Consider the following 114,680-nt stretch of genomic DNA (forward strand, 5'->3'; position numbering starts at 1 on the left):
CTTCCTGATCAATAACGTCGGGATATTCGAAGTCAGGGACTTTTTCGAAACGGACGATGCCCAGTGGTTTCATTACTTCAACGTCAATGTCATGAGCGGCGTGCGTATGACTCGCCTGGTGATGAAAGCAATGCTTGAGCGTGGACAAGGCTCAATTGTGTTTATCAGCAGCGAGTCAGCGGTCAAGCCGCAGCCGTGGATGGTTCACTATGGAGCGATGAAAACTTGCCTTCTGGGTATTTCCAGGGCGTTGGCGGAGTTGACCAAGGGTACCGCGGTGCGGGTCAACTCGATACTGCCTGGGCCAACCTGCACCGATGCGGTCAAGCGCTATCACCAGGAAATCGCACAAGAGAAAGGCATCTCGGCTCAACAAGTAGTCCAGAATTATTTTGACGAAACCGAACCCACATCCTTGATCAGACGTATGATCGAACCCGAGGAGGTAGCCCGCAGCGTCCTCCACCTGGCAGCCTCGCCGGCGCTCAACGGCATGGCCATGCGCGTTGAGGGCGGGACCATACGCTCGGTACTGTGAGATAGGTTTCGACGTTCTAGCGCTGACTTTCTTGCCAGCGCTTTCTATCCAAAGCGGCCGCGAGCGACCTGATGACGCTGAGACTGTTCCGGAACTCACCGTGAACAGGTGACTGAACCATTCAACGTATTTGAGTCGGTTGTGAGTCCTTGAGTCGCTGGAGTAAAACCTTGCCCACATCCAACGCTGAACCCGGGTTTTGCCCTGTCACCAATTCGCGGTCGATGATGACATTAGAGGTCCATGGAGTGCTGTTACTGCTGTAGAGGCCACCGGCCTGTTCAAGTGCAGTTTGCGGATAGAACTTCATGGCGCCTCCCTTCAACAACCCTTTGGCCAGTTCTTCTTCCTGATTGCTGATGACGGTGAACTTGTATCCGGCATAAATCCAGCCTGATGCTTGGGCTTTGTTGCCGGCTTCGAGCTTGCGGGTGAAGGCTGTCGGGTCGGACAGCGTCGACAGCAAGGCAATTGGCCCATGACAGACGAGGGCTGTCGTCTTGTTGGTCGCGTGAAAATTGTTGAGCAGTCTTCCCAGCGCTGCGTTATGGAGTAAATCCTGCATCGGTGCGTGACCACCGGGTACATAGATCGCATCGAAATGTGCGTAGCCTATCTGTTCGACGCGCGAAAGACTGATGACGGGGGATTCGCCCGGCGATGTAATTTTCAGCCGCTCAAGCAACGCCTTGTGTTCCTGAAGGGCCGTCAGGTCATTGTTGAAATACATTTTGTCGTTGGATGACTGGTCCAATGTCGGCGCCTTGCCTGTCGGCGTCGCAAAGGTCACCGAATGCCCGGCATCAAGCAACAGTTTCACCGGTTGCATCAGTTCATTCAGATAAAAACCGGTAGCGAAGACTTTCTTATCTTTGAGGTCGAGATGGTCTGAGTCTGACAAAACGATCAGTACGTTGCTGGCTTGGGCGTTTACGGTAGCGGCGCAAATAGCCATTGCAAGGGCGAGTCGATTGATAAGGCGCATGAGATTTCCGCAGAGTGATAGGGAGGTTCAGATCAACTGTGTTGACCATTGACGAAACTTTATTCGTGCCTCTGTCGGCGATAAACTGGCCTTCACGAAAATCAGCTGTTCTTTTGAGGCAAATATGACGCGTCGATTCGATTATCTGGCGGACGTCGAAGTCTTCATCACTGTGGTGGAAAAGGGCTCATTAAGCTCCGGGGCAGTGGTTTTGGCGACCACGCCGTCGGTGGTCAGTCGGGCGATCTCCCGACTGGAAGCACGTCTGGGCGTCCAGTTACTTCGACGCACGACCCGCCGTTTGAGCCTGACCGATGCGGGTCTGCTTTATCTTGAACAGTCCCGCGCGGCGTTCGCATTGATCGATGATGCCGAACGACTCATCCATGGCCGGGAGGGTGCGTTGAACGGCCGAGTGCGCCTGAGCGTGCCGACGACTTATGGACATCACCGACTGCCAGCCTTTCTCTGTCGCTTCACTCGTCAGTTTCCGCAAGTGCGCATCGAGTTGGGCATCAGCAATCGAAATGTGGATCTGGTGGCCGAAGGGTTTGATCTGGCTATTCGCCTCGGACAATTACCCGACAGTGGCCTGGTCGGTCGCAAGCTCGAAGACGCGAATTTGTGCGTAGTCGCTGCCCCCGAATATCTGCAGCGAGCGGGTACTCCTCTCAGTGTTGAGGATCTGGCAGACCATGCCTGTCTGCCATTTGTGATGCCCAGCAGTGGTCGGGTCGGCCCTTGGTTGTTTTGCGAGCACGGGATTGATCGTGAGTGGATACCGCAGGCAAGTGTTCAAGTCTCCGACGATGTTCTGGGCACGGTTTCCCTGGCTGAACACGGTATGGGGATATGCCAGACCTACGACTTCATTGTTCGGGACCGGATTGAAAGTGGACGCCTGATCCCGCTACTCGAACAGTCGGGCGGACGGTCCCGACCGTTCTCTGTGATATACCCGCCTCATCGGCAGTTGTCGGCCGCGTCCCGGGCACTGATCGATTTCCTGACTCAGGAGATGGCGGATAACGTCACTCAGACTTCAATGAGCATTAACTGATCGAGTAGGTTGGATAATCGGTATACCCCTGAGCTCCGCCGCCGTAGCTTAGTGCACGGTCGGGTTTTAACAGTGGCCAGTTATTTCGCAGGCGTTCAACCAGATCGGGATTGGCGATAAACGGTTCACCGAAAGCAGCGATATCGATCAGACCCTCATCCAGAAATTTCTCCGCCCGTTCTTTGGTCATGCCGCCAGCGAGTACCAGTGTTCCGTGATAGTGATTGCGGAATCTTTGCAGAAAGTTGTCGGGGATTGGCGAGCTGCCCCGCGACAGTTGATCCATGAAATGAACGTACGCCAATCCACGCCGAGACAGTTGATCAGCAACATACAGATAGGTCTGTTCGACATCCTCGTATAAGCCCATGTCAAATAGACCGCCAAATGGCGACAAGCGGACAGCTGTACGTTGCGCACCGATTCGATCAATCACACTATCGACCACTTCAAGCAAAAAGCGTGAACGGCTTTCGACAGTATCGGCACGGTACTCGTCCGTACGGTCATTAACCAATGGATTGAGAAACTGCTCGATCAGGTAGCCGTTTGCCCCATGCAGTTCAATTCCGTCGAAGCCGGCCTCCATTGCGTTGGCGGCGGCTTGGGCAAAGTCACGGATGACCGCTTTGACTTCCTGCGTGCTGAGAGCACGCGGAGTTGAAACATCAACCGGGCCGGGTTCTCCACGTTCGGTCATACCCCAGGCCTGCGAGTTGCGGGCAACCCGGGATGTCGAGCTGACCGGTGCAATACCTCCTGGCTGAATGCTGACATGGGAAACGCGTCCCACATGCCACAACTGAGTGAATATAACGCCCCCAGCTTCGTGGACCGCCTGAGTCACTTTGCGCCAGCCGTTGATCTGGGGCGTCGTATAAATGCCGGGGATGGCCAGAAAACCTTCGGCCGAACGTGAAATCGGAGTGCCTTCTGTAATGATCAGCCCGGCACTGGCTCGTTGGCTGTAATAAAGCGCGGTCAGTTCATTTGCAACGCCATCGGGGTTACGGGCCCTGGTCATGGGTGCCATTGCGATGCGATTGCGCAGTGTCAGCAACCCTGTCTGGCATGGGGTAAATAACGTGCTCATAGCCTGCTGTCCTCAATGGGTGGTGTTAAAGAGGTTAAGCACGGATCGACTGGTTGATAACGGGGTCAGGGTGAACAGGTTCTGTGAGGTCGCTTCACAACTGATCAGGGAACCAGCAATCGCTGCAGAGCGCGGGTCGCATTTTAATTGTGAAATTACTTCCAAAGACAAATGAACCCTATCCCTTGTTATCCATAATTTACATGCAGGCGCTTGTGATATTTTTTCACGAGTCATTCTGAGGATAGATACGTGGATAACAGAGCGGGTGAGATGTCGGTCTTCGTAAGGGTTGTCGACGCCGGCAGCTTTTCGCAGGCGGCGCGCCAAATGCTGATGACACCTTCGACGGTCAGCAAGCTGATAGTTCGCCTGGAACTACGCTTGGGCGTGCGGCTACTGGAGCGCTCGACACGTAAACTGTCACTGACTGATGAAGGACGTATTTACTACGAACGCAGTCATGCTTTGCTGGCCGAGCTCGATGATGTCGAGAGGGTGTTGGCTCAAGGTGCACAAAAGGCCCGCGGGACCGTGCGCATCAATGCGTCGGTAGCGTTCGGCACATTGGCGATCGAACCCAATCTGCCGGCTTTCTGGGAGGCGCATCCCAACATTCAGATCAATCTGTCCTTGAGCGATGACATCGTCGACATGTACCTGGACAGGACGGATATTGCGTTCCGGGTAGGCATATTGAATGACTCGACATTACGGGCGCGGAAGATAGGGGTCGCTCGGCGAAAAATCGTTGCTTCACCGGGCTACTTGGAAAAGCACGGTGTCCCCGAAACCCTGGAAGATCTTTGCGAACATAATTGTTTGAGTTTTAACTTCCGTCGTTCCAGTCCGGTCTGGCCAATGAACCAAAGTGGCCGCATAGTGGATCGTATCGTCCAGGGCAACCTGCAGGCCAACAATGGCGAGACTGTTCGGCGCATGGCCATTGCAGGTGTCGGGATCGCCAGACTGGCGGACTTTCACATCGACGATGATCTGGCCTCGGGTCGCCTGGTCGAGGTGCTTTCACAAAATGGTCATGACTGCGAGGAAGTCCATGCGCTTTATCAGGGCGGGCAGCATGTCCCTCAGCGTATCCGGACGTTCCTCGACTTTATGGTGCCGCGCCTGCAAGCCTTCATGGATCGCGGGTGAGCCCTTGCTTGTTTCAGTCGCTGGATTCAATGATGGTCTTGAGACTTTCCAGGCCAGAGCGATAAAGCGACTCGAAGTGAGCGATGACTTCGGTTTCTTCCGCTCCGTTGACCAAGAAGGTACTCGACCAAGACGCCAGTGTTCCACCTTTGCCGTCGGACTGCGCTGACATTCTGCCGACGTAGTCAATGACTGGTGAAGGCCCCTCGAGCAAGGCATAGCTGTAGTGCTTTTCATCTTCGTCAAATGTGAGTAGACGCTCGACAATAGTCGCACCGTTCGTGGTTTTCAAATGCCGCAATCGCCCTCCGTCGCTGAGGGTACTGCTGGCGATCACATCGAGCCAGCGGGGCAACCAGTCGAACCCGCCGAGAAGCGACCAGACCTGTTCGAGGGGGCGTTCGATTGCGATCCAGACGTGGACTTCACTCATGATTTCACCTGTTTCGTGGGTTTTTCAGAGAATGATGGATGCGACCAGCCACAGATTGGCGGCGCCGATCAGCAGGAAGATCAGCCAGGCCATGAGGGCGACCGGGCGTGATATGGCAAAGTCGCCCATCAGTGTTTTATCGCGGGTAAAACGAATCAGCGGATAAACGGCAAACGGTAGTTGTATCGACAGCACCACCTGTGAAAACACCAACAGGTCGCCGACTGCACGATCACCGAGCCAGAGGATTGCCCATAGCGCCGGCACGATGGCCAGCAGCCGGGTGGCGATACGTTGCTTCCACAATGAAATCCTCAGTTGCAGGAATCCTTCGAGCACCACTTGACCGGCGAGGGTGCCTGTCAGTGTTGCGCTTTGTCCGGATGCCAGCAGGGCCAGGGCAAACAGCACTGCGGACAACGCGCCCCCCGTCAGGGGCATCAACAACTGGTGGGCCTGCTCTATACCGCCAATTTCTGTGTGGCCACTTTCATGGAACACAGCGGCAGCCACCAACAGAATCGCGACCTGAACGGCGGCGGCAATCGACAGCGCGCGAATTGTGTCGTGGCGACCGCGGCGCAGCGATTGCGTGACCTGCGTATTGTTGTTGAGACGCCCGGTGGAACGGGCCAGAGCTGAATGCAGATAGAGGTTATGCGGCATGACCGTGGCGCCAATGATGCCCACTGCAATGAACAGCGCCCCGGGCTCAGCCAGCGTGGCCAGTGAAGGAACGAATCCCTGGAGCAACTTGTTTGAATCGAGTGTGATCAGTGCCAGTTCTGCGGCCAAACACATGACAATGATCGTCACCAGTGTCAGGACGATCCTTTGTACGCGGCCATTGGCAGCGCCCTTTACGCCCAGGATGATCAAAGTACTGATTGCCGTCAGCAAGATGCCGATGCTGAGTGGAAGGTTGAACAGCAGTTTAAATGCCAGCGCCGCCCCCAGAACTTCAGCAATATCGGTGGCGATGATGGCTATTTCGGCCATCGCCCAATGCGCGAATGTGAGGGGGCGGGGGTAACGAAGGCGGCAGGTCTGGGCGAGGTCCTGACCTGTGACGACGCCCAGGCGCAGTGCGAGTGTCTGCAACAACATGGCCGCCAGGCTCGACAACACCACCATGAACAGCAGTTTGTAGCCAAACTGCGCCCCCGCAGCGATACCGGTTGCCCAGTTGCCCGGGTCCATGTAACCCACTGCGACCAACAACCCCGGCCCCATTAACAACGGCAGACGCCCGGGTACCGATGATCGTTGGCTGGCCTGTGCTGTCACGGATCAATGCCTCACTGGTCGCGGGCGCCGAAACAAGCGCGCCAGTACCAAAGTGTGAATGAACAGCAGAAGGCCGGTGATCGAGAGCGTCGTGGATACTGTCCCGCTTACCGTTTGAGCAGAGAGCAGACAAACCAGTGCTGCCATCTGCGTCAGCAGGCGCTGGGTCAGGGCCGCCCGCCAAGCACTCGATGCGTCGAAGAGGCAGTTGAGCCAGAGATCTGGCATCGACCTTGAGACCCCCATGACGGCAACCGCCACCAAGGCGTACAGCCAGATGCCGACTCCTGACGTGCTCTCGGTCAATGCAAGGGCGACGGTGCTGATGATGAACAATAATGCAATGACAGTGAGTGCAACACGGTTATGGTTCATGGCGTTTCGCTCAAGCCCATTGGTGCATCCACACGCAGGCGCAACACATGAAACGGTGGCTGGCTGGCATCTTCACCGGCGTTGAGCAACGGGTGACGATGTAATTGGTTGGCCGTGATGTACAACCATTTACCTTGAGCATCGAGTTCGACACCGTCCGGCCAGCCGAGCAATTGATCATCCTGGGCCAGGACGCGGTAACCCGCCGGAGACGCCAGACCGATCGCGTTGTTGGCGATATCGGTCACGTAGATATTGCCCTCGGCGTCGACATCAAAGCCGTCGCAATGCGGCTTTTCACACCAGTACTCAACGGCTTCGACCAACGCTGTCGCGCTGTTGGGTTGGGCAAGACTCTCGGTGTTGATCCGAAAGACCTTGCGTCCCGACATTGAGCCGAAATACACCCAACGGCCCAATGGGTCGATAGCGATCGGGTTCAAGCCGTAGCGATACGGAATGACTTCACCCTCGGCCGTACGCAGGGCCAGCGGTTTGCCAGCAACGAGCAGAGGCACATCGCCGGGCATCAGTCCCGGGTAACACTCTAGCGAACGCCATGACAGACCCGTCTGCAGGTCAACCACGACGATTGCCGGGTAGTCACTGGCGCCGCTGGCGTTCATGGTCATGTCTGCGATATAGATGCGCTGGCGCCGCCAATCGATGACGAAATCCTGAGTGAAGGAGCTTGGACGCAAGACGTTTTGCGGCAATACGATCAGACGGTGCAGGCGTTGCTCACGATCACTCCAGGCAATCAGCCGCGGTTGCTGTTGCTCTGGTTTTCCCATATCGAGTATCCAGACTATGCCTTCGGGATCGGTGCGGATACCGATCACGGCGGACATGCCACGCCCGTCCTCGCGAGGTTTGCCGGCCCATGCCTCATTGGGGTAGGCCCAGTGCTCGCCGTTCTGCGCCACCGCTCGTACCGAAATGTCGGGGGCGATGATGGCCGACACCGAGACGAGAACGCGTCCGTCAGGCAATACCGTGGGATTGCCTGGGCGCTCGACCGGGAATGTCGCGAAGACCTCCAGTGCCGGGCTGTTCATGGCTTTGCCTGCACGAATGATTCAGCGGTGCCGCTGGAGGGGTCGACGAAGATGATGTCGCTCGGATCTCGGCGTGGCGTATCGACCGATACCATGAACAGCGGGTGTTCGAGAATTTTCGGCATGCCGTGAATGGTGAATTTCTTGAAGAACAGCATTTCTCCCGGGCCCACCTCGAACTCTTCACGGTCGCCCATGAAAAACGTAGCGCGGCCGGAGAGTACGATCAGGTACTCGTCACAGGTGGCGTGATAGTGGGCGGGAGTTGGGTGGTATACCCGAAAGACACGGGCACTGGCTTCGTCTTCGTCAGTCAGGCGAGTGTCGACCAAGAGCGTTTCGGCGGTTTCGGGGAACGTCTTGACTATCTCGTCGAGATTGAACGAGGCGTGGGGAGCGGCCTCGACCAGTTTCTTCCGGGTGCTTGATTCGGTCATTTTGAAACCCTCATTCAGGCGTCTTTACGAGACGCTGTGACGTTGTTTGTGGTTTCAGAATAAGCACTGGGTCAGAAGCCGGGAATGCGCTGGTCGTGCACAAGATTTGAGAACTCAAATAACAATTCGATTCAATTGAGTGTCCGCTGGCATAGCGCGCTTTTGCGAATTCGATTCCAAACAGCTGCGCCCGGCGATGCATTTCTGGCTTGGTCGGGCTCCGGCATAGTGATGAACACTCACTATCGAGTCCAGCTGCGTCGGAGACGAAAAGATGCAAGTCAGAGCTGCTGTTCTAAGACACATGAACGTCGCCCCGCCCTATGCCCTGAGCAAGCCGATTTCGATCGAAACCATCGAATTGGCTTCGCCGGGACCGGGCGAGGTATTGGTGCGAATTCGTGCTGCCGGTCTGTGCCATTCCGACCTGTCGGTGATCAATGGTGATCGGCCCCGGCCAATGCCCATGGCACTGGGTCATGAGGCTGCCGGTGTGGTGGAGGCGTTGGGCGAGGGGGTTAGCGACCTTGAGCCGGGGGACCATGTAGTAATGGTCTTCATGCCCAGCTGCGGTCATTGCCTACCATGCGCTGAGGGGCGCCCGGCACTGTGTGAGCCTGGAGCGAAAGCCAACGCCGCCGGGACATTGATCAACGGCTCGGTGCGGTTGAGCGCGGCCGGCGCTCACGTTCATCATCATCTTGGTGTTTCGGCATTCGCGGAATACGCCGTGATGTCGCGCAACTCGGTGGTCAAGATCGACCGCGAGTTGCCCTTTGTCGAAGCCGCGCTGTTTGGTTGTGCGGTGTTGACCGGTGTCGGTGCGGTAGTCAATACCGCGCAATTGCGCGTGGGCTCGACCGCCGTGGTCATTGGCTTGGGCGGTGTCGGTCTGGCTTCGGTGCTGGGGGCAAGAGCCGCCGGGGCGAGCAAAATTATTGCGGTCGATCTGTCAGCGGAAAAGCTCGCTTTGGCCAAGGATGTCGGTGCCACCTCTGTGGTCAATGGTGGTGATCCCGACGCCGTCGAGCAGGTGCTGGCACTCACCGGTGGCGGCGCCGACTACGTTTTCGAAATGGCCGGTTCGATCCGGGCGCTGGAGAACGCAATGAAAATGACCAGGCGCGGAGGGATGACCGTGACGGCCGGCCTGCCACCACCCGGTTCGTCGTTGCCGGTCAATGTCGTCCAACTGGTAGGCGAGGAGCGCACCCTCAAGGGCAGCTACATCGGCACTTGTGTGCCGCTTCGCGATATTCCGCGGTTCATCGAACTCTATCGCGACGGTCGCCTGCCGGTAGACCGGTTGCTGAGCGGCCGGCTCAAACTTGACGACATCAACGAAGGTTTCGACCGCCTGCACGATGGCAGTGCGGTGCGGCAGGTTATTGAATTTTGAGGAGCGACAGCATGGCTGATACCAATTTCCTTTCTACGCTCGAAGATCCGACGCTATTCCGCGAGGCGAACTACATCGATGGCCAGTGGCTGGAGGTGGGTGAGGGGCGCAGCATCGTCGTCACCAATCCGGCCAACGGTAAAGTGCTCGGGCGCGTACCGTCACTGGGCGCGGTCGAGACTGCGCGCGCCATTGCCGCCGCCAGGCGCGCGCAACCAGCATGGCGGGCACTCACCGCCAAAGAACGCGCAGCAAAATTGCGAGTGCTGTTCGAGTTGATGATCACTCATCGTGAAGACCTCGCACGCATCATGACCGCCGAACAAGGTAAACCGTTGTCCGAAAGTCGCGGTGAGATCACCTATGCCGCATCGTTCATTGAATGGTTCGCGGAGGAGGGCAAGCGCGTTTATGGCGACACCATCGCCTCCCATTCGCCAAACAGTCGCATCATCGTCCAGAAAGAACCCATCGGCGTGTTTGCCGCTATTACCCCGTGGAACTTTCCGGCGGCAATGATCACTCGTAAGGCCGGACCCGGTTGGGCGGCCGGTTGCACGGGCGTGTTGCGGCCAGCGAGCCAGACACCTTTCTCGGCGATTGCCATTGCTGTACTGGCCGAGCGTGCGGGTCTGCCGGCGGGTGTTTGCAACGTGATTACCGGTCCCGGCAGTGAGATAGGTGGCGAACTGACTGCCAATCCGGATGTGCGCAAATTGTCCTTCACGGGTAGCACTGAAGTCGGGGCGACATTGCTGGCCCAGTGCGCACCGACGATCAAGAAGACCAGCATGGAGCTGGGCGGTAACGCGCCTTTTATCGTGTTCGACGATGCCGATCTGGACGCGGCTGTGCAGGGGGCGTTGGCTTCCAAGTACCGCAACGCCGGGCAGACATGTGTCTGTGCCAACCGCTTGCTGGTGCAGGACGGCATCTACGATGCGTTCGCTGCCAAACTGAAAATCGCCGTCGAAGCGCTGAGCGTGGGCAGTGGTTTTGAAGAAGGCGTGACAATCGGCCCGCTAATCGATGACAACGCAGTACGCAAGGCTGAAGAGCATGTTGCCGATGCGGTCGAACGGGGTGCCTCGGTATTGACCGGTGGCGAGCGTCATCCTTTGGGCGGCAGTTTCTATCGGCCGACGATTCTTGTGAATGTGCCGAGGGAATCAAAAGTGTTCCGTGAAGAGACGTTCGGCCCGGTGGCGCCACTATTCCGGTTCAGTACAGAGGCACAAGCCATCGAGATGGCCAACGATACCGAGTTTGGCCTGGCTTCGTATTTTTACAGTCGTGATATCGGGCGGATCATGCGTGTCGCCGAAGCACTGGAGTGCGGGATCGTCGGAATCAACGAAGGACTGATCTCTACCGAAGTTGCGCCATTCGGGGGTGTCAAAGCGTCGGGACTTGGCCGTGAAGGGTCCAGATACGGCATTGAAGACTATCTAGAAATAAAATACCTCTGCTTGGGCGGTATTAATCGCTGAGTGTTGAAAAAGATGGCCGCCAGGCCATCTTTTTTTGTCTGCCCCGCTTGAAGTATCTGCTGCCAGTTGTCTTCCCGGTAATCAACAACACCGACAACACCCAGCGATTTCAGTCGCGCATGGTGCTTTTGAGCTGCAGTGGCCCACACCCGATAGCCTCGCTGTACTGCTAACTGCACAAGCAACAGACAGACCGCACCACCTGCACCCACCACTAATACGTCGTCGCTGACCTGGGGTATCTTTTCCAATGCTTGCCATGCGGTAAGCCCAGGACAAGGCAGTGTTGCCGCTATACCGTCATCAAGCGCGGAGGGCACGATTAGTACAATGCTGGCTTCCAGCAAACAGAACTCGGCAAAACTACCGTCACGTGTCAGTGACTGATGATACGCGACGCGCGTACCCGGCTTGATGGAGACATCGGGTCCTGCTGCAACGACCACACCGACGCCGTCCACCCCCGGCACGTGACGTCCTTCCAGCTCGGGTGTCCCCAGTCGACCATTTTCCAGTCTACTGGATTCAGAGCGATTGCTCGGTTGGCAACAAGTACCTCAGACGGGCCGGGTTGCACCAGTGGCTTTCGGGTGAGTTGCAGTCCCTCAATTCCTTTCCCAGCGCTCCAAGTCCAAGCGGCAAAATCAGCATTCATTGTGTGTCCTCAGTTTTAAGCAGTTCGAACCCGTTGCGACCCTGCGACAGTATTCGAGTGGTCTACAATGACTAGCCCTTTAGACTGGAGTATCTCTGTCAGCTAGGTTCAAGAGAACCATGCTTTTAGAAAAGGTGTTGTGAAATAAAATCAATATCCGTCAGCAAGATATTATAAAGCGACCGCCCAATAACGGACTGATAAGACATTGGCTACGAGATCAATTCAACTCTACTAAATGGCTGTTTAGTAGAGCTATCAGCCTATCTGCCTTTCAATCAATGGAGCAGGCCATGAATCGAGGGAAAACAGAGATCGTGGACGTGATTGCTGCACTGGATCTGCAGCCTCATGTTGAAGGCGGCTATTTTCGCAGGACTTTTCAAACAGATCATCGTGCCATGCTGCAAACCACCCGTGGCCCACGTTACTTGGTGACTTCGATCTATTACTTGCTGACTGAAGATTCGCCGGTGGGCCAGTTTCATTTCAACCAATCGGACATCCTGCATTTCTACCATCTGGGCGATCCCATCGAGTACAGCATGATCTCAGGTGACGGCTCGCTTCAAACATTGGTATTGGGTAGCGACATTCTGGCGGGACAGCTTTTGCAAATGCACGTACCTGGTGGCATCTGGAAAGCATCGCGACTGCTTGAGGGTGAACACGGGTTTGGTTTGATCAGCGAAACCGTGTCGCCAGGATTTGATTTCGCGGATATGGAGATGGGTGACAGACGCAGACTGACTGCGCAATTTCCACAGCACCGGATATTGATAGAAAAGCTGACGCGGGATGCTGATTGATGCTCACAAATTTCAGGCCATACCGAGGTTTTGGAAAATGCGGCTTCAGGTGAGCCTCTGGATTGAATGTGGCGTGCAACCGGGCTGATTCGGAAACATCTTGTTACGTGTAATGTATATTATGTTAAATAGCGTATTACGTTACGTCCCTCCTGCACCAATGCCTGTAGATTGCAGACATCAAGTCAAGTACAGCTAACACGCGCAACGTTTGCGATAATACCGGCCACCGCGGCGCGACAGCACATCGAGTGCTTGTGCCCCCATCTGTTAATCGGGTTTGGAGAACTTCATGCGTGACATCATTGACGGCTTTCTGCGCTTTCAGCGCGAGGTTTATCCGCAGCGTGTCGAGCTGTTCAAGCAGCTCGCGACGGCACAAAATCCCAAGGCGCTGTTTGTCACCTGCTCGGACAGTCGTGTTGTGCCGGAACTCCTTACGCAGCGTGAACCGGGCGAACTGTTCGTGATTCGTAACGCCGGCAATATTGTGCCATCTTACGGCCCCGAGCCCGGCGGCGTTTCGGCCACCGTCGAATATGCGGTCGCGGTGCTGGGCGTCCAGGACATAGTGATCTGCGGCCATTCGGACTGCGGCGCGATGGGCGCGATTTCGCGCTGCACTTGTCTGGACCACCTGCCAGCGGTTGCTAACTGGCTCCGTCACGCGGACGCCGCGAAAGCGATTAACGCGGCGCATGAGTTCGATACGCCCGGCGCCAAGCTCGATGGCCTTGTGCGTGAAAACGTGATCGCGCAACTGGCGAATCTGCGTACGCATCCATCAGTGGCCCTCGCGCTCGAGCAAGGGCGGCTGAATCTGCACGGCTGGGTTTACGACATCGAAGCCGGATGCATCGATGCACTTGATGGCGCGACACGGCAATTCGTCCCACTTGCAGATTCGCCGACCACCGTCGCGATCGCTGCTCGCAACGCCCCTCAAATGTGATGGGAGAAGCCGCCAATGGCGGCTTCTTGCTTCAGATTGCCGGTCGCCTGGTTAGCCAGGCCGCCGTTTCCATCAGTGGCCGGCGCTTTGACCACCATCGACGTGCAGGATTTCGCCCGTGACGAAGTGGGCGCTGTCCAGATACAACACCGCTGCGACAATGTCTTGCACTTCGCCCATGTGGCCGACCGGATGCAGGCGGCCCAGTGCGGCGTGGCTTTCCTCGCCATGCATTGGGGTCTTGATGATGCCCGGCGAGACCGCGTTAACGCGGATGCCGCGCTTGGCGTACTCGATCGCCAGGGATTTGGTCGCGGCGTTCATCCCACCTTTGGTCAGCGACGCCAGCACCGATGGCACGCCCTCGATGGCGTGATCGACCAGCGATGTGGTGATGCTGACCACGTGACCGCCCTCGCCTTGCTTCTCCATCTGGGCAATCGCCTGCTGCGACATATGGAAGAAGCTGCCCATGTTGGTGGCCACGGTATTTACATACTCTTCGCGGGTATAGGCCGTGAACGGCTTGGCGAGGAAGATCCCGGCGTTGTTCACCAACGTGTCGATGCGGCCAAAACGCGCTACACCTTCGCGAATGATTTTCTCGGACGTCGCCGGATCGGCAATGTCACCGGCGACGGTCAGGATGTCCGGATCCGATGACGGCTGTATGGAGCGCGAAGTCGCCACCACTTGATAACCGAGTTTACGAAAACCTTCGACGATGCCCGCGCCCAGACCCTGGGATGCGCCAGTGACCACAACGACTTTTTTTGAATGGCTCATGATAATGCCTCGATAGTTTAAAAAAGCGGTTTCAGGTGCCTCAGCATTACCTGGGCTCCACCAGCGACTGGCAGTACTCGGTCGTGGATATTCCTGCGTAGCCCCAGTTATCGGTATCGACTTCCTCGATCACGATGTGCGTCAGGTGCGGGTCTTTGTTGAGCACCGTCTGCATGGTCTGGGTGATCTCGGCGATCACCTGTGCTTTTTGTTCTTTGGTAACGCCGTCACGGGTGATACGAACGTTGATGAAAGGCACGGAAAAGTCTCCAGTTCGCGTCTCATCGGCATGATGAGACCGCAAGTGGAATGAACTCTAAAAGCTGGCCTTGAATGAATAAATGCGCGCTCGGTTACTTCATTTATGACGCCATGTAATGAATAAAAGCCGCGGTCCTCGCCACTGCGTCATCGACCTCGGTATGCTTTGGGCACTTCGCGAATACTCGGTGTGATGAATATGAAGCGTCATTTTGATGACCTGCAGCTAGGAAGCATCGAGCTATTTTGCCTGGCCTCGGAAACGGGCAGTTTCACAGCAGCCGCGCAGGTAGCCGGTGTGACGCCTGCAGCAGTAAGCCGCACGATTTTGCGTCTTGAGGAGCGTTTGGGATCACGTCTCTTCGTCAGAACCACACGCAGCATCCGGATGACTGAACCCGGCCGGGTGTTCTATGAACAATGCCGACAGGCCCTGACGCAACTGGTGGAAGCACAGCAAGAAGTCATGGGCGCTCAATCGACGCCTTCAGGGCGGCTGCGCATCAGTCTTCCGACCACGTATGGGCATCACCGGATCCTGCCGCTTCTGCCGAAGTTTCGGGCGCTTTATCCAGACGTCAGCGTGGATATCCATTTGGGTAACCGAAATATCGACTTTGTGGCGGAAGGCTACGATCTGGCGATTCGGGTCCGAGCTCAACCGGACTCGACCCTGATCGCCCGCTTGCTGGAGGACGCACAACTGGTCGTGGTCGCGACACCTGAATACCTGACCAGAGCCGGCACGCCAACGACACTGGATGACCTTGTCACTCACGAGTGCATTCAATTTGAACTGCCCAGCAGCGGTCGTCGCATCTCATGGCTGTTCGAGGTCGATGGCAAACATCGGGAGGTTTTCACAGAGGGCCGCTATTGCTGCTCGGACGATGTGCTGGGCGGCGTTACTCTGGCCAAACACAGTGCTGGTCTGTTCCAGACTTACCGATTCATTGTCGAGAACGAATTGGCCGATGGGCGCCTCGTCGAGGTACTCCAGCCCTACAATGGGCGCTCCCGGCCTTACACCCTGCTCTACCCTCATGGCCGCTACGTTCCTCAGCGGGTCCGGGCATTCGTCGATTTTCTGCTGCAGCATCGAACCGATTGGGCGGCCACCTGAAATGACGCAAAACACGCCGGCAAGCGAATCAACAGCTCCACGGCACGCGCGGTGATGTTTGGCTTTTAATCAGCACTTCTGTGCAGGAGCTACAAAATGAGCATCGATTGGCTGAACTTTACGCCTTGGACTGCCTTGGGCGGAGGGGCCTTGATAGGCCTGGCGGTCGCGGTATTCGTGCTCGCCAATGGTCGCATCGCCGGCATCAGTGGCTTGATTGGCAGCGTGATGCAATTTGGCAGTGAGGGCTGGAGCGAGAAGGCATTGTTTCTTCTTGGCCTGATGCTCGCGCCACTGCTGTGGGGGGTGTTTGCCGTACTGCCGCAGATCGAGATCAAGGCAGAATGGCCGACGCTGATCATTGCGGGACTGTTCGTCGGCGTGGGCACCCGTTACGGCTCTGGCTGCACAAGTGGTCATGGGGTTTGCGGGATCTCTCGACTGTCTGCTCGATCCATCACGGCAACGATGTGCTTTATGTTCGCCGGTTTTGCAACGGTGTACGTCATTCGTCATGTCGTGGGGGCTTGAAAATGATCAAGCTGAGCGCTTTTTTCGCAGGACTGATCTTCGGCCTTGGGCTGCTCCTGGCAGGCATGGCGAACCCCGCCAAGGTACTGGCTTTCCTGGATGTGGCCGGGGCCTGGGATCCGTCACTTGCACTGGTGATGGGAGGCGCCATCGCCGTGGCGGTCATCCCGCTGAATTGGGCGCGGAACAACAAGCAATCCTTGCTGGGAGCCCCCATGCAGCTACCGATGAAACGGGAGCTGGATGCCCGCCTGATTGGCGGCAGCCTGCTGTTCGGCATCGGTTGGGGGATGGCGGGAATCTGCCCTGGGCCAGCCGTCGCTATTCTGCTTACCGGGCACGGGCAGATCATCGTATTCGTGTTGGCCATGCTGGCCGGCATGTACCTGTTCTCTCTATTGGAACGTCGACACAGGAGCTGATCAGGTAGTTGATTGGGGAATCCTCACATCCATTGATTTTTATCAGAAGACGCTACGAGCAATGAATTAAACCTGCCTTATCCCTTCTCTCTAAACCCGGACAGGCAGGTGACCGATGTATCAGAACCTGGCACTGCTTGCCGCCTTCCTTCTTGTCTATAGCCTGTTTGCCGGACGTTTCGAGTCGCGCCTGCTCAATGGGCCTCTGATGTTCATGCTCGCCGGGCTGATGCTTGGCCCGGCATTCCTGGGCCTGCTGCTGCCCCGGATCGACAAGGACGGCCTCCGGATCCTGGCCGAACTGACCTTGGCAATTGTGCTCTTCAGCGATGCCGCCAACGCTGATCTCAAGGTGCTGAAAGCCCACGAAGGATTACCGCTACGCTTGTTGTTGATCGGGCTGCCGCTGACCATGCTCGGTGGCTGGCTGGTCGGCATCTGGCTGTTTCCGCAGATTCCCTCGATCGAACTGGCCATCTTGGCGACTCTTCTGGCGCCCACTGATGCCGCACTGGGCAAGGCTGTCGTGAGCAACCCGAAGGTGGCGGCATCCGTGCGTGAAGGACTGAACGTGGAGAGCGGGCTCAATGACGGCATCTGCGTGCCGGTGCTGTTGATGTTCCTGGCCCTGTTGATCGAAGAACAGACGCGGTCGCCCGTCTCGCTGGCGGTGGAGCTGGTTGCCGAGGAGCTTGGCATTGGCGCGCTCGTCGGCGTCGCCCTGACGTTGATCGCCTGGTTGTTGCAGCGTTACGCCGGGAAACACCATTGGCAAGCACCCATGTGGTCGCAGCTGACGCTACCCGGACTGGCGCTGGTTTGCTTTGCCACCGCGCAAGCATCAGGCGGTAGCGGGTTTATCGCGGCGTTCGTTGGCGGCCTGCTCGCCAGTTATCTGTTTGCTGAACAAAAGCATGATCTGCTCAAGGCCAGTGAAGAGTTCGCCAGCCTGCTTTCCGTCATTACCTGGGTGGTGTTCGGCGCGCAGGTAATCCCTTGGGCCTGGAGCAGTTTCACGCTGAATATCTGGTTGTATGCAGTGCTCAGCCTGACCGTGGTTCGCGTACTGCCTGTGCTTATCAGTCTGGCAGGGACCGACTTCGACTTCGAAACCCGGCTGTTCATCGGCTGGTTCGGCCCGCGCGGCCTGGCAAGTATTGTCTTCGCCGTGATGATTCTGGACTACCCTCTGCAAGTCGGTCGTACGTTGGTGGCTGTAGCAGCCTGTACCGTTTTACTGAGTGTGCTGCTCCATGGTTTGAGTGCCAACCCATGGGTCTCGCGGCTGGCAAATCGTGTTCTTTGATAATTGTCAGAAATGCCACTGAATGCCGGTGCTAGCGTTGTGATCAACAAATGGCTAAGCGTCTGTCCGAGAAACCTTCACGGAGCAGAATATGGGCAGGAACATGAGTGTTGGCAGGCAACTCGGCTTGCCCGTCGCCATTATCGTCGGCAGCCTGAGCCTGCTCGCCGGCTGCGGCAAAGAACCCCCGACCCTCGCCCGTCAAGCGCCTGATGTCACGATCATGACGGTCACCGCACGCACGACACCGGTGACCTTCGAATTCGTTGCGCAAACCCAAAGCTCCCGCGAAGTGGAGATCCGCGCCCGGGTTGCCGGGTTCCTGGAAAAGCGGCTGTACACCGAAGGCGACCTGGTAAAAACCGGGCAGACGCTGTTTCAGATGGACCGCAAGCCCTTTGAAGCTTCGTTGCTCTCGGCCCAGGGGCAACTGGCTCAACAGCAGGCACGCTGGGAGGTGGCCAAAGCCACCCTCGCCCGTGTCCGGCCGCTGGCGGCGCAGAATGCTGTCAGCAAGATGGACCTGGACAATGCTGTCGGCGATGAGCGTCAGACCAGAGCCGCCGTGCTGGCCGCCGAAGGGTCGGTGCGAACCGAACAGCTGAACCTCAGTTACACCACCATCGCCTCCCCGCTTACCGGTCTTTCAAGCTTTGCCAAAAAGCAGGAAGGCAGTTACGTCACACCCGGTGAGTCCGGACTGCTGACCACCGTCTCGCAGATGGACCCGATCTACGTCAACTTCAGTCTTTCGGAAAACGAGACGCTCAAGTTCCGCGAAGAGATTGCTTCCGGGCACCTCATATTCCCGCTGCGCAGTGAATTTGTCGTGGAAGTGGTATTGGCCGACGGCTCGGTGCTGCCCGAACAGGGGCGACTGAATTTTGCCGCGCCCTCCTACAGTCAGGACACCGGCACCTTTCTGGTCCGCGCCGTGGTCGCCAATCCCAACGGCCAATTGCGTCCCGGCCAGTTCGTGCGGGCGCGGGCCATCGGCGCTACCAGGCCGAACGCCATCGTCGTACCGCAAAAAGCCGTTCTGGAGGGGGCCAAGAGCCACTTCGTCTGGGTGATCAATGCTGCGGGCAAGCCCGAGCAACGAGTGGTCGAAGTGGGTGATTGGCACGGCGATGACTGGTTCATTACCCAAGGGTTGCAGGCCGGTGAACGGATCGTGGTCGACGGTGCGATCAGAGTCACGCCCGGAGGGCCGCTGAACATCATTGCCCCTCCTGCCCCGCCAGCTAACCAGACGCCGACAAAACCGATGGCTGCCAGCACGCAGCAAGACACCGGGCACAGCCCATGAGTATTTCCCACTACTGCATTGATCGGCCCATTTTCGCTTCGGTGATCTCAATCATCATCACCCTGGCCGGCGCGGTGGCCATGGCCAAATTGCCGGTGGCCCAGTACCCGGATATTACCCCACCGCAAATTACCGTTTCGGCAACCTACCCCGGCGCCGATGCCCAGGTGGTGGCCAATAACGTGGCAGCGCCGATCGAGCAACAGGTCAACGGCGCCGACAATATGATCTACATGAACTCGTCGAGCTCGGCGACGGGGAACATGACCCTCAACGTGTTCTTCGAGATTGGCACCGACCCGTCCCTTGCCCAGGTCGATGTGCAAAACCGCGTCAATCTGGCCTTGCCGCAACTGCCCTCCGCCGTCCAGAGCCAAGGCATTCAGGTACAGAAAAAATCTTCCGCGTTCATGATGGTGCTTGCCGTGTATTCTGCCGGCGAGCGCTATGACAGCACCTATGTCGCCAACTACGCGAACCTCTACATTCTGGATGCAATCAAGCGCATTCCGGGGGCCAACCAGGCGAGCATTTTCGGCACGCCGGACTACGCCATGCGGATCTGGCTCAAACCCGATCGCATGGCGCAACTGGGCATCACCGCCGCTGACGTACAGACAGCGGTCGCCAATCAGAATCAGCAATTCGCCGTCGGCCGTGTCGGGCAATCGCCGACCGGCCAGGCCGTGGAGCAATCGTTCGCGGTGACCACCAAGGGCCGCCTGACGGAGCCTGCGGAGTTCGAGAACATCATCTTGCGCGCCAGCAACGACGGCGCGGCCATCGTCCGCCTGAAGGATGTAGGGCGCGCCGAACTCGGGCAGAAGGACTATTCGCTGCGCAGCACCTATCAGGGACGTCCCGCCACGCTGATCGCGGTGTATCAGCAACCGGGGGCAAACGCCCTCGATGTCTCGGCAGCGGTGACGTCGACCCTGGCACAAATGAAAACGACATTTCCCGAAGGGATCGAATACAAGATCGTGATGGACACTACCGCGTTCACCCGCGCATCGATTTCCGAGGTGATTCACACCTTTTTCGAAGCGCTGGTGCTGGTGGTCGTGGTGGTGTTCATCTTTCTGCAGAGTCTGCGCGCCACGCTGATCCCGGTACTCGCCGTACCGGTGTCGATTGTCGGCACCTTTATCGGCATGTCCGCCCTGGGATTTTCGGTGAATATGCTGACGCTGTTCGGCATGGTGCTGGCGATCGGCATCGTGGTCGACGACGCGATCGTGGTGATTGAAAACGTCGAACGCAATATGCACGTACACAAGATGAACCCCAAGGACGCCGCCAAACGCGCCATGGATGAAGTGGCCGGCCCGGTGGTCGCGATCGTGCTGGTGTTGTGTGCGGTGTTCGTGCCGGTGGCTTTCATGGGGGGCATCACCGGGCAGCTCTACAAACAGTTTGCGATCACCATCGCCATCTCCGTGGTGATCTCCGGCTTGGTAGCGTTGACGCTTTCACCGGCCTTGGCCGCCCTGCTGCTCAAACCTCACCAAGGCGAAAAGAACGCTTTTTTCCGCTGGTTCGAACGTAGCTTCGAGCGGATGACCGAAGGCTATTCGCGTGCCGTGGCGTTCATGATCAAACGCTTTGTGCTGGCGTTGCTGCTGTTCGCCGGCATGATCGTTTTGATTGCGCTGATGGCGCAGCGCATTCCCAGTGCCTTTCTGCCACCGGAGGATCAGGGGTATCTGCTGGGCGCGCTGATCATGCCCGATGCCGCCAGCCTGGATCGCACCGCTGAAGTGGGCAAGGTCGCCAGTGATTTCTTCATGCATGACGAGGCCGTCGAGGGTGTCGCAATCGTTAACGGCTACAGCCTGCTCGATGGCCAGAACAAGAACAATGCCGGTGCCTTTTTCGTCGGGTTCAAGGATTTCGAAGAGCGTTACAAGGACTCGCAAACCATCAAGGAACAGAGTGCTCCAGCGCTCATCCAGAAAGCGGCCCGGGCCTTTTCCACAGTACAGGGCGGGATCATTTTGCCGGTCAACCCGCCATCCATACCGGGCCTCGGTACCACGGGCGGCATGGAGGTGTGGGTTCAAAGCAAGGGCGACGCCAGCGTCGGGCAACTGGCCGAGATGGTCGGCATGCTTGTCGCAAAAGCCAGGCAGCGTCCGGAACTCGGCGCCATCACCTCGACCTTCAATGTGTTTTCCCGGCAATTGCTGGTCGATGTCGACCGCGAAAAGGCCGAGACGCTGGGGGTGCCGGTGGAAGACGTGTACAGCACCATGCAAACCATGTTCGGTTCTCTGTATGTGTCTCAATTCAACAAGTTCAGCCGTCTGTGGCAGGTGATTCTGCAGGCTGAACCGAGCTACCGACTCAAGGCTGAAGACTTGCAGCAGATTTATGTGCGCAGCAAGAACCTGGGGATGGTGCCGCTCAAAGCGCTGCTGACCACCCGCTACGTCACCGGCCCCGACCTGCTGACGCGCTTCAACAACTTCCCGGCAGTCAAGCTCACCGCCAACGCCGCGCCCGGCTACAGCTCCGGTCAGGCACTCAAGGCGCTGGAAGAGATCAGCGCTGAAATCATGACCAATGACTATGCCTTGGCCCTGAGTGGCGAGGCCTTCGAGGAGAAAAAAAGCGGGGGCGCTTCCTCTCAGGTGTTCATCTTCGGCCTGGTCATGGTGTTCCTGATCCTGGCCGCGCAGTACGAAAAATGGTCCCTGCCCGTCGGGGTATTGCTGGCGGTGCCCTTTGCGTTGTTCGGTGCCCTGCTCGCGGTACTGATTCGCGGGTTGAGTAACGATGTTTACTTCCAGATCGGCTTGACCATGCTGGTCGCCCTGGCCGCGAAGAATGCCATCCTTATTTTCGAATTTGCGGTACTGAACCGGGAAAGCGGCATGTCTGCCTACGATGCGGCAATGACCGCCGCCAGGGAGCGGCTGCGGCCTATCGTGATGACGTCCCTGGCGTTCATTCTGGGGTGTGTCCCATTGGCCATTGCCGTCGGCGCATCGGAAAACAGCCGACACTCGATCGGCACAGGTGTCATCGGCGGGATGTTGGCGGCAACAGTCATCGCCATTTTCTTCATCCCGCTGTTCTACTACCTGGTTGAACGCTTGACCGAGAAAAAAGGCGCGCCGCAACAGACCACCCCGCCGCCTTCGCTCACATCGCCCGGAGAGATCCCCGGTGGCGCTCCCCTGCACAGACACGAGGGGGAATGAATGCGCACATGCCATTTGTCGTGGTTGATTTGTCTGGGGCTCAGCGGCTGCATGCTCGGCCCGGATTACCAGCGCCCGGCCACCGACACCCCGCCGGCCTATCGTTACGCAGAGCAAGAGGCCAACGACCTGTCCAACGCGTTGTGGTGGGAACAGTTCAACGATCCGGTGCTCAATGACTTGATCCGCAGCGCGCTGGCGCAAAACAAAGACATCAAGATCGCCGCCGCCCGGGTCGAGGAGTTTCAGGGCCGTTACGGTGTGGCGCGTTCGCAGCTGTTTCCGCAAATCGGCGCCGCCGCGCAAGGCAGTCGTTCCCGCGCGCCACGCGACAATGGCCCGGTACCGCTGGACTCCAGCGTCGACCCGATTTACCAGAATTATCAGGCCACCCTGAGTGTGAGCTGGGAGCTTGACGTCTGGGGGCGCTTGCGGCGACTCAATGAGTCGGCGCGGGCTGACTTGCTGGCCTCGGAAGAAGGTCGGCGGACGGTGATACTCAGCCTGGTCTCGTCGGTGGCATCGAGTTACATCGCGCTGCGCGATCTTGACCGCCAACTGGAAATCGCCCGCACCACGGCCAAGGCCCGTGGCGACTCCTACGAAATCTTCAAGCTGCGTTTCGGTGCCGGGACCATTTCTGAAATGGAATTGGCGCAAAACCTTTCGGAATTCCAGCGCACCCAGGCATCCGTTGCGCAATTCGAGTCACTGGTGGCGCAACAGGAAAACAATCTGGCGGTGCTGCTTGGGCGCAATCCAGGGCCGATCATCAGAGGCCGTGAGCTGACACAACTGTCGCTGCCATCGGTGCCCGCCGGGCTGCCTTCGGACTTGCTTGAGCGCCGCCCCGATTTGCGGCAAGCCGAGTTGAATCTGGTTTCCGCCAACGCCCGAATCGGTGCGGCCAAGGCACTGTATTTCCCGACGATATCGCTGACCGGATTGTTGGGCTCGGTCAGTAACCAACTGTCCAACCTGTTCACCGGGCCGGCCGCCACCTGGTCTTACGGGGTCGCGGCCAGCATGCCGCTCTTCACCGCTGGCGGGATCGCCGGCCAGGTGCAACAGGCCGAGGCCGTTCAAAAACAAACCTTGCTGGCTTACCAACAGTCGATCCAGTCAGCCTTCAGGGATGTTGAAAACGCCCTGGTTGCCGCGAGCAAATCCCGCGAGCAAATGACTTCTCAAGGCAATCAGGTCGAAGCCTTGCGCACCTACACCCGGTTTGCCCGGCTGCGTTACGACAACGGCTATACCAGCTACATAGAAGTGCTGGATGCCGAGCGCAGTCTGTTCGACGCCGAGCTGACCTACACCCGGACCCGGGGTTCGGTGTTCACCGCCATGATCGATGTTTACAAGGCAACAGGCGGAGGCTGGATAAACAAGGCAGACACGTTGACCTCAACCGTCGGCGAACATTGACCATGACCACGCTGCAGTGCGTTCAAGGGCTGGGCGCGGATGCACTTCGCCGATCGAGGGGGTTTCGATGACCGACACCAACAAGAAAATGAGCCTGACGGGACTCACCACTTTGGTGACCGTCAACATGATGGGCTCGGGCATCATCATGTTGCCGACCAGCATGGCGCAACTCGGGGCGGTCTCGCTGTTGTCATGGATCGTCACTGCTGTCGGCTCCATGGCCATTGCATATTGTTTTTCCCAGTGCGGCATCTTCTGTCTGCGCTCGGGCGGCTTATCCGCCTACACCGAAGAGGCGCACGCAAAGTCGGGATTCTTCCTCTGCTCGTATCTGTATTTCCTGTCACTGGCCATCGCCAACGTGGCGGTGGCCATCTCCGCAGTGGGATACATGACGTCGTTCATGCCTTGGCTGGGAAGCGGCGCCATTCCTTTGTTCATCGGAACGGTCGGCTTGCTCTGGATAACCACCGTGGCAAATTTTGGCGGCCCCGGCGTTACCGGCAAGATCGGTGCGATTACGGTCTGGGGCGTGATCATCCCGGTCGCCGGCTTGTGCCTTATCGGATGGTTCTGGTTCAAACCCGATCTGCTGATCGCCGCCTGGAACCCTTACAACCTGCCCATTTCCGAAGCGATCAGCAAAGCAATTCCGCTGACACTCTGGGCCTTTCTCGGCATGGAATCGGCCGCCCAGGCCTCTGACGCGGTGGAAAACCCCACGCGTACGGTGCCGCTGGCCTGCCTGTTCGGCACACTGGGAGCGGCGGTTGTCTACGTGCTCTCGACGACCGTCATTCAGGGGATCATTCCCAATGCCGAGCTGGCTAACTCGTCCGCGCCGTTCGCGCTGGTTTATGCGCATATGTTCAACCCGACGGTCGGCCACATCATCATGGCGTTGGCAGTGATGGCATGCGTGGGCTCGCTGTTGGGCTGGCAGTTCACCCTGGCGCAAACCGCCAAGATGACGGCTGACCAGGGCATGTTCCCCAAACTGTTCTGCAAGGTCAGCGCCCGCAATGCCCCCATCGTCGGGATGCTGGTCTGCGGCGTGCTGCAGACCTTGATGGCGCTGTCGACCATTTCGCCGAACGCCAGTGCGCAGTTCGGCAAACTGGTCAGCCTCGCCGCAGTGACCAACCTGATTCCCTATGTAACAGCGGCCACCGGGCTGCTGGTCATGATGTACAAAGCCAAGGTCAGTGCCAGCGTGTACACCCGCAATACCTTGCTGTTGGTGGTGGCCGTGGCGTACTCCCTCTACGCGTTGTATGCCTGCGGCAAAGATGCGGTGTTCGGCGGCATTCTGGTTCTGGTGTTCGGCTACCTGCTCTACGGCTTCCTTGCCAAACGTTTTGTCGACGTGCCTGTGCCGGTTCACCCCCGGGCCGACAATCCTTGACCGCCGTCATCGTGACGGCTCAGACAGCTGAATTCGAGGAACCCGCACATGAACGTGAAACTGAGCAAATCCCACCCGCTGCTACTCGTCTGCCTACTGACGCTATTGCCAGTCATGGCCCACGGCAGCACGCTTGAGCGCATCCGCACGAGCCACACGTTCACTCTCGGTTACTTGCCGGACTTCGCGCCATTCAGCGAGCAGGTCGCGGATAAAGCCAGCGGATATGCCATCGACCTCTGTTTGAAAATCGCCGAAAAGGTCAAAAGCGAACTGGCGTTGCCCACGCTGAAGATTGCGTACCAGCCTGTGTCCCTGAACGACGAAATCAATGCCGTCAATTCGGGGAAAATCGACATTCTCTGTACACCGACCCCTCCGACACTGGCGCGGCGCTCGCAGGTCAGCTACTCGGTGCCGGTCTACACCGCCGGTCTCTCGGCCGTGGTGCGCGAGGACGCCTCCCAGCCGTTGCTTAATGTGCTCAATGGCAAGGTGTCCCATACCGGGCCAACGTGGCGTGCCACCGCGAACCTTGGGCTGTCCAATCAAACGTATGCTGCCATCGCCGGCGGTGTGACCGAGGCGTGGATACACCAGCAGATGCGTTTGCTCGGCGTGGTGGCCACGCTGGTCACGGTGGAGAATGCCGATGCAGGCCTCAAACAGGTTGCCGATGGTAAAGCCAGTGCGTTCTTTGCTGAGCGCATGGTGCTCAAGCATCTGTTGAGCAGGAATGACCCGGAAGGTCACCTGGTGCTGCTGGAGCGGATTTTCGAGTACGCGCCGACGGCCATGGCACTGGATCGAAACGACGAAGATTTCCGCCTGCTGGTCGACACTGCGTTGAGTGAAATGTACCGCGCTGGCGACATCGAGCAGGCGTACGACAAATACCTGGATGGCGCCGGCGAAGCGGCGAAGAAGCTGTTCAAGATCTACGCGCTACCTTGAGGGCGAGGCCACCAGAATCGGGGGCGCTCAACAGGCCTGGCGCTTCAGTTTGATGGCCGCTGCAAAAGCTGCTTCGTCATCACCATCGAGGTCTGCAATGACTGCCCGGTGCGCTGCAGCTTGTTCAGCAGACTGGCGCCCAACCAGAGCTGGTAAAGGGTTTCCGCCAGCTGACGAGCATCAGCATCCGGCACACTTTTATCCAGCTGCCCTGCTTCCAGGCACGTCGTGATCCGCGCAACGATGCGCTCGGCGCCGTCACGCAAGGTGAGGCGCATCGACTCGGACAGGTCGGCGACTTCCGCGCTCAACTTGACCACCAGGCATTCATCGCCGTGACCTTCCAGGGTGCAGCGGTTCTGCCAGCCCTGCCAGTAATCCATCAGCCGCTCATAGGCACTGAGCCCCGGCAGTGTCAGGCGTCGCTCCATATCTGCGAGGTAGCCGACGAAGTAATCCTCCAGCAACGCCTGGCCGTAGAGTTCCTTGGATTTGAAGTAGTGATAGAACGAGCCCTTGGGCACACCGGCGGTCTGCAGGATCTCGCTCAGGCCAACGCTGGTGAAGCCCTTTTCGGCCATCATGCGGTGGCCGGTGTCGAGCAGGTGTTGGCGGGTATCGTCGTAGGTCGGTTTCATGGGGCGCAAAATACCAAACATTAGACCAGTCGTATATTTCTGATGAGCAGGAGTTTGCCACAGTGATCGCGCGGAAACACCGCCGTAAAAAATTTACTAGACGACCGGTCTAATATGAATCTATGCTGTGCCCGTCATTCCTTCCAAGGTGTCGCAGACGAACCCGTCGAGGACACCCGACCACCACAGGGCGCTCTATGAAAATCTTGATGGTTCTGACTTCCCACGATCAGCTTGGCAACACCGGCAAGAAAACCGGCTTCTGGCTCGAAGAGTTCGCGGCCCCCTACTACGCCTTCAAGGATGCCGGTGCACAGATCACCCTGGTATCGCCGGCTGGCGGCCAGCCTCCGCTCGATCCGAAAAGCGATGAGCCCGATGCGCAAACCGCTGAAACCGAGCGCTTTCGCAAGGACCCTGCTGCCCAACAGGCACTGGCCAACACCGGGCGTCTGGCGGATGTCAGCGCTGAGGATTTCGATGCTGTGTTTTATCCCGGTGGCCATGGCCCGCTGTGGGATCTGGCCGAGGACAAACACTCGATCGCACTGATCGAAGCCTTCGACCGCAGCAACAAACCCCACGGTTTCGTCTGCCATGCGCCGGGTGTGCTGCGCCACGTCACGGCTGCCGATGGCAAGCCGTTGATTCAAGGCCGGGACGTCACCGGTTTCACCAACGCTGAAGAAGCCGCTGTGGGCCTGACCGATGTCGTGCCGTTCCTGATCGAGGACGAGTTCCAGCGTCTTGGCGGGCGCTACTCCAAAGTGGCTGACTGGCAGGTTCACGTGGTGATCGATGGCCAACTGGTGACTGGTCAAAACCCTGCCAGCTCGGCAGCCGTTGCTGAAACGTTGTTGAAGCTGTTGGCCTGAGCCACCAGCCTCCCGGACACCGTGCGCATCACGCACGGTGTTTTTTTTGCCGCATTACTAGTCGACTGGTCTAATAAGGCCAAAACAGGAATTCCATGAAAAACAGCCCTTTCTTCACGCCTTTCACCCTGGGCCAGCACACCCTGAAAAACCGCATCGTCCTGCCGCCCCTCACCCGCCAGCGCAGCACGCAACCGGGCAATGACGCCAACGCATTGATGGCCGAGTATTACCAGCAGCGCGCCGGCGCCGGTCTGCTGGTCACCGAAGGCACGCAGATCGAGCCTCGCGGTCAGGGCTACGCCTGGACCCCCGGCATTCACACGCCTGAACAAATTGCCGGATGGCGCATTGTCACCGAAGCGGTTCATGCCCGGAACGGCGTGATATTCGCCCAGCTGTGGCACGTCGGACGTGTGTCCCACACCGCATTGCAACCCGACGGCGCGGCCCCGGTATCCGCTTCCGCCATCGCTACTGAACGGGTCAGCGTGTTCATTGAAACCACGCCGGGCGCTGGAGAGCTGGTCAAGCCATCCGCACCGCGAGCGCTGAGCACCGATGAAGTCCAGGCACTGGTTCAGCTTTATATTCAGGCGGCGCGCAATGCGATGGATGCCGGTTTTGACGGGATCGAATTGCACTGTGCCAACGGCTATCTGGTGAACCAGTTCATTTCTGCGCACAGCAATGTGCGCACCGATCAATACGGTGGCTCGCTGCACAATCGCCTGCGTTTTCTGCGCGAAGTGGTGTCGGGTGTCGCCGAGTGCATCGGCAAGGAAAAAGTCGGCGTGCGGTTCGCGCCGCTGTTCACCACCACCGATGAAGCACGCACTTATCTGGGCATGGTCGAGGAAGACCCGCACACCACTTACATTGAAGCGATCAAGGTGCTTGAGGATGTGGGGATTGCCTACCTGTCCATCGCCGAGGCGGACTGGGACGACGCGCCCGTGATGCCGCAAACGTTCCGCCGCGCAGTGCGCGACACCTTCAGCGGCGCCATCATTTACGCCGGACGCTACAACGCTGAATCCGGCGCGCAATTGCTCGAATCGGGGCTGGCTGACCTGGTGGCGTTCGGTCGGCCGTTCATGGCCAACCCGGACCTGCCGGCGCGCATCGCCAATGACTGGCCGCTCAATCCGCTGAACCCCGCCACGGTCTACGGCGGCAATGCCGAAGGCTATGTGGATTACCCGACCTACAGCGAATAATTCCGCGAATTCGCCCAGCGCTCCCACTGCCCGGGAGCGCTTTCCCCTCTGCGCCAAACGCGCAACCTCGCACGCTGCGATGTGAGGTGTTCGCATCTGCATAAAAAAGATTGCCGATTGATTGTCAGGCGGATTTTTTCAGCCTATCTTGAGTAAAACCTATACAAAGAACTTAATTGCGTACAACTCTTGCGCTACGGATTGGCCCTCACGCACAGCACTGCTGCGAGTCCTCTGAATGAACCCACTACTAGCCAGCCATTACCGTGAAATTCTCGTCGGCGTCGGAGAAAACCCCGAGCGTGAAGGTCTGCTCGACACGCCCAAACGTGCGGCCAAAGCGATGCAGTATCTGTGCAACGGCTACACGATGAGCCTGGAAGACGTCACCAACGGCGCACTGTTCGAATCGCAAAGCGATGAGATGGTCATCGTCAGTGACATCGAGCTCTATTCCTTGTGTGAGCACCACATGCTGCCTTTCATCGGCAAGGCGCACGTGGCGTACATCCCCACCGGCAGGGTGCTCGGGCTGTCGAAAGTGGCGCGCGTGGTGGACATGTTCGCCCGGCGCCTGCAGATCCAGGAAAACCTCACCCGGCAAATTGCCGAGGCCATCCAGCAGATCACCGATGCCGCCGGCGTGGCCGTGGTCATTGAGGCCAGGCACATGTGCATGATGATGCGCGGCGTTGAAAAGCAGAATTCGGTCATGACCTCCTCGGTGATGCTCGGGGCGTTTCGTGACAGCACCACCACGCGTCAAGAGTTCCTGCAATTGATCGGGCGGCGAAGTTGATGTTCGACCCTCGATGGGTACGATAAACCTGTACAGCGAAAGTAGGCTGTACAAGCATGATCTTTCCAATTTCACCCTCCTGCCTGTGCCTTCAGGGAGAACGTCAATGACCCGAATTGTGCTCTTGCTGGCTCTGATACTCGGCGTTGCGAGCTGCGGCAGCGTGGATGTCAGTCGCTACGCCGATCAGCAACCGGCGTTGGATCTGCAGCGCTTTTTCAGCCAGCCGGTGAAAGCCTGGGGGATGTTTCAAAAGCGTTCCGGGGAAGTGGTCAAGCGCTTCGAGGTCAACATCGTCAGCCATCGTGAAGGTGACAACCTGATTCTTGATGAGCGCTTCCTGTACAGCGACGGTACGCGCCAACGCCGCGTCTGGACCCTGACGCCCGACGGCCAGGGACGCTGGAGCGGGCGCGCAGGTGATGTAGTGGGCGTCGCCACAGGTCAGGTGGCCGGCAATGCGCTGCACTGGCGGTATCGCCTGAACCTGCCGGTTGATGGCTCGACCTATGAAATGAGCATGGACGACTGGATGTACCAGATGGACGAGGACACGCTGATCAATCGCACCCGCATGTCCAAACTCGGTTTTGAAGTCGGTCAGGTGACCTTGTTCTTCCGTCGCCAGAGCGCGGGAGAAAATCAATGAACAGCCCGTTCAGCATGGCCTCCCTGGGCGATGGTTATCGCGCACTGGTGATTGGCGCCAGTGGCGCTATCGGTAGCGCATTTTGCCAGCAGCTCAGTCAGGACCCGCGCTGTGCCGGCGTTCGTGAGCTGGGGCGCCATACCGTTCCGGCGCTGGATCTGGAGCAGCCGCAATCGATCGCCAGCGCCGCCGCCGAACTGGCCGCGCAAGCGCCCTATCAGTTGATCGTGCACGCTGCCGGCCTGCTGCATCGTGAGCGGATCAAGCCGGAAAAGAGCTACAGCGCGATCGAGGCCGATGCGCTGCAAGCCGTGTTTCAAGTGAACACGCTGGGGCCGGCGATGGTGTTGCGGCATTTTCTGCCGTTGCTTGATCCCCAAGGGGCGATGGCGATGCTCTCGGCCAAGGTTGGAAGCATCGGCGACAACCGATTGGGCGGCTGGTACGCCTATCGCGCCTCCAAGGCGGCGCTGAACATGCTGATCAAGACCGCAGCGATCGAACTGGCCCGCACCCGCCCGCAAAGCCGCTTGCTGAGTCTGCACCCGGGCACTGTCGTGTCGGGGTTGTCGCAACCTTTTCGCGGGGCATCCAGCGCCCGCCCTGCGGACGTTGCCGCTGAACAGCTACTGAACCTGATTGACCAATTGACGCCGGCCGACAGCGGCCAGTTCTTTGCCTACGATGGACAACGCCTGCCCTGGTAGGCAAGGAGTGAAGCATGAATCTGCAAACCCTGACCGAACGCGCGGCCAACAGCGAAATTCGTGAGCTGGAGTTGCTGTCGCTTGAAGGTGGTTTTTATCTGGCCCGGGTTCGCCTGGATCACGGTCAGTTCACCTTGCTCGACGACGCGGCCAAACCCATGCACCTGCGTTCAATCACCCATCTGCGTGACTTGCTGCAGACCGTGCCGGCATTCCCGTGCGTGCTGGTGCAGCAATGCGTGCACGACGAAATGTGTGGCCGCGATACCGGGCCGGTCGAAGAGCTGCGCATTCCGTTTTCGATGGCCACGCCGTTATGAAACGAATCCTGCCGGACCGCACTGAATGAACCCGAATCGTCGGTTGTGCCTGGTGCTGGGCGATCAGTTGTCGTTCGATCTGGCCTCCTTGCAGACGCTCGACAGCGAGCGCGACACCGTGCTGCTGGTCGAGGTCATGGAAGAAGCTAGCCATGTACCGCACCATCCGCAAAAGATTGCTCTGATCTTCAGCGCCATGCGCCATTTCGCCCAGTCGTTGCGAGACCAGGGCATTCGTGTCGAATATGTGACGCTGGATGATCCGCACAACAGCGGTTCGGTGCCGGGGGAATTACGCCGCTGGCAACAGCGCTTGCAGGTCGAGCAAGTACACGTCACCGAGTGCGGTGACTGGCGCCTGGAACAATCGATCAAGGATTGTGGCCTGCTCGTTTGTTGGCACGCCGATTCGCGTTTTTTGTGCAGTCGCGCCGAGTTCGCCGCCTGGGCTGCGGGGAAAAAACAGTTGCGCATGGAGTTCTTTTATCGCGAGATGCGCCGCAAGAGTCGCTTGCTGCTCAATGGCGATGGCACGCCGGTGGGCGGTGCTTGGAACTTCGATGCCGAGAATCGCAAGTCCCTGCCCAAAGGTGTGAAAGCCCCCTACCCGATCCGTTTCAGTAACGACGCCATCACCGGCGAGGTGCTGGATCTGGTGCTGGCGCGCTTCAGTCAGCACTACGGTGCACTCGATGATTTCAACTACCCGGTCACCCATGCCGACGCGCAGGCGCTGTGGGACTATTTTCTGGATTATGGCCTGGCGGGTTTCGGTGACTATCAGGACGCCATGGCCAGTGACGAGCCGTTCCTGTTTCATGCACGCATCAGCGCCGCGCTCAATATCGGCCTGCTGGATTTGCGGCGGTTGTGCAGCGACGTCGAGTCGGCCTATTGGGCCGGCAGGATTGCCCTGAATGCGGCCGAAGGTTTCATTCGGCAACTGATCGGCTGGCGGGAATACGTGCGCGGCGTGTACTGGCTGAAAATGCCGGACTACGCACTGGGCAACGCCTTCGGCAACAGCCGTGCACTGCCGGAGTTCTACTGGACCGGTGCCACGCAGATGAACTGCATGCGCCAGGCCATCGGCCAGAGTCTGCAGCATGCCTACGCGCACCACATTCAGCGGCTGATGGTCACCGGCAATTTCGCCCTGCTCGCTGGCATTGCGCCGAGCCAGATCTGTGAGTGGTACCTGGCGATTTACATGGACGCCTTCGACTGGGTCGAACTGCCCAACACGTTGGGCATGGTCATGCATGCCGACGGCGGTTACCTCGGTTCCAAACCCTATTGCGCCAGTGGCCAATACATCAATCGCATGTCTGACTACTGCCGCGGCTGCGCCTACAAGGTCAGCGAAAGTACGGCGGACAATGCCTGCCCGTTCAATGCGTTGTACTGGCATTTTCTGATGCGCCACGGTGAACAGCTGCGCGGCAATCAGCGCATGGCGATGATGTACAAGAACCTCGACCGCATGCCGTCAGCCAAGCTGGAGGCGCTGTGGCAACGCGGGCAGAACCTGTTGGCGCGTCTGGATAACGGCGAATCGATCTGAAATCAGCGCTCGCTTGCGCCGGCGGTGAAACTTAAGCACAACGCGCCCGGTCAACGGATGATCGGCGCTCGAGTCCCCTGAGAGCGCAATGACACTGCCCGTGTTGTGCTTACGCGCTCTATGCAGCCAGCCCCTGAACATTCAACAAAGCAGGTCACATGGATACCCTTGAACACCTTAGTCGCGAAGCGCTCGAGTCAGAAGTCAGGCGATTGCGTGCGGCGCTTCAAAGCACTCAGGTCGACACACAGGACGTTGACCTCGAGCGCGACATGGCGGCGCAGCTGCAAGCCAGTCGGGACGCCCTCGCCCGCAGCGAGGCTCGCTTCATCACCATTCTGGAAACCATCGAATCGGCGTTTGCCATCGTCAAGGTCAAGTTCGACGCTGACGATAAGCCGGTCGATTACTACTTTGTCGAAGCCAATCCGGCGTTCGAACACCAGTGCGGCGTCAACCTGCGCGGCAAATGGGTGACCGAGTTCGCGCCCAATCTGGAAAGCTTCTGGTTTGAAACCTACGGCCATGTGGCCAAGACCGGGGAACCGGCGAACTTCGAGAATTACGCCAACACCTTCGAGCGCTGGTTCGACGTGCGCGCCGTGCGTGTCGGCGATCCGGCCGACCGGCAGATCGCCATTCTGTTCAACGACGTCACCCAGCGGCGTGACGCCGAGGAGCGTTTGCGAGCCAGTGAGGCCATCGCGCGGGAGAACGTCGAGCGTGTGCAACTGGCGCTCGCCGCGGGGGCCATTATCGGCACCTGGCACTGGGATCTGCTCACCGATCGTTTCGCCGTGGACGAAGCATTCGCCCGGGTGTTTGACCTCGACCCGGCGCTGGGCCGCGAAGGGCTCAGCCTCGAACAAGTGATGGTGACCGTGCATCCCGAAGACCGCGATGGACTGACCAGCGCGATCAACGAAGCCATCGGCCGCGGTGGCGCCTACTCCCATCAGTACCGCGTGCGTCGCACGGACGGCAAGTACCAGTGGATCGAGGCCAACGGCCGGGTTGAGTGTGCAGACGATGGAACGCCGCTGCGCTTTCCCGGTGTACTGATCGATGTCGAGGAGCGACGCAATGTCGAAGCGGAGCGCGACCGCGCCATTGCTGCATTGCGCGCGCTCAACGATACGTTGGAGCAACGCGTTTCATCGCGCACTGCAGAGTTGATGCAAGCCGAAGAGAAACTGCGTCAGTCACAGAAAATGGAAGCCGTCGGCCAACTGACCGGGGGCCTGGCGCATGACTTCAATAATCTGTTGGCCGGCATTTCCGGCGCACTGGAGTTGATGGGCGCACGCATCAGCCAGGGACGGCTGAACGAAGTCGACAAATACATGATGACCGCCCAGGGCGCGGTCAAGCGTGCGGCCGCCCTGACCCACCGGCTGCTGGCGTTCTCCCGACGCCAGACCCTCGATCCGCGCCCAACCGACGTCAACACGCTGATGACCGGCATGACCGAACTGATCCAGCGTACGGTTGGCCCCAGCATCGTCCTGGAAACCCGCGCCGCGCCGGGGCTTTGGCCAACGCTGGTGGATGCCAGTCAGTTGGAGAATGCTCTGCTCAACCTGTGCATCAACGCGCGCGATGCGATGCCGGACGGTGGGCGCATCACCATCGAAACCGCCAACCGCACGCTGGACGGCGAGACCGCGCGCACCCTGGACATGCCAGAGGGCGAATACCTGTGCCTGTGCGTGACCGATACCGGCACCGGCATGACCGCCGATGTCATCGCCAAGGCCTTCGACCCGTTCTTCACCACCAAACCGCTGGGCCAGGGCACGGGGCTGGGACTGTCGATGATCTATGGTTTCGCCAAGCAATCCGGCGGCCAGGTGCGCGTGCATTCGCAGGTCGGCCGGGGCACAGAAATGTGCATTTATCTGCCTCGCTATCATGGCGAACCGCTGCCGAATCAGGATCACAAGGACAACGCGCCGGCCGCCGTGCCCAAGGCAGGCGAGACCATTCTGGTGGTGGACGACGAGCCTACGGTGCGTGCGCTGCTGACTGACGTGCTCGGCGATCTCGGCTACACCTTGATAGAGGCTGCTGACAGCGTGGTCGGGCTGAAGATGTTGCGCTCGGACATTCACATCGACTTGCTGATCACCGACGTCGGCTTGCCGGGTGGCATGAACGGTCGGCAACTGGCCGATGCCGGCCGGGAAATCCGCCAGAACCTGAAGACCCTGTTCATTACCGGGTACGCGGAAAACGCGGTGATTGGTGCCGGTCAGCTTGGCCCGGACATGCAGGTGCTGACCAAGCCTTTCGCCGTCGACACGCTGGTGGCGCGGGTCAGCGACCTGCTGGCGATGAAATCCGAATGAGCGACCGTTGCGGCGCTGTAATCCCAGAGAGAGTGGCTGCGGCCAAGGAGTAATAAATGGTGACGTTTCTGATTTTCCTGATCGCGTGCGGTGCTGCAGCGAGTACCGGGGTGATTTTCAAACCCGGGTCATGGTACGAAGGACTGAATAAACCCGGATTTACCCCACCCAATTGGGCGTTTCCGGTGGCCTGGACGATTATCTATCTATTGCTGGCCTGGGCCGGTTATCGCTTGAGCCTGATTCCCGGCAGTCAGACCGTGTTGGCACTGTGGGCCGCGCAGATCGCCTTGAACACACTGTGGACGCCGGTGTTCTTCGGCGCGCATCAGGTGTTGGCCGCCATGGTGATTCTGTTGGTGTTGTGGCTGGTGGTTGCGGTGATGGTGTTTATGGCGTTGCGCCTGGATGTGATCACCGGGCTGATCCTGTTTCCTTATCTGGCCTGGTTGTGTGTGGCAGCGGCGTTGAATTTCTCGATTCTGCGCAATAACCGTGGGTGATCAAGCGCAACAGCCAACGTTCATTGGAGCGCTGAAGGGGTTGGATTTCATCTATGAAAATAGAGACAGCCCCATTCTGCCAATCAGGAAAACCAGCAGAATCAGGAAAAAGATCCGAATAAAGCCACTGCCATACCGCAGTGCCAGAAAAACGCCAGTCAGCGAGCCGGCAATATTGCACAGTGCTACGACGCCACCTACCGCCCACAGAACATTTCCCGTTGGTACAAAAAACATGAGCGCGGCGCAGAACGTGCCCAGATTCACCAGCTTTGCGGAGGCGGAGGCATTTAAAAAATCAAAGCCAAAATATTTGACGAAAATGAATAGCAGAAGGCTGCCGCTACCCGGACCGAAGACGCCGTCATAAAAACCAATCAAGCCACCAAAAAAAATGCCCCACGCAATTTCCTTTGTTCCGCAATGAAATTCAGTGCTGATCAGGCCTAATCTTTTTTCCGCGAACGTATAGATCGCCATCGCTATCAAAACAAAAAAAACAACGAACTCCATGATTTTTTTGGGAACGATTGACACTGAAAACGCGCCAATGAACGCAAAAACGAATGCCGACAGCATGGTGGGCAACATCAGTTTCCAGACAATTTTTATTCTTTTGGTATAGCTGTATATCGAAGAAAGATTGCCCGCAAGAACTGCCAGCTTATTGGTTCCAAATACGGTTGCCAAACTATATTGAGGAAGCGCATGCAAAAGTGCTGGCAGCTGTACAAGCCCGCCACCACCTACCGCTGCATCTATCAAACCACCACAGAATGCAAAAAAGCCTAAAGCGAACAACGCTTGTTCAAAATCCATTCAGGAGATCCTTTCGGGACTGAAGTTCTCCGCAAAGTATCACAACATTCTCCAGGTTAATTTTCCGCAGTAAAATATCGATGCATGGCCTCGAAAGCTCTTCCTACGCGCTCGTTATAGTTGAGCATGATGCCTTTCATGCGACCGAGCTTGAAAGGTATATCCATCGCTCGGCCGTACGCTTGCGCGGCCGCCAACGCATGAAGACCATGTTTGTTTTCGACTTCGCCTGAGTGCCCCATCACATAACCTTTAGCGTTACGTAGAGCTTGAATATCTGTTTTTAGCAGAGGATTGACTTCAAGCAACTTTGCTTCAATGTACTGAGCGATGAAATTATATTCACGACCATTCCAAAGTTCTGAAGCGATAGAAACCATCATGGCATCCATGATTGAACTCTTGTGCTCTATCGAATTCAGAGCTGATTTGTGTTCTGAGATTCCAGTACTGTAAAGAAAATCTGAGAATTCATTGCATTCTCGAACTTTGTGTTGATTTTCAATCCAGGCAGTCGCGTTAAAAGCTGAAGTCATGTATTCGAACATGCCATCATGCCCAGGGTGCCCGAGCCCGAAGTCGTCTTTCGCAACTTCATGCATGTGTGCCATGACATTCAGATATTCGATGTGTCTTTCAGCAGATACGGATAGTGCGTCTGCTGAGAGTCGCATAATTATTTTTGCAGAGACCAAGCTGGTGGTTTTATGTGTTTCATTCCATCCATTAAAGAATTTCAGAACAGCCGAATCCATTGCGGCCTTTTCAAGAAACGCTTCAAATGCGTTCTCGGCATGGCGCTGGGCATCCTGGGTAATGGGATGATTAAGCACTTCCAGCATGGCATCCTGAATGTCAGGGATATGCGTGACGTTTGCCAATACGGGCTGTCTGCGCTGATTCTGCAATATCACTCGACCAGGTATTTTCAAATTCCTGATGTGCTTTGGCAGAGCGTCTATAAAAGCTTCACCAAACTCTTGCATGGATCTGTAACTATTAAATGCGTCAACGCGACTCTGCAACATGGTTGAGTTCATGAGCTTATCCTTCTCCCTAAAGATATGCCGAGTTAATCCGCTGATTTAAACTTCCACAATCAGATCAGGCTTTAAACAATATGTGACTTGAAGGGTTTCGACAAGTGACTTATAATGATCAAACCCTTCATTATAAGTGAGCAATGGCATGGAGCTTTCTCAACTTACTATGTTCAAGACTGTAGCGGATCACGGAAGTATCATTCGCGCCTCTGAATTACTGCACTGTGTGCCGTCCAACATTACCAACAGAATCAAACTTCTGGAAAAAGAACTTGGGGTATCTTTGTTTATCAGGAAAGGTCGAGGGCTTGTTATCAGCCCTTCCGGTAGATTGTTTCTTGGGTATGCAAACAAAATCCTGTCTTTATGCCAGGAATCACAAAGAGCGCTCGATCCTGCGGCGGCGCCATCAGGACTCTTGAAGATCGGGGCAATAGAGTCATCGGCCACCGGCAGACTGCCCAAGTTGCTCTCAAAGTTTCATCAACTCTATCCGTCTGTGCAAATGCAGTTCAGCACCGGTGACTGGTCGCAGTTATTGAATGATGTGGTTGATCATAAACTCGACGGTGCCATCATTGCTGTCAATCAGGATCATCCTGATATTGAAAGTATCGAAATCTACATGGAAGAACTGGTATTGATTGCCTCTTCAGCTGCGGGGCACGTGCATAATCCGCAGGACTTGAGTGGCACGGATATATTCATGTGGCCTGAAGGCTGTCCTTATAGAAAGGCGCTGGAAAACTGGCTGCAAGCGCATGGTGTTGTTAGCCCCATAACTAGCATTGCCAGTTATGGAACCATTCTTGGGTGTGTCAGCTCAAGAGCGGGTGTTTCGTTAGTGCCCAGAGGCGTTTTTGAACAGTTTCGCAGGATCGGTGACATAAGCGGCCATGTATTTGACGACCTGCACCCAATACAGAATTATTTTATATGGAATAAAAACAGTGGACCTCATCGAGCAAAAGAAAAATTTGCGGAGCTGCTCGTAGAGGAATTCAAGGACGTCTGACGTCATTTTTACAGTATTGCGCGCCCACTGATCTCAGTGTCTGCCCGGCGTGTTGGCCTTTCTGAGCATTCGTTCTCGTGAGTCGAAACGGCAGCAGCCGTACGTCGGTTGATGCCTGGCACGTCGAATCGGCGTTTATCGACTCACTCTCCCCCCTGATGATTGACACCTGTCAAAAATCCCATTTAACCAGACGTAATTGCGACTTTGCCTCACGCTCCACCAGCCCTTGCCGGTCCCGTGAGCGCTCACGCCTGCCCGCAAACCTGCGTAGCGGCGTTGTTCTATGCTTCATTCTGAATTAGTGATTTAACTAGGTAGTTACCTAACTATATAATGCACGCCTCATCTCAACGGGACATTCAACGTGAAGCAGAGTCAAGGCCTCTCGGGCATATCAAAATTCATTCTGGTCGGGCTGGGGGTGATCATCGCCCTGCTCGGCCTGGCACTTGCGGCTGGCGGAGTGAAGCTGGTCAGCCTGGGAGGGTCGTGGTACTTCCTCGTGGGCGGTCTGGTGATGGCCGTTTCCGGTCTGCTGATCGCTCGCTTCAAGACGGCTGGCGCCTGGCTGTTCGCGGCATTTCTGGTCGGGACCGCGATCTGGGCGGTGAGCGATGCCGGGCTGGTGTTCTGGCCGGTGTTCTCGCGCCTGTTCATGTTCAGCGCCGTAGGCCTGGTGGTGGCGCTGGTTTACCCGCTGCTCAAGCGTGCCAACGGTGGCGTGCCGGGGCGTGGCGCTTACGGCGTTGCCGCTGTCCTGGCCGTGGGGCTGGCGGTGGCTGCCGGCAACATGTTCGTCGCGCATCCGACTGTCGCTGCCACCGGCACGGGCCCGGGCCTGACGCCGGTTGAGCCAGACAAGGCGCAAAAAGACTGGGCGCATTACGGTAATACCGAAGGCGGCAGCCGCTTTGCTGCGCTGGACCAGATCAACCGCAACAACGTCGACAAACTGAAAGTGGCGTGGACCTACCACACCGGTGACGTCGCCGAGAGCGATGGCAACGGTGCCGAAGACCAGCTCACCCCGCTGCAGATCGGCAACAAGGTGTTCATCTGCACCCCGCACAACAACCTGATTGCGCTGGATGCCGACACCGGCAAAGAGCTGTGGAAGAACGCGATCAACGCCAAATCGAAAGTCTGGCAGCGTTGCCGTGGCATGGCCTATTTCGATGCCACCAAGGCCATCGCTCAGCCAAGCAATTCGAGCATCATCGAAGCCAAACCGGCGCCTGCCGCCAATTGCCAGCGCCGTCTGCTGACCAACACCATCGACGCTCGCCTGATCGCGGTCGATGCCGACACCGGCGAGTTCTGCCAGGGTTTCGGTAACAACGGTCAGGTTGATCTGAAGGCCGGTCTGGGCGATGTGCCGGACAGCTACTATCAGCTCTCCTCCGCTCCGCTGATGGCCGGTACCACCGTGGTGGTCGGCGGTCGTGTGGCCGACAACGTGCAAACCGACATGCCGGGTGGCGTGATCCGTGGTTTTGATGTGATTACCGGCGCCATGCGCTGGGCGTTCGACCCGGGCAACCCGCAGGATAAAAAGGCCCCGGCCGATGGCAGCACGTATGTGCGCAGCACGCCGAACAGCTGGGCGCCGATGTCCTACGACCCGGCGACCAACACCGTGTTCTTGCCGATGGGCAGCTCGTCCACCGACATCTATGGTGTCGAGCGCAGCAAACTCGATCACACCTACGGCGCCTCGGTGCTCGCGCTGGACGCCACCACCGGTGATGAACGCTGGGTGTTCCAGACCGTGCACAACGATCTCTGGGACTTCGACCTGCCGATGCAGCCGAGCCTGATCGACTTCACCAAGGACGGCAAAACCGTTCCGGCGCTGGTCATCGGCACCAAGGCCGGGCAGATCTACGTGCTCGACCGCGCCACCGGCAAGCCGTTGACCGACGTTAAAGAAGTCCCGGTCAAAGCCGCGAACATCCCGAACGAACCGTACTCGCCAACCCAGCCGAAATCGGTGGGCATGCCGCAGATCGGTGCCCAGCACCTGACTGAGTCGGACATGTGGGGCGCCACCCCGTACGACCAGTTGCTGTGCCGGATCGATTTCAAATCGATGCGTTACGACGGCCTGTACACCGCGCCGGGTACCGACAAATCGCTGAGCTTCCCGGGTTCGCTGGGCGGTATGAACTGGGGCAGCCTCTCCACTGACCCGGTCCACGGTTTCATCTTCGTCAACGACATGCGCCTGGGTCTGTGGATCCAGATGATTCCGTCGCAGAACAAGGCTCAAGCCTCGTCCGGTGGCGAAGCGTTGAACACCGGCATGGGCGCGGTACCGCTCAAAGGCACGCCGTATGCGGTGAACAAAAACCGCTTCCTGTCGGTGGCCGGCATTCCTTGCCAGGCTCCACCGTTCGGCACCCTGACCGCGATCGACATGAAGACCCAGAAAGTCGCCTGGCAGGTTCCGGTCGGCACCGTTGAAGACACCGGTCCGCTGGGCATCCGCATGCACCTGCCGATCAAGATCGGCCTGCCAACCCTGGGCGGCACCCTGTCGACCCAAGGTGGCCTGATCTTCATCGCTGGTACTCAGGACTTCTACCTGCGCGCCTTCAACAGCGGCAACGGTGAGGAAATCTGGAAAGCGCGTCTGCCGGTCGGCAGCCAGGGCGGTCCGATGACCTACGTTTCGCCGAAAACCGGAAAGCAGTACATCGTTGTCACCGCTGGCGGCGCGCGTCAGTCGACCGATCGCGGCGACTACGTGATGGCTTACGCCTTGCCGTAAACCGCAGTGCCCGTGTTGAACACGGGCGCTTTCTTTTTGCGCGCGGCACCTGAGGGTGCCGCGCCGCTTTCCGATATCGCTACCGCTTTGAGCAGGAAGATCTCCATGTTTGGTTTTACTCGTAACGGCTGGGTCAACGGCGTGCTGTTGGGCCTGACCTGCACCACCCTGCCCGCCTTCGCCGATACCGATTCGAACCTGTTGACCCGCAATACCCTGACCGGTGACTGGGGTGGCCTGCGCCACCAGATGGACCAGGACGGGATCAAGTTCACCGGCGATTACACCGGCGAAATGGCTTACAACGCCGATGGCGGCCTGCATCGCTCCGGCCGTTACTCGCAGAACATCAAGCTCGGCGCCCAGTTTGATCTGAGCAAGTTGTATGGCGTGGAGAACGCCGGCAAGGTCCAGTTGACCATCAACGACCGCCGCGGCAACAGCGCCTCCGAAGACCTGGTTGGCAACCGTCTGCCGATCCAGGAAAACTACGGCGGCCTCTACACCCGCCTGACCGAACTGAGCTACGAGCGCAGTCTGTTCACCCCGGCGCTCAACGTAAAACTCGGCTACATGGCCATGGGCAACGACCTCGGTGGTCTGGACAGCGGCATTCTGTGCAACTTCATGAACGCCGGTTTCTGCGGCCATCCGCTGAACATGTCCGGCGGCAGTGGCTGGACCAACTACCCCAACGCGCACCTGGGCGTGCGGGTGAAGTACGACTTGTCCCCATCGTGGCAACTGCGCGTGGCCGCGTTCAACGTCGATCCGGAAAGCAACGGCAACTCCAGCCGCGCCTGGCACCTGGGCCCGAAACACACCACCGGCACCGTGGTGCCGATCGAACTGGTGTACAAGCACGCGGGCCAATTGCCTGGCGAATACAAGCTCGGTTACTACTACGACAGCTCGGACGTGAAACGCATCGGCAGCGACAAAGAAGTCTCCGGGCGTGGCGGGCATTACCTGCTGATTGATCAGGCGGTGTGGAGTTCGCAATCGTCCGAGGGCCGCAGCCTGCATGCGTTCGGCCAATACTCGGCAGCCAGCGAGGCGGCTTCGCCATTCAGCAAGTGGTATGGCACCGGTCTGGTGCTGTACAAACCGTTCGAAGGTCGCCCGCGTGACACCGTCGCTCTGGGCTACGGCCGCGCCGTGCCTAACCCGCGTAGCCGCGACGTGCAGCAGGACGCCGCCATGGCCAACGGCACGCAGTTCCCGAACCTGGACAGTGGCGAGCAGTTGATCGAACTCGGCTACGGCTACCAGGCCACGCCTTGGCTGACACTGCGCCCGAACCTGCAATACATCATCGAGCCGGGGGTCTTTTCCGGGCAGGACATCGACAATGCGTTGGTGTTTGGCTTGCAGGTGAAAGCTTCGCTCTGACTTCTGGCAGAACTGCAGGCAATAAAAAACCCGGCGTAATGACCGGGTTTTTTATTGCCTGACAATTGTCGTAACCAAGATGCTCAGTCAACACCGAACCTTTACCCCCAAACCTGCGTCGGAGCTAGGGCGTTAACGCTTACCGCTCGCCACGAGGTTTCCGTTTGAAAGCAGCCATCGTCAAAAAATACCGTTTGATCATCAAGACCATGGGCTACGTGGGCTGGTCGCTGTTCTGGCTGTTGCTCTGGGACATCGCCGTCACCGTCGACTTCATGTTGTTCCTCAACGCCAAGATCAACCTGCCGCTGATGCCTCTGACTTTGCTCGGTTCAGCGCTGGTGGTGCTGATCAGTTTCCGCAACAGCAGCGCGTACAACCGTTGGTGGGAAGCGCGCACGCTGTGGGGCATGATGATCAACAGCTCGCGCAGCTTCGCCCGGCAGGTGCTGACGCTGCTGGATGATCCCGATAACGAAGTGAACCCGGTGAAGGCGACGCTGTTGCGCCGCCATGTGGCGTACGTCAATTGCCTCGCCGCGCACCTGCAAGGTCAGCCTTGCCCGGAGGAGGTCCGCGCGTTTATCCCGGCAGATGAGTTCGCCCGCAGTGGCACCACCAACAACTTCGCCAACGACCTCCTCACCGGTTCCGCGGCGTTGCTGGCCCGGGAATACAAGGGCGGGCGTCTGGACAGCATTCGTCTGGCGCGGCTGGAATCGACCATGGTCGAGCTGTCCAACAGTCAGGGCGGGATGGAGCGGATCGCCAATACCCCGCTGCCTTACCCTTACGTGTATTTCCCGCGCCTGTTTATCTCGCTGTTCTGCCTGATTGTGCCGGTGGGGCTGGTAGAGTCGCTGGGCTGGTTCACCCCGCTCGCCTCGACCGTGGTGGGCTTCATGCTGCTGGCCATCGAGCGCATCGGCACCGACCTGCAAAGCCCTTTTCGCCATAGTGAGCACCAGATTCAGATGGAGGCTCTGTGCGAAACCATCGAGAAAAACCTGCAGTCGATGCAGCGTGATTCATTGGGGGATGCGCGCAGGGTTGAAGAGACTGTTTAAACACATGCACGCCAGGGCATGACGCCCTGGCGAGTCGCAGGTATTACTTTTTCTTTTTCGCCGGTTTGTCAGCCTTATTTGCATCCTTGGCCTTTTCCGGCTTGCTATCGGCTTTCTTGGCAGACTTTTTCGGTTCGGCGTCTTTCTTCTTGTCTTTCTTGTCGGAAGACTTGGAAAGCGTGGAGGCTGCCGCCGATTTCTTTTCCGGCGAGGACTTTTTGTCTTTCAAGTCCTTGCTGGCTTTCGAAGCATCGTCTTTTTTGCTTTTCTTCTCGTCTTTAGCCACGTTGACCACCTCTCGGAATGTGCCGGTATTGGCACCGGGCCTGTGCGAATGAACACAAGCTGATCGTTAGGCGTGAGCGTTCGGGCGGGGTTCAGATTATTTGACTCGATCCAGCGCCCTTGACGAAGACTGGCCGTTCAACAAGTTGTCAATAGCACAGTTGTGCGACTGTTCTGGAGATAGCGCAGTGATAGGCTTTTCTGGCGTCACATTACGCGAATGCCCGATCTGTTCAGAAGGCAGGTCGGGGCCGCTGTATAAGCCCGCTGTCAGTTAACTGAAAGGATTCGAACATGAAAAAGCCCATGACAACTCTGGCCATCTGCGCGACGCTTGCTTTCGCCGCAACCGTCACAAACGCTGCCGTGCATCCAACGACCATCACTGCTCCACAGACGGTCAAGCAGGCGACCGCCTCGATTGACACGCCTTTCGCAACCCAGCGAAAAGCCGGAGAAATCCAGACGGCCAGTCTGGCCAGAAGTTGCTCCGATGAGCGCTATTCCTGGTGGGAATTCAGTGGCTGGGAAATAATCGCCTGTCTCGGAAGCGGTCAGTGGTAATTATTCAAACGAGTCTGGTGCGTGACTTATGTGCTGAGCACGCACCAGCGCCTGTTTTAGCCAACTTGTCACTCTCGCAACCATCAGCATTCCAATAGACGTTGCGCCTGTTGATTGACCCGGGCACTCATGCCTGACCCATGGCCGCAACCACGCCTCTGCCCTGCCCCAGAAACCCTCGTTCTGATGCGCCCCGTTTCATTGGCTTCCCTTGCAAATGAATACGCAAAAATAATGGTACAGAGACAACCCTTCATTCACATTTGAGATGGGTGTCTGAGTTCGACGATGAAGCCAAACTGGGCCCCACAGGTCAGGCTCCCTGAACTGGCTTTACAGGATGGTAACTAGAGTTTTTAAAAACTCTGGGCCGAAAGCGTACATCCGTGAGCGGCCAATGGCGGCCAGAAGCGCACAATCCCTGCCCGCCATACCGGAATAATCGCGACTTATTAGCCTCGCTCTGAATCAACCGGCGCGAACGCTTTGGCAGCGGCCACGGTATCGAGGGATTCGCGCAGCAGCTGAATTTTGCCGTCTTTGGCCACCAGGCGGCCGGCGTACATTTGCCGGTAGAGGCGCCCAGTGGCAGGCACCAAGGCCTCTACGCTGTATTCGGCAAACGCCTGATCGGGTGTGTCGATCAAAAAGCGCACATTGTGAAATTTGAAATCCGGCACTTTACCGAGCAACGAGCCAATGAATCCCTCGATGGCGGCAGGGCCTTGAACGCGATGGGGTATGCCCAGCGACGCTAGGTACGGCAACTCGAGCACGCCATCCTCCGCGAAAAGTGCTGCCGCCAGGTACGGCGTCTGAATGGCATCCAAGTAATTTTGCAGTAACTCCACGGCATTTTTCATGACGACTTTCTCCGAAACGCATAAGGGACGAGCACACTGCAGGTGCTGACCTGACTACGTTAAGGGACCCCTTCGATTTCAAAAACAGACGTTAATGAAAATCATCGTTTCATAATTGAAAGCCATGTGCGCAACGTCTCATGACGGCCATCGCCATTCGGGCTGGCTTAAATGTTCGGCAAAAAAGTCCGACAGCGCTTTGATTTTCACAGGCCGTGTACGCGCCGAGGGGGTGACGAAATACAAACCGCCACGGGCCATGCTCCATTGCGGTAACACCACCACCAAGCGTCCGTCTTTCAAGTACTCGCTGGCGATAAATTCCGGCAGTTCGGCGATAGCCAAGCCCTCAAGCAACACCGGCAATAAAGCATCCGAGTTGGTCACTCTCAGCGGGCCGCTGGGCACCACGTCTTCTTCGCTGCCGTCTTGATGGGTGAACCGCCACACTTGGCTGCGGGCCCGGTAGGCATAACTCAGGCACGTGCGGGACGCCAGTTCGCGGGGGTGGCCAGGATGGCCATGAGCGTCCAGATAAGCCGGTGAAGCGACCAGGTATTGAGTGACGGCACACAGTCGCCGTGCAACCAGCGAGGAATCCGGCAATACGGCGATGCGCAAGGCGGCATCGAAGCCCTCGGCGATCAGGTCTACCGAGGCATCTGAAAGGTGCAAGTCAATCGACAGCTCGGGATACTGGCGCAGCAATTGCGGCATCAGCGGTGCCACCCAACGCAAGCCAAACGACATGGGTATCGCCAAGCGTACTTGGCCGCGGGGCTGGACCGATAAATCCTGAGCCTCGCTTTCCACCTCTTCAGCCTGCCGATAAATCTCACCCGCCTTGGCCGCCATGCTCGCGCCGAATTCAGTAAGTGCCAGTTGCCGCGACGTACGGTTGAACAAGCGCCCACCCAGGCGCGCCTCCAACCGCGCGACCGCCCGCGATACCGTCGGCACCGACACGCTCATGACGCGCGCCGCGCCGGCGAACGAGCCCTCTTCGGCCACCTTGGCAAACATTGCCAACCCTTCGAAATCCGGAAGTCTGCTCATTTCATTTCTGCAACGATAGGTTTCAGGCAATTCTATTTTGAAAGTTTTTCCCCGTCGATAAGCTTCTCCCACACCGCAACTCACTCAATCGAAATACGGGAGAAACACCATGACTAACAAACTCGAAGGCAAAATTGCGTTGGTAACCGGCGGCACTACAGGCATCGGTCTGGCCACCGCCAAACGCTTCGCTCAGGAAGGCGCTCACGTCTATATCACGGGCCGTCGCCAAGCAGAACTGGACGCCGCTGTTACCGCAGTTGGCAACGCCACCGGCGTGCAGGTGGACTCCACCAACCTTGATCAGCTGGACGCGTTGTATCGCCAGATTGGCGCGACCCACGGCCGAATCGACGTGCTGTTCGCCAATGCTGGCGGTGGATCCATGCTGCCGCTGGGTGACATCACGGAACAGCAGTACGACGACACCTTCAATCGCAACGTAAAAGGCGTGCTGTTCACTGTGCAAAAGGCGCTGCCGCTGCTGGCTCCAAAAGCCTCGGTGATTCTCACCGGCTCTACGGCAGGCAGTTCGGGCACGGCCGCCTTCAGTGTGTACGCCGCGTCCAAGGCCGCCGTGCGCTCGTTTGCCCGCAACTGGATTCTGGATTTGAAAGACCGCCAGGTGCGCGTCAACACCATCAGCCCCGGCGCCACCCGCACGCCTGGCCTGGTTGATTTGGCCGGCCCTGATGCCGCTCAACAGCAGGGCTTGCTCGACTACCTGGCGTCGCTGATTCCCATGGGGCGTGTCGGTGAGGCTGATGAAATTGCCAGTGCGGCGTTGTTTCTGGCCTCGGATGACGCCAGTTTCGTCAACGGTATCGAGCTGTTTGTTGACGGCGGCCAGGCGCAAATCTGAGCAGTCAGCGGGCGACTGTTGCGGTCGCCCGCCACCCATTCATGAGGATCCGTTTATGAACACATTGCACTGGGCACTGCTTGCCGCCACCCTGCCCTTGGCTGCCGGTACTTTAGCAGCGCCCTCGACTCCGCAGAGCCCACCCGCCATGAACTCCGCCGCACCGCTTCAGGTTTCAGCCATCGATCATGTCGGCATCAATGTGCCGGATATCGACGAAGCCACACGCTTTTTCTCCGCGCTGATGGGCGCACGGGTGATCTCGGACATCAGCCCTGGCAAGATCCCGGATCAGTGGAAAAGCCAATTCCGCTGGCACCGCTCCAGCGAGCTGCAACGCTTTGTGATGCTGCAAATGGACGGCGGCGCGAAGTTGGAGTTGTTTCAGTACCAAGGCTCTGAGATCAATCAGGTTCAACCCCATGGCGACGACGCCGGAGCCAGCCATGTGGCGTTGCGCACCGCCGATATTGACGGCAGCCTGGCTACCCTCAAGCGCCTGAATGTGACCATTCTCAACGAGCCCATTACCAACCCGGACGGCGTTCGCTGGTTCTATTTTCAGGCGCCGTGGGGCACGCAGATTGAGCTGGTGTCGCTGCCGCACAACGTCGGGGGCTGACCCCGCCGTTTACGAAAAACTTGTGGCTGATTAACAATCCGCCAACAGGACGGTAAGGCCCCGGTGGCAGGCACACCTATCTACATAGTTCTACCGCTGGCTTGCTCATAGCTCGAAAGGAAATGCCGCCACTGCGACTCATCCCAGAAAGAATGCCGTCTGAGTTGGGGAATGTCGTGACGCGCCGCGCCCATTGCCGTAGCACGACCGCGAGACTTCTCCAGGTCAAGCAGCGCCAGTTCGAAATCGAAGTCAGCGTCAGTAATCGACGCCTTGATAAAGATGTGTTTGGAACGCATGCAACCGTGTTGCCATTTGCCCGAGTGCAGCCGCGCCAGCATTTGCGCTAAACGTTCAAGCAGTCGCAGATGTTGCGCTGTGGTCAACAGGCTTGCAGCTCCCTGGCCATACCAGGTATCCAGATCGATGAAGCCGCCCAGGTCTTCGGTCACCAGAACACCCTGCCATAGGCCGTCAACTTTTCTCGCGCCATAAAATACCGGCCTTGGTGCATTCACGCCCAGTTGCTCGAGTCTTGAAAGGGCAACGCCTTCACGCAATGCGGTGGGTCGGCCAGTGGGGTAACGCAGACTGCGGAACAAATGGCCGGTCTGACGCTTTACAAAAAACGTCTTGTCACCTTGAACAATCAGCTGGACACCGCTGGTGCCGCTGCGGCGCACATTCGGCGGTTCCACCCACGACCCGGACGTACCCCACCAAAAATCAAACTCATCGCGTGCCCTGCCCATTGTGTGCTCCATTTTTTGTAGAAATTGTTTCGTGCGACGTCGCAACAGCAGCTCAGTCTATTTGTGGACGTTAATAGTTCCCTATTTATCGCGGATGTTAGGGCCATCTTGAGGCTTTTACGCAACGATGTGACAGAAATTGGCTATGGAAGTTGTATATCCCTTCTGGGAGACCTTTGCTCGCAACGTCACATTCAGATGCCGGCAGAGCGCGGTCGACACATCGAGTGACTGATGAGTGAGCCTCATAAACCCTTGCCGATTTACCCGTCTAGTACCCTTACTCACGCTCGCTTACTGTGCTCCCAACGTCTGACGGGAGATCGACATGCACAAGCGCACACTCGGAAACAGTTCACTGCAAGTGTCAGCTTTGGGCTTTGGCTGCATGGGCTTGAGCCATGGCTACGGTCCAGCGACAGAAACGCCGCAAGCGATCTCGCTGATTCGCAAGGCCGTTGATCTAGGCGTCACCTTCTTCGATACCGCCGAGTTTTACGGCCCTTATCTCAATGAGCAAGTCGTCGGCGAGGCGCTGTCCCCGGTTCGTGACCAGGTCGTGATCGCCACCAAATTCGGCTTCGCCGTCGGTGCTGACAACACAAAGCAGACTCTGGACAGCCGGCCCGAACGTATTCGGGTCGCCGTCGAAGGTTCGCTGCGCCGACTGAAAACCGATTACATCGATTTGCTTTACCAACACCGCGTCGATCCGGACGTGCCGATCGAAGACGTCGCCGGGACGGTGAAAGACCTCATCAGCGAAGGCAAGGTCAAGCATTTCGGCCTGTCGGAGGCCGGTGCACAGACCATTCGCCGTGCGCACGCGGTGCAGCCGCTCACGGCGCTGCAAAGCGAATACTCGCTGTGGTGGCGCGAGCCCGAACAGGAAATCCTGCCGACGCTTTGGGAGTTGGGCATCGGCTTCGTGCCATTCAGCCCTTTGGGCAAGGGCTTTCTCACCGGCACGGTGTCGGCGGAGGCCACTTACGGCAGCGACGATTTCCGCAGTATCGTCCCGCGCTTCAGCCAATCGGCGCTGCAAGCCAATCAGGGGTTGGTGGTATTGATTCGCCAGATCGCCGCGCAGAAACACGCAACACCGGCGCAGATCGCTTTGGCCTGGCTGCTGGCGCAGGCACCGTGGATCGTACCGATTCCGGGCACGACCAAACTGCATCGCCTGGAAGAAAACCTCGGCGGCGCGGACATCACGCTCGATGCCGCCGAGCTGAAGGCGATTGATGTTGCGCTGGCGCAGATCCGCATCGAAGGCGAGCGCTATCCCGAGGCCCTTAAAGCGCGTGTCGGTCGATGAGCAACGATCACGATCCGCTGCGGCGCACGGTGATCGCCGCACTGGCCAGCGCTCCGCTGCTGTCGCTCGCCGACACGCAAGGCGCCAGTGAAACACCGCGCTCAGGCTCGCGGATTCTGGTCGCGTACTTTTCGCGCTCGGGCAATACCCGCGTGGTTGCGGGGCTGATCCAGCGTGGACTGGGTGCCGATCTGTTCGAGATTCGCCCGGCCCACGCCTACCCCGAGGACTATCTGCAAACCGTGGAACAGGCGCGTCAGGAGCGTGACAGCGGCTTCGAACCCGAACTGCAAAACAAGGTTCACGCCCTCAGCGACTACGACACGATTTATCTCGGCTTTCCGATCTGGGGTGAAACCGCGCCGCCGATCGTGCGCACCTTCCTCAGCGCCCACGACCTGACCGGCAAGACCCTCATCCCCTTCAACACCCACGGCGGTTATGGCTTGGGCAACAGTCGCAGCGTGCTCGTCAAGCACGCGCCGAAGACTAAGGTTCTGGAAGGTTTTTTGATGGAGGGTGAGCAAGAGCGCAAGACCATGGAGCGCGTGAATGGCTGGCTGAGCGATCACCCCCTCACGCGTTAATCGAATTCTGTACGGAGTGACATCATGAAAATCCGCACGTTGGGCAATGGCCTGAAAGTGTCCGCACTGGGCCTTGGTTGCATGAGCATGACGTCGGCCTACGGGCCGGCTGCCGACAAAACCAGCATGATCAAGCTGATTCGTTCGGCCCACGAGCAAGGCGTCACCTTGTTCGACACCGCTGAAGCGTATGGCCCGTTCGCCAATGAAGAACTGCTGGGCGAAGCCTTGCAGCCGATCCGCGAGCAAGTCGTCATTGCTACCAAATTCGGCTTCGATATCGACCTGATCACCGGCGCACGCGGCGGCGGCACCAACAGCCGCCCGGCGCATATCCGCGCCGTGGCCGAGGCCTCGTTGAAGCGTCTGCGCACCGATTGCATCGACCTGTTTTATCAGCACCGCGTTGATCCGCAGGTACCCATCGAAGACGTCGCCGGCACGGTCAAGGAGCTGATCGCCGAGGGCAAGGTCAAGCATTTTGGCCTGTCTGAGGCGGGTGTGGAGACCATACGCCGGGCTCACGCGGTGCAACCGGTCACGGCGGTACAGAGCGAATATTCGCTGTTCTGGCGCGGGCCGGAGCTGGAACTGCTGTCGGTGCTGGAAGAATTGGGGATCGGCTTCGTTCCGTTCAGCCCGCTGGGCGCCGGTTTCCTCACCGGTCAGATCGACGAGCACACGCAGTTCGACGCAAGCGATTTCCGCAATGTCGTCCCGCGCTTTTCCCCTGAAGCGCGCAGGGCCAATCTGGCGCTGGTCGATGTGGTGAAAGCCGTCGCGCAACGCAAACACGCCACGCCGGCACAAGTGGCCCTGGCCTGGTTGCTCGCACAGAAACCGTGGATTGTGCCGATCCCGGGTACGACGAAACCGCATCGCCTGGAAGAAAACCTGGGCGCGGTCGAGTTGCCATTGAGCGCAGATGATCTGCGCGTGATCAACGAGCAGATGGCGCAAATTCAGGTGCACGGTGAACGCCTGCCGGAGTCGGCACTGAAAATGACCGGACTTTGAGTCTGCCCAACGCGGCGCTGCGTGCGGCGCCGCTTTCATTGCCTGACCGGAGTTGATCCGATGAACCGATTGATCGCGCCACTCGTGGCTTTCTCACTCATGACCGCAGAAGCCCAGGCTGCCAGTGAAATCCGCGTTACCCCGAACGGTACCCAGCCCTCGATCAAGGGCGCGGCGCAAAACTTTACCGGCGCTGTGCGCGTCGATGGCTTGTTCAAAGGTGACGCGCCCGCGCGCATCGCCGGCGGCACGGTGACCTTCGAACCTGGCGCACGCACGGCGTGGCACACCCATCCGCTGGGGCAAACACTGATCGTCACCGCTGGCGTTGGCTATGTGCAGCAAGAGGGTGGCCCGCGTCAGGAAATCCGTCCGGGCGACACTGTCTGGATTCCGCCGAACACCCGGCACTGGCACGGCGCCACGACCAACAGTGGCATGACCCACATCGCCATCGCTGAAGCCGAAGACGGCCAGACCGTCACCTGGGCGGAGCAGGTCTCGGAGGCGCAATACGCCGGCCAATGAAGTTACAGAATGTGTCGAAGTTGTTCACTCGGTACTCTTCCAGCCAACCATCATCTGACCTCCGGGCCCCGTAACAGCGGGGCCGCGTCAGGACTCCAGCGGTGATGGCAACGTTGACTCATGAGTTTTGCTCAGGAGTCCATGCGCCTTTTCGGGGTTAATCGCCACCACCATCCTCCGTACGATCCAGCAACACCGCAGTGACCTGCAATGGATGGAGCCTTTCATGATGACCACTGACGCACGCAAGTGCACTGCCCTCCCCGCACTCATGACGCTTTGTCTGGGCGTTGCGGCGATGTTCAGCGTGACCACTCAAGCAGCCGAGGCAGCGCAAACCATGACCAACACACCCGCCAAAGCAACGACATTGTCGAGCCAACAACAAGCGATTCCACTGATCGCGGCTTTCATGGCGACCAGTGACATGCCTCACCTCAACACCGCGCTCAACCAGGGACTCGATGCCGGCCTGACCATCAGCGAAACCCGCGAAATTCTGGTGCAGCTCTACGCGTATGTCGGCTTCCCGCGCAGCCTCAACGCCTTGAACGAGCTGATGACGGTGGTGCAGGCGCGCCAACAGCGCGGCATCGATGATGCGCCGGGACGCGAGCCGGGCCGCGCTATCCCGACCGGTGACGAACTGCTGGCCGCCGGCACCGCGAATCAAACCAGAATCTCCGGCGGCCCGGTCAAAGGCCCGGTGTTCGAGTTTGCTCCGGTGATCAACCGCTTCCTGCAAACACACTTGTTCGGCGACATCTTCGAGCGCGACAACCTCGACTGGCAAAGCCGCGAACTGGCGACTGTCGGGGCGCTGGCAGCCACGCCTGGGGTGGAATCGCAGCTGCGCTCGCACATGGCGGCGAGCCTGCGCGTCGGTCTCAGCGCGGCACAATTGCGCCAGGTTACCGAGCTGCTGAAAAAACACGGCGATGCGCAGACGGCTGAACGTGCCGACACCGCGCTGACCCAAGCCCTTGCAGCTTCGGGGGCATGACATGAAAGCTGCAAAACATTTGCTGTGCCTCTCACTGTTGAGCCTGTTGGCGGCCTGCGCAAACCCTTCCGAAGGCCCGCTGCTGATCCAGAAGCAAGGCAGCTTCGCCGCTGGCGGAACGATGATCACGGCACCGGGCACTTTCAACCCGCGCCAACCGATGGCGCCCAACGGCCAGACTTACCACGGTGACCACGCCTACGCGTTCTATCAGATCCCGGTCGATGCGCGAAAACTGCCCATCGTCATGTGGCACGGCGCGGGGCAATTTTCCAAGACCTGGGAAACCACTGCCGATGGCCGCGAGGGGTTTCAGAACATCTTTCTGCGCCGTCACTACGGCGTCTATCTGATCGATCAGCCTCGGCGTGGCGATGCCGGACGCAGCATGGTCGAGACCACACTCAAGCCTGTGCCTGACGAACAGCTGTGGTTCAACCAGTTCCGCATCGGCCTGTGGCCCAACTACTTCAATGGCGTACAAGTGGCACAGGACGCACAAACCCGCGAGCAGTTTTTCCGGGCGATGACGCCAAACACCGGGCCGTTCGACATGGGCGTGGTCTCCGACGGCGTGTCGGCGCTGTTCGACAAAATCGGCCCGGGGATTTTGTTCACCCATTCGCAAGGTGGCGGGCCGGGCTGGTTGACGGCGATCAAGAACGACAAGGTCAAAGCCATCGTGGCATTCGAACCGGGCAGCAGTTTCGTGTTTGCTGACGGTGAAGTGCCGGCGCCGATTCCCAGCGCGTTCGACACGGTGCAAGGCGCAGCGGTGCCCATGGAGCAATTCATGGCGCTGACGCGCATTCCGATTCTGATCCTCTACGGCGATAACATCCCGGAACGGGCCGTCGACCTGCCTGCTCAGGACAGTTGGCGCGCACGCTTGAAAATGGCCCGGCTTTGGCGTGACGCGGTCAATCGACATGGCGGTGATGTGCGACTGATCCACCTGCCGGAGATTGGCATTCACGGCAACACCCACTTTCCCATGTCGGATCTGAACAACGTGCAGATCGCTGACCTGGTCGCGCAATTCCTCAAAGAAAAACAGCTGGACTGACCCCAACACTTTTGCAACTGCCGCCCTAATTGATTGCTCAGGAGCTTCACGTGAAGAACACTCTCAAAGCCACGCTCATGTCGGCATTGGTCGGCCTCTCGGCGGGCGAGGCCTTGGCCGCCGACTACAAAAAGAACCCTTTCACCCTCGCCTACGACGGCGCAATCAGCAAGAACGAACCGGGCAAGGTCAATATCCACCCGGTCAAGTACACGCTCAATGGTCTGGACATCGCCGCGAACGTGTACACCCCGGCCAACTACGACGCGAAGAAGACTTACCCGACCGTGGTCGTTGCACACCCCAATGGCGGCATCAAAGAACAGGTTGCCGGTCTGTATGCCCAGCGCCTGGCGGAACAGGGCTACATCACCATCACGGCCGATGCGGCCTATCAGGGCGCCAGCGGTGGTCAGCCGCGCAGCATCGATAAACCGGCGTCTCGCATCGAAGACATCCACGGCATGGCCGACTTCATCAGCCAGTTTGCCGGTGTCGATGACAAGCGTCTGGGCCTGCTCGGCATCTGCGGCGGTGGCGGCTATTCGTTGGCGGCGGCGCAAACCGATAAACGCTTCAAATCGCTGGCGACCGTAAGCATGTTCAACTCGGGCCGGGTACGCCGCAACGGCTACAACGATTCGCAAATCGACAGCATCCAGCAACGTTTGCAACAGGCATCAGCAGCCCGCGCGCAGGAAGCGGCCGGCGGTGCGGTACTGTATTCGGGCGATGCCAACCTCACCGATGAGCAGATAGCCAAACTGCCCTTCGAACTGTATCGCCAGGGCTACGAGTACTACTGGAAAACCCACGCACACCCCAACTCGACCTTCAAATACACCACCAGCAGCTTGCTGGATTTGATGCGTTTCGACGCCACCGACCACATTGAACTGATCAATCAACCCTTGCTGATGATCGCCGGCAGCAAGGCCGACAGCCTGTACATGACTCAGGATGCCTTCCCCAAAGCCACCGGCACCTCGGACAAGGAAGTGTTCATTCTCGATGGCGCGACGCATATCGAAACCTACTGGGTGCCGCAATATGTTGATGCGGCGATTGGCAAGCTCAGCGAATTTTACGCACGCACCCTGTGATGAGCGCCTTGAGGGTCGCGCATCCATGCGCAACCTGCTTTCATGGAATAATCCCGCGTCCCTCATGAGAGGCCCTCATCAATGTCCCGCGCCAACCTCAACGACCTGCAAGCCTTCGTGGTGATCGCCCGCGAAGGCAGTTTTACCCGCGCAGCCGCACAACTGGGTGTCTCGCAGTCGGCGCTGAGCCACACCATGCGCGCCCTCGAAGCTCGGCTGGGCGTGCGCCTGTTGACGCGAACCACACGCAGCGTTTCGCCGACCGAGGCCGGCCAGCGCTTGTATCAGTCGATGGCGCCGCGCTTCGATGAGATCGAACTGGAACTGGCTGCGGTCAGTGAATTTCGCGACACCCCGGCCGGTAATGTGCGGATCTCGGCGTCCGAACATGCCGCCAACAATATCCTCTGGCCGAAGCTGTTGAAGGTGCTGCCCGACTACCCGGACATCAAGGTCGAAATCACGGTCGACTATGCCCTTTCCGACATCGTTGCACAGCGCTATGACGCCGGCGTGCGTCTGGGCGATCAGGTGGCGAAGGACATGATTGCCGTGCCGATCGGTCCGTCATTGCGCATCGCGGTAGTGGGGTCTCCCGAGTATTTCAAGCACCGACCGATCCCGCAGGCACCGAGCGATCTGGCTGCGCACAACTGCATCAATCTGCGCCTGCCCACCCACGGCAGCCTGATGCAATGGGATTTTGAAAAAGACGGTCACGAACTCAAGGCGCGCGTCGAGGGGCAATGGACGTTCAACAGCAGCATGCCGATCCTGCGTGCGGCGGAGGCAGGCTGCGGGCTGGCGTTTCTGCCGGAAGACATGGTCATGAGCCAGTTGGCCAACAGCACACTGGTGCGCGTACTTGAGGATTGGTGCCAACCGTTTGCCGGTTACCACCTTTACTACCCGAATCGTCGTGAACATTCGTCAGCGTTCGGAGTTGTGGTGGATGCGCTCGTTTATAAGGAATGACGCGTTAAATTGACTCAGATCATGATTCAATTCGATTGAGGAAAATAACCAACAACTTTCTTGATCCGCATTTTCTTTGTGCTAAAAGTATTGCCGCCAGTGGCTCCTTACAGGGATGAGTAAGGGTTTGCTCATCCGCAGCCATTGCCCACGGATGCATACTTTCAACAAGGAAGTCATATGAAAATAGTTGGGCTGTCCGGGATTCTCCCGTCACGCATTATCAGCAATCAAGACGTTATAAACCTGGTCGAGGAACACTCTAAAGATACGTTCCAGGAAGACTTGCCAAAAACCTTGAAGACCATTAGCAAGTTGCTTGAAAAAAGCGGCAGCGGCACGCGTCACTGGCTGGGCGCCGACGAAACGCCGATGGAACTGATGGAGACAGCATTCAACTCCGCGCTCGCCCAGGCCAATATCGACAAGGCCGATCTGGACCTGCTGATCTATCCGAACGTCACGCGAGGCTTCATCGAGCCGGCCAACAGTACGTTCATCGCCAAGGCGCTGGGCCTGAGCTGCAGAAACTTCGATGTGGTGGACGCCTGCAATGGCTGGGTGACTGCCATGGATGTCATCAACAGTAAGATGCAGGCCGGCGAGATTCGCTACGCGGCGATCGTCAATATGGAATTTGGCATGTCTGCTGGCGGGCCGGTGATGCCCAAGAACTTCTCCTTACAGTCGTCGGCGGAACTGGCATACAAGTTTCCGAGTTTTACCATTGGCGAAGCCGTCACGGTCACCATCCTCAGTCATGAAGCCCCCGGCAACTTCAAGTTCTCGTACATCAACAGGCCAGACTTGAGTGACTTGTCGACCATCTCCCTGCCGGATTGGAAACTGTTCTGCAATGAGGAAGATATTCCGCGTATTTCACCGACCGGCGGCCAGTATCAATTCAATTCCTACGCAGCAGCCTTGCATGAAGATGGTCGCAACGAAGCGATAAAAGTCTTCAATTTGCAAAACGTCTCTGCGGCGGATGTTCATAAAGTGTTTATTCATACCGGTTCACCCAAGATGTGGGAGCACATTGGGCAACTGATCGGTATTGATCACAAGCTGCACCACGTCGGGCATAAAACCGGCAACATCATTACCGCGTCCATCCCCTACGGCATCTTCGATGCGATGAGTCGTGGCGAAGCCGAGACCGGGCAGTTTTGCATGGGCTGGGCGGGCAGCGGCGGGATGGTTTTCTCCGCGCTGTCGTTTACCTTGTAGGGCCTGATGCAACTTGCCGTCGTGAGGCGGCAAGTTGCTCATCCATGATCTTATTAAGACACTCTCACTGCAGACGATTCGGGCAGGCGCGGTTTCACGAATGAATGACTACAGCAACTGCGCCAGTCAGCAGGCAAACACACGCCACGGCCGTCAGGCGCAATCGCATTGGCAGGTACCAGGCTTGCAGGCTCACAACCCGAACCAACTGCCGGTCTTGCCAGAAGTGCACGACAAATCCGATGATCAACAGCAAGCAACCCACTGGCACCGGCAGTAACGTGCTGAGCCAAGCGACAAGGGCCGGCATGACACTCCACATAAGCCGGTCGCGGCGCAGTTCGTCACTCATGTTTTGCACTGACATGGCGAACCCCCAGTGCAAGGCGCCGATGAAGCTGAGGATGACAGCGCCATAGTTGACCAGCGCTACCGCCCAAAACATTCGATATTCCAAAGATGTGAGGATGAGTAGCACAAGGCCAATAAACGGTAGTAAACCGCCATAGCCCAGCAGGCAGACATACCTTGGCGGTGAGAGCGAAGATGACAGGTTCATTTCAATTGCTTCCAGTGCCCGATACACAAGACTGTAGACCCAAAAGCTCCGACCTGATGCGCACGCCGCCGCGTATAAACGCCCTTCCTCTCCAGCAGTTCGGCATGAGTGTCAGTCTGTTACGCCCAGCCCTTCCCTGACTGTATCTGTGCGTCTGGCCACTTTGCTGCGAGTATTCCTGCACTCACCTGGCGCAGTGAATTTGATGGACCTTATTGCTGATTTCCCCGAGTTTTTCCTGCCACGCTGCACGCTGCGGCGAATTCATCGTCGTGATGTCGATGCGATTTTCGCCGGGCTGTCTCACCCGCAGGTGATTGCCCACTATGGCGTGTCTTACAACAGCCTCGAAGCGACGGACGAACAGATGCGCTGGTACGACGCATTGCTGGAAGAACGCCGGGGTATCTGGTGGGGCATCGCACTGCCGGGGCGCGATGAATTGGTGGGCGCCTGTGGCTTCAATGATTGGTCTCATGCCGATCGCAGCCTGGATATCGGCTACTGGCTGATGCCGGATTACTGGGGGCGAGGTCTGATGCAGGCTTGCCTGCCCACCCTTCTGCGCTTCGCCTTGAGCAACCTCGGCGTGCACCGCATTCACGCCGACGTCGAGCCGGAAAACCCCGCCAGCGCCCGCCTGCTGGAGCGGCTCGGTTTCGTGTTTGAGGGAACCCTGCGGGAGTTGGAGTACAAGGACGAGCGCTTCCTCAGCCTGCACCAGTACAGCCTGCTGGCCACTGACCAGGCGGCGCGAGCGTTATTGGCGGACGAGACGCCGATCCTGCGGCTATGCCGTGGCGCGGATGCACCGGCGCTGAGTGCCCTGGCCCGGCGCAGCAAGGCCCACTGGGGTTATCCCGAAGCATGGATGGAGGCCTGGGAACCGGCGCTGACGTTAACCCCGGCACATCTGACCGGCCATTACGCGGTGCTGGTCGCGGCGGATGGCCCGCCACTGGGATTCTATGGATTGGAGCGCGACGAGGATGGCTGGCAACTGGAGCATTGCTGGGTCGACCCGTCGGCCATGAACGGAGGCCACGGACGACGCCTGGTGGAGCATGCACTGGCTGTGGCACGCGGCCTGGGCGTGTCCACCTTGTCGGTGGAGTCCGATCCGTCGGCCCAAGCCTTTTACGAGCGGCTTGGGGCCCGGCACGTGCGCAATGTATCGCGCCCGGTGTGTGGCGAGCCCCGACAACTGCCGGTACTTGAATGGTGGCTTGGTGAGTAACGCTTTGTGGCGAGAGAGGACGGCTGAATTATTGGCTGCTGGTGGGCGGCTTTTGGCCTATGACAGTTGTTTGTGGGTGGCAGCTATCGGCTGCGGATTCAACCGGTGGACTGATTACGGACCCAAGGCAGTCAGTCAATAATGGATAATGGCAGAAACCGGCCCCAAGAAAACTTTAGCTGCTTAGATATCAACGCAGATTGGTCTCTGCAATGGACTGTAAATTTATGATTACTACGGTGGACCAATATGATTGCTCAAACTATTTCGTCGTCGTGCATGGCATTGACGCTCAGACCTATGAACGGATGGCTGTTCACTTTGAATGTCGTCGCGGCGGTGTGCGACCGACGGACCAAAGCAGGTTTATCTCTATCCCAGTAACAGTTGACACTCTAGGTAGCACTCTTGCTTGGGTCAAAACCGAGTTGAACGGGCGCCATTACGAGCTGCATTTGATTGTGTCCGTCGCGACAAACTTGTCTTGGGGCGAGGTTCTCATCCCCCCGCAAATAGCTTTGCTCGCTGGCCAGGCTGAAGCCGCGATTAAGATTGCGTTTCAACTCAAGCGAACTTGATCCGATGGCAGGCAGTGCCTGCTTTGTAGATCCGTCTTTCCCTAACGGCTGCTTTTGGCCGACCTCTCCCAGTTGTTGCCTGTTAGCGAAGGGCTGCAATCGAATAAAAGCCGGCGTGGGCACTGCGCAACTCGCTGCCATTGCCAAGTCACTTAATACAGGAGTGGCCGCTATTTTTCAGATAAACGCAGTCTCGATAAACGCTTCCAGCGCCTTTTCTTCGAGTATCTCGATAGAGAAATGCCCGAAGCGCTTTGGTAACCAGATAATGCGTGTGCCGGCCGGGGATTGCAGATTCGCGCGAGGCAATGGCGCTCCATTTTCGTCTTGAGGCTGAACACCCGCGTCCATCAGCTCGTCATAGGCTTTTTCGATATCTTTCGTTGAGTAGCAGTGGCGGTAAATCATGCCTTCACCTGAAGAATCCAAAAGTTCTTTCAGATTGCCTGCCAACGGTTGCACCAGCATGAAACGTTCTTGACCTATCAGTGCAATCGCGTAGCGAACATGCAGACCGCCCCGCTCCCAGACAAGCGTTTTGGAAATCCTGGCGTTTAGTATGTGTGCGTAGTAAGCACAGGCTTCCTCAAGATTTTTGACCAGTACATCTACATGACTGAACTTCAGATCCATTGCATAGCTCCTGTCCATAAAAACCATCGTAATAGTCAGCCATCAGCCAGCGGACACTATCTGAACTACCGCCCTGAATGTTGACATATTCGCATCGATCTTTTCCCTGCTGATGCGCGGTTCGGTCGAATAGCTGAGAGATTCGTAGAAAATTCCAATACGCCCTCATGGTATTCACATGTCGATATCAGACACGATCATGGCGCAATCAGGCTACTGAATCAGCGACAAGGCCGGCTAAGGTGCCGTGTCTTCGTATCAAACGACCCCGCTCGGATCATGGGGTTGATAAGAACTGCGGCGGTTGGACGGGCTTCTTTCGGGAGTTTCAGCAGGCAACGATGGTGCTCGATCGGGTGCCCGTTCAATTCGCTTAAATGTCGATCAGCAGAGAATAAAAATACCGATGATCAGCCCGAACTCCATGGATTCGAGTAGCCAATTGGCGCAGGGCTTCAAGCCTCGTCACGTCACAATGCTGTCCATCGCCGGGATTATCGGCGCCGGTTTGTTCGTCGGTTCAGGGCACGCCATTGCCGCAGCGGGGCCGGCCGTGCTGCTCGCCTATCTGTTTTCCGGTTTGCTCGTCGTGCTGGTCATGCGCATGCTCGGCGAGATGGCGGTGGCCAATCCGGACACCGGTTCGTTCTCCACCTATGCCGACCAGGCCATCGGCCGCTGGGCCGGTTTTACCATCGGCTGGTTGTACTGGTGGTTCTGGGTGCTGGTCATTCCTATCGAAGCGCTGGCAGCCGGGCATGTGTTGAATCAATGGTTTCCGCAGGTCGATGCCTGGCTGTTCGCGTTGGGATCGATCATTGCGCTGGTGGTGACCAACCTGTTCAGCGTGTCCAAATATGGTGAGTTCGAGTTCTGGTTCGCCATGGCCAAGGTCGTGGCAATCATCGGCTTCATCGGTGTCGGTTTTGCCGTGTTGATGGGTTGGGTTCCCGACCGTGAAGTCAGCGGATTGAGCAGTCTGATGGCCACGCACGGCGGTTTTGCGCCCAACGGCTTGTCGGCGGTGGTCGGCGCTTTCATCACGATCATGTTCAGCTTCATCGGCACTGAAGCGGTGACCATTGCCGCTGCCGAATCGAATAACCCGGCGCAGAACATCGCCAAGGCCACCCGCTCGGTGATCTGGCGCATTGGCGTGTTTTACCTGCTGTCGATCTTCGTGGTCATCTCCGTAGTGCCCTGGAATGATCCGTTGCTGGCCTCGGTGGGCTCGTATCAGCGCGCCCTGGAAATCATGAACATTCCAAATGCCAAGTTCATGGTCGACGTCGTCGTCCTGATCGCCGTGGCCAGTTGCATGAACTCCTCGATCTACATTGCCTCGCGCATGTTGTACTCGCTGGGTCGTAGAGGCGATGCACCAAAAGCGCTGAAGGCGACTTCCGCGGCTGGCGTGCCACGGGCCGCCGTGATCGCCAGCACCGTGCTGGGCGCATCGATCACCGTATGGAGCTACTTCATGCCCGCCGGGCTGTTCGAGTTTCTATTGGCCAGTTCCGGGGCGATTGCCTTGCTGGTGTATCTGGCGATTGCGGTGTCGCAGCTGCGCATGCGGCGGATATTGCAACAGCGCAAGGTCGAGCTGACCTTCCGCATGTGGCTGTTTCCCTGGCTGACGTGGCTGGTGATCGGCTTCATCTGTGCGGCGCTGGCGGTCATGATGATCACCCCGCAGCACCGCACCGAAGTCACCACCACTATTGGTCTGGCGCTGGCAATCTCCTTTATCGGCCTGATGACGTCGCGTCACCCTGCCCCGACGGCACGAGCAACGTCGGTGGGTCAGGCCTGATCCACCGCCTCGATCACGCCTTTGTCCTCACCCAGGAAGCCGCCGCTCTGATGCGCCCACAGCCGTGCATACACGCCGTTTTTCTCCAGCAATTCGGCGTGGGTGCCCTGCTCGATGATGCGTCCGTCATCCATGACAATCAGCCGGTCCATCGCCGCAATCGTCGACAGTCGATGGGCGATCGCGATCACGGTCTTGCCCTGCATCATGTCGTCGAGGCTTTCCTGAATCGCCACTTCAACCTCCGAATCCAGCGCACTGGTGGCTTCGTCCAATAGCAGAATCGGTGCGTTCTTCAGCATCACCCGGGCAATCGCCACCCGTTGGCGCTGGCCGCCGGACAGCTTGATCCCGCGCTCGCCCACCAGAGTGTCGTAACCGGTATGACCCTGGCGATCACTCAACTGGCTGATGAATTCGTCAGCCTGGGCGTTGGCCGCCGCGCGGCGGATCTGCGCGTCGGTGGCATCGGGCCGGCCGTAGGCAATGTTGTCGCGAATCGAGCGGTGCAGCAGCGAAGTGTCCTGCGTAACCATGCCAATGGCACTGCGCAGGCTGTCTTGAGTCACGTGCGCAATGTTCTGGCCATCGATCCGAATCTCGCCACTGTCGACATCGTAGAAACGCAGCAGCAAGTTGATCAGCGTCGATTTGCCGGCACCGGAGCGGCCCACCAGACCGATCTTCTCCCCGGGACGGATGCTCAGGCTCAGGCCATCGAGCACCTGACGCTCGCCACCGTAATTGAATTTCACTTTGTCGAATGTCACTGCGCCGCCCGAGGTCACCAGCACGCCGGCATCCGGCGCGTCCTGCACCTTAGTGCCCTGGGTCAGGGTCGCCATGCCGTCCTGAACGGTGCCGATGCTTTCGAACAGCGAGGTCATCTGCCACATGATCCAGTTCGACATGCCATTGATCCGCAACGCCATGGCGGTGATCGCCGCCACCGCGCCGGCGCCGACATCGCCCTGGTGCCACAGCCACAGGGCATAGCCGCCCGCTGACATGATCAATGCCACCACCAGGGCCTGATTGACGATCTCAAACAGGCTGACCAGACGCATCTGGCGAAAACCGGTTTGCTTGAAATCCTCCATCGCCGCCCGTGCAAAGTGCGCTTCGCGGTTGGAGTGGGAGAACAGTTTCACCGTGGTGATGTTGGTGTACGCGTCGGCAATACGCCCGGTCATCATCGAGCGCGCGTTGGCCTGCTCCTGGCCGACCTTGCCCAGCCGCGGCACGAAGTACCCCATCGCCAGCCCGAACAACACGACCCACGCGAGAAACGGCAGCATCAGCTTCAGCGCAAAACCGCCGGCCAAGGCGATGATCGCGATGAAGTACACGCCGATCCCGGGCAGGATCTCGATCATGGTGAACAGCACGTCGCGCACCGCGAGCGCTGTCTGCATCACCTTGGTCGTGACCCGTCCGGAAAACTCATCGGAGAAAAACGAAAGGCTTTGCCGCAGCATCAGCCGATGGAAGTCCCAGCGCAGGCGCAGCGGCAGGTTAATTGCCAGAATCTGGTGCTGAACCATGGTACGCAACGCCACCAATCCGACACTGAGCACCATGACGATGCCCATGCCCCACAACACGCGACGCTCCTGTGCAGCCGCTTCCCCGCCCGCCTGCCAGGTCGAGAGCAGATCGACGACCTGGCCGAGGAAGGAAAACAGCCACGCTTCATAAATCGACACGGCGGCGCTGAGCAACGCCAGCGCTAGGACGTAGCCGCGCGCCCCCCGAGTGCAGGCCCAGAGAAACCTGGCCAGACCGTTGGGCGGCGGTGGCAACTCGTCAGGCGGGAATGGATCGAGTCTTCGTTCAAACACACGAAGCATGGTGTTCTCCAAAACAGTCAAGTCAGGGAGATTCTGCCATCGATTGGATCTCGGGAGGTCTTTGTGAAGAAGTATGTTCTCATCTGGATGGCTCCCTTTGATGGTCGTCCACATGACGAATCGAGATCACGCGCTTTCAACCTCGGGTTGATACCAGAGCGTCAATGCGCCTCATCAGGAAGAGTTTGATTCCAAATAAATGCGCAAACTCTACAACATAGGCGACGCCATGCGCTCAAGGGTTTCCCACGGCTGAAAGTGGCGCCTCGGGGCAACGGCAACGAGGAACTAGTGCGTTGGCGTCAGCCTGAGGGGAACGAAGGGGTTACTTGATATTTATCAACTCGGTCGACCCGCGTTCATCGACACTCCTCATTGAAGGGCGTCAACAAAGTGCTCGGAACGTTCAGCGAGATCACGTTCATCGGTCCTCGTAATCTTTAGCCTGATTCCGATAAGACTAATAACAGTGGATTGAAAAAATCCAGGGACGCTCAGATGGCCAAGAAACTGATCTGCGGCACGTTGTGCCTTTGTGTCTCTTCGTGGGCACACGCCGGTGGGATCATGTTGTATGAAGTCGGCAGCGATAATACGGGACTGGTCAATGCCGGCGCTGCTGCACGGGCTCAAGGTCCGTCGACTATCGCCAGCAACCCGGCAGGTATGAGCTATCTGGAGGGCACACAAATAAGTGCCGGTGCCCAACTGCTGTTTGGCAATGTGAGTTTTGATCAAGATTCGTCTACCACCAGTAGCGGGGGTAATGGCGACAACGGTTTGGGCCTGACACCGGGGGCCAGCTTTTTTATCAGCCATAAACTGGATGATCAATGGAGTATCGGATTTGGCTCCTATGGCGACTTCGGTCTGGCGGAAAGTTTTGGTAATAGCTGGACTGGCCGTTATTACGTGCAGGACGCCAGCATTGTCGGCCTGTCATTGGTTCCCAGTGTGGCTTATCGCTTTAATGATCAGTGGTCGCTGGGCGTTGGCCTGAAATCCATGTACGGCATGCTGAAATCGCAGACAGCGATTAATCGCGCGCCCCTCGGTTTGCTCGACCGCAGCGATGGCCAATACAAGTATGAAGACGGCACCTGGGGCTATGGCGCCAACCTGGGTGTGATCTATTCACCTCAGGCAGCTACCCGGATCGGTCTGGCCTACACGAGCGAAGTCGATCTTGATTTCGAAGATCGTCTGGACGTTAAAAGCTCGGGGCCATTGTTAAATAATCTGGACGGTCTGAGCACCAGGATCGGTATGAGTGTGCCGCAAACAGCCACGCTCAGCCTTTATCAGCAGCTCGATCTGCAATGGGCGTTGTTGGCTACCGTCAACTGGCAGGACTGGTCAAGTTTAGGAGAAATTTCCCTGCAGGTTGACACCAATGCCGCCGGTGCACAGTCGACCACTGTCAATGCCAACTTCAAAGACACCTACCAACTGGCGCTGGGTGCGCAATATCAGGCAACCCCAAAGTTGCTGTGGAATGTGGGCGTTGCATATGACACCTCCGCAGTATCCGACGCAAATCGAAGCCTGGTTGTGCCGGTGGGTGCCACATGGCGCCTGGGTACTGGCGCCAGCTATGCGCTGGATAAAAGCACCCTCCTGAACTTCAGCTGGGATGTGGTCTGGATGGGCGACTTGCCAGTTGATCAAACTAAGTCCTTGTCTGGCCAACGTACTTCCGGCCAGTTCAGTAATGCCTGGATTCAAACCTTGACCGGCAATATGACTTGGCGCTTCTAGCGCCTGACCAGTGAATAACAAAAAGCAACCCTGGAGTACCACGTCAAATGAACATGTCTCGCACGTTATTTATTGGTGTTGCGTTGAGCGGCCTGCTACTCGCGGGTTGCGTCTCGAAAGTGACCGAGCAAAACCAGTATTCAGGGTTCTTGCCCAGTTATGACGGTTTAAAGGAAGTCTCGACTCCGAGCGGTCAGAAAACCATGCGCTGGATGGCTCCAGGCTTCAAACCGAGTGCTTATGACACCGTGGTTTTCAATCAGTTGGAAATGTACCCGACGCCGAAACCGACTGAACGAGTCAACATGCAAACCCTGCAGTCGTTGCAGGTCTACGCCAGCACCAGCGTAAAAAACACCCTGTCGCAAAGATACAGAGTCGTACCCACCCTGCAAGCCGCACCTGCCGGTTCACGTACCTTGATCATGCGGGCGGCGATCACAGGCGTTTCAGCCTCCAATGAGGGCATGCACTGGTATGAAATAGTGCCGATCGCGGCCGTTGTGGGTGGGGTTTCTGCCGCCACGGGGCATCGTGATCAGAATACCGAACTGTATGTCGAGGCCTACTTTGTGGATGCCACCTCCGGTTTACCGGTTGTAAAAGTGGTGCGCAAAGTGTTCGGCAAAACCCTGGAGAACAACAGTCAGGCGATTACCGCCAATGACTTCAAGGCTGCCATCAAAGGCGTCACGGACGATATGAGCGCACTGCTCAAATAGCAACTCGGCTTAAAGGCGCATGTAAGCCAATCCCCTGCAATTGTTTCCGCGCTGACGGGCAATAAACACAAGGAGTCATACCGCACTAAAACGAGACTTCATTATTTGATTGCTGAGTCAATCAAGGAGAAATCACATGACGTTAAAACGAACCCCGAGCAGGCTATTTGCCGTCGTCGGGATTGTCCTCCTATCAGCCATGGCTCACGCGGCTGACAAAAAGCCCAACATCCTGGTCATCTGGGGAGACGACATCGGCATCGAGAACATCAGTTACAACAACCGCGGCATGATGGGCTACCAGACGCCTAACATCGACCGCATCGCCAAGGAAGGCCTGGGCTTTACTGACTACTACGCTCAGCAAAGCTGCACCGCCGGACGTGCTGCCTTCATCGGTGGCTCCGTCCCCATTCGCAACGGCATGACCAAGGTTGGCCTGCCCGGCGCGAAGGAAGGCTGGCAGAAGACTGATGTGACCATGGCCACGATCCTCACGAGTCAGGGCTACGCCACTGGCCAGTTCGGCAAGAACCACCAGGGCGACCTGGACGAGCATCTACCCACCATGCATGGCTTCGATGAGTTCTTCGGTAACCTCTACCATTTGAACGCTCAAGAAGAACCAGAGAATCTGGACTATCCGAAAGACCCTGCGTTCCTGAAGAAATACGGACCGCGCGGGGTGCTCCACACGTTCGCTGACGGCAAGGGTGGCCAGACCATCCAGGACACCGGCCCGCTCACCAAGAAGCGTATGGAAACCATTGATGAAGAGACCGTCACGGCCGCCAAGGAGTTTATTACGCTTCAAGCCAAAGCCGGCAAGCCGTTCTTCGTCTGGTGGAACGGCACACGCATGCACTTTCGTACCCATGTGAAGGCCGAACATCGCGGTATTTCCGGGCAGGATGAATACAGTGACGGCATGGTCGAGCACGATATGCAAGTAGGCGAACTGCTCAAGGTCATTGATGACCTCGGCCTCGCCGACAATACGATTGTTCAGTATTCAACGGACAACGGTCCGCACTACAACAGTTGGCCTGATGCAGGCACCACTCCCTTCCGCAGTGAAAAGAACACCAACTGGGAAGGCGCTTACCGGGTGCCGATGTTTGTGCGCTGGCCCGGCCATTTTGCGGCAGGCGCCACGCTTAACGGCATCGTTGCACATGAAGACTGGCTGCCGACCTTCGCTGCCGTTGCCGGTGTGCCGGACATCAAGGAACAGTTGCTTAAAGGCACGGACCTTAATGGCCGTCATTACAAAAACTACATCGATGGCTACAACCAGCTCGATTACTTCACTGGCAAGACGAAAGACTCTGCGCGCAAAGAGTTCATCTATGTGAATGACATTGGTGAGATCGTCGCCGCTCGCTTCCAGGACTGGAAGGTTGTCTTCATGGAAAACCGCGAAGAAACCATGAATCTCTGGCGCGAACCATTCGTTGAACTGCGTGCGCCATTGATCTTCAACCTGCGCCGCGACCCGTTCGAGAAAGCTCAACATAACTCGAATACCTACAACGATTGGTGGATCGATCACGTTTACGCGATCGTGCCAATCACCGAAATGGTCGGCAAATTCCTGATGACCATGCAGGACTACCCGCCTAGCCAGACGCCCGGCTCATTCAATCTGACGAAGATGCAGAAACAGATCGAAGACATGTCGGCGGGGAAACAATAATGATGTTCACAAAATGAAACGCTGAGCCCGCTAACCGAGCCGCACCCGTTTCACTGGGTGCGACTTCTATTCTGAGAGTCGCCACCATGAATACTATGCGCATACAAACGGTCCTGGTCGCCGTAGTGGTTAGCGTACTTGCATCGATAGCGACCAGCGCACAGTCCAAAGTCATCGCCATCGACATCCTGTTGGAACCAGACAGCACGATGCTTAGATACTCCGACGCCAATAACGCACGCCTGCTTGCTGTGTTCCCGAAGGGTTTCGCCCTGGATGCCGAACACCGTCCACATATCACGCTGATTCAGCGTTTCGTCCGCACAGAGGATCTCGGCAAGGTCTATGCTGCTGCTGAGAAGGTCCTCGTCAGCGCCAATGTGAACGCGATGAAGCTGGAGGCGTTCAAGTACTACTACGCTCCCGTTGGAGCGGTCGGGGTCGCAGGTATTTGCGTGAAGCCAACGCCGGAAATCATCAAGTTGCAAGCGGACATCATTGCCGCTGTAAAGCCCTTTGCGGTGGAATCCGGACCTATTGACGCTTTTACTGCTGCGCACGACAACCCCGCCAATGACGCGGCGCTCATCCAATACGTATCAACATTTGTTCCGAAAATGTCGGGTGAGAATTTCAATCCACACGTCAGCACGGGCATTGCGCCTCGTGTCTATCTCGACAAGATGAATACCGAGGCATTCCAGTCGTTTGTTTTCTCCCCGGCCGGCGCGGCCGTCTACCAGTTGGGGCCTTTCGGCACCGCTGCGAAAAAACTCAAAGCGTGGGAACTGAAACCTTAAAACGCTAGAAGTAGGTGTGGCTAGAAAGTAGATGTGTATTGGTCAACCTACCTGTAACTTCGCCCCTTTGACCGTTCTCCGCGCAGACGGTCAGAGGGGCAAAATTCGCCAATTCCTGGCAATCAACCTGCTTTACCAAACCGCGATATGCGAATCCGCCCTTGGCTCAGTCCCGCCACACAGCACGCCCGTCACCGGATCACGCAAAATGATCTGCCCGCGTCCGTAATCCGTCAGGTCACTGGCGATCTGCACCTCATGTCCACGACGCGCCAACGCATTGGCCAGATCCCTTGAAGCGCCCTGCTCGATGCCGACCTTCATCCCGCCCAGCCACTGCCAGCGCGGCGCGTCCAGTGCCGACTGCGGGTTCAGGCCGAAATCCACCAGGTTCATGACCATCTGCACATGGCCTTGTGGCTGCATGTAGCCGCCCATTACGCCGAACGGTCCCAGCGCCTGGCCGTCCTTGGTGAGGAAGCCGGGAATGATCGTGTGAAAGGTCTTTTTGCCCGGCGCCAACGCGTTGGCATGCTCGGGATCAAGGCTGAATTCCTGCCCTCGGTTTTGCAGGGCGATGCCGCTGTGGGGCAACACCACGCCGGAGCCGAAGCCGTGGTAATTGCTCTGGATGAACGAGACCATGTTGCCCTGCCCGTCCGCGGTGGCCAGGTACACCGTGCCACTGGCGTGTGGATCGCCCGGCTTCGGCGGCTGCGCCTGATCGCCAATCTGAGCACGGCGGCGGGCGCTGTACTCGTCACTCAACAGATCGGCCACGGCCACGCGCATGTGCAAAGGATCAGTGATGTAGTGCAGGCCATCGCTGTAGGCCAGCTTCATCGCTTCCAGCTGGCGGTGCCAGGTCTGTTGGCTGTCACGGTGGTCGAAGTCGAAGCCTTCAAGAATTTTCAGCGCCATCAGCGCGACCAGCCCCTGCCCACTCGGCGGGATTTCCCAGACATCCACGCCGCGATAATTGACGTGGATGGGCTCGACCCACTGCGCGCGGTAATGCTCAAGATCCGTGGCACGCAGATAGCCGCCCGTTGCCCGCGAATGCGCATCCAGGCGTTGCGCCAAATCGCCGCGATACAAACTCTCGCAACGCGTGAGGGCCAGTTCTTCGAGGGTACGCGCCTGCGCCGGGTTACGGAAAATCTCTCCGGCCCTGGGCGCGCGACCGTCAATCAAGAACGTGTCGAACCAGGCCTGCAGCCCTTCATTGCGATAGGGACTGAATTCATCCAGCGCGATCTGCCATTGATGGGCAACCACCGGCGACAGCGGAAAACCGTCTCTGGCCAGACTGATCGCCGGTTGCAGCAAATCGGCAAATGGCAGCACGCCAAAGCGTTGCGACAGCTCGGCCCAGGCCGATGGGCAACCGGGCACCGTCACGGGCGTCCAGCCATACAACGGCATTTGCTCATGGCCGGCCGCCTTCACCGCTTCGATGCTCAGACTGGCCGGGGCGTGGCCGTTGGCATTGAGGCCATGCAACTGGTCCTTGAACCAGACCAGCGCAAACGCATCGCCGCCCAGGCCACACCCCGTAGGCTCGACCACGGTCAGCGCCGCCGCCGTGGCGACGGCAGCGTCGATCGCGTTACCACCCTTTTGCAGCATCTCGATACCGGCCTGCGCGGCCAAAGGTTGGGACGCCGCAACCATGCCACGACGGGCGAAGACGCTTTGGCGTTGCGACGGATAAGGGTATTCGTGAGCAGAAAATTTCAACATGTCAAAGGCTCTTCAAATCAGCAATTCATTGGCCGGACTTGATCCGGTTCCATTCGCGGGTGATCAGACGCTGGATGTTTTCCGGCAGATCGGCGGAGACGAAGGCATGGTTGATCACGTCGTCAGTCGGGTAGATCCCCGGATTGCCGCTGACCTTGGGGTCCATCAGCGCCGTGGCATCCTTGTTCGGGTTGGCGTAGCCGACGTAATCGCTGACCGGTGCAATCACCTCTGGGCGCAGCAGGTAATTGATAAACGCATGGGCGTTGGCGACGTTAGCGGCGTCTTTGGGGATCGCCAGCATGTCGAACCAGAGGTTCACGCCTTCCTTGGGAATCAGGTAACGAATGTCGATGTTTTTGCCCGCCTCGCGCGCCCGGGTCTGGGCCTGCATCACGTCACCGGAATAGCCGATCGCCACGCAGATATCGCCGTTGGCCAAGTCGGCGGTGTACTTCGATGAGTTGAAATAGGTCACCGAAGGCCGCAACGTCATCAGCAGTTTCGACGCCTGCTTGTAATCGTCAGGCTTGACGCTGTTAGGGTCCAGCCCGAGGTAAAGCAGGGCCTGAGGAATGATCTTCACTGGCGCATCGAGAAAAGCCACGCCGCAGCTTTTCAGTTTGGCGAGGCTCTGCGGATCGAACACCATTGACCAGGAATCGAGCGGCACATCCTTGCCCAGCACAGCGCGGACTTTCTCCTCGTTGTAGCCGATGCCTACCGTGCCCCACATGTACGGCACGGCGTATTGGTTGCCGGGGTCGGCAGCCTGCAGACGTTGCATCAAGCGCGGGTCGAGGTGCTTCCAGTTATCGAGCAATCCGCGTTGCAGCGGCTGATAGGCGCCGGCGCGAATCTGCTTGGACAAAAACTGGCTGGACGGCACCACCACGTCGTAGCCCGAATGCCCGGAGAGCAACTTGGCTTCGAGCATTTCATTGGTGTCGAAAATGTCGTACTGAACCTTGATCGTGCTGGCCTTTTCAAAGTTCTTCAACGTATCGGGGCCGATGTAATCGGACCAGTTGTAGACCTTCACCACCGAGTCGGCGGCCTGAAGCAAGGGGACCACGGCGGCGCAGCACAGCGCCGCAAACACACTCGATAAACGCATCGTCGATGTCCTTGTGAAATTCACAGCACGCGGCTGAGAAAGGCCTGGGTTCGGGGATGAGTCGGACGGCTGAAGATCTGTTCCGGCGGGCCTTGTTCGATCAGTTCGCCCTGATCGAGCACCACCACCCGGTCGGCGACCTCGCGGGCAAAGCCCATTTCATGGGTGACCACGACCATGGTCATGCCCTCCTCGGCCAGCTCTTTCATCACTTGCAGAACCTCACCGACGGTTTCCGGGTCGAGGGCGCTGGTGGGTTCGTCGAACAGCATCGCCTGCGGTTTCATCGCCAACGCTCGGGCGATCGCCACTCGTTGCTGCTGGCCGCCGGAAAGCATCGACGGGTAATGCCCGGCCTTGTCTGCCAGCCCGACTCGCTTGAGCAAGGCCCGCGCCTGTTCCAGCGCAGCCTGGCGTGGCACACCCAACACCTGAATCGGTGCTTCGATGATGTTTTCCAAAGCGGTCATGTGCGGGAACAGGTTGAAGCGCTGGAACACCATGCCGATGTCGCGGCGTTGGCGAGCGATGTTGCGTTCCGAGTCGCGCACAAGACTGCCGTCCGCCCGGGTGCGATAACCCATGGGCCGACCGCTGACCCGGATCTCCCCGCCCTGAATGTCTTCGAGCAGGTTGATGCAGCGGATAAACGTGGTTTTGCCCGAGCCCGAAGCGCCGATCAGCACCACCACTTCGCCACGGCGTACTTGCAGCGAGATGCCCTTGAGAATCTGTAGATCGCCGAAGGCCTTGTGAATGTTCAGCGCTTCGATGATCAGTTCGTCATTTGGCTGCGCCATGATTAGCGTCCCCTCAGCAGTTTCAGAGTGCTGCGACCGAACATCCGACTGGAGGCCGGCGGTGGCGAAGAAGGTCGGTCGGACTGACCGAAGCGGTTCTCCAGCCAGCGCTGAAAGAAGCCCCACAGCGTGGTAAGCAACAGGAAATAAATCGCCACCACCAGGTACAACTCGAACACCCGAAAAGTCGCCGAGGTGACCATCTGCGTGCTGAGCAACAGCTCTTGCACGCCGATCACGCTGACCAGCGTGGTGTTTTTCAGCATCACGTTGAACTCGTTGCCCAGCGGCGGCACGATGACGCGGAACGCTTGCGGCAGCACGATGCGACGCATCAGTTTGGCGAAGGTCATGCCCAGCGAACGCCCGGCCTCGTACTGGCCCTTGTCCACGGCGCCGATACCGGCGCGGATGATCTCGGCCATGTACGCGCCTTCGTTGAGCCCCAGAGCAATGATCGCCGCCTGGATGTTGCCGGGCACCACCAGCCCGAACAGCTCAATGTCTTCGAAGCGAAAAATCCCGCCCGCCGCCAGCGCGGTGTAGAGGAAAACGATCTGCACCAGCAACGGCGTGCCGCGCATCAGCCACACATAAAAACGCACGGGCAGATGCAGCAACGGGTTCTTCGACAAACGCAACAATGCAGCGGCCAACCCCAGCACACAGCCCAGCAGCATTGCCAGCACACTGATCAGGCAGGTCAGCCAGAGCCCGGTGAGATAAACCCCGCTCGGCTGCAACAGGTATTGCCAGAACACATCCCAATTGAAGTTCATCAACGCTTACCTCAATCGAGTGTGTCGCTGGAAACGTGCCATTTGCTCAGAAGCTGGTTGTAGCTGCCGTCGCTGCGCATGTCGGTGATGATCTGCTGCACCGCAGCGCTCAGTTGCGCATCGTCCTTGCGGATGCCCAGGCCGGTGAGAATCCGGCTGAAGGCCGGGACGCCTTCTTCGAACAGATCCGGAGCCATCGCAGCGTAATAACCGGCGGTTTCCACCGTGGTGCCGTAAGCGTCGACCTGATTGATGCGCAAGGCCTGGAAGGCATCGGTGTCGGTGTTGTAGACCACCAGTTTCATCGGTGGCTTGCCGGCCTTGGTCAGGCTTTCATTTTCCGCATCGAGCAAGGTCTTGATGGTCGAACCATTAAGCACCGCGATCTTGTGCCCGCTCAGATCCGCCAGGGTTTTCAGCGCCTTCGGATTGCCCTTGGGCACCACCACCGCCTGGCTGGAATACATGTAATTGACGATGTCGATCACCTCGCGGCGCTCGGGCTTGTCGAACAGCTGGTCGACGATCATGTCGCACTGTTTGGCAAGCAAGGCCGGGAGCAGTCCGGAAAACGGAATCACCCGCCAATCGACCTTCTTGTCGCCCAGGCGCTTGGCGATTTCCAGGCCCAGGTCGACGGTCAGTCCTTTGGGCTTTTGCGCTTCATCGAAAGACACCAGCGGCGGCGAATCCATGCCCGAGCAATAGGTCAGTTTGTCGACCTTGACCAGACGCTCCGGCACCGTGGGTGCGGCGAGCGCCCATTGCGAACAGAGTCCGAGGGAAATTGCAGCCAATAACAGGCGAGACGTATGCATGACCAGACACTCCAGTTCGGTTAGTAACGGGGCAGTACTCAACGTCAAAACATCGGCGGACTCGTGTTCCGCTCTGTGGTTATTTTTCCGATTGCAAAAATTTGATCAGCTCGGGCACCGTGCCTTCGATGTGCTCGCGCACCACGGCTTCGGCTTTGCTGGCGTCGCCGGCGCGAATCGCATCAAGGATGATCTGGTGCTCCTGACGCGCACTCAGGGGCTTTTCGATGTGCTGCAGCCACAGGCGCATGGGCGCTTCGATCAGCGCGTAGAGGGCGCTGATCTGCTTGAGCAACCGAGGGCGTTCGCTGAGGCTGCACAGGTATTCATGGAACTTGCGATGGCGGCTGACCCACGCCGCACTCTCGTCGCGGTAGTCATCCATTTCATCGAGAAGCCGTTCCAGCGCCGTCAACTGACGCTCGCTGATTTTGGGCACCGCGATGCGAATCGCCAGGCCCTCTAGCGCACTGCGCATCTCGAACACTTCGTGCATCTGCTCGACATCCAGACCGCTGACCACCGCGCCGCGATTGGGCCTCAGCGTCACCAGACCCTGCGCATCGAGACGGCGAAACGCTTCGCGCACCGGCATGCGGCTCATGCCGATTTCACTGGCGATGTCCTCGGCGATCAACCGGTCGCCCTTGCGGTACCGACCACCGCAGATGCCCTCCAACAGAAAGTTGTAGGCCTCTTCTTCGGCGGTCATCGGTTGACGTTGATCGAAGGCAGGAGCGAATTGCATGGCAGCACCTTTTGTCTTTTTGTATCCAATTATCCACGGATACAAAAAAGCACGATGCATGCCAGATTTCTCCGCACCGTGCCAAGCGCTTGATTTGAATGATTTAACTCACGAATTCACAACGAACAGCGATTTAATCCTGCCGCCCGAAGCTAGAACAGTGCTACCCGATAGCCCATGGCAAGCCCCGCAAAGGTGCAGATTGGTAGCTGAGTAACACTCAGGCCAGCGACACCTTCGCGGTACGTATTCAGCAGATCACGAGCCAGTTCACTGCGTCACCACCACCTTGCCGATCATCTGCGGATGCAACACGCAAAAATATTCAAACTCCCCCGGCGTATCGAACACCCAGGAAAAGCTGTCGTTGGTGTCCAGCGCACCCGAGCGAAACACTTTGTGGGTTTCCGCCACCGTGTGCGGAATCTGATCATCATTGACCCACGTCACCTTGGTGCCGACGGCCACGGTCAGGTCCTTGGGGGCGAACATGAATTCCTTGATGTCGATCTTCACTTCCGCTGCCCACACCGGCATCGCCAGCAACAGGCCCACCAGTGCCAATAGTCGCGTTTTCATCGGTTTGCCCTCGGTTACACCAGTGTCGAATCAATCAGGGCCAGCGGGTGATCGCCCTGGGTCGCGCGCACGTCGGTGATCCCCAGGTAATTGCGCAGCTGATCCGCCGCCACCGTCATAGGCCCCGGTGACGGTGCTGCGCCCGGTGCCGGCTGCGGATAAGCGGTGCCACGGGCGGTGTGGAAGGTGATGTTGCCCTCGACTTTTTGGATCACCTGATGGATGTGCCCGTTGAGCACCGTCACCGAGCCGTACTTGCGCAGCATCGCGATCGCCTGATCGCCGTCCTCGGTGCCCCAGCCCCACGGCTGATAAACCGTCCACAACGGGATGTGGGTGAACACGACGATGGGCGTGCTGCTGCTGACTGCGCGCAAGTCATCGGCCAGCCAGGCGAGTTGCTCGGCGCCGAGGGTGGCTTCATGACCGGCCTGGAAATTGAAGACATTGATCAGCCCGATGAAATGCACGCCATGATCATCAAAGCTATACCAGCCGTTACCTTTGGTGCCCTTGCCGTAACGCTCCAGGTACAGCTTGCCGCCGCCCTCGTCGAGGGTGTCGTGTTCGCCGGGGACGTAATGCACGGTGGATGGCAGGCCCTTGAGCAACTGTGCGGCGGTGTCGAATTCCTCGGGCTTGGACAGGTGGGTGATGTCGCCAGTGTGCAAGATCAGCGATGGCCGTCTGGGCAGCGCGATGACCTTGTCGATGGCCACCTGCAAGGTCTTGACCGGTTCGGGATTGGCTACCTTGTTGAAGCCGATGTGCGAATCGCTGATCTGCACGAAGTGAAAGGTGCTGTCCAGCGCCTTGGGATCGCTGACGTTGCCTGCGTCATCCAGCGCAAAGGCTTTGGGGATGCCGCCGCTCAGGGCCCAGAGAACCCCGGCCCCGGCCCACGCCGAGCATTTGAGCAGGGTTCGCCGGTCCGGGTTGAGCGGGCCGTCGGTGCGCAGCGGGTGTTTTGCTTGAATGTCCATCGATGTGTCCTCGCGGGCGAACTACAGTGAGGTAGCTGACACGAGGTAAACCTTGTGGCGTGAGGCTTTATTCCACGGCAAAAAATAAATGTTCTGGCGCGAATAAAACCCGCCGCAGCGCGGTTACAGGGGGGTGACGGTGCGGAACCGACCATGAAGCGATTTGAGGAATTGATTGCGCCCCATCTGGACGCGGCCTACAACCTTGCGCGCTGGCTTACCGGCAACGACAGCGCTGCGCGCGACGTCGTGCAGGAAAGCGCCCTGCGCGCCTTCCGGTTTTTGCAACGTTTCGCCGACGGCAACGCCAAGGCGTGGTTTCTGACCATCGTGCGCAACGAAAGCTACACCTGGCTCAAGGCTTCGGCCGGGCGCCATTGGGTCGCCATCGATGACGATCGGGTCGCTGACGAAGGCCCGCTGAGCCACAGCCAGACCCCGGAACTGCTGGCCATTCACATGGAAAATGCCGCCTTGCTCCAGCAGGCGCTGAGTGCCCTGCCGCCGGTGTTTCGCGAGGTGATTGTGCTCAAGGAACTCGAAGACATGCCTTACAAGGACATCGCCCTGGTGGTCGATATTCCGATTGGCACCGTCATGTCCAGACTGGCCCGGGCACGTGCCCTGCTCAAGCTCGAACTACTGAAGTTGCACGATCATGAATGAACTCGACTGCGCGCTTTGCCAGACACAGTTGCACGGCTATCTGGATCAGGAACTGGATCCGGCGACGGCGGCGCAGGTGACCGCGCACTTGAGCACCTGTGCCGAATGCGCGCAGTTGCACGAGCAAGCGAAGTTGCTCAAGGTCAGCGTGAAGCGCCATGTACCCTACTACCCGGCGCCCGCCGCATGCGCGGCGAGCGTGTTCGCCGCAGACAAACCTGAGCCGATGTTCATCCAGCGCTGGCAAAAATGGCTGGCCCCGGCCTTTTCCGCCGCCGTGCTGGCTCTGGCGCTGGTGCTGTATGTCGCCACTCCCGGCAGCGAGCAACCCTTGATCGACGAGGCCGTGTCCAGCCACGTACGCTCGTTGATGGGCGAACACCTCAACGACGTGGTGTCGTCCGATCGCCACACCGTCAAACCGTGGTTCACCGGCAAACTCGATTTCTCGCCGCCGGTATTCGACTACACGGCGCAAGGCTTCCCCTTGCTTGGCGGGCGTCTGGATTACCTGCAACACCAGACCACCGCCGCCCTGAGCTACGGGCATGCCAAGCACATCATCAACCTGTTCATCCTGCCGACGAACGAGGCGGACCAAGCTGTGCAGAGTCGCAGCGTGCGCGGATTCAACGTGGTCTCGTGGCAGGCCGCTCATATGCGTTTCGTGCTGGTGTCGGATGTAGAGAAAGGAGAATTGGAGGTCTTGGGGCAGTTGCTCAGAGCGCAATGACGTTGCGCCAAAGGCAAAATCCCCGCGTATTCACTACGCTTGAGAAATCCGCCGCAGCGCCATTGCCAACAACAGATTGAACAATGCGCTCGGGCCGCTGTTCCAGATGAGCAAACCCTAGCTACCAAGGACGAGCATATGGACAGTTTCGCTCCTGCCACGCCGGTTCCGCCTCAGCAAAGCGCCATTACCCGCCGCCTGGCATTTGCGGTTGCCACGCTGTTTATCGTCGGGGTGATTGCTGCGATTGGCACCCTGCTCAGCATTGCCGCTCGCCTGGATCGCGAGGATGTCGAGCAAACCCGCTTCTATACGGCCCGCGCCCTGGAAAATCGCATCGCGACCTCCAAAAGCTACATCACCAGCTATGCCGACTGGACCACGGCTTACGAACACTTGCACACCCGCGTCGATACCGACTGGGCCTACACCCAGCAGAACATCGGCAAGACCCTGTTCACCAGCGACGGTTACGACGGCGTGTTTGTGCTGGATCGCAGCCGCACGAAGTACGCCGTCGTGCAAGGACAACTCGCCGACGTGGACGTCGGCAGTCTGCTCAAGGCTTCTGCCGCGTCATTGATTGATCAGGTGCAAAACCAGGCTGATCTGACGGTACCGATCAATACCTATTCGCTGTTCGACGGATGGCCGGCACTGGTTACGGCAGCGGCAATTCTGCCCAACGACGAACGTCCGGTGGGCGATCCGACACAGACCTCGGTGCTGGTGTTCGTCGACAAGCTGACGCCTGCCAAACTGCAGGCGATCGGCACTGCCTATGGCCTGCAAAACCTGAAACTTACGGCGGATGACACGCTTGCCGACGAACAGCCTCGGGTGTCGCTGAACAACACCGGTTACAGCCTCAGCGCAGACCTTGAACGTCCCGGCCGGCAACTGCTGTGGTCACTGCTGCCCACGCTTGGCGCCGTGCTGGCAGTGCTGATGCTGTTGACCGCCTATTTCTTGCGTCACGCCGTGCGATCTTCAACCTACGTCGACCACAGTTTCAGCACGCTGCAGGCTTCGAATCAGGCACTGGAGGCGGCCAACCATGCGCTGGAAGCCAGTGAAGAACGGTTTCGCGCGGTCGCCGAAGCGGCGTCGGACTGGATCTGGGAAGTCGACAGACACTTGCGCCTGACCTATCTCTCGGCGCGCTTCAGCGAAGTGACCGGCTACCCGCAAAGCGAGTGGCTGGGCCAGGGCATCGGGCAACTGGTGTCGTGCGATACCACGCCGCTGGAGCTGTGGCTGAAGAAACTCACCGAAGACAGTAATGCCAGCGACTTGCGTTGCACCTACCGCGATCACGCCGGGCAGCAACGCCACTGTCGACTGTCGGCGCGGCCAATTATCGAGAAGCAAACCGTGGTCGGCTATCGCGGCACCGCCAGCGACATCACCGACGAAGTCGCCGCCCATGCGCAGATCCAGCACCTGTCGATGCACGACGCCCTCACCGGCCTGCCCAATCGCAACCAGTTGGCGCGTTATCTGGATGAAGCGCTGCTGCTCAAGGAGCACGCGCCGCCGCTGTCGCTGCTGGTGATCGACCTGGACAACTTCAAGCCGATCAACGACTCCCTCGGCCATCCGGCAGGCGACGCGGTGTTGCAGGAAGTCGCCAGTCGTCTGCGCGAATGCACCCGCGAGCACGACATCGTCGCACGCCTGGGTGGCGACGAATTCGTCGTGGTGCTCAATGGCATGGACACTCGGCAGGAAGTCGACCGGTTCTGTACCCGGCTGGTCGAGAGCCTGCATCAACCGATGCTCTTCGAGCACCATCCGTTGCACGTCGGGGCCAGCATCGGTATCGCCCTGAGCCGCCGCCAGGGCTTCGTGCCCAGCGAGTTGATCCGTTGCGCCGACATCGCGCTCTATCAGGCCAAGTCCGAGGGCAAAAACACCTGGTGCTATTTCGAAGCGCACATGAACGACCAGATCCAGACCCGCCGGCAAATGGAAAGCGACCTGCGCGGCGCGCTGAAAAACGACGAATTCATTCTGCATTACCAGCCGCGCTACACCGTCGATGGCAAGCACATCGTCTCGGTCGAGGCGCTGGTGCGCTGGCAGCACCCGACCAAGGGTCTGCTGGGCCCCGACGTGTTCATCGGCCTGGCGGAACAGACCGACCTGATCGTCGCGCTGGGACGCTGGGTGTTGCGCGAAGCCTGTGAAACCGCACTCGAATGGCCGTCAGACATCCTCCTGTCAGTCAACCTGTCCCCGGCACAGTTCGCCCTCAGCGATGTCGTCGAAGACGTACGCGAAGCGCTGATCCAGACCCGTTTCCCGGCCAGTCGCCTGGAACTGGAAATCACCGAAAACGTGATGCTCGTCGACACCGACGGCGCGCTGGCCACCATGAATGCGCTCAAGCAACTCGGCGTGCGCCTGAACATGGACGACTTTGGCACCGGCTATTCGTCCCTCGGCTACCTGCGCGCCTACCCGTTCGACGGGATCAAGATCGACAAGCGCTTCATCGCCTCGATCAGCAACGGCGCCAACGATCGCGCCGTGGTCCAGGCGATCATCGGCCTGGGTAAAGCCATGGGCCTGACCGTCACCGCCGAAGGCGTGGAAACCGAGGAGCAACTGGCGATTCTGGGCAAGGATCAGTGCAACGAGGTTCAGGGCTATTTCATGAGTCGGCCCATCGACAAAGCGGCATTTGCCCGGTTGCTGCAAACCGCCAGAACCGGGCCGGCCGATCATGCGCCGTCGAAGAAAGGTCGCGTCATCTAGCCGGCCTTGTATCACTGCCATTCAATCATTGAAATGCACAAAGCCCGTTTCGACACGCGTTGTTAATACGGTTTTCCTGTTGACTTCAATTGATTTTGTTCAGGGTGTGTTTAGGGCCGTCATGCTTGAATAGTCCTCGCCGCGGGCCAGGCTCAACATCAATCTCGCGCCACACAGAAGTTCAATGCAGGCGTCACCGGACTGTCAGGATTGCGGTCAAAAGAACAACTTCACTAAAGGGTTAACGATGGATCGATATGATGCCCCGCTTGTTGTAGAGCGCACTTCGCGGGTTGGAATGTTGACGGGACTGATTACGAGAAATCCATGCCTGAGCATTTTTTTCATGACACTGGCCGTGTTCATGGCATTGCAGTACAAACCCGCGGTCCTCAACTACACAACACGCTTTGTCGACTTTGCCGACTACATGTTGCTGCACGGCATCACACTGTTCCCGATTGCCGACGACCTCAAGCCTTATCCCGACTACACGGTTCTCAATACCCTGTTGGTCTATCTGGTTTCCCTGCCATTCGGCCAGGTGTCCATTCTTTCCATGGGTTTTCCGTCCTGCGTGGCCGCGTCGCTGATGCTGGTATTCATTTATCGACTGGGCGCGCTGCACAGCAAGAAGTGGGGGGCGTACGGCGTTCTTTTCAGTCTGCTGACCTGGGCTTTTCTCGACGGCGTCAACTCGCTGGCACTGGATATCTATCCGGCGCTGTTAACGGTGATGTGCTTCTACTTTGCCTATACGGCCGAGATCAAAAAAGACCCGCGCCGCGTAGTGTTTCTGTACGTCGGGCTGGCACTGGGTTTCGCTTTTCGTGGGCCTATCGGCTTGATCGGACCTGCGAGTGTCATTGGCGCTTATTACTTACTGAGCCGGCAGTGGCGCATGTTGCTGCTGTTTTCACTGCTCTCGGGGGGGATTCTGACTGTTGGGGTGGTGTTACTGGCCTGGGCGGCCTACGTGCAAGGAGGGCCAGCGTTCCTCGACGAAGTGCTGAACATGCAGGGCATCGCACGCTTCGGTTCCGACCACGCGCCACGCTATTACTTCTACTTCTCGGCAGGTCTGCTGACCTACGGCATCACGGTGTTTTACGCCATCAACGTCATTCTCAAGAAGTACAAACTGTTCTTCCGTTCGAACCGCGATAGAAACATCGACCTGCTGCGCTATCTAACCGGCTGGCTGCTAGTGCTGCTGGTGCTGTTCACTCTTCCGAGTTCCAAGAAAGCACGCTATATCCTGGCAATCACCCCGGCAATTTCACTGCTGGCCGCTTACCTCTTCGTCAGCAAGGAAGCCGCCTTCGTCCGCGCCAAAAACGGCCTGCTCAACGTCTGCCTGAAGTTGCCCCTGCTTGGGTTGGGGATGCTGGTGGCGGTGCTGGTCTACAACAACTTCGCCGATGTTTCGTTACAACCCAACTACCTGGGCGTAGTCTTGGGATTGTCTGCGCTACTGAGCTTCTACCATGGCAAACACCAGTATTTCGCCGAGCATCCCTATCGCGAGCTCATGACGCTGTCGTTTGGCGTAGCGGCATTTCTGATACTGGATATGTTTTTCTTCAACCCGATCACCTATCACCTGGAACTCATGATCGAACCCACACCGAAGTTTTTGCCGTATTGGTTTTGGTGAAGGGCTGAAGAAGTCACTGAACCAGTGATCACAAATACCAGCGATACTCCCGCGCACTGATCTCCTGCATGAATGCCAGGTGATCCTGACGTTTGTTCTCGCAATACACGTCGACAAACTCGGCGCCCAGTCCCGCACGCAGTTGTGGCTGATGCTGCAAGGCGCGCACCGCGTCGAGGATCTCCGTCGGAAAGTCGATGCCGCTGTTGCGGTCGTCGTTGAGGGGCGGGATCGGTTCCTTGCCTGATTCCAGACCATGTTCCAGGCCTACCAGAATCGCCGCCAGCACCAGATACGGGTTGGCGTCAGCGCCGGCCAGTCGGTATTCGATGCGCAGGTTTTTCGTGTCCGACTCGGGGATGCGCAGGCAGGCGTCACGATCCTCGTAACCCCAGCTCGCTTTGGTCGCAGTGTTCACCGTGCCGCTCAAACGGCGCATGGCGTTCTGGTTCGGCGCGAAAATCGGCATGCTGTGCGGCAGCAGATCCAAGCAACCGGCCACTGCATGGCGCAGCGGCTGTTGGTGATTGGCGGCCAGCAGATTGTTGCCGGCGGCGTCATACAGGCTGACATGCACATGCATGCCGCTGCCCGGATGCTGCACGTACGGCTTGGCCATGAAACTGGCGCGATAGCCGTGCTTGAGCGCAACGCCGCGGGTGCTGCGACAGAACAGCGCCGCCCAGTCGGCGGCGCGCAAACCGTCATCCAGATGGCCGAAATTGATCTCGAACTGGCCCGGCCCCAGCTCGGCGGTAATCACCGTGGCATCGATGCCCTGCGCCCGCGTCGCTTCAACCATGTCGTCAAGCACCGGGGCGAAACGCGAGAGGCGTTCGATGTGCATGTTCGGCTGATCATCGGCGTCGTCGGTCAGCTCGTCGCGAGGGAATTGCGGCAGCCCGTCGCGAAGTTTTTTGTCGAATAAGTAGAACTCCAGTTCGAAGGCCACCACCGGGTGAATACCCTTGGCTGCCAGTCGATCCAGCACTTTCGCCAATACCTCGCGGGGTTCGAATTCGATCGGTTTGGCGGTGCCGTCGGAGGTGATCAGCATTTGCCCCAGCGGTTGACTTTCCCAGGTCACGGGCTTGAGTGTGCCGGGCACCAAGCGACGCAAAGCGTCCGGATCACCGTCGTTGAAGCAGTAATCGCCGATCTTGAACAGACCGCCCTGTACGCCCAGCAACACGCAGTTCTGCGGCAGTTTCAAAGCGCTTCCCGCCGCGACTTTTTCGAGCATGTCCACCGGATAGCGCTTGCCGTAAAAATGCCCCGGAATGTCCAGGGAAATCAGGTCGACATAACGCACCTCGGGGTAGCGTTGGCGAAACGCGCGCACTTCGGCGAGCAGGTCAGAGCAGACAGCGTCCATCTTGGATTTCCTTTGTTGTTATCAGGTGTAGACCCAGAGCACGCGAGTGAGCTGCCCGGTGAGGTTGCCGTAGCGGCAATGGGTGTGACTGTCGAATTGAAAGCTGTCGCCGGCCCTCAAGGTGACCGGATCGTCGTCGTTGCCCAGCCACAAGGTCAGTTCGCCTTCGAGCACATAACCGCCCTGCTCCGAGCTGTCGTTCATGTGGCGGTCGCCGCTGCTCGCGCCCGGCTCCAGATGACTTTCGAGCATGGAGAACGAGGCACGCATCTGCGGCGACACCAGAATGTCGGTAATGCCGCTGGCGTAATACAGCGTGCGGCGCTCGTCCGGACGGGTGACCCACGGCACTTGTCTGGGTTTGGGCAAGCTGTAGAAATAGGTGGTCGGCACGCCGAGGGTTTCGCTGATCGCGGTGAGGTCGGCCACGGTCGGGCGCGACAGGCCGCGTTCGACTTGCGAGAGAAACCCCACCGAACGGCCGATTTTGTCCGCCAGCTCCTTGAGGGTGCATTTCTTGTGCTTGCGCAGGTCGTGGATCAGGATCGCCAGCGCCGCGATTTCTTCTTGCTTGTTCATGGTCAAAATCTCATCAAATACTGTCGCGCAGCCGATACCAGGCCTTGCCGATGGCCTCCAGCGGTGCGGCGAAGTGCTTGCCGCCGGGGAAACGGCCACTGCTCAGGCCCTGGTACAACGCCAATTCATCCGTCTCGCCGAGAATTGCATCGGACACCGCACGGGCGGCGGCCAGTGTCGGCAGCACGCCGTGCCCCGAATAACCCTGAAGCCAATAACGGTTGCCCTCGCCGCCGACATCAGGCGTACGGTTCATGGTCAGGTCGATGTGCCCGCCCCAGGCGAATTGCAGTTCAACGCCCTTGAGTTGCGGGAACACCCGTTCGAGAAACGGCCGGGTCGCCGCCGCAATGTCCTTGGGCATGCCACCCAGATAGGTGCAGCCGCCGCCGAACAACAAGCGGTTGTCCGGCGTGCGGCGGAAGTAATCAAGGACGAACTGGTTGTCGGTCACGCAGACGTTGCTCGGCAGCAGCGCGGTGGCTTGCTCAGGCGTCAGCGGTGCGGTGGCGACTTGATAGGTGCCGACCGGCAGGATGCAACGGGAGAGCTGCGGATCGAGTTCATCGAGATAGGCATTGCAGGCCAGCACCAGCACATCGGCCTTCACCGAACCGCGCTCGGTATTGACCCGGAAGCCATTGCCCTCCTGCTGATAACTCAACGCTTTGCTTTGCTCATGAATACGCCCGCCAGCACGCTCGATGGCGGCGGCCAGGCCAAGCGCCAGTTTCAGCGGATTGAGGTGCGCGCCTTCGGCGTCGTATAGACCGGCCTGATAGCGTTCGCTGGCGACCCATTGCGGCAGGTCTTCACGGGGAATGAATTGCAGACCGTCATGGCCCCATTTGTGACTGGCTTCGTGTTGCCATTCAGTCAGCAGGCTGACCCGACGCGGCATCACCGAAGTCCACAAATGGCCGGGGCGATAGTCGCAATCGAAACCATGCCGCCCGGGCAATTCACGCAGTTCCTGCGCGGCCCAGCGCATGCCGTCCCATAGGCGACGGGCGCGCTCATAGCCGAGCGCAGCTTCCAGCGGCGGCATGTCGCACGACCAGCCCAGAATCGCCTGCCCGCCATTGCGTCCCGACGCGGCCCAGGCCACGCGACTGGCTTCGAGCACAGTGACGCGCTTGCCGGCCAAAGCCAGACGCAGCGCGGTGTGCAGCCCGCTGAATCCGGCGCCGATGATCACCACGTCGGTGTCGTGCGCGCCTTCCAGCGCCGGCCGCGTACTGAGAACATCGGCGCAACTGTGGGCGTAATAACTGGCGACATGCTGCTGGGATTGCTGAAACATTCGGCGCCTCATGAAATTTATTTCTTATAATTTCATGAAAATCTACAGAACAAATTTCATATCGGCAACCGGCAACTGTTTCACTCACACAGATCAATGCTCGAGCGCATAACGCCGACAATGTTCGAGATAGCCTTTCTCATGACGACCCACCAATTGCACGACACTGGACCACAGCCACGACGGTGCATCCAGGGTCTTCGAGCGACACGCCTGCAGTTCACGCATCCATGAGGCGCGGGCGACCCGCGGCGCTGCGGCGGCAACGGCCTCCTTGATGTCGAGCAAGCAATATTCCTCGTCATCACCCTCGCCCACACCGAGTAGCACCGCATAACGCTTGAGTCCCAGCGAACTGCAGCCTTTGACCCAATAGGCCGAGTCGAGCATTTTCACCCGGTTGTCCTTGTTGCGCCCCTTCAATGAGGTCACCAGCGTGTGCAGGTCTGGCGTGGCGCAAAGGGTCTTCAGTGCACTGCGCTCTTCGCGTGACAGCGACCAGAAGTGCTTGCCCAGCGGAATGGTCGGTTTGGTGTTTTCGATGCGTTCCTGGGCCAGATGCTTCCACGTGCGTTGCACTGCGCTGCGCATCCCGGCCTTGACTTGCGCGGGGCGTGGCGGCTCTTTGTCGACGTCGTCTTCAAACGCCTGCTCATAGCCGCGCATCATCTCCTCGAGCATTCGTGCGGTGGCCACACCGGGCAGATCGGAACCCCGGGCGGCAGTCGCCAGCGACAGTGCGAGTCGCACCAGGTCATGCGCGGGATTGCCGATAACCGTCTGGTCGAGGTCGCGGATGTGGATATCGATGCGCCCTTTCAGATCACCGGTCGGACCCAGATTGCCGGCATGACAATCGCCGCAGATCCACACCGCCGGCCCTTTCGGCAGGCGGCGCCCGGGCTGGCTGTGCAGCCACTCATAAAACTGCACCGTACTGCCGCGCACATAAGCGTGCGCGGAACGGGCCATTTTCAGATTGCGAAGTTGTGAAAGCGGTACGAGGCGTGCGGAGGGCCGTGGGGTTTTCATGGACGCTTCTTGCAGAGAATGTGTCCTGTTGACCGTCCGTCACGCGCAAATGTTTCAAAGTATTACAGAGGCAGCTCAACCCGAGCCTGCAAGCCGCCGCTGCTGCGATTGCTCAACGTCAGTTCGCCGCCCTGCTCGCGCACGATCGCCCGCGCCGCCGACAGCCCGAGCCCGACGCCACCGGTTTCCCGGTTGCGCGAGGTTTCCAGGCGGAAGAACGGGTCGAACACCCGCTGCAACGACGCTTCGGGAATCCCCGGCCCCTCGTCGCTGACGTCAACGCAAACGCTGTAGCCATCGCTGCTCAAGGTAATGGCCGGCTGCTGCGCGTACTTTTCGGCGTTTTCCAGCAGATTGACGATCACACGCTTGATTCCCAGCGGGCGGCCCTCGTAGACCAGATGCGCCGGGCCATGGAAATCGATGGCGATGTTCTGGTCGCGGTAGTCGTCGATGATGGTCTGCAGCAACTCCGACAGGTCGAACGCAGTGCTTTGCTCCGGTTGAGTGTCTTCCCGAAAGAACGCCAGCGCAGCGTTGATCATCGACTGCATTTCTTCAATGTCGCGGATCAGTTTGCCCTGATGATCAAAGTCCTCCATGAACTCGCTGCGCAGGCGCATGCGGGTCAGCGGCGCACGCAAGTCGTGGGAGATCGACGCGAGCATGTGCGTGCGCTCGCTGATGTAATGCTGGATCTGCGCCTGCATGGTGTTGAAAGCGATGATTGCCTGGCGGATCTCGTCCGGGCCTTCGACTTTTATCGGCGGCGCGCGCAGATCACCGCCAAAGCGGCGGGCGGCACTGGCAAAGCGTTGCAGCGGTTTGGCCAGTTGCTGCGTGGCCAGCCAGGCCACCAGCACGGTGGCGATCAGACCGAGGGCGATGATGATCGCGATGCGTGTGCCGATGTCCAGGCCCCAGGAGCGCTCAGGCGAAGAGAACAACAACCAGCTGGCATCCGGCAGTTGAATCAGCGCCGCGTAGCGCGCCAGCGGACTTCCGCTCGGCCAGTCGGCGGGATTGAACACCCGAATGTCTCGCTCATCACCCAGCAACTGATGCAACCCCGACGTCTTGTTGGCGATGAGCTGCGTACCACCCGCTGGCAATCCAAGTTCGTCACGTTGCGCACTCCACGTCACCTCCTGCGTCGGGCCGGTTGCCGCGTGCGCGAGTTTCGGGCGTAAAGGCGCAGGTGCAGCCTCGATCACCTTGACGGTCGCCGCAATCTGCTCCAGCAACCCGGTGCGCTCAATCGGTGGCCGCGCCCAGGTCCCGGCCACCTCCACGAACAGAAAATTGAGCGCCAGCGAAGCCAGCATGGCCGCGACGATGGTCAGGGCGATCCGCCGACTCAGCGGATCACGGCGCAGGAAGCGACGGATCATGCGCGCGTGACCTTGGCGGTGAACAGGTAACCGCCGTTGCGCACGGTGCGGATCAGGTCCGGACGCTTGCTGTCCGGCTCGATCTTGCGGCGCAAGCGGCTGACCTGCACGTCGATGCTGCGATCAAAGGCGTCGTGGCCCTGGCCGCGAGACAGGTCGATCAGTTGCTCGCGGGTGAGAATGCGTTGCGGGTGTTCGAGAAACACCACCAGCAGATCAAACTCGCCACCGGACAGCGGAATCATCACGTTTTCCGGGGAGCGCAGTTCGCGACAAGTGATATCCAGATGCCAACCGGCGAAAGCAATCACCGGTCGCGAAGGTTCGCTGACAGGGCTGACCTGCTCACCGGCACGACGCTGCACGGCGCGCAGACGGGCCAGCAGTTCACGCGGGGCAAACGGTTTGGTGACGTAGTCGTCGGCGCCCAGTTCGAGGCCGACAATCCGGTCGCTCAATTCGCCCATGGCGGTCAGCATGATGATCGGAATGCCCATCTGCGCCCGCACTTTCTGGCACAGGCTCAGGCCGCCTTCACCGGGCAGCATCAGATCGAGAATGATCGTGTCCGGGCGCTGCTGGGCAATCGCGGCCCACATCGCTGCGCCATCAGCGGCGACATCGACCTCGTAGGCGTGCTGGACGAAGAACTTCTTCAGCAGGGCGAGAATTTCCACGTCATCGTCGACGATCAGCAGTCTGCTCACGGGCACAGGATCCTCAGGCCAAAAAAGAACGCATCTAAAACCATTCTGGCCGCCAGGTCATATATTTCAATCGAGCAACATTCCTTCGTCGCGGACATCAAGCGGACATGCTGCGGCAAAACCCCTCAGGCACTCTGCTCGCCATCGACAACCGGGGGGCATTCAATGAGCGCATTGCACGACAGGTACACCGCCGAGGGCCACGACGCCCGCTATCCGTTGATTCTCAGCCAGCGCACCAGCGCGCCTGATCAGAATACGCCGTTGCTGTTTCAGGAGTTCTGCCTGGGCCTGTCAGATGACCAAAGCCGTATCGTCCTGCGCCGCTATTTCGAACAGTACGACCCGGCAGACGCCCGATGGGTGGAGTACGTGCATTCGATTCCGACCGCCGACCTCATCCAGTGGATCATGAGCCACGGCCAGCTGCACATCGAATGCTCGGACAACACCCCGCCGCTCTCCTCCCCAATCACTGCCCGCGCTTGAACGACGCGGGTCAAAAAGCGCAAAACAAGGATTCGCATGATAAAAAGCCATTGCTTGATGACACTGATGTGCACAGCGTCTCTGAGCCTGTCGGCCTGCAGCAGCAAAACCGTTGAACCGCAGAAGTACACGGGATTTCTGCACGATTACAGCGTGCTGAGCGAGCACACATCGCCATCCGGGCAGACCGTGCTGGGCTGGGTCAGCCCGGCGCTGGCCCGAGGGCGTTACACCCAGGCCTATCTGGCGCCCAGTCAGTTCTACCCCAGCGTCGCGCCGACCGAGCGAGTTCCGCTGAGCACGCTGTCCGGCGTCACCGACTACTACGACGCCGCGCTCAGGCTGGAACTGGGCAAGGTCATGCACCTGGTATCGCAACCCGGGCCGAATACCCTGACCGTCAGACCAGCGATTACCCGCGTCGCCGCCAGCACCCAAGGCTTGCGCTTTTATGAATGGCTGCCAGTGACCCTGGTTGCCGCCGGCGTGAGCACCGCCACCGGCATCCGCGATCAGGACAGCGAAATCACCACCGAAGTCTCGTTCGAGGACGGCTCCACCGGCGAAGTGGTCGCCGAAGTGGTGCGCAAGGGTACCGGCGTGCCGCTGGAAAACGACAAACAAGTGCTGACTGCCGATGACGTCAAAGGCGTGCTGGACGGCTGGGCCAGCGATCTGGGCAAGTCGTATGCCGCGATCCGGCGCTGACGCCCCCCAAAGAACGGCACTGACTAAGGCAAATCCTGACCCTCCGGTTTTTGTGCGGGGGCCGTGAACCACTTGTCCTTCGGCACTCGCTTCTCTTGCTGCGGGTCATCCAGATAATGCGGCGACATGATCTGCACGCCATATTCGTTGAACACATCCTGAATATTGGCGTGAAGCATGCTCAGCAACACCGCACGCGGGCGCGGCTGGCTCGGAATGGCCTGCGCCACCAAGCGATATTCGGGATAGAAATCCGACAAGGCAGTCTGGAACACCTGAGCCGGCGGGTCTTCCAGAACACCCGGCGTGCGGCGGGCCGCCTCCAGCAACATCGCCTCGACCTGCCGCCACGGGGTGTCGTAACCGATGGTGACCACGGTATCGACCACGTAACCGGGACCCTTCACGGTGCGCGAGTAGTTTTTGGTGACGGTGCCGGTGATCATCGAATTGGGCAGCGTCAGCACTTCACCCAACCCCGTGCGGATGCGTGTGGTGAACATGCCCAGCTCGGTGACGGTGCCCTCATATTCGCCGATCCTGACGAACTCGCCGGGGCGCAAAGTGCGCGTGTAGGTCAGGATCAATCCGGCTGCCGCCTGCCCCACCACACTGGTGGCACCGAGAGAAATCATCAGGCCGATCAGCACCGACAAGCCCTTGAACGCATCGGTGCCGGCGCCCGGCAGATACGGATACGCCATCGCCAGGGCAAACAGCCAGATGGCCAGCGAGGTCAGGCGTTGGGTCGGTTGCAGGGTCTCATGGTTCAGCCAACTGAAGGTGCCCGGGGTCGCCATGCGCCGCAAAATGCGCCGGGCAAACGCCGTCACCCCACGGGCTATAAAGAAAATGGCCAGCGCCACGCCGAGCCCGGGAATCGCCCCGACAATGCCATCCAGCAGATAGCCGGCCAACTCGAACAGGTAGTTGTTGAGGCTTTCACCCCACGGCCGGGTGTAGGGAAATCGCGACAGGACAAACCCGAGCCATTCATAGGTCAATAGCGCAATCACCAGCCAACGCAACACCAACAGCAGGCGACTGACCAACGGATAAAGGAAATTGGCGTCGATCAACTGCACCCGCCCGACTTTCAGCACCTGGGTATGGCGCTCCATCAACTCGGGCAATTTGCTCAGCAACTTGCGACGCAGGTAGGCCAGGCACCAGAGCAAGCCGACATAGATCACAGTGGACGCTGCCGCCAGCGCCAGAGACCTGAGGATCAGGTGCAGGCTGCGCGCCTCCCCGGTTTCAGTGACCACCTGGCGCAGTTTCTCGGCCGCGCCTTCGGCAGCCTGCTGCACTGAGGCGTATTCGAGGCCATCAACGTCCTTGGGCGCGACGATGAACGCGCGCTTGTCGCCCAGTAAAACCATGTAACTGTTCTGGATCGGGTCGATCGAGACCGTCAGATTCTCCGACTCGTCCAGCGCCTCGGTGATGACCGTCTTCGCTCGCTTGACTCGCGTCGCCGGCGATTCGCCCAGCAGCGTCGCGCGAAACAGCATGATGCTGCGGTTGGCGACCTTCAGCTCCACCGCTTCATTCGCAGGCTTTGCCGTCTCCTCAAGCGCCCAGCCACCTGCGGACCCGAGCAAGGCACACACCGTCATCGCTACTGCCAGCAGCCTGCTTCGCATGCGCGTGTTTCCTTACGCCCGGGTGTCAGAGGAATACGTAAGGCAGCGTAGTTGAGCGCTGAACGGTTGTCAGATCGGCTTGCAGGATGAGGGTGATGACAGTATTTCTTCATTGCTGCCATTCACTCTGCGGACAGCCTTCGCCTCTGACGGGTCGGACCTGTCAGTCCGTTCAACCTTCCAGCATGCCGTGACACAACAGCGTCAACACCCCGCGCATGTGCAAGGCATGCGCCGGTCGGTCCGGCACTTCCTGGGTCGCCAAACGGATAAACGCCATGTTCGCGTACTGGTTGAACAGCGTTGCCGCCACGTCCAGATCGACCGACGCACGCAGTTTGCCCTGCGTCTGGAAATGCCCGAGCAGCGCTTTGGTTTCTTCGATCACCGCCGCATTCCACGGACTCAACGCCTGAGCCAGCTCGCCGGTCAGCAGAAACGGCGCCAATTCACGCCACAGCGAGGCCGGCATCGCTTGCAGTTGGTAGTCGGTCATCAAGCCTTCAAACTCGCACAGCGCCTCCAGCGGATCACTGTCGTCGTCCAGATTGGCCCGCGCATCACGCATCGCCTGCTCGTCCGGCTGTTTGAGCAAGGCCAGCAAAATTTCCTGTTTGCCGCCGAAATAATTGACCACCGTTGGCGCGGAAACCCCGGCCTGATTGGCGATTTGCTCCAGCGTGGTCGCGCCGAAGCCGTTACTGATGAACAGCTCCAGCGCCGCCTGCGCAATGACTTCCCTGCGCTGTTCCTTTTGCCGTTCTCTGAGCCCGCTCATGGTGCTGGTGTCCTGTCTCGCTGATGGACGTCAGCCTACGGTTTTCTTTTTTTATCGACAAATATTTTCTTTACAAAAATATTTTTAAGTGACAAATATTAGCCGTGCACCGCTGGAATGAACGCGCACTCACTTGCCCCGTTTCTCTGGAGAACCGCCATGTCCGCCGTATTCGATCCGACCCGCAGCACCCGCGATTACCAGGCCGCCGACGCCGCCCACCACATTCACGCCTTCGTCGACCAGAAGGCGCTCAACGAGGAAGGCCCGCGGGTGATGGTCAGCGGGGATCGCCTGGCGCTGTGGGACAACGACGGCAAACGTTATCTGGACGGCATGTCCGGCCTGTGGTGCACCAACCTTGGCTACGGACGCAAGGATCTGGCCGCCGCGGCCACCGCGCAGCTGCAACAACTGCCCTACTACAACATGTTCTTCCACACCACTCACCCGCAGGTGATCGAGCTCTCCGAACTGCTGTTCAGCCTGCTGCCCAGGCACTACAGCCACGCGATCTACACCAACTCCGGCTCCGAAGCCAATGAAGTGCTGATCCGCACCGTGCGCAAGTTCTGGCAGGTGATGGGCAAACCCGAGAAGAAAATCATGATCGGCCGCTGGAACGGCTACCACGGCTCGACTCTCGCCGCGACGGCGCTGGGCGGCATGAAATTCATGCACGAAATGGGCGGCACCATCCCTGACGTCGCGCACATCGACGAACCATACTGGTTCGCCCACGAAGGCCACCTCAGCCCCGAAGAGTTCGGCCTGCAGGCAGCGCGGCAACTGGAAGACAAGATTCTTGAACTGGGCGCCGACAAGGTCGCTGCGTTCGTCGCCGAACCGTTCCAGGGCGCTGGCGGCATGATCATCCCGCCCGCCACTTACTGGCCGGAAATCCAGCGCATTTGCCGTAAGTACGACGTGTTGCTGTGCGCCGACGAAGTGATTGGCGGGTTTGGCCGCACCGGCGAATGGTTTGCGCACCAGGCCTTCGGTTTTGAACCGGACACGCTGTCGATCGCCAAAGGCCTGACCTCCGGCTACATCCCCATGGGCGGCCTGATCCTGTCGCGACGCATGGCCGAAGCGCTGGTGGAAAAAGGCGGCGTGTTCGCTCACGGCCTGACCTATTCCGGTCACCCGGTGGCGGCGGCGGTGGCCATCGCCAACCTCAAGGCCTTGCGCGATGAACGCGTGGTTACACAGGTCAAAAACGACACCGGCCCGTACCTGCAGAACTGCCTGCGCGAGGTTTTCGGCAACCACCCGCTGGTGGGCGAGGTTCAGGGCGTCGGGCTGGTGGCGGCATTGCAGTTCGCCGAAGACAAAGCCACCCGCAAGCGCTTTGCTAACGAGAACGACATCGCCTGGCGCTGCCGCACCATTGGTTTTGAGGAAGGCCTGATCATTCGATCGACGCTGGGCCGAATGATCATGGCCCCGGCATTGATCGCTACGCGGGCGGAGCTGGATGAGTTGGTCGACAAAACGCGCATCGCCGTGGATCGCACCGCTCGCGAATACGGCCGCCTGTAACCCATAGCCCCTGTGGGAGCTAGCCGGCTAGCGAAAGCGGAGTGTCATTCAACATCAATGTCGACTGGCAGGCCGCCTTCGCTAGCAGGCTAGCTCCCACAAGGGCACTCGGTTGAACTCAGCACATCGGCTCAATCCGGCCCGGTTGATCGTGCCCATCATCGGAGACCTTCCCTGATTGTCGGTCTCCCTCGATGGCTCCCTCGACACCACGCTTTGCACTGTTGGCCCTGCTTTGCGCAGCGACCGACACGGTTTTCGCCAGCGACTTCTTCAACGAAGCCAAAACCGACGTGCTCAGCCGCAACTTCTTCCTGAGCAACGACTACCGCTCGCCCTCGCCCTCCGGCAAAAACTATAAGCAGGAATGGGCCCAGGGTTTTATTGGCACGTTCACCTCTGGCTACACACCGGGCAGCGTCGGTTTTGGCATCGATGCCCACGCCTTTCTCGGCCTGAAACTCGACGGCGGCAAAGGTCATTCCGGCACGGGGCTGTTGCCGATCGACAGCAGCGGTCGCAGTGAACCGAACTACTCCAGCGCCGGCGGCGCGTTCAAACTCAAGGTTTCGCGAACGACCCTCGCGTTCGGCGAGATGACTGTGGAAACCCCGGTATTCGACACCTCGGACAAACGCCTGCAACCGGAATACGCCACAGGTTTACTGTTTAACAGCCGTGAAATCGATAACGTAAACCTCACGGCTGGACACTTCACCGCGTTCAAGAATCAGGACAGCTCTTCGAGCCACGGCGACTTTTCCGGCTACGGCGCCACCACCGAGGCCGGCGGAATCAGTTTTCTCGGCGCCGATCTATACGGCGACAGCTCCGTCGGTGGTTCGCTGTACGCTTCGGAACTGACAGACACCTGGCATCAGTACTACGCCAATCTGCACGTCAAACAGTCCGGCCTGCTGCTCGACGCCAACCTCTACCACACCCGCGATACCGGCCGCGCGCTGGCCGGCGCCATCGATAACACGGCGTTCAGCCTGTCCGGCAAGTACAACTTTGGCCCGCATGGATTGATGCTCGGCTGGCAACGCATCAATGGCGATACACCGTTCGATTTCGTGGGCGGCGACTCGATCTACCTCGCCAATTCGATCAAATACGCCGACTTCAACGGCGCCGGCGAACGTTCCTGGCAAGCACGCTACGACCTTGACCTCGGCGCCTTCGGCATCCCCGGCCTGACCTTCATGACCCGATATGTTCGCGGCAGCCACATCGACGGCACCCACGCGCCCAAGGGCGGCGCGTACAACCTGTTCGATGCCGACACCGGCGACTATCAGCCGCAGCAAGGCGCTGGCGGCAAGCATTGGGAACGGGACATCGACCTGAAATACATCGTGCAATCGGGAGCGGCGAAGGATTTGTCGGTGCAGCTGTCGCATGTCTCGCACCGAGCGAATGAGGCACAGGCCGGCGATGATATCGACCGGATTTATGTGGTGATTCAGTATCCGCTGGGGTTTTGATGGCGGGTGGTCAAACCCAGACTCAGAGCCGACGTCACCTACGAATCCATCGACTGGAAAGACTCCACGAAGCCGCCGACAACGCCCCCCCTGTGGGAGCGAGCAAGCTCGCTCCCACAGGGGATTCAGTGCGTCGTGAATGCTGCGGTAATTGGCGGAAGGCAGCCGGAGTCGAACCTGCCCGGGAACGGATGCCGTCCCCAACCGGGTTTGAAGCCCGGCCGCGCCACCGGGCGCGATTGCCTTCCTTTGAACTCAGGGTGCGTCGGCACTGGCCAGCGCATTATCGTGGCGAATCACGCGGGATTCGCCAATGCGTCGGGTCAGGCCGACGCGGTCGAAGTATTCCAGGTACTGAATACAGCGTTTGCGTCCCAAGCCTAGCGCATCACGAAAAGTTGTCACCTGGATCTGTGGATTTTCCTGCTCGAGTTGCAACAGGACGTCGGCCATGCGCCGCAGTTGCCCGGCAGACAGAAACAGATCGCGCACCACTTGGTGCATCAGCCCCAGGCGCGCCAGTTTGCGCAGCAGCAGGCGCACCGCCGCGTCGTCTTCACCGAGCATTTTCGCAACATCGCGCACCCACGGCGGATCGTAGCCGGCCTCTTCGAACAGCGGCTGCATGCGTTGCCACAGGGTTTCGTCTTCGGCATTCAAACGCACCTGATGATCTGGCAGATGCAGCCACGGCCCGCTGGCGTTGATCGATCCGGCGCTGCGCAGTTCTTCCAGCAGGCTGGCAAAGGTCGAGCGCTCCAGCGCCAGACCACTGAAGCGTCGCAGACGGTCGCGATCCGGTCCCATCTGGTCCGGTTCCAGCTCATGCAGTCTGGCCAACTGCTCCAACAGGGTGAACTTCAATTGCCCCCAGCGCTGCACGTTGAACAGCACCGGGCCTTGGCGGGTATCGATCAGGCGCACGTTGGCCGGTAGTGACCAGTCTTCACGCGGGCGATTGAACTGACGCTCCAGCCGTTGCGGATCGAGGCCGCCCGCGCTGTGGTCGAGCAGCAGTGGTAGCGCTTGCTCAAGACTGTCGCTGTCGGCCAGCGCTTGCAGCTGTGCCAACCGTTCCGGGCTGCGGCGCTGCCGGGCCGGGGCGAACGGGTCGAGCACCTGACCGCCGCCGAGGGTGCGTTGCGCGCTCTGGTCACGCAGGATCAGGCGATCGCCCTTCACCGCGTGCACCGGGGCGTTGATCAGCAATTGCGCGAACATGCGCTCGCCGGCACGCAAACGCGGGCCTTCAAGCAATGCCACACGGGCGATGACGTCCTGAGTGCCGAGGTGCACGTGCACCGGGTGAAAGTGTTCAAACGTGCGCTCGCCAAGCAGCAGTTGAAATTCAATGTCGACCCGTTGCGTCGGCGCGTGCAGCCATTCGGCCAGCAGCCATTGGCCGCGATGAATCTGCTCCAGGGTCAACCGGTCACCACTGATATTCAGCGCCACCCGTTGCCCGGCGAAGGCTTGTTCGGCGGCTTGATTCTGCGCGTGCAACCCGCGCACCCGCACCGCTTTACCGGACGGCCCGAGGGCCAGTTTATCGCCGACGCAAACCGCGCCCGACAACGCGGTGCCAGTCACCACGATCCCGGCGCCCGCCACGCTGAAGGCGCGATCAATGGCCAGGCGAAAACCACCTTCGCGGCTGCGCTCATGGACTTCACGTTGAACCTGCAGCAAGTTCTGGCGCAGTTCATCGACGCCCTGCCCGGTCACGCTGGACACCGTCAGCATCGGTGCTTCGGCAAACGGCCCGGTTTCCAGCAGGTCGAGTACCTGACGTTCAACCTCTTCCACCCTGCCCGGTTCGACCCGGTCGCATTTGGTGATCGCCACCAGTGCCCGGGGAATGCCCAGCAACTGCACAATCGCCAGATGCTCACGGGTTTGCGGCATCACCCCGTCGTCCGCCGCCACCACCAGCAACACCAGATCGATGCCCTGCGCGCCGGCGAGCATGTTGTGGGTGAATTTTTCGTGGCCCGGTACATCGATGAACCCGGTCAGCCCGGCACCGGGCTCCAGCTCCGCGTAGAGATAACCGAGGTCGATGGTCATCCCGCGCTCGCGCTCCTGCGGGCGGCGGTCGCCGGTTTGCCCGGTCAGGGCTTGCAGCAAGGAAGTCTTGCCGTGGTCGATGTGCCCGGCGGTGCCGACGATCACGACTCGACCTGCAACTGCGGCAACTGCGCCAGCCACGCCGGTTCATCGTCGAGTTGGCGTAGATCGAGCCACAGCGCATCATCGTCAATACGCCCGAGCACCGGGATCGGTAACCCGCGCAGCGCCGCTTCCAGAGTCAGCAGACAACGCCCGCGCATGCGTTTCGACACCTGCGGGCGCAGACACAGCGCCGCACTCGGCAACCGCGCCACCGGTTGGCTGCCGCTGCCGATCATGCCCAAGGCCTGCACGGCGCTGACCTGCCACGGTTCACCCAAGACGCCAGCCATCGCCGGTTGTAAACGACAAGCCTGGGCGAGGATCTCGGCTTGCGGACGAGTCAACAGCCGCAAACTCGGCAGACGTTCAGCGAGGCGATCCGGATCGCGATACAGGCCAAGCACCGCTTCCAGTGCGGCCAGGGTCAACTTGTCGACCCGCAAGGCGCGCTTCAGCGGATTCTTTTTGATCTTCGCGATCAAGTCTTTGCGCCCGACAATCAACCCGGCCTGCGGCCCGCCTAGCAATTTGTCGCCGCTGAAGGTGACGATGTCCGCGCCATCAAGCAGCGCCTGCCTTACCGTCGGTTCCGCTGGCAGGCCCCAGCGAGTCAGGTCGAGCAGACTGCCGCTACCCAGATCTTCCAGCAACGGCAAACCATGCCGATGGGCCAGTTCGGCCAGTTCGGCGGTGGGCACCCGGGCGGTAAAGCCTTCGATGCTGTAGTTGCTCGCATGCACGCGCATGATCAAGCCGCTGCGTGGGCTAATCGCGGCTTCGTAGTCGCGGGCGTGGGTGCGGTTGGTCGTGCCGACTTCGTGCAGGCGCACGCCGGCGCGGGCCATGATGTCGGGGATGCGGAACGCGCCGCCGATCTCGATCAGTTCGCCGCGCGAGATGATGCCTTCCTTGCGCGCGCCGAGACTGTTGAGCGTCAACAGCACCGCCGCGGCATTGTTGTTGACCACGGTGACGGCTTCGGCGCCGGTCAGTTCGCGGATCAGGCCTTCGATCAGTTCGTCGCGATCACCGCGCTTGCCGGTCGCCAGATCGAATTCCAGATTGAGCGGATAACGTGCGGCCATCTGCACCGCGTCGATGGCTTCTTCGGGCAACAACGCCCGGCCGAGGTTGGTGTGCAGTACCGTGCCGGTCAGGTTGAACACCCGCCGTACGTTGCTGCGCTGCTGCTGGGCCAGACGTTCGCCGACGCGGCCGGCGAGCACGTCGGGGCTGATTTCAATCGCCGACAATTGCCCGTTCAATACGCTGAAACGCAACTCATCGAGCAACTGGCGCAAACTGGCCAGCAACGACTCACGCCCATAACGCTCGGCCAACGGCAGACAGGCCGGGTGACGTAACAACCCATCAATGGAAGGTAAACGCGGGGCCACACTTGCGGACATCAGCCACTCCCAAAAAAACAAGACTGTCCGGCGAGTGTAGACGTTCTGATCATTCGTCTCCCGGCGCCAGCAACAGATTCGGTGCCAGGCGCTGATAACCGTCCTGCGCCAGACGCATGTCGAGCAGCAGGCTGGTGAGATCCGCCGACAGCGCTTCGCCTTCGGCATCGTTTTCCAGGTACACCAGCTTCAGGTAGCTGTTGCAGCCCGGGCACACCTCCGCCCGAATCGGCGCCTGATTGGCGGCGTGGCGATCATCCTCAAGGCTCAGGTAATCTAGCCCCTTGCTGGACTCGCAATACACGCACTTGACCCGCACCACATGCCATTCACAGGCGCACAACGAACACACCAGATAACGCAGACCGTTGTGCTTGCCGCGATGGCGGATCACCCCGGCCATCGCCGGTGAGCCGCAGCCCGGGCATTGGCTGAGGCTGTCGCCGGGTTTCAGTTGCAGGTACGGTGCGCTGAGCAGCCAATGGCTCCACGCCGCTTGCAGGCCGGCACCGAGGAACGGCACCAGCGCCGCCGGCACCATTGAATACTGACCGCTGACCAGCGCCACGGCCCACGCGCGCAATTGCCCGGCACTGGCACCGCGCAATGTGGCGAGCGCGTCGACTACGGCGGGTTGCTCGGGCGCCACGTAACGTTGCAATAAAGCATCCAGATAAGCCTGCCAAGCGTCTTCGCGCACCAGTGTGTCGGCGGCGAATGGCGGTAAACCATGTTGCTGACAGGCTTCGATCCTTTGCTGATCAAACGGTGCTGTCAGCGGCGGATCATCGAAAACCTGCTGCTGAGCCCGGCACAATCCGGCGATCAGTCGCAAGTAATCAGCCAGCGGATGCCCATGAGCCAATTGCTCCAGACGCTGGGCGCGCAAAGTGAACAGGTTGTGCGGCGGCAGGTGCAGAAACGGCGGCGAACTGGCCGCCGCTTCGATTTCCCCAGGTTCAAGAATGGTTGGCAAAAGTCAGCCCTTTTTGGTGATCGGTCGCTCCGGCACGTCCGGATTGCGTTCATTGCGGGTGATGTCGCGATACCAGAGCTCGTGGTGTTTCCTGGCCCAGGCGCGGCTGACCCAGCCATGCAGCATCGCGTCCACCGAGCCCTTGATCCACAGCCCGGCGTAGATGTGAATGATGATGCTGAGGATCAGCACAAACCCCGCCAGCGCATGCAGGAGCATGGCCCAGCGAATCACGGTGATGCCGAAGTACGCGCTGAAATACGCGCGCCAGATCACCAGCCCGGTGAACAACAAGCCAAGCATGCACAGCAGTAAAGTCCAGAACAGCAGCTTCTGCCCGGCGTTGTATTTGCCCACCGGCGGCACGCTTTCTTCATCGTTGACCAGCACCCGGTCGATGCGGCGCAGCCACTTCCCGTCGTTGTCGATAAAGAAGTTCGCGCGCCAGAAACGGAACACCAGGCCGAGGAACAACACGAACATCAGCACGCCCATGAACGGGTGCAGAATCCGCGTCCACGGTCCGCCGCCGAACAGGTGGGTCAGCCAGAACATCGACGGATGAAACAATGCCAGCCCCGACAGCCCGGCCATGAAGAACAGAATCGCCACCAGCCAGTGATTGGTGCGCTGGTTGGCGGTGTAGCGCAGGATCGTCTTGTTGCTCATGGCCGGTCCTCCCCGCGTGGATCGAAGGTGTGCACCGCCGGGTCGACAACGTGCACCGAAGTATCCGGCGGCGTCGGATGTTCATCCTCCTCGACGCGATTAGGCCCGATACGCACGTAGTGGAAGAACCCGGCGAGCACCGCCGCACCCATTGCCAGCAAGCCCAGCGGCTTGCTGATACCTTTCCACAAGCCCACCAGCGGACTGATGGCTGGCGTATCCGGCAACCCGGCGTAGATTTTCGGCGTGTCGGCGTGGTGCAGCACGTACATCACATGAGTGCCGCCGACGCCTTCCGGGTCATACAGCCCGGCATTGTCGAAGCCACGGCTTTTCAGGTCGACGATGCGTTCGGCAGCGTGCTCCTTCATGTCTTCCTTGCTGCCGAAGACGATGGCGCCGGTCGGGCAGGTTTTCACGCAGGCCGGCTCCAGCCCTACCGCCACGCGGTCGGAACACAAGGTGCATTTGTAGGCCTTGTGATCCTTCTGCGAGATGCGCGGAATGTTGAACGGGCAACCGGTGATGCAATAACCGCAACCGATGCAATGATCCTGATCGAAATCAACGATGCCGTTGGCGTGCTTGATGATCGCCCCGGGACTTGGGCATGCCGCCAGGCAACCCGGCTCGGCGCAATGCATGCAGCCGTCCTTGCGGATCAGCCACTCCAGGTTGCCGGCGTCGGTTTCGTGTTCGGTAAAACGCATCAAGGTCCAAGTTTCTGCGCTCAGGTCCTGCGGGTTGTCATAGGTGCCGTGGTTGTGGCCGACCTCGTCGCGCAGCTCGTTCCATTCCGAGCAGGCGACCTGGCAGGCCTTGCAACCGATGCATTTGGTGGTGTCGATCAGCTTGGCGACTTCCTGCTGATTCCTCACCGAGGGCGGCACCGTGGTGGTGGCCGAGCGAGCAATGATGTCTTGGCTGGCCATTTACAGTTTCTCCACGTTGACCAGGAATGACTTGGATTCCGGGGTCTGTGTGTTGCCATCGCCGAGGAACGGCACCAGGGTGTTGGTCAGGTAACCGTGACGCGTCTGACCGGTGAACCCCCAGTGCAGCGGGATGCCGATCTGATGCACCACTTGGCCGTTGACCTGCAGCGGCCGGATGCGTTTGGTCACCACCGCCACCGCCTCGATGAACCCGCGCTTGCAACTGACCCGTACCCGATCTCCGGCAGCGATGCCCTTCTCCTTCGCCAGCACTTCACCGATTTCGACGAACTGCTCGGGTTGGGCAATCGCATTCAACTTGCAATGCTTGCTCCAGAAGTGGAAGTGCTCGGTCAGCCGGTAACTGGTGCCGGCGTACGGGAAGTCCTTGGCTTCGCCGAGGCTTTCCCAGACCGAATCGAAGATCCGCGCCGCCGGGTTGCTGGTGGCTTTCTTGTTCTGCGGGTGCAGCGGGTTGATGCCGATCGGCGTTTCGAACGGCTCGTAGTGCTCGGGGAATGGCCCCTCGTTCATCTTGTCGACGGCGAAGAACCGTGCCACGCCTTCGGGGTTCATGATGAACGGGTTCATCCCGGCTTCCGGCGGTACATCGGCCTTGTAGTCCGGCACATCGGTGCCGCCCCAGGCCTTGCCGTTCCACCACACCAGACGTTTTTTCGGATCCCACGGTTTGCCCGCGACGTCTGCCGAAGCGCGGTTGTAGAGAATCCGTCGGTTGGCCGGCCACGCCCAGGCCCAGCCCAGATGCTGGTGCATGCCATACGGGTCGGCGTTGTCACGCCGGGCCATCTGGTTGCCGGCCTCGGTCCAGCTGCCGGCGAAGATCCAGCAACCGGACGCGGTGCTGCCGTCGTCCTTGAGCTGAGCGAATGCCGCCAGTTGCGAACCGGCCTTGACCGTCGCGCCACTGGCATCGGTGAAGTCGGCCATGGCGCTGCCGTTGATTTCCTTCGCCAGTTCTTCCGGCGAAGGTTCGTCGGGGATCTTGTACGGCCACGACAGTTTCAGCAGCGGGTCGGGGAATTTGCCGCCCTCGGCCTGATAACGCTTGCGCAGGCGCAGGAACAGTTCGCTCATGATGCGAATGTCGGTCTGCGCTTCGCCGGGGCCGTCGGCGCCTTTCCAGTGCCATTGCAGCCAGCGGCTGCTGTTGACCAGCGAGCCGTCCTCCTCGGCGAAGCAAGTGGTGGGCAGGCGAATCACTTCGGTCTGGATCTCCGCGCTTTTCACGTCGTTGTAGGGTCCGACGTTGTGCCAGAACTCCGAGGTCTCGGTGGCCAGCGGGTCCATCACCACCAGCCACTTGAGCTTGGCCAGTGCGCCCATCACCCGGTTCTTGTCCGGCAGCGCGGCGATGGGGTTGAAGCCTTGGCACATGTAGCCGTTGACCTTGCCCTGGCTCATCAGGTCGAACATTTTCAGCACGTCGTAGTTGGGAATGTCGAGTTTCGGCAAATGGTCATAGAGCCAATTGTTCTCGACAGTGGCGTTGGCGCCGTACCACGACTTCATCAGACTGACGTGGAACTTGCTGTAGTTCTGCCAGTAGGACAACTGCCCCGGACGCAGTGGCATTTGCGTGCGCTTTTTGATGAAGGCGTTGTAGTCCTGCTCGGCATCGCCCGCCAGGGTCAGATAACCCGGCAGTGCGTTGGACAACAACCCGAGGTCGGTCAGGCCTTGAATGTTCGAGTGGCCGCGCAAGGCATTCACCCCGCCGCCCGGCATGCCGACGTTGCCCAGCAGCAATTGCACCATCGCCGCGCTGCGGATGATCTGCGCGCCGATCGAGTGTTGCGTCCAGCCGAGGGCGTAGAGAATGGTCATGGTCTTGCCCGGGATTGAGCAAGTGGCGATTTCTTCCCAGATCTTTTTCATCGCCTCGACCGGCATCCCACAGATCTGGCTCGCCAGATCAATGTTGTAGCGGCTGTAATGCTGCTTCATCAATTGATAGACGCAGCGCGGGTCCTGCAGGGTCGGGTCGACCTTGACGAAGCCGTCCTCGCCCAACTCGTAACCCCAGCCGGATTTGTCGGTGTAGCTGCGCTTGGCCGCGTCATAGCCGCTGAAGAGACCGTCTTCGAAGCTGAACCCGGCTTTGACGATGAACGAAACGTCGGTGTAGTTGCGCACGTACTCGTGCTGGATCTTGTCCTCGGTCAGCAAGTAATTGATCAGCCCGCCCATGAAGGCAATGTCGGTACCGGTGCGGATTGGCGCGTAATAGTCGGCCACCGAAGCGGTCCGGGTAAAACGCGGGTCGACCACGATCAGCCGGGCAGCGTTGTGCGCTTTGGCCTCGGTCACCCATTTGAAGCCGCAGGGATGCGCTTCTGCTGCGTTGCCACCCATCACCAGGATCAGATTCGCGTTGGCGATATCGGTCCAGGTATTGGTCATGGCACCACGGCCGTACGTCGGGGCAAGACTTGCCACCGTCGGGCCGTGTCAGACACGCGCCTGGTTATCGAACCCCAGCATGCCGAGACTGCGAATCACCTTCTGGGTGATGTAGCCCGCTTCGTTGGACGCTGCCGACGCGGCGAGAAACCCGGTGGTGAGCCAGCGGTTCACCGTTTGCCCGGTGGCATTTTTCTCGATGAAGTTGGCGTCGCGGTCGGCCTTCATCAGGTCGGCGATGCGATCCAGCGCTTCATCCCAACTGATCCGGGTCCATTCGCTGCTCCCAGGCTTGCGCACCTGCGGGTATTGCAAGCGGCCGGGGCTGTGAATGAAGTCCAGCAGGCCGGCGCCTTTCGGGCACAGGGTGCCGCGGTTGACCGGGTGGTCGGCGTCGCCCTCGATGTGAATGATATTTTGCGCGACGTTCTTCGCGGCATCGCCCTGGCTGTACATGATCAACCCGCAACCGACCGAGCAATACGGGCAGGTGTTGCGGGTTTCATGGGTGTGGGCAAGCTTGAAGTGACGCACCTGCTCGGCGAAGGCCTGCGTCGGGGCCATGCCCAACGCGCCCAGGCTAGAGCCTGCAAGGCCGATACCGGCGACCTTGAAGAATTGACGACGGCTGAGATCCATCGTGCACTCCTGATCAGGTGGAACCCGGTACTTGAGCCGGGCTTTTTCTGGACAAACACGGTTACGGCAGAATGGCTGCCGGCTTTTTCACTGTAGACAATGACCACACACTCTGTGTGAAAACCGACCGTCGGCCGTTTGTCGGTCTATTGGCCAATGAACGCAAAACCCTGTGGGAGCTGGCTTGCCAGCGAAAGCGGTGGATCAGTCAACACTAATAGCGACAGTGACGACGCCATCGCTGGCAAGCCAGCTCCCACAGGGGTCGCGTTGGGCTTAGAATGGCGCCCAGAACCAACCCCGCCTTCACGAGACCGCGCATGACTTTCGATTTTGATCAGGTATTCGACCGCCACCACACCGGCAGCACCAAATGGAGCCGCTACCCGGCCGATGTGTTGCCGATGTGGGTCGCTGATATGGATTTCGCCGCGCCGCCGGTGATCATCGAGGCATTGCAACAACGCCTGTTGCACCCGCTGGTGGGCTACAGCGTGGCGCAGGATAATCTGCGTGAAGCCATCGTCGCCGACCTGTGGAACAAGTTCGCCTGGCAGGTCAGACCGCAGGAGCTGATCTTCCTGCCGGGCGTTGAATCCGGTTTCAACATGGCTTTGAAAGCGCTGGTGCAGCCGCAGCAAAACGTCGTGGTGCAGGTGCCGAACTACCCGCCGCTGCGGCATGCGCCGGGGCATTGGGGGCTGAACAAGGTCGAGCTGGAATTCATCCCTCAGGCCGATGGCAGCTACGCCACCCCGCTGGAGACCCTGCGCGAATCGCTGAATGGTGGCGGCGCCCTGCTCCTGAGCAACCCGCACAACCCGATCGGCAAGGTGTTTGGCCGTGAGGAGCTGCAAGCCGTGGCGGATATCTGTGCGGCACAGGACGCCTGGATCATCTCCGACGAGATCCACGCCGAGCTGTGCTTCGACGGCCGCGTGCACATTCCGACCGCGTCCCTCAGCCCGGAAATCGCCAAGCGCACCATCACCCTGATGTCGGCGAGCAAGGCCTACAACATTGCCGGCCTCAAGACCTCGTTCATGATCATCCAGGACGCCGCCCTGCGCGAGCGCGTCAACCACGCCCGTTGCGGCATGGTCGACAGCGTCAACCCGCTGGGCATGGAAGCCACCCGCGTCGCCTACAGCGAAGGTGCGCCGTGGCTGGCCGAACTGAAAACCTATCTGCAGGCCAATCGTGACTGGCTGGTGGCTGCGGTGCGCAGCCGCTTGCCGGGCGTGACCCTCAATGTGCCGCAAGGGACCTATCTGGCGTGGCTCGATTGCTCGGCGCTGGACCTGGACAATCCGCAGCAGTTCTTCCTCGAACAGGCCAAAGTCGGCCTCAGCGCCGGACTGGATTTCGGGGATCAGCACCAACAGTTCGTGCGTTTGAACTTCGGCTGCCCGCGGTCGTTGCTCGAAGAAGGCATCCGCCGCATGGAGCGCGCCCTGACTGACCGCAATACCTGAATCCACAGTAGATCCCCTGTGGGAGCGGGCTTGCTCGCGAATACGGTGTGTCAGCCGACATCAATGTTGACTGAACCACCGTATTCGCGAGCAAGCCCTCTCCCACAGGGTTTTGCATTGTCATCGCCAAAAAGTCCAGCGCAAATCCGATCGAACTCACGGCAAACCGTCCGGGTCAACCGCCCATACCCGCCCTGAGAACCTCGGAGATTTGTGATGACCGATTACCCAAAACCACCCTTCCCCAAACAAGCTCAAGCCGTGCCGGGCTCGCAAAGCAACATGCAGCCCTACCCCGATTGCGGCGAGCAGACCTACGTCGGTTCCGGGCGGCTGGCCGGCAAGATTGCGCTGATCACCGGCGCCGACAGTGGCATCGGCCGTGCGGTGGCGATTGCCTTTGCCCGTGAAGGCGCCGATGTCGTCGTGGCCTATCTGAATGAACATGACGACGCCAAAGAGACCGCGCGCTGGGTCGAGCAGGCGGGCCGTCAGTGCCTGCTGCTGTCCGGCGACCTCGCGCACAAGGCCCATTGCCAGGCACTGGTGGACAAGACCGTTGAGCGCTTCGGGCGCATCGACATTCTGGTCAACAACGCGGCGTTCCAGATGACCCACGAAACCTTCGAAGAAATCCCCGATGACGAATGGGTGATGACCTTCGACGTCAACATCACCGCGATTTTCCGCCTGTGCCAGGCGGCGATCAAACACATGCGCCCCGGTGCCTCGATCATCAACACCAGCTCGATCAACTCGGACATGCCCAAACCCACCCTGCTGGCCTACGCCACCACCAAAGGCGCGATTGCCAACTTCACCGGCGGTCTGGCGCAGATACTCGGGCCGAAAGAAATCCGCGTGAACTGTGTGGCCCCGGGGCCGATCTGGACGCCGTTGATTGTCTCGACCATGCCCGATGAGGAAGTGCAGAACTTCGGCAGCGAAACCCCGCTCGGTCGCCCCGGACAACCGGTGGAAGTGGCGCCGATCTACGTGCTATTGGCCTCGGATGAAGCCAGTTACATCACCGGGCAGCGATACGGCGTCACCGGCGGCAAGCCGATGTTGTAAGCCTCCATGAGCTTTGTCATCTGGGTCGCGGTGCTGGGCGCCGTGTTGTTGACCCTCGCGCTGACCTCGTCGTACCTGCGCTGGATGCCGGTCACCACCTCGGCCGTGTGCCTGTTGCTGGGGATCGGCATCGGCCCCAGCGGTCTGGACCTGCTGAAGCTGTCACTGGAAGACGCCTCGGTGTGGATGGAACACCTCACGGAAGTGGCGGTGCTGTTTTCGCTGTTTGTCTGCGGCCTCAAGCTGCGCCTGCCACTGCGCGACAGGCGTTGGCGGATTGCGTTCGGGCTGGCCGGCCCGGTGATGGTGCTGACCATCGCCGGGGTCAGCGTATTGCTGCATTGGGGCCTGCAACTGTCGTGGGGCCCGTCGCTGCTGATCGGGGCGATGCTGGCGCCGACCGATCCGGTGCTGGCGGCGCTGGTACAGGTCAACGATGCGCGGGACGTCGACAGTGTGCGCTTTGGCCTGTCCGGTGAGGCCGGGCTCAATGACGGCATCGCGTTTCCGTTCGTGATGCTCGGTTTGCTGCTGTTGAAGGCCGACACGCAACCCGGCGCACTGACCGATTGGGTGCTGCACGGTTTGCTTTGGGCGGTGCCGGTCGGACTGCTGAGCGGTTACTGGATGGGTCGCGGTATCGGTCGGTTGACCCTGTCGCTGCGCATTCGTAACGACGACAGCACCCTGAGCCCGAATGACTACCTTGCGCTGTCACTGATTGCCCTGGCTTACGTCGGCGCAGAGGCGATTGGCGGTTATGGTTTTCTGTCGGTGTTCGCTGCCGGTCTCGGCTTGCGCCAGGAGGAAGTCAAATCCACCGGCGCCAGCCAACCGCCGGCCGAGCATCTGGTGCAACCGGTGGTGGGCCATCAGAACATCGAACCGCAGGACGCGGTGCACGGCGATACCGAACGACTGGAAAGCAGTCAGGTCGCCGCCGGCATCATGATGGGCGACATGCTCTCGTTCGGCAGCCTGGTGGAACGGGCCATGGAAGTGTTTCTGGTAACGCTGCTCGGCGTGGTACTGGTGCCGCATTGGGACTGGCGGGCGTTGGTCATCGGCGCGGTGCTGTTTTTCGTGGTGCGTCCACTCTGCGTCGCGCTGATGCCATGGGGTAACTTGCTCAATGGTGGTCAGCGCCTGTTGATCGGCTGGTTCGGCATTCGCGGAATCGGCAGTCTGTTTTATCTGTTTTATGCCTTGAACCATGGTCTGAGTCCTTCAGTCGCGACGTTGTGCACCCACATCACCTTGTCGGTGGTGGCACTGAGCATTTTGCTGCATGGCATCAGCACTCAGCCGCTGCTGGCGCGCTACGAGCAACGGCAAAAACGAAAAAGCTGATTTTTCCGGTGGGATTATCTTGGGAAATCCATCGAAGTTTTTTCTGAAAATAAATGGATCCCTCTTCAGATTCCGACAGTCACAACCATAACCCCTCGCTGGATGTACTCGGCGGGGTCCGGCAGGTTCGGTTCCCCTGCGGCTTGCAGCCCATGAAGAGGAATCTTTGGATAACAAGGTCACGGTCATGAAAGAATGCTCGAATCCGGCACAAATCAAGGCTTGCAGGGCTTTGGCCCTGGAACGCAATCGTCAACTGTTCGAAGATGCCCACGCCCTCAACCGCGCCGCTTACGAGCTGCTGGAAGCGGACAATCTGGACCTTGAGCAGTTTGAGCACTATCGAGCACTGCGCCGCAAGGCCGATATGAAGTTCGAAGAAGCCATCGATCACTTGTGCGTGCTCAACGAGGACTTTCCGCCGATTCCGATGTCCCCGCATCACTCGCAGGCATTGCGTCGGCAGCTAGAAACCGTCGAATAAAGCGCACAAGAAAAAGCCCGGCTGCGAAGTCCGGGCTTTTTCTTTGGGTGGCGCTCAGCCCCCCGGGTTGGTCACCTGAATGAACACCGCATAAGCGCCCAGCAGGATCCAGAATGTGGCGAAAATCCAAGGCGTGCGCACCGAAAACAACAGCGATTTGCGATAGCCCTTATGGCTGGACTCCATCTCGCTGAACAGTGGCGACTCGTCGTAAGCCATGCCCATGATCGGTTCGCTGCGCAACAACTCGCTCTGTTTGTAATGCCAGTGGTCAATGATGTCGTACGCGGCTCGAATCCCCGGCCACGCATTGAGCGAGCTGAGCAGCCCGAGCAACGCCAGAAACGGCGGCACCACCAGCGTGAACAGTTTGCCCCACTCGGGGTTGAGGTTGGACATGCACGAAGCAAACGCAATCACCAGAAACGACTGCGCGGCCAGATAGGCATCGGTGCGGTTGGCCAGAATGCTGGTTTCGTACTGAATTTCCTTGCGATAGAAATCCAGCCGTTCCTTGGGTGAGCCGAACATCTTGGCATCGTGTTCGGTCAGGTGTTCTTCAGCGCTGGGCTGAGTCAGTATGCGAGGCAAGGGACGCACGCTCCGGGGCGGGGAAACCTGTTAGAAGGCCCCTGCCCCGGACAAGTTCAGGCGGATTCACTTCATCGACCGGGCGATGATTTCCATCAGGTTCAACTGGGTGAACGGCTTGGGCAGACGCGGCAATTGCGCGGCAAAACCCTCCAGACGTTCGGCGTAACCGGTCGCGAGGACGATCGGCAGATCCGGTTTGAGCAGACGCACTGCGTGCGCCAATTGCGCGCCGCTCATCTGCGGCATGGCCATGTCGGTGATCATCAGATCGATGACTTCGCCCTGCTCGAACAACGCCAGCGCCCTGGCACCGGAGGTCGCGCTGACCACACGATGGCCAAGGTCTTCGAGCAACAACGTGGTGCTGGTCAACACCAGCGAATCGTCGTCGACGACCAGCACGCTGAGGCGTGGCACCGTGATGGGGGCGCTGCCGGGCTGCACCCGTGGAGCCAGTGCGCCATCCACCGCGACCGGTAACCAGAGTTCGGCTGCCGTGCCTCGTCCCTTCTCGCTCTTGAGGATGAAACGGCCACCGAGCTGCTCAATGAATCCATGCACCATCGACAGCCCCAGCCCGGTGCCTTTGCCCAGGCCTTTGGTGGTAAAAAACGGATCCCGGGCCGAGGCCAGCGTGTGCTCGTCCATGCCTTCGCCGGTGTCGCGCAGACTCAGGCACACATAACGTCCCGCCGCCATGGTCGAATCGCTCGCTTCAAGGACGACTTCCGCCCGGGCGCTGATCACCACGTTGCCGCCATCGGGCATGGCGTCGCGGGCATTGGTCGCCAGATTGAGCACCGCCAGTTCCAGTTGATTGGTATCGGCCAGTACCGGTTCCAGTCCGTCGGGCAGTGAGGTTTCAATACTGATCCCTGGCCCCAGCGAACTGCGCAACAGCCCGGTAATGCCTTGCACCAGTTGCACGATGTCGACCGGTTCGGTCTTGAGCTCCTGACGCCGGGCAAAGGCCAGCATGCGTTGGGTCAGTGAGACGCCGCGCAGCGCACCTTGTGTGGCATTTTCCAGCAGGCGATTGACTTTCGGGTCGTCACCCACACGCTTGCGCACAATCTCCAGGTTGCCGAGGATCACGGTCAGCAGGTTGTTGAAGTCGTGGGCAATGCCGCCGCTGAGCTGACCGATGGCCTGCATCTTCTGCGCCTGGAGCAATGCCTCGCGGGTTTTCTCCAGCGCCTGCTGCGATTCATGGACCTCAGTCACGTCACGGGTAATTTTCGCGAAGCCGAGCAATGTGCCGGTCTCGCCACGAATGGCATCCACCACCACATGGGCGAAGAATCGGCTGCCGTCCTTGCGCACTCGCCAGCTTTTGTTTTCGAAACGCCCTTCCCGCGCCGCGATTTCCAGCGCCCGTTGCGGCTCGCCGCGCTCGCGGTCTTCAGCGGTGTAGAAGACCGAGAAATGCTCGCCGATGATTTCTTCCGGCCGATACCCCTTGATCCGCTGGGCGCCCTGATTCCAGTTGGATACCCGACCGTCGGGGCTGAGCATGTAAAGCGCGTAGTCCGTGACGCCCTGCACCAGCAGACGGAACTGCTGCTCGCTTTGCTTGAGGGTTTCTTCGGCCATTTTGCGGTCGGTCAGATCGCGGGTGATCTTGGCGAAGCCCAGCAGCGTGCCGTCCGGATCGATGATCGGGTCGATCACCACATGGCACCAGAAATGCGTACCGTCCTTGCGAACGCGCCAGCCTTCACCTTCGAATCGGCCCTCGCGGATTGCGGTATCCAGCGCCCGTTGCGGCAAGCCCGCCGCGCGGTCCTGCTCGGTGTAGAAACGCGAGAAATGCTCGCCGATGATCTCTTGCTTCTCGTAGCCCTTGAAGCGTTTGGCCCCCGTGTTCCAGCTGGTGATGATGCCGTCCGGATCGATCATGTAAATCGCATAATCGACCACCGCATCGATCAGCAGACGGAAACGCATCTCCTCGATCGCGGCAGTTTTGCTCGGGTTGTCACTCATCAGGTTCACCGCTGGTTTTCATTAGCGCAAGTATGCGGCAATCCGGCGCCATGGGAAGGTGTAAACGCGCTTCAATTCACGGTGTGATCAGCGGATTGATCGAGGGCGCGTCTGTGCCGAGCGACCACCAGCGTGGCAACAGTTGCTGGATCCTGGGTTCGGCGAAGCGGTCATCGATCAGCATCACCACGCCGCGATCCTCACGCGTGCGGATCACCCGCCCGGCAGCCTGCACCACTTTCTGCACGCCCGGATACAGATAGGTGTAGTCGTAACCGGCACCGAAAATCGCCGCCATGCGCCGTTTCAACTGTTCGTTGACCGGGTTGAGCTGCGCCAGCCCCAGAGTCGCAATGAACGCGCCGATCAGCCGTGCCCCGGGCAGGTCGATGCCCTCGCCGAACGCACCGCCCAACACGGCGAAGCCGATACCCTGGCTGTCGGCGGTGAACTGATCGAGAAAGGCCTGCCGCTGCCCTTCGGCCATGCCCCGGGACTGCTGCCACAGATTGATCTGCGGATGGCGTTCGGCGAGCAGCGTCAGTACCTGTTGCAGGTAATCGAAGCTGCTGAAGAACGCCAGGTAATTGCCCGGGCGCTCGCTGAACTGGCGGGCGATCAGCTCGACGATCGGTTCCAGCGACGCCTGCCGATGATTGAAGCGCGTGGAAATGCGGCTGACGATCTGCACCTGCAGCTGTTCGGCGCTGAACGGCGATTCGACATCGATCCAGACCGTGTCGGCGGGCGTGCCGAGCAGATCGGCGTAATAGCGCCGCGGGCTAAGTGTCGCCGAGAACAGCACGCTGCTGCGCGCCGCTTTCAGGCGCGGGCCGAGGAACGCCGCCGGCACCACGTTGCGCAGGCACAGTTGCGACAGCGGTCGTTTACGCTCGAGGTCGCGCTTGCTGATGTCGAACAGGTAATGCTCGTCGAACAGCTCCGCGACCCGGCCAAACTGCAGCATGTCGAAATAGAAGGTTTGCAGCGCGCTGTCGAGCCCCTGCGGATGATCATTGAGGTAATCGCCAATGGCCGCGCTGCACAGGGACACGGCTTGCAGCAGTTTCTCCGGGGCTTTGTCATAGGCTTGATACGGCGCCAGCTGCGGCTGATGCAGCGCGTTCCACTCGCGGTTGACCCGTTGCAGGGATTTCTTCAAGGCTTCGGGGGCGGACTTGCGTACGCTGGCCAGCGCGGCCTGATCGAGACTGGCGCTGTACATCGAGCGCCCGCGTTCGACCAGGTTGTGCGCTTCATCGGCCAGCACCGCGACTTTCCACTGGTTGAGCTGAGCCAGACCGAACAGCAGCGCACTGAAATCGAAGTAATAGTTGTAGTCCGCTACCACCACGTCGGCCCAGCGCGCCATCTCCTGGCTCAGGTAATACGGGCAAACCGTGTGCTGACGGGCCACTTCGCGCATCGCCGCCTGATCGAGCAGATTGATCCGGCTGGCCGCTTGCCGGGCGGCGGGCAGGCGATCATAGAAGCCCTGGGCCAACGGGCAGGATTCGCCGTGACAGGCTTTGTCCGGGTGTTCGCAAGCCTTGTCCCGGGCGACCATCTCCAGCACCCGCAGCGGCAAATGTTGCGCTTGATCGAATAACACCTGACTGGCATCCAGCGCCAGTTTGCGCCCCGGGGTCTTCGCGGTCAGAAAAAACACCTTGTCCAGTTGCTGCGGCGCCAGCGCCTTGAGCAGAGGGAACAACGTGCCGAGGGTTTTGCCGATCCCGGTGGGTGCCTGGGCCATCAGACAACGGCCGGTGCTGACCGCCTTGAACACCGATTCGGCCAGATGCCGTTGGCCGGGGCGAAAGTCGGCATGGGGAAAGGCCAATTGCTGTGCGGCCAGGTTGCGCGCCTCGCGATGGGCCATTTCCTGCTCGGCCCAGTTCAGGAACAACCGGCATTGTTGTTCGAAAAACGCCTGCAAGACCGGCGCACTGAAGGACTCGACCAGACAGGTTTCCTTTTCGCTAACGATGTCGAAATACACCAGCGCCAGATTGATCTGCGCAAGCTCCAGCTTGCGGCACATCAGCCAGCCGTAGATTTTCGCCTGCGCCCAATGCAACTGGCGATGGTTGGCCGGTTGCTTGCTGAGGTCGCCGCGATAGGTTTTGACTTCTTCCAGGCAGTTCTGCGCCGGGTCGTAGCCGTCCGCCCTGCCCCTGACTTTCAATTGCAGAAACTCGCCTTCCAGCGCCACCTCGCTTTGGTATTTATCGCTGCGCCGTGAAGCCACGGTACGGTGCCCGAGCATGCCTTCGAGCGCTGTCGGCGAAGGGGTAAAACGCAGGTCGAGGTCGCCGGTCTTGGCGGTGAACTCGCACAGGGCGCGGACGGCAATGCTGTAGCTCAAGCGCTCTGCTCCGCCCATTGCACGTAGCACACGGCG

106 protein-coding genes and 1 tRNA gene (2 of these 107 cut by a window edge) are annotated in these 114,680 nt (G+C 59.2%); 59 read left to right on the plus strand and 48 right to left on the minus strand.

Annotation, left to right across the window (positions count from 1 at the left end):
* On the plus strand, positions 1–538 hold the 3' portion of the coding sequence (locus OC71_RS02815) for an SDR family NAD(P)-dependent oxidoreductase (protein WP_041063896.1). The gene continues 245 nt to the left of window position 1, outside the view; 538 of the gene's 783 nt are visible here — the last part of the coding sequence; its start codon lies beyond the left edge, outside the window; the stop codon is at positions 536–538.
* A gap of 121 nt (positions 539–659) precedes the next feature.
* On the opposite strand, the gene OC71_RS02820 is transcribed toward OC71_RS02815, so the two are convergent.
* The gene (locus tag OC71_RS02820) at positions 660–1,523 is read right to left on the minus strand and encodes a type 1 glutamine amidotransferase domain-containing protein (protein ID WP_041063898.1); all 864 of its coding nucleotides are present in this window, start codon (positions 1,521–1,523) and stop codon (positions 660–662) included.
* Between the two features lie 124 nt (positions 1,524–1,647).
* Here OC71_RS02820 and OC71_RS02825 point away from each other — a divergent pair, with 124 nt between their 5' ends.
* Positions 1,648–2,583: a LysR family transcriptional regulator gene (locus tag OC71_RS02825; protein WP_041063900.1), complete on the plus strand. Its 936-nt coding sequence runs from the start codon at positions 1,648–1,650 to the stop codon at positions 2,581–2,583.
* Here the strand turns inward: OC71_RS02825 and OC71_RS02830 are convergent.
* Positions 2,576–3,676, minus strand: a complete 1,101-nt coding sequence (locus OC71_RS02830; protein WP_041063902.1) for an alkene reductase — start codon at positions 3,674–3,676, stop codon at positions 2,576–2,578. The genes OC71_RS02825 and OC71_RS02830 overlap by 8 nt on opposite strands.
* Before the next feature lie 273 nt (positions 3,677–3,949).
* On the opposite strand from OC71_RS02830, the gene OC71_RS02835 reads away from it, so the two are divergent.
* On the plus strand, positions 3,950–4,831 hold the full coding sequence (locus OC71_RS02835) for a LysR family transcriptional regulator (protein ID WP_256198908.1): 882 nt from the start codon (positions 3,950–3,952) through the stop codon (positions 4,829–4,831).
* A gap of 13 nt (positions 4,832–4,844) precedes the next feature.
* Here OC71_RS02835 and OC71_RS02840 read toward each other — a convergent pair whose 3' ends face one another.
* The 5 genes from OC71_RS02840 to OC71_RS02860 are packed head-to-tail and all read right to left on the minus strand — an operon-like array spanning position 4,845 to position 8,421.
* Positions 4,845–5,264, minus strand: coding sequence for an SRPBCC family protein (locus tag OC71_RS02840; protein WP_041063906.1), 420 nt, complete (start codon positions 5,262–5,264; stop codon positions 4,845–4,847).
* 24 nt (positions 5,265–5,288) lie between these two features.
* The gene (locus tag OC71_RS02845) at positions 5,289–6,551 is read right to left on the minus strand and encodes an Nramp family divalent metal transporter (RefSeq protein ID WP_041063908.1); all 1,263 of its coding nucleotides are present in this window, start codon (positions 6,549–6,551) and stop codon (positions 5,289–5,291) included.
* A gap of 3 nt (positions 6,552–6,554) precedes the next feature.
* Positions 6,555–6,926, minus strand: coding sequence for a hypothetical protein (locus tag OC71_RS02850; RefSeq protein WP_041063910.1), 372 nt, complete (start codon positions 6,924–6,926; stop codon positions 6,555–6,557).
* Positions 6,923–7,984: an L-dopachrome tautomerase-related protein gene (locus tag OC71_RS02855; protein WP_041063912.1), complete on the minus strand. Its 1,062-nt coding sequence runs from the start codon at positions 7,982–7,984 to the stop codon at positions 6,923–6,925. Before OC71_RS02855 ends, OC71_RS02850 begins: the two co-directional genes overlap by 4 nt.
* Positions 7,981–8,421 carry a cupin domain-containing protein gene (locus tag OC71_RS02860; protein ID WP_041063913.1) on the minus strand — a complete coding sequence of 147 codons (441 nt, stop codon included), beginning with the start codon at positions 8,419–8,421 and terminating at the stop codon, positions 7,981–7,983. The genes OC71_RS02855 and OC71_RS02860 overlap by 4 nt, the downstream gene beginning before the upstream one ends.
* A 304-nt stretch (positions 8,422–8,725) precedes the next feature.
* On the opposite strand from OC71_RS02860, the gene OC71_RS02865 reads away from it, so the two are divergent.
* Both OC71_RS02865 and gabD read left to right on the plus strand, forming a co-directional pair.
* Entirely contained in the window at positions 8,726–9,820 is a 1,095-nt protein-coding gene (locus tag OC71_RS02865) for a zinc-dependent alcohol dehydrogenase family protein (protein WP_256198909.1), read from the plus strand.
* A gap of 11 nt (positions 9,821–9,831) precedes the next feature.
* Entirely contained in the window at positions 9,832–11,310 is a 1,479-nt protein-coding gene (gabD, locus tag OC71_RS02870; RefSeq protein ID WP_041063915.1) for an NADP-dependent succinate-semialdehyde dehydrogenase, read from the plus strand.
* On the opposite strand, the gene OC71_RS26930 is transcribed toward gabD, so the two are convergent.
* Positions 11,265–11,771 (minus strand): hypothetical protein, encoded by a 507-nt coding sequence (locus tag OC71_RS26930; protein WP_177327898.1) that lies wholly within the window; start codon positions 11,769–11,771, stop codon positions 11,265–11,267. The two genes, gabD and OC71_RS26930, sit on opposite strands and share 46 nt — an antisense overlap.
* Before the next feature lie 487 nt (positions 11,772–12,258).
* Between OC71_RS26930 and OC71_RS02875 the strand changes: the two genes are divergently transcribed.
* On the plus strand, positions 12,259–12,774 hold the full coding sequence (locus OC71_RS02875; RefSeq protein WP_041063917.1) for a cupin domain-containing protein: 516 nt from the start codon (positions 12,259–12,261) through the stop codon (positions 12,772–12,774).
* Positions 12,775–13,066: 292 nt separating this feature from the next.
* Positions 13,067–13,726 carry a carbonic anhydrase gene (locus OC71_RS02880; RefSeq protein ID WP_041063919.1) on the plus strand — a complete coding sequence of 220 codons (660 nt, stop codon included), beginning with the start codon at positions 13,067–13,069 and terminating at the stop codon, positions 13,724–13,726.
* A 72-nt stretch (positions 13,727–13,798) separates the two neighbouring features.
* On the opposite strand, the gene OC71_RS02885 is transcribed toward OC71_RS02880, so the two are convergent.
* Positions 13,799–14,512: an SDR family NAD(P)-dependent oxidoreductase gene (locus OC71_RS02885; protein ID WP_041063921.1), complete on the minus strand. Its 714-nt coding sequence runs from the start codon at positions 14,510–14,512 to the stop codon at positions 13,799–13,801.
* A gap of 46 nt (positions 14,513–14,558) precedes the next feature.
* The gene (locus OC71_RS02890) at positions 14,559–14,771 is read right to left on the minus strand and encodes a 4-oxalocrotonate tautomerase family protein (RefSeq protein WP_041063923.1); all 213 of its coding nucleotides are present in this window, start codon (positions 14,769–14,771) and stop codon (positions 14,559–14,561) included.
* Between the two features lie 201 nt (positions 14,772–14,972).
* Here OC71_RS02890 and OC71_RS02895 point away from each other — a divergent pair, with 201 nt between their 5' ends.
* The 9 genes from OC71_RS02895 (at position 14,973) to OC71_RS02935 (ending at position 26,460) form a co-directional block, all read left to right on the plus strand.
* A complete protein-coding gene (locus OC71_RS02895) occupies positions 14,973–15,896 on the plus strand; it encodes a LysR family transcriptional regulator (RefSeq protein WP_041064637.1) in 924 nt (307 codons plus the stop codon).
* Between the two features lie 96 nt (positions 15,897–15,992).
* Positions 15,993–16,427: a YeeE/YedE family protein gene (locus OC71_RS02900; RefSeq protein ID WP_041063930.1), complete on the plus strand. Its 435-nt coding sequence runs from the start codon at positions 15,993–15,995 to the stop codon at positions 16,425–16,427.
* Between the two features lie 2 nt (positions 16,428–16,429).
* Positions 16,430–16,849, plus strand: coding sequence for a DUF6691 family protein (locus tag OC71_RS02905; RefSeq protein WP_041063932.1), 420 nt, complete (start codon positions 16,430–16,432; stop codon positions 16,847–16,849).
* A 115-nt stretch (positions 16,850–16,964) separates the two neighbouring features.
* Positions 16,965–18,155 (plus strand): sodium:proton antiporter, encoded by a 1,191-nt coding sequence (locus OC71_RS02910; RefSeq protein ID WP_041063934.1) that lies wholly within the window; start codon positions 16,965–16,967, stop codon positions 18,153–18,155.
* Positions 18,156–18,378: 223 nt separating this feature from the next.
* Positions 18,379–19,464 (plus strand): efflux RND transporter periplasmic adaptor subunit, encoded by a 1,086-nt coding sequence (locus OC71_RS02915; RefSeq protein WP_052510577.1) that lies wholly within the window; start codon positions 18,379–18,381, stop codon positions 19,462–19,464.
* A complete protein-coding gene (locus tag OC71_RS02920; protein ID WP_041063938.1) occupies positions 19,461–22,670 on the plus strand; it encodes an efflux RND transporter permease subunit in 3,210 nt (1,069 codons plus the stop codon). The genes OC71_RS02915 and OC71_RS02920 overlap by 4 nt, the downstream gene beginning before the upstream one ends.
* Positions 22,671–24,098 carry an efflux transporter outer membrane subunit gene (locus OC71_RS02925; RefSeq protein ID WP_041063940.1) on the plus strand — a complete coding sequence of 476 codons (1,428 nt, stop codon included), beginning with the start codon at positions 22,671–22,673 and terminating at the stop codon, positions 24,096–24,098.
* A 67-nt stretch (positions 24,099–24,165) separates the two neighbouring features.
* Positions 24,166–25,506, plus strand: a complete 1,341-nt coding sequence (gene potE, locus OC71_RS02930) for a putrescine-ornithine antiporter (protein ID WP_041063942.1) — start codon at positions 24,166–24,168, stop codon at positions 25,504–25,506.
* 48 nt (positions 25,507–25,554) lie between these two features.
* Positions 25,555–26,460 (plus strand): amino acid ABC transporter substrate-binding protein, encoded by a 906-nt coding sequence (locus tag OC71_RS02935; protein ID WP_041063944.1) that lies wholly within the window; start codon positions 25,555–25,557, stop codon positions 26,458–26,460.
* 44 nt (positions 26,461–26,504) lie between these two features.
* Here the strand turns inward: OC71_RS02935 and OC71_RS02940 are convergent, their stop codons facing one another.
* The gene (locus OC71_RS02940; RefSeq protein WP_041064640.1) at positions 26,505–27,098 is read right to left on the minus strand and encodes a TetR/AcrR family transcriptional regulator; all 594 of its coding nucleotides are present in this window, start codon (positions 27,096–27,098) and stop codon (positions 26,505–26,507) included.
* Positions 27,099–27,295: 197 nt separating this feature from the next.
* On the opposite strand from OC71_RS02940, the gene OC71_RS02945 reads away from it, so the two are divergent.
* The 9 genes from OC71_RS02945 (at position 27,296) to OC71_RS02985 (ending at position 36,083) form a co-directional block, all read left to right on the plus strand.
* On the plus strand, positions 27,296–27,973 hold the full coding sequence (locus tag OC71_RS02945; RefSeq protein WP_041063946.1) for a type 1 glutamine amidotransferase domain-containing protein: 678 nt from the start codon (positions 27,296–27,298) through the stop codon (positions 27,971–27,973).
* Positions 27,974–28,068: 95 nt separating this feature from the next.
* On the plus strand, positions 28,069–29,193 hold the full coding sequence (locus tag OC71_RS02950; RefSeq protein ID WP_041063948.1) for an alkene reductase: 1,125 nt from the start codon (positions 28,069–28,071) through the stop codon (positions 29,191–29,193).
* 238 nt (positions 29,194–29,431) lie between these two features.
* Positions 29,432–29,992: a GTP cyclohydrolase I FolE gene (gene folE / locus OC71_RS02955; protein WP_041063950.1), complete on the plus strand. Its 561-nt coding sequence runs from the start codon at positions 29,432–29,434 to the stop codon at positions 29,990–29,992.
* A 106-nt stretch (positions 29,993–30,098) separates the two neighbouring features.
* A complete protein-coding gene (locus OC71_RS02960; protein ID WP_041063952.1) occupies positions 30,099–30,641 on the plus strand; it encodes a DUF3833 domain-containing protein in 543 nt (180 codons plus the stop codon).
* Positions 30,638–31,348 (plus strand): SDR family NAD(P)-dependent oxidoreductase, encoded by a 711-nt coding sequence (locus OC71_RS02965; protein ID WP_041063954.1) that lies wholly within the window; start codon positions 30,638–30,640, stop codon positions 31,346–31,348. Before OC71_RS02960 ends, OC71_RS02965 begins: the two co-directional genes overlap by 4 nt.
* Before the next feature lie 14 nt (positions 31,349–31,362).
* On the plus strand, positions 31,363–31,668 hold the full coding sequence (locus OC71_RS02970) for a DUF6482 family protein (RefSeq protein ID WP_041063956.1): 306 nt from the start codon (positions 31,363–31,365) through the stop codon (positions 31,666–31,668).
* A gap of 25 nt (positions 31,669–31,693) precedes the next feature.
* Positions 31,694–33,232, plus strand: coding sequence for a cryptochrome/photolyase family protein (locus tag OC71_RS02975; RefSeq protein ID WP_041063958.1), 1,539 nt, complete (start codon positions 31,694–31,696; stop codon positions 33,230–33,232).
* Positions 33,233–33,390: 158 nt separating this feature from the next.
* The gene (locus tag OC71_RS02980; RefSeq protein ID WP_041063960.1) at positions 33,391–35,580 is read left to right on the plus strand and encodes an ATP-binding protein; all 2,190 of its coding nucleotides are present in this window, start codon (positions 33,391–33,393) and stop codon (positions 35,578–35,580) included.
* A 59-nt stretch (positions 35,581–35,639) separates the two neighbouring features.
* Positions 35,640–36,083, plus strand: coding sequence for a TspO/MBR family protein (locus OC71_RS02985; RefSeq protein WP_041064643.1), 444 nt, complete (start codon positions 35,640–35,642; stop codon positions 36,081–36,083).
* A 51-nt stretch (positions 36,084–36,134) separates the two neighbouring features.
* Here OC71_RS02985 and OC71_RS02990 read toward each other — a convergent pair whose 3' ends face one another.
* A complete protein-coding gene (locus OC71_RS02990; RefSeq protein WP_041063962.1) occupies positions 36,135–36,902 on the minus strand; it encodes a TSUP family transporter in 768 nt (255 codons plus the stop codon).
* A 56-nt stretch (positions 36,903–36,958) separates the two neighbouring features.
* Entirely contained in the window at positions 36,959–37,942 is a 984-nt protein-coding gene (locus OC71_RS02995; RefSeq protein ID WP_041063964.1) for a hypothetical protein, read from the minus strand.
* A gap of 148 nt (positions 37,943–38,090) precedes the next feature.
* Between OC71_RS02995 and OC71_RS03000 the strand changes: the two genes are divergently transcribed.
* Together OC71_RS03000 and OC71_RS03005 are read left to right on the plus strand one after the other, a co-directional pair.
* Positions 38,091–38,960, plus strand: coding sequence for a LysR family transcriptional regulator (locus tag OC71_RS03000; RefSeq protein ID WP_041063966.1), 870 nt, complete (start codon positions 38,091–38,093; stop codon positions 38,958–38,960).
* Between the two features lie 367 nt (positions 38,961–39,327).
* Complete coding sequence (locus OC71_RS03005) at positions 39,328–41,733, plus strand: glucose/quinate/shikimate family membrane-bound PQQ-dependent dehydrogenase (protein ID WP_041063968.1); 2,406 nt, start codon at positions 39,328–39,330, stop codon at positions 41,731–41,733.
* On the opposite strand, the gene OC71_RS28455 is transcribed toward OC71_RS03005, so the two are convergent.
* Complete coding sequence (locus OC71_RS28455) at positions 41,718–41,840, minus strand: hypothetical protein (protein WP_256198910.1); 123 nt, start codon at positions 41,838–41,840, stop codon at positions 41,718–41,720. The two genes, OC71_RS03005 and OC71_RS28455, sit on opposite strands and share 16 nt — an antisense overlap.
* Here OC71_RS28455 and OC71_RS03010 point away from each other — a divergent pair.
* Positions 41,839–43,125, plus strand: coding sequence for a carbohydrate porin (locus tag OC71_RS03010; RefSeq protein WP_041063970.1), 1,287 nt, complete (start codon positions 41,839–41,841; stop codon positions 43,123–43,125). The genes OC71_RS28455 and OC71_RS03010 overlap by 2 nt on opposite strands.
* A 164-nt stretch (positions 43,126–43,289) precedes the next feature.
* On the plus strand, positions 43,290–44,192 hold the full coding sequence (locus OC71_RS03015) for a bestrophin family protein (RefSeq protein WP_041063972.1): 903 nt from the start codon (positions 43,290–43,292) through the stop codon (positions 44,190–44,192).
* Between the two features lie 43 nt (positions 44,193–44,235).
* Here the strand turns inward: OC71_RS03015 and OC71_RS03020 are convergent, their stop codons facing one another.
* Positions 44,236–44,487, minus strand: coding sequence for a hypothetical protein (locus OC71_RS03020; RefSeq protein ID WP_041063974.1), 252 nt, complete (start codon positions 44,485–44,487; stop codon positions 44,236–44,238).
* A 284-nt stretch (positions 44,488–44,771) separates the two neighbouring features.
* Here OC71_RS03020 and OC71_RS03025 point away from each other — a divergent pair, with 284 nt between their 5' ends.
* Positions 44,772–45,041: a hypothetical protein gene (locus OC71_RS03025; RefSeq protein WP_041063976.1), complete on the plus strand. Its 270-nt coding sequence runs from the start codon at positions 44,772–44,774 to the stop codon at positions 45,039–45,041.
* A gap of 452 nt (positions 45,042–45,493) precedes the next feature.
* On the opposite strand, the gene OC71_RS03030 is transcribed toward OC71_RS03025, so the two are convergent.
* Together OC71_RS03030 and OC71_RS03035 are read right to left on the minus strand one after the other, a co-directional pair.
* Positions 45,494–45,904 carry a nuclear transport factor 2 family protein gene (locus OC71_RS03030; protein ID WP_041063978.1) on the minus strand — a complete coding sequence of 137 codons (411 nt, stop codon included), beginning with the start codon at positions 45,902–45,904 and terminating at the stop codon, positions 45,494–45,496.
* Between the two features lie 138 nt (positions 45,905–46,042).
* Positions 46,043–46,960 (minus strand): LysR family transcriptional regulator, encoded by a 918-nt coding sequence (locus OC71_RS03035; protein ID WP_041063980.1) that lies wholly within the window; start codon positions 46,958–46,960, stop codon positions 46,043–46,045.
* A gap of 109 nt (positions 46,961–47,069) precedes the next feature.
* Here OC71_RS03035 and OC71_RS03040 point away from each other — a divergent pair, with 109 nt between their 5' ends.
* Entirely contained in the window at positions 47,070–47,822 is a 753-nt protein-coding gene (locus OC71_RS03040) for an SDR family NAD(P)-dependent oxidoreductase (protein WP_041063981.1), read from the plus strand.
* A 55-nt stretch (positions 47,823–47,877) separates the two neighbouring features.
* A complete protein-coding gene (locus OC71_RS03045) occupies positions 47,878–48,444 on the plus strand; it encodes a VOC family protein (RefSeq protein WP_041063983.1) in 567 nt (188 codons plus the stop codon).
* Between the two features lie 80 nt (positions 48,445–48,524).
* On the opposite strand, the gene OC71_RS03050 is transcribed toward OC71_RS03045, so the two are convergent.
* Positions 48,525–49,196 carry a lipopolysaccharide kinase InaA family protein gene (locus tag OC71_RS03050; protein ID WP_041063985.1) on the minus strand — a complete coding sequence of 224 codons (672 nt, stop codon included), beginning with the start codon at positions 49,194–49,196 and terminating at the stop codon, positions 48,525–48,527.
* A 328-nt stretch (positions 49,197–49,524) separates the two neighbouring features.
* Here OC71_RS03050 and OC71_RS03055 point away from each other — a divergent pair, with 328 nt between their 5' ends.
* The 9 genes from OC71_RS03055 to OC71_RS03095 all read left to right on the plus strand — a co-directional run bounded on the left by OC71_RS03055 (position 49,525) and on the right by OC71_RS03095 (position 58,023).
* Positions 49,525–50,514, plus strand: coding sequence for an aldo/keto reductase (locus tag OC71_RS03055; protein ID WP_041063987.1), 990 nt, complete (start codon positions 49,525–49,527; stop codon positions 50,512–50,514).
* Positions 50,511–51,101 carry a flavodoxin gene (locus OC71_RS03060; RefSeq protein ID WP_041063989.1) on the plus strand — a complete coding sequence of 197 codons (591 nt, stop codon included), beginning with the start codon at positions 50,511–50,513 and terminating at the stop codon, positions 51,099–51,101. Before OC71_RS03055 ends, OC71_RS03060 begins: the two co-directional genes overlap by 4 nt.
* Before the next feature lie 24 nt (positions 51,102–51,125).
* The gene (locus tag OC71_RS03065) at positions 51,126–52,118 is read left to right on the plus strand and encodes an aldo/keto reductase (protein ID WP_041063991.1); all 993 of its coding nucleotides are present in this window, start codon (positions 51,126–51,128) and stop codon (positions 52,116–52,118) included.
* A gap of 60 nt (positions 52,119–52,178) precedes the next feature.
* Positions 52,179–52,646, plus strand: a complete 468-nt coding sequence (locus OC71_RS03070; RefSeq protein ID WP_041063993.1) for a cupin domain-containing protein — start codon at positions 52,179–52,181, stop codon at positions 52,644–52,646.
* 226 nt (positions 52,647–52,872) lie between these two features.
* A complete protein-coding gene (locus OC71_RS03075; RefSeq protein WP_177327899.1) occupies positions 52,873–53,649 on the plus strand; it encodes a carboxymuconolactone decarboxylase family protein in 777 nt (258 codons plus the stop codon).
* 121 nt (positions 53,650–53,770) lie between these two features.
* Positions 53,771–54,715, plus strand: coding sequence for an alpha/beta fold hydrolase (locus OC71_RS03080; RefSeq protein WP_177327901.1), 945 nt, complete (start codon positions 53,771–53,773; stop codon positions 54,713–54,715).
* 50 nt (positions 54,716–54,765) lie between these two features.
* The gene (locus tag OC71_RS03085) at positions 54,766–55,818 is read left to right on the plus strand and encodes an alpha/beta hydrolase (protein ID WP_041063997.1); all 1,053 of its coding nucleotides are present in this window, start codon (positions 54,766–54,768) and stop codon (positions 55,816–55,818) included.
* A gap of 81 nt (positions 55,819–55,899) precedes the next feature.
* Entirely contained in the window at positions 55,900–56,793 is an 894-nt protein-coding gene (locus tag OC71_RS03090) for a LysR family transcriptional regulator (protein ID WP_041063999.1), read from the plus strand.
* A 180-nt stretch (positions 56,794–56,973) separates the two neighbouring features.
* Positions 56,974–58,023, plus strand: coding sequence for a 3-oxoacyl-[acyl-carrier-protein] synthase III C-terminal domain-containing protein (locus OC71_RS03095; RefSeq protein ID WP_041064001.1), 1,050 nt, complete (start codon positions 56,974–56,976; stop codon positions 58,021–58,023).
* A gap of 94 nt (positions 58,024–58,117) precedes the next feature.
* Here the strand turns inward: OC71_RS03095 and OC71_RS03100 are convergent, their stop codons facing one another.
* Complete coding sequence (locus tag OC71_RS03100) at positions 58,118–58,582, minus strand: DUF3429 domain-containing protein (RefSeq protein WP_041064004.1); 465 nt, start codon at positions 58,580–58,582, stop codon at positions 58,118–58,120.
* A gap of 205 nt (positions 58,583–58,787) precedes the next feature.
* Between OC71_RS03100 and OC71_RS03105 the strand changes: the two genes are divergently transcribed.
* On the plus strand, positions 58,788–59,819 hold the full coding sequence (locus OC71_RS03105) for a GNAT family N-acetyltransferase (protein ID WP_041064006.1): 1,032 nt from the start codon (positions 58,788–58,790) through the stop codon (positions 59,817–59,819).
* Between the two features lie 755 nt (positions 59,820–60,574).
* On the opposite strand, the gene OC71_RS03115 is transcribed toward OC71_RS03105, so the two are convergent.
* On the minus strand, positions 60,575–61,030 hold the full coding sequence (locus OC71_RS03115; RefSeq protein WP_041064010.1) for a VOC family protein: 456 nt from the start codon (positions 61,028–61,030) through the stop codon (positions 60,575–60,577).
* A 406-nt stretch (positions 61,031–61,436) separates the two neighbouring features.
* Here OC71_RS03115 and gabP point away from each other — a divergent pair, with 406 nt between their 5' ends.
* A complete protein-coding gene (gabP, locus tag OC71_RS03120; RefSeq protein WP_041064012.1) occupies positions 61,437–62,843 on the plus strand; it encodes a GABA permease in 1,407 nt (468 codons plus the stop codon).
* Here gabP and OC71_RS03125 read toward each other — a convergent pair.
* Entirely contained in the window at positions 62,834–64,693 is a 1,860-nt protein-coding gene (locus OC71_RS03125) for an ABC transporter ATP-binding protein (protein ID WP_041064014.1), read from the minus strand. The two genes, gabP and OC71_RS03125, sit on opposite strands and share 10 nt — an antisense overlap.
* Positions 64,694–65,191: 498 nt before the next feature.
* Between OC71_RS03125 and OC71_RS03130 the strand changes: the two genes are divergently transcribed.
* The 4 genes from OC71_RS03130 to OC71_RS03145 all read left to right on the plus strand — a co-directional run bounded on the left by OC71_RS03130 (position 65,192) and on the right by OC71_RS03145 (position 69,669).
* On the plus strand, positions 65,192–66,451 hold the full coding sequence (locus OC71_RS03130; RefSeq protein ID WP_052510576.1) for an OmpP1/FadL family transporter: 1,260 nt from the start codon (positions 65,192–65,194) through the stop codon (positions 66,449–66,451).
* Positions 66,452–66,498: 47 nt separating this feature from the next.
* The gene (locus OC71_RS03135; RefSeq protein ID WP_041064016.1) at positions 66,499–67,173 is read left to right on the plus strand and encodes a DUF3313 domain-containing protein; all 675 of its coding nucleotides are present in this window, start codon (positions 66,499–66,501) and stop codon (positions 67,171–67,173) included.
* Positions 67,174–67,309: 136 nt separating this feature from the next.
* Positions 67,310–68,869, plus strand: coding sequence for an arylsulfatase (locus OC71_RS03140; RefSeq protein WP_041064019.1), 1,560 nt, complete (start codon positions 67,310–67,312; stop codon positions 68,867–68,869).
* Positions 68,870–68,955: 86 nt separating this feature from the next.
* A complete protein-coding gene (locus tag OC71_RS03145) occupies positions 68,956–69,669 on the plus strand; it encodes a hypothetical protein (RefSeq protein WP_218186287.1) in 714 nt (237 codons plus the stop codon).
* A 132-nt stretch (positions 69,670–69,801) separates the two neighbouring features.
* Here the strand turns inward: OC71_RS03145 and OC71_RS03150 are convergent, their stop codons facing one another.
* The 8 genes from OC71_RS03150 to OC71_RS03185 form a co-directional block, all read right to left on the minus strand.
* Complete coding sequence (locus tag OC71_RS03150; RefSeq protein WP_041064024.1) at positions 69,802–71,412, minus strand: gamma-glutamyltransferase family protein; 1,611 nt, start codon at positions 71,410–71,412, stop codon at positions 69,802–69,804.
* A gap of 25 nt (positions 71,413–71,437) precedes the next feature.
* On the minus strand, positions 71,438–72,529 hold the full coding sequence (locus OC71_RS03155) for a polyamine ABC transporter substrate-binding protein (protein WP_041064027.1): 1,092 nt from the start codon (positions 72,527–72,529) through the stop codon (positions 71,438–71,440).
* 20 nt (positions 72,530–72,549) lie between these two features.
* Positions 72,550–73,329, minus strand: a complete 780-nt coding sequence (locus OC71_RS03160; RefSeq protein ID WP_041064030.1) for an amino acid ABC transporter ATP-binding protein — start codon at positions 73,327–73,329, stop codon at positions 72,550–72,552.
* 2 nt (positions 73,330–73,331) lie between these two features.
* Positions 73,332–74,108, minus strand: a complete 777-nt coding sequence (locus OC71_RS03165; protein WP_027611757.1) for an amino acid ABC transporter permease — start codon at positions 74,106–74,108, stop codon at positions 73,332–73,334.
* 11 nt (positions 74,109–74,119) lie between these two features.
* Positions 74,120–74,926 carry an ABC transporter substrate-binding protein gene (locus OC71_RS03170; RefSeq protein WP_041064034.1) on the minus strand — a complete coding sequence of 269 codons (807 nt, stop codon included), beginning with the start codon at positions 74,924–74,926 and terminating at the stop codon, positions 74,120–74,122.
* 79 nt (positions 74,927–75,005) lie between these two features.
* The gene (locus OC71_RS03175) at positions 75,006–75,674 is read right to left on the minus strand and encodes a GntR family transcriptional regulator (RefSeq protein WP_041064037.1); all 669 of its coding nucleotides are present in this window, start codon (positions 75,672–75,674) and stop codon (positions 75,006–75,008) included.
* Between the two features lie 270 nt (positions 75,675–75,944).
* The gene (locus tag OC71_RS03180; protein WP_041064040.1) at positions 75,945–76,253 is read right to left on the minus strand and encodes a plastocyanin/azurin family copper-binding protein; all 309 of its coding nucleotides are present in this window, start codon (positions 76,251–76,253) and stop codon (positions 75,945–75,947) included.
* Positions 76,254–76,267: 14 nt separating this feature from the next.
* Positions 76,268–77,236, minus strand: a complete 969-nt coding sequence (locus tag OC71_RS03185) for a metallophosphoesterase (RefSeq protein WP_041064043.1) — start codon at positions 77,234–77,236, stop codon at positions 76,268–76,270.
* 153 nt (positions 77,237–77,389) lie between these two features.
* On the opposite strand from OC71_RS03185, the gene OC71_RS03190 reads away from it, so the two are divergent.
* From OC71_RS03190 to OC71_RS03205, 4 genes are all read left to right on the plus strand, one after another.
* Positions 77,390–77,902, plus strand: a complete 513-nt coding sequence (locus OC71_RS03190) for a sigma-70 family RNA polymerase sigma factor (RefSeq protein WP_041064046.1) — start codon at positions 77,390–77,392, stop codon at positions 77,900–77,902.
* Positions 77,895–78,635, plus strand: coding sequence for an anti-sigma factor (locus tag OC71_RS03195; RefSeq protein WP_041064060.1), 741 nt, complete (start codon positions 77,895–77,897; stop codon positions 78,633–78,635). The genes OC71_RS03190 and OC71_RS03195 overlap by 8 nt, the downstream gene beginning before the upstream one ends.
* Before the next feature lie 138 nt (positions 78,636–78,773).
* Positions 78,774–81,395 carry an EAL domain-containing protein gene (locus OC71_RS03200; protein ID WP_041064063.1) on the plus strand — a complete coding sequence of 874 codons (2,622 nt, stop codon included), beginning with the start codon at positions 78,774–78,776 and terminating at the stop codon, positions 81,393–81,395.
* Positions 81,396–81,741: 346 nt separating this feature from the next.
* Positions 81,742–83,052: a glycosyltransferase family 39 protein gene (locus tag OC71_RS03205; protein WP_041064066.1), complete on the plus strand. Its 1,311-nt coding sequence runs from the start codon at positions 81,742–81,744 to the stop codon at positions 83,050–83,052.
* Positions 83,053–83,080: 28 nt separating this feature from the next.
* Here OC71_RS03205 and OC71_RS03210 read toward each other — a convergent pair whose 3' ends face one another.
* From OC71_RS03210 to OC71_RS03235, 6 genes are all read right to left on the minus strand, one after another.
* Positions 83,081–84,427 carry a glutamine synthetase family protein gene (locus tag OC71_RS03210; protein ID WP_041064069.1) on the minus strand — a complete coding sequence of 449 codons (1,347 nt, stop codon included), beginning with the start codon at positions 84,425–84,427 and terminating at the stop codon, positions 83,081–83,083.
* Positions 84,428–84,448: 21 nt separating this feature from the next.
* Complete coding sequence (locus OC71_RS03215) at positions 84,449–85,006, minus strand: helix-turn-helix domain-containing protein (protein ID WP_041064072.1); 558 nt, start codon at positions 85,004–85,006, stop codon at positions 84,449–84,451.
* Between the two features lie 13 nt (positions 85,007–85,019).
* On the minus strand, positions 85,020–86,309 hold the full coding sequence (locus tag OC71_RS03220) for an FAD-binding oxidoreductase (RefSeq protein ID WP_041064075.1): 1,290 nt from the start codon (positions 86,307–86,309) through the stop codon (positions 85,020–85,022).
* 93 nt (positions 86,310–86,402) lie between these two features.
* On the minus strand, positions 86,403–87,341 hold the full coding sequence (locus tag OC71_RS03225) for a DUF2252 family protein (protein ID WP_041064078.1): 939 nt from the start codon (positions 87,339–87,341) through the stop codon (positions 86,403–86,405).
* A gap of 62 nt (positions 87,342–87,403) precedes the next feature.
* Positions 87,404–88,732, minus strand: a complete 1,329-nt coding sequence (locus tag OC71_RS03230) for an ATP-binding protein (protein ID WP_041064080.1) — start codon at positions 88,730–88,732, stop codon at positions 87,404–87,406.
* A complete protein-coding gene (locus tag OC71_RS03235) occupies positions 88,729–89,439 on the minus strand; it encodes a response regulator (RefSeq protein ID WP_041064082.1) in 711 nt (236 codons plus the stop codon). Before OC71_RS03235 ends, OC71_RS03230 begins: the two co-directional genes overlap by 4 nt.
* Before the next feature lie 165 nt (positions 89,440–89,604).
* Here OC71_RS03235 and OC71_RS03240 point away from each other — a divergent pair, with 165 nt between their 5' ends.
* Positions 89,605–89,928 carry a hypothetical protein gene (locus OC71_RS03240; protein WP_041064083.1) on the plus strand — a complete coding sequence of 108 codons (324 nt, stop codon included), beginning with the start codon at positions 89,605–89,607 and terminating at the stop codon, positions 89,926–89,928.
* Between the two features lie 66 nt (positions 89,929–89,994).
* Positions 89,995–90,636 carry a DUF3313 domain-containing protein gene (locus tag OC71_RS03245; RefSeq protein ID WP_371260331.1) on the plus strand — a complete coding sequence of 214 codons (642 nt, stop codon included), beginning with the start codon at positions 89,995–89,997 and terminating at the stop codon, positions 90,634–90,636.
* Positions 90,637–90,659: 23 nt separating this feature from the next.
* Here the strand turns inward: OC71_RS03245 and OC71_RS03250 are convergent, their stop codons facing one another.
* Positions 90,660–92,282: a mechanosensitive ion channel family protein gene (locus tag OC71_RS03250; RefSeq protein WP_041064095.1), complete on the minus strand. Its 1,623-nt coding sequence runs from the start codon at positions 92,280–92,282 to the stop codon at positions 90,660–90,662.
* A gap of 172 nt (positions 92,283–92,454) precedes the next feature.
* Complete coding sequence (locus OC71_RS03255) at positions 92,455–93,060, minus strand: TetR/AcrR family transcriptional regulator (protein WP_041064099.1); 606 nt, start codon at positions 93,058–93,060, stop codon at positions 92,455–92,457.
* A 159-nt stretch (positions 93,061–93,219) separates the two neighbouring features.
* Here OC71_RS03255 and OC71_RS03260 point away from each other — a divergent pair, with 159 nt between their 5' ends.
* Together OC71_RS03260 and OC71_RS03265 are read left to right on the plus strand one after the other, a co-directional pair.
* The gene (locus tag OC71_RS03260) at positions 93,220–94,602 is read left to right on the plus strand and encodes an aspartate aminotransferase family protein (protein ID WP_041064102.1); all 1,383 of its coding nucleotides are present in this window, start codon (positions 93,220–93,222) and stop codon (positions 94,600–94,602) included.
* Between the two features lie 194 nt (positions 94,603–94,796).
* Complete coding sequence (locus tag OC71_RS03265) at positions 94,797–96,089, plus strand: OprD family porin (RefSeq protein ID WP_041064105.1); 1,293 nt, start codon at positions 94,797–94,799, stop codon at positions 96,087–96,089.
* Between the two features lie 152 nt (positions 96,090–96,241).
* Here the strand turns inward: OC71_RS03265 and OC71_RS03270 are convergent.
* The 7 genes from OC71_RS03270 to fdnG all read right to left on the minus strand — a co-directional run bounded on the left by OC71_RS03270 (position 96,242) and on the right by fdnG (position 105,313).
* Positions 96,242–96,337, minus strand: a tRNA-Sec gene (locus tag OC71_RS03270).
* 7 nt (positions 96,338–96,344) lie between these two features.
* On the minus strand, positions 96,345–98,261 hold the full coding sequence (selB, locus tag OC71_RS03275) for a selenocysteine-specific translation elongation factor (RefSeq protein ID WP_041064108.1): 1,917 nt from the start codon (positions 98,259–98,261) through the stop codon (positions 96,345–96,347).
* Entirely contained in the window at positions 98,258–99,670 is a 1,413-nt protein-coding gene (gene selA, locus OC71_RS03280) for an L-seryl-tRNA(Sec) selenium transferase (protein ID WP_041064111.1), read from the minus strand. The genes selB and selA overlap by 4 nt, the downstream gene beginning before the upstream one ends.
* Positions 99,671–99,719: 49 nt before the next feature.
* Positions 99,720–100,646: a formate dehydrogenase accessory protein FdhE gene (gene fdhE, locus OC71_RS03285; RefSeq protein WP_041064114.1), complete on the minus strand. Its 927-nt coding sequence runs from the start codon at positions 100,644–100,646 to the stop codon at positions 99,720–99,722.
* Positions 100,647–100,649: 3 nt separating this feature from the next.
* Entirely contained in the window at positions 100,650–101,315 is a 666-nt protein-coding gene (locus OC71_RS03290; protein WP_041064117.1) for a formate dehydrogenase subunit gamma, read from the minus strand.
* Complete coding sequence (fdxH, locus tag OC71_RS03295) at positions 101,312–102,247, minus strand: formate dehydrogenase subunit beta (protein ID WP_041064120.1); 936 nt, start codon at positions 102,245–102,247, stop codon at positions 101,312–101,314. Before fdxH ends, OC71_RS03290 begins: the two co-directional genes overlap by 4 nt.
* The gene (fdnG, locus tag OC71_RS03300) at positions 102,248–105,313 is read right to left on the minus strand and encodes a formate dehydrogenase-N subunit alpha (protein ID WP_152620426.1); all 3,066 of its coding nucleotides are present in this window, start codon (positions 105,311–105,313) and stop codon (positions 102,248–102,250) included.
* Between the two features lie 320 nt (positions 105,314–105,633).
* On the opposite strand from fdnG, the gene OC71_RS03310 reads away from it, so the two are divergent.
* From OC71_RS03310 to OC71_RS03325, 4 genes are all read left to right on the plus strand, one after another.
* On the plus strand, positions 105,634–106,788 hold the full coding sequence (locus OC71_RS03310) for a MalY/PatB family protein (RefSeq protein WP_041064130.1): 1,155 nt from the start codon (positions 105,634–105,636) through the stop codon (positions 106,786–106,788).
* 216 nt (positions 106,789–107,004) lie between these two features.
* Positions 107,005–107,862 carry a glucose 1-dehydrogenase gene (locus tag OC71_RS03315; RefSeq protein ID WP_041064133.1) on the plus strand — a complete coding sequence of 286 codons (858 nt, stop codon included), beginning with the start codon at positions 107,005–107,007 and terminating at the stop codon, positions 107,860–107,862.
* A gap of 6 nt (positions 107,863–107,868) precedes the next feature.
* Positions 107,869–109,212, plus strand: a complete 1,344-nt coding sequence (locus tag OC71_RS03320) for a sodium:proton antiporter (protein WP_041064137.1) — start codon at positions 107,869–107,871, stop codon at positions 109,210–109,212.
* A 187-nt stretch (positions 109,213–109,399) separates the two neighbouring features.
* Entirely contained in the window at positions 109,400–109,696 is a 297-nt protein-coding gene (locus tag OC71_RS03325; protein ID WP_041064652.1) for a hypothetical protein, read from the plus strand.
* Positions 109,697–109,750: 54 nt separating this feature from the next.
* Here the strand turns inward: OC71_RS03325 and OC71_RS03330 are convergent, their stop codons facing one another.
* The 4 genes from OC71_RS03330 to OC71_RS03345 form a co-directional block, all read right to left on the minus strand.
* Complete coding sequence (locus OC71_RS03330; RefSeq protein WP_041064140.1) at positions 109,751–110,287, minus strand: hypothetical protein; 537 nt, start codon at positions 110,285–110,287, stop codon at positions 109,751–109,753.
* 66 nt (positions 110,288–110,353) lie between these two features.
* A complete protein-coding gene (locus OC71_RS03335) occupies positions 110,354–112,276 on the minus strand; it encodes a PAS domain-containing sensor histidine kinase (RefSeq protein ID WP_041064655.1) in 1,923 nt (640 codons plus the stop codon).
* A 76-nt stretch (positions 112,277–112,352) separates the two neighbouring features.
* Entirely contained in the window at positions 112,353–114,644 is a 2,292-nt protein-coding gene (locus OC71_RS03340; protein ID WP_041064143.1) for an ATP-dependent DNA helicase, read from the minus strand.
* On the minus strand, positions 114,641–114,680 hold the end of the coding sequence (locus tag OC71_RS03345; RefSeq protein ID WP_041064146.1) for a VRR-NUC domain-containing protein. The gene runs 1,613 nt beyond the window's last position; 40 of the gene's 1,653 nt are visible here — the last part of the coding sequence; its start codon lies beyond the right edge, outside the window; its stop codon occupies positions 114,641–114,643. The genes OC71_RS03340 and OC71_RS03345 overlap by 4 nt, the downstream gene beginning before the upstream one ends.

The organism is Pseudomonas sp. W15Feb9B (assembly GCF_000828175.1).
Classification (GTDB): Bacteria; Pseudomonadota; Gammaproteobacteria; order Pseudomonadales; family Pseudomonadaceae; genus Aquipseudomonas; species Aquipseudomonas parakoreensis.

Excerpts from the sequence above, each read along its gene's own strand:
- OC71_RS03145 (WP_218186287.1), top strand. The coding sequence starts at position 68,956 with ATGAATACTATGCGCATACAAACGGTCCTGGTCGCCGTAGTGGTTAGC.
- OC71_RS02825 (WP_041063900.1), top strand. The coding sequence starts at position 1,648 with ATGACGCGTCGATTCGATTATCTGGCGGACGTCGAAGTCTTCATCACT.
- OC71_RS02820 (WP_041063898.1), bottom strand. The coding sequence starts at position 1,523 with ATGCGCCTTATCAATCGACTCGCCCTTGCAATGGCTATTTGCGCCGCT.
- OC71_RS03095 (WP_041064001.1), top strand. The coding sequence starts at position 56,974 with ATGAAAATAGTTGGGCTGTCCGGGATTCTCCCGTCACGCATTATCAGC.
- OC71_RS02970 (WP_041063956.1), top strand. The coding sequence starts at position 31,363 with ATGAATCTGCAAACCCTGACCGAACGCGCGGCCAACAGCGAAATTCGT.
- OC71_RS03105 (WP_041064006.1), top strand. The coding sequence starts at position 58,788 with ATGGACCTTATTGCTGATTTCCCCGAGTTTTTCCTGCCACGCTGCACG.
- OC71_RS02990 (WP_041063962.1), bottom strand. The coding sequence starts at position 36,902 with ATGGATTTTGAACAAGCGTTGTTCGCTTTAGGCTTTTTTGCATTCTGT.
- OC71_RS03260 (WP_041064102.1), top strand. The coding sequence starts at position 93,220 with ATGTCCGCCGTATTCGATCCGACCCGCAGCACCCGCGATTACCAGGCC.
- OC71_RS03160 (WP_041064030.1), bottom strand. The coding sequence starts at position 73,329 with ATGGCGCAGCCAAATGACGAACTGATCATCGAAGCGCTGAACATTCAC.
- OC71_RS02935 (WP_041063944.1), top strand. The coding sequence starts at position 25,555 with ATGAACGTGAAACTGAGCAAATCCCACCCGCTGCTACTCGTCTGCCTA.
- OC71_RS02840 (WP_041063906.1), bottom strand. The coding sequence starts at position 5,264 with ATGAGTGAAGTCCACGTCTGGATCGCAATCGAACGCCCCCTCGAACAG.
- OC71_RS03335 (WP_041064655.1), bottom strand. The coding sequence starts at position 112,276 with ATGAGTGACAACCCGAGCAAAACTGCCGCGATCGAGGAGATGCGTTTC.
- OC71_RS02915 (WP_052510577.1), top strand. The coding sequence starts at position 18,379 with ATGACGGTCACCGCACGCACGACACCGGTGACCTTCGAATTCGTTGCG.
- OC71_RS03180 (WP_041064040.1), bottom strand. The coding sequence starts at position 76,253 with ATGAAAACGCGACTATTGGCACTGGTGGGCCTGTTGCTGGCGATGCCG.
- OC71_RS03140 (WP_041064019.1), top strand. The coding sequence starts at position 67,310 with ATGACGTTAAAACGAACCCCGAGCAGGCTATTTGCCGTCGTCGGGATT.
- OC71_RS02995 (WP_041063964.1), bottom strand. The coding sequence starts at position 37,942 with ATGAACTCAACCATGTTGCAGAGTCGCGTTGACGCATTTAATAGTTAC.
- OC71_RS02885 (WP_041063921.1), bottom strand. The coding sequence starts at position 14,512 with ATGAGCCATTCAAAAAAAGTCGTTGTGGTCACTGGCGCATCCCAGGGT.
- fdxH (WP_041064120.1), bottom strand. The coding sequence starts at position 102,247 with ATGGCCAGCCAAGACATCATTGCTCGCTCGGCCACCACCACGGTGCCG.
- OC71_RS03245 (WP_371260331.1), top strand. The coding sequence starts at position 89,995 with ATGTGCACAGCGTCTCTGAGCCTGTCGGCCTGCAGCAGCAAAACCGTT.
- OC71_RS03150 (WP_041064024.1), bottom strand. The coding sequence starts at position 71,412 with ATGTTGAAATTTTCTGCTCACGAATACCCTTATCCGTCGCAACGCCAA.
- OC71_RS02975 (WP_041063958.1), top strand. The coding sequence starts at position 31,694 with ATGAACCCGAATCGTCGGTTGTGCCTGGTGCTGGGCGATCAGTTGTCG.
- OC71_RS03155 (WP_041064027.1), bottom strand. The coding sequence starts at position 72,529 with ATGCGTTTATCGAGTGTGTTTGCGGCGCTGTGCTGCGCCGCCGTGGTC.
- OC71_RS03080 (WP_177327901.1), top strand. The coding sequence starts at position 53,771 with ATGATCACGGCACCGGGCACTTTCAACCCGCGCCAACCGATGGCGCCC.
- OC71_RS03050 (WP_041063985.1), bottom strand. The coding sequence starts at position 49,196 with ATGGGCAGGGCACGCGATGAGTTTGATTTTTGGTGGGGTACGTCCGGG.
- OC71_RS03215 (WP_041064072.1), bottom strand. The coding sequence starts at position 85,006 with ATGAACAAGCAAGAAGAAATCGCGGCGCTGGCGATCCTGATCCACGAC.
- OC71_RS03030 (WP_041063978.1), bottom strand. The coding sequence starts at position 45,904 with ATGAAAAATGCCGTGGAGTTACTGCAAAATTACTTGGATGCCATTCAG.
- OC71_RS02925 (WP_041063940.1), top strand. The coding sequence starts at position 22,671 with ATGCGCACATGCCATTTGTCGTGGTTGATTTGTCTGGGGCTCAGCGGC.
- OC71_RS03045 (WP_041063983.1), top strand. The coding sequence starts at position 47,878 with ATGAACACATTGCACTGGGCACTGCTTGCCGCCACCCTGCCCTTGGCT.
- OC71_RS03325 (WP_041064652.1), top strand. The coding sequence starts at position 109,400 with ATGAAAGAATGCTCGAATCCGGCACAAATCAAGGCTTGCAGGGCTTTG.
- OC71_RS03310 (WP_041064130.1), top strand. The coding sequence starts at position 105,634 with ATGACTTTCGATTTTGATCAGGTATTCGACCGCCACCACACCGGCAGC.
- OC71_RS03315 (WP_041064133.1), top strand. The coding sequence starts at position 107,005 with ATGACCGATTACCCAAAACCACCCTTCCCCAAACAAGCTCAAGCCGTG.
- OC71_RS03025 (WP_041063976.1), top strand. The coding sequence starts at position 44,772 with ATGAAAAAGCCCATGACAACTCTGGCCATCTGCGCGACGCTTGCTTTC.
- OC71_RS03055 (WP_041063987.1), top strand. The coding sequence starts at position 49,525 with ATGCACAAGCGCACACTCGGAAACAGTTCACTGCAAGTGTCAGCTTTG.
- OC71_RS02920 (WP_041063938.1), top strand. The coding sequence starts at position 19,461 with ATGAGTATTTCCCACTACTGCATTGATCGGCCCATTTTCGCTTCGGTG.
- OC71_RS02945 (WP_041063946.1), top strand. The coding sequence starts at position 27,296 with ATGAAAATCTTGATGGTTCTGACTTCCCACGATCAGCTTGGCAACACC.
- OC71_RS03255 (WP_041064099.1), bottom strand. The coding sequence starts at position 93,060 with ATGAGCGGGCTCAGAGAACGGCAAAAGGAACAGCGCAGGGAAGTCATT.
- OC71_RS02860 (WP_041063913.1), bottom strand. The coding sequence starts at position 8,421 with ATGACCGAATCAAGCACCCGGAAGAAACTGGTCGAGGCCGCTCCCCAC.
- OC71_RS02905 (WP_041063932.1), top strand. The coding sequence starts at position 16,430 with ATGATCAAGCTGAGCGCTTTTTTCGCAGGACTGATCTTCGGCCTTGGG.
- OC71_RS02980 (WP_041063960.1), top strand. The coding sequence starts at position 33,391 with ATGGATACCCTTGAACACCTTAGTCGCGAAGCGCTCGAGTCAGAAGTC.
- OC71_RS03070 (WP_041063993.1), top strand. The coding sequence starts at position 52,179 with ATGAACCGATTGATCGCGCCACTCGTGGCTTTCTCACTCATGACCGCA.
- OC71_RS02850 (WP_041063910.1), bottom strand. The coding sequence starts at position 6,926 with ATGAACCATAACCGTGTTGCACTCACTGTCATTGCATTATTGTTCATC.
- OC71_RS03035 (WP_041063980.1), bottom strand. The coding sequence starts at position 46,960 with ATGAGCAGACTTCCGGATTTCGAAGGGTTGGCAATGTTTGCCAAGGTG.
- OC71_RS03060 (WP_041063989.1), top strand. The coding sequence starts at position 50,511 with ATGAGCAACGATCACGATCCGCTGCGGCGCACGGTGATCGCCGCACTG.
- OC71_RS03165 (WP_027611757.1), bottom strand. The coding sequence starts at position 74,108 with ATGAACTTCAATTGGGATGTGTTCTGGCAATACCTGTTGCAGCCGAGC.
- gabP (WP_041064012.1), top strand. The coding sequence starts at position 61,437 with ATGATCAGCCCGAACTCCATGGATTCGAGTAGCCAATTGGCGCAGGGC.
- OC71_RS03175 (WP_041064037.1), bottom strand. The coding sequence starts at position 75,674 with ATGCAATTCGCTCCTGCCTTCGATCAACGTCAACCGATGACCGCCGAA.
- OC71_RS02895 (WP_041064637.1), top strand. The coding sequence starts at position 14,973 with ATGAAGCGTCATTTTGATGACCTGCAGCTAGGAAGCATCGAGCTATTT.
- OC71_RS02865 (WP_256198909.1), top strand. The coding sequence starts at position 8,726 with ATGAACGTCGCCCCGCCCTATGCCCTGAGCAAGCCGATTTCGATCGAA.
- OC71_RS03100 (WP_041064004.1), bottom strand. The coding sequence starts at position 58,582 with ATGAACCTGTCATCTTCGCTCTCACCGCCAAGGTATGTCTGCCTGCTG.
- OC71_RS02830 (WP_041063902.1), bottom strand. The coding sequence starts at position 3,676 with ATGAGCACGTTATTTACCCCATGCCAGACAGGGTTGCTGACACTGCGC.
- OC71_RS03200 (WP_041064063.1), top strand. The coding sequence starts at position 78,774 with ATGGACAGTTTCGCTCCTGCCACGCCGGTTCCGCCTCAGCAAAGCGCC.
- OC71_RS03265 (WP_041064105.1), top strand. The coding sequence starts at position 94,797 with ATGGCTCCCTCGACACCACGCTTTGCACTGTTGGCCCTGCTTTGCGCA.
- OC71_RS03190 (WP_041064046.1), top strand. The coding sequence starts at position 77,390 with ATGAAGCGATTTGAGGAATTGATTGCGCCCCATCTGGACGCGGCCTAC.
- OC71_RS02940 (WP_041064640.1), bottom strand. The coding sequence starts at position 27,098 with ATGAAACCGACCTACGACGATACCCGCCAACACCTGCTCGACACCGGC.
- OC71_RS02875 (WP_041063917.1), top strand. The coding sequence starts at position 12,259 with ATGAATCGAGGGAAAACAGAGATCGTGGACGTGATTGCTGCACTGGAT.
- OC71_RS03075 (WP_177327899.1), top strand. The coding sequence starts at position 52,873 with ATGATGACCACTGACGCACGCAAGTGCACTGCCCTCCCCGCACTCATG.
- OC71_RS03000 (WP_041063966.1), top strand. The coding sequence starts at position 38,091 with ATGGAGCTTTCTCAACTTACTATGTTCAAGACTGTAGCGGATCACGGA.
- OC71_RS03040 (WP_041063981.1), top strand. The coding sequence starts at position 47,070 with ATGACTAACAAACTCGAAGGCAAAATTGCGTTGGTAACCGGCGGCACT.
- OC71_RS03185 (WP_041064043.1), bottom strand. The coding sequence starts at position 77,236 with ATGGACATTCAAGCAAAACACCCGCTGCGCACCGACGGCCCGCTCAAC.
- OC71_RS02910 (WP_041063934.1), top strand. The coding sequence starts at position 16,965 with ATGTATCAGAACCTGGCACTGCTTGCCGCCTTCCTTCTTGTCTATAGC.
- OC71_RS03065 (WP_041063991.1), top strand. The coding sequence starts at position 51,126 with ATGAAAATCCGCACGTTGGGCAATGGCCTGAAAGTGTCCGCACTGGGC.
- OC71_RS03010 (WP_041063970.1), top strand. The coding sequence starts at position 41,839 with ATGTTTGGTTTTACTCGTAACGGCTGGGTCAACGGCGTGCTGTTGGGC.
- OC71_RS03135 (WP_041064016.1), top strand. The coding sequence starts at position 66,499 with ATGAACATGTCTCGCACGTTATTTATTGGTGTTGCGTTGAGCGGCCTG.
- OC71_RS03170 (WP_041064034.1), bottom strand. The coding sequence starts at position 74,926 with ATGCATACGTCTCGCCTGTTATTGGCTGCAATTTCCCTCGGACTCTGT.
- OC71_RS03195 (WP_041064060.1), top strand. The coding sequence starts at position 77,895 with ATGAATGAACTCGACTGCGCGCTTTGCCAGACACAGTTGCACGGCTAT.
- OC71_RS02960 (WP_041063952.1), top strand. The coding sequence starts at position 30,099 with ATGACCCGAATTGTGCTCTTGCTGGCTCTGATACTCGGCGTTGCGAGC.
- OC71_RS03220 (WP_041064075.1), bottom strand. The coding sequence starts at position 86,309 with ATGTTTCAGCAATCCCAGCAGCATGTCGCCAGTTATTACGCCCACAGT.
- OC71_RS03210 (WP_041064069.1), bottom strand. The coding sequence starts at position 84,427 with ATGGACGCTGTCTGCTCTGACCTGCTCGCCGAAGTGCGCGCGTTTCGC.
- OC71_RS03240 (WP_041064083.1), top strand. The coding sequence starts at position 89,605 with ATGAGCGCATTGCACGACAGGTACACCGCCGAGGGCCACGACGCCCGC.
- OC71_RS03320 (WP_041064137.1), top strand. The coding sequence starts at position 107,869 with ATGAGCTTTGTCATCTGGGTCGCGGTGCTGGGCGCCGTGTTGTTGACC.
- OC71_RS03225 (WP_041064078.1), bottom strand. The coding sequence starts at position 87,341 with ATGAAAACCCCACGGCCCTCCGCACGCCTCGTACCGCTTTCACAACTT.
- OC71_RS03205 (WP_041064066.1), top strand. The coding sequence starts at position 81,742 with ATGACACTGGCCGTGTTCATGGCATTGCAGTACAAACCCGCGGTCCTC.
- potE (WP_041063942.1), top strand. The coding sequence starts at position 24,166 with ATGACCGACACCAACAAGAAAATGAGCCTGACGGGACTCACCACTTTG.
- OC71_RS03130 (WP_052510576.1), top strand. The coding sequence starts at position 65,192 with ATGGCCAAGAAACTGATCTGCGGCACGTTGTGCCTTTGTGTCTCTTCG.
- OC71_RS02880 (WP_041063919.1), top strand. The coding sequence starts at position 13,067 with ATGCGTGACATCATTGACGGCTTTCTGCGCTTTCAGCGCGAGGTTTAT.
- OC71_RS02855 (WP_041063912.1), bottom strand. The coding sequence starts at position 7,984 with ATGAACAGCCCGGCACTGGAGGTCTTCGCGACATTCCCGGTCGAGCGC.
- OC71_RS03115 (WP_041064010.1), bottom strand. The coding sequence starts at position 61,030 with ATGGATCTGAAGTTCAGTCATGTAGATGTACTGGTCAAAAATCTTGAG.
- OC71_RS28455 (WP_256198910.1), bottom strand. The coding sequence starts at position 41,840 with ATGGAGATCTTCCTGCTCAAAGCGGTAGCGATATCGGAAAGCGGCGCG.
- OC71_RS02965 (WP_041063954.1), top strand. The coding sequence starts at position 30,638 with ATGAACAGCCCGTTCAGCATGGCCTCCCTGGGCGATGGTTATCGCGCA.
- OC71_RS02835 (WP_256198908.1), top strand. The coding sequence starts at position 3,950 with ATGTCGGTCTTCGTAAGGGTTGTCGACGCCGGCAGCTTTTCGCAGGCG.
- OC71_RS02950 (WP_041063948.1), top strand. The coding sequence starts at position 28,069 with ATGAAAAACAGCCCTTTCTTCACGCCTTTCACCCTGGGCCAGCACACC.
- OC71_RS03250 (WP_041064095.1), bottom strand. The coding sequence starts at position 92,282 with ATGCGAAGCAGGCTGCTGGCAGTAGCGATGACGGTGTGTGCCTTGCTC.
- folE (WP_041063950.1), top strand. The coding sequence starts at position 29,432 with ATGAACCCACTACTAGCCAGCCATTACCGTGAAATTCTCGTCGGCGTC.
- OC71_RS03125 (WP_041064014.1), bottom strand. The coding sequence starts at position 64,693 with ATGCTTCGTGTGTTTGAACGAAGACTCGATCCATTCCCGCCTGACGAG.
- selA (WP_041064111.1), bottom strand. The coding sequence starts at position 99,670 with ATGTCCGCAAGTGTGGCCCCGCGTTTACCTTCCATTGATGGGTTGTTA.
- gabD (WP_041063915.1), top strand. The coding sequence starts at position 9,832 with ATGGCTGATACCAATTTCCTTTCTACGCTCGAAGATCCGACGCTATTC.
- OC71_RS03090 (WP_041063999.1), top strand. The coding sequence starts at position 55,900 with ATGTCCCGCGCCAACCTCAACGACCTGCAAGCCTTCGTGGTGATCGCC.
- OC71_RS03230 (WP_041064080.1), bottom strand. The coding sequence starts at position 88,732 with ATGATCCGTCGCTTCCTGCGCCGTGATCCGCTGAGTCGGCGGATCGCC.
- OC71_RS03290 (WP_041064117.1), bottom strand. The coding sequence starts at position 101,315 with ATGAGCAACAAGACGATCCTGCGCTACACCGCCAACCAGCGCACCAAT.
- OC71_RS02900 (WP_041063930.1), top strand. The coding sequence starts at position 15,993 with ATGAGCATCGATTGGCTGAACTTTACGCCTTGGACTGCCTTGGGCGGA.